Source organism: Catenuloplanes niger, from assembly GCF_031458255.1.
GTDB classification, from domain to species: Bacteria; Actinomycetota; Actinomycetes; order Mycobacteriales; family Micromonosporaceae; genus Catenuloplanes; species Catenuloplanes niger.
In genome coordinates this window covers 1,209,181-1,324,523 of record NZ_JAVDYC010000001.1, presented here as the reverse complement: position 1 = coordinate 1,324,523, position 115,343 = coordinate 1,209,181, and the positions used below count along the sequence as shown (strand labels likewise).

Here is a 115,343-nt window from a genome sequence, read left to right as displayed (position 1 = left end):
CGACGTGACCTCGCCGGCCAGGTGCCGGGCGAGGTCGAGCACGTGCGCGGCCTGCTCGACGATCGGCCCGCCGGACTTCTCCCGCAGCGGCCACCAGCCGACCGGCGGCACCTTGTCCAGCCAGGCGCCGGTGACCAGCCGCACCGGCCGGTCCGCCAGCAGCGCGCGCGCCTGCTCGACGACGGCGAGGTAGCGCCAGTGGTGACCGACCGCGGTGAGCAGTCCGCGCTCCGCGATAGCGTCCGAAATATCCTGAGCCGCGGCGATATCGAGCGAAATGGGTTTCTCCACGAACAGTGGTAATCCGGCCTCGATCACGGCGCGCTCCGCCGGGCCGTGCGCGAACGGCGGCACGCAGACGTAGACCGCGTCCAGGGGTTCGTTCAGCAGTGCCGCCACGTCCGGTACGACGCGTGCGCCGTGTGGCTCGGCGAGCGCGGCGGCCGCCTCCGGCACCACGTCCGTCACGGCCGTGACCTGCACGTCCGGCAAACTCGACAGCACCCGCGCGTGGCGCTGGGCCACGCCTCCCGCACCGACCAGTCCCACTCTCGTCACCGGCATCTCCTCGCTTCTCGGCGGTGATCGTCAACGTCTGCACTTCTCGGTGGGCGCCCTCCGCAAACTCTTGTCGGATGACAAACGTTCATGTCACAGATGCGCTTGGAATTCCCGCCGGGCGGGAAGTGAGGGACGACAACGAGAAGATCAACTACCCGGGGGTACGCATGACGCACGATGTCTCTCCCGTCCTCGAGGCCTGGGCCTCGTCGCGCACCTTCTCCTACACCGAGTGGTCGGACGCTGAGCTGCTGAGGTCCAAGGGGGAGGACCGCGTCAGCGTGGTCATCCCCGCACGCAACGAGCAGGCGACCATCGGTGCGATCGTCACCACGATCCGTGAGCGCCTGATCGACGAGATACCGCTGGTCGACGAGATCGTCGTCGTCGACTCCCGCTCCACCGACGACACCGCGCTGATCGCGCGGGCCGCCGGTGCGCGCGTGGTCAGCCAGGACGACGTGACCCGCGGCCTGCCGCGGATGGAGGGCAAGGGCGACGCGCTCTGGGCCGGCCTGGCGGCCAGCACCGGTGACGTGGTCGCGTTCGTCGACGGCGACCTGGAGGACTTCTCCGCGCACTTCGTGACCGGCCTGCTCGGCCCGCTGCTGACCGACGCGTCGGTCGAGTTCGTCAAGGGCTTCTACCACCGGCCGCTGCACCGGGCCACCGGCGTCGAACCGGACGGCGGCGGCCGGGTCACCGAGCTGGCCGCCCGCCCGCTGATCAACCTGTTCTGGCCGGAGCTGGCCGGTGTCGTCCAGCCGCTGGCCGGGGAGTACGCGGGCCGTCGCAGCGTGCTGGAGCGCATCCCGTTCGTCTCCGGCTACGGCGTGGAGATCGCGATGCTGATCGACCTGCTCCAGGAGGCCGGGCTGGACGCGCTGGCCCAGGTCGACCTCGGGGTCCGGCACCACCGGCACCAGAGCACCGAGGCGCTCGGCCGGATGTCCGCGCAGATCATGGTGACCGCGTGGACCCGGCTGCACCGGGCCGGCCTGGTCACCGACGAGCTGCCGCCGTCGACGCTGATGACCCAGTTCCGTCGCGGCCACGCCGGTGGGCTGCCGCGCCTGGACCGGGAGATCGTCACGCACGAGATCGGCGTGACCGAGCGGCCGCCGCTGGCGTCGCTGCGGGTGCCCGGCCTGGTCCCGGCGGTGGCCTCATGAGGGTCCTGATGAACGCGGGGCCGTGGCTGCCGGTCCCGCCGAACGGGTACGGCGGCATCGAGAACATCGTGGCCACGCTGGTCCCGGAGCTGCGCGCGCTGGGCATCGAGGTGGTGCTGGCCACGGTCGGGGAGAGCACGTTGCCGGCCGACGAGCACGTGCACGCGTTCGGCACCGGGCAGTTCGCGATGCTGCAACGCCCGTACAACCAGGCCTGCGGCGTGGTCCCGGCGCACCAGGCCGCGGTGCTGCGGCGGGTCGCGGCCGGCGGCATCGACCTGATCCACGACCACGTGGAGGCGGCCGGGCTGACCATGCTCGCGGCGCTCGGCTCCGGCGGCCCGCCCGGTCTGCACACGCTGCACTGGGACCTGCGCAAACACCCGGACCTCTACGGCACGTTCGACGGCGGCGACCGGGTCCGGGTCAACGGCGTCTCCGCCGACCAGCTCACCCACGCGCCGGAGGCGTTGCGCGCCCACGCGATCGGGCACGTGCACCTGGCCACGCCGCTCGCGATCGACGCGGACCGGCGCGAGAAGGCCGAGAAGCACGGGTACGCCGTGGTGCTCGGCCGGATCAACCCGGGCAAGGGCCAGGACCTCGCGGCCCGGCTCGCCCACCGGCACGGCTTCGACCTGGTGCTGGCCGGCCCGGTCGGCCCGTACCACTCGCCGGAGGCGCTGGCCGCCGCCGACCCGCAGAACCCGGACGTGCGCTTCTGGCACGAGCAGGTCGCCCCGCACGTCGACGGCGTCCGGGTCCGCTGGGTCGGCACCGTTGCCGGCCAGGAACGCGACGACCTGGTGGCCGGCGCCCGCGCCGCGCTGTTCCCACTGCGCTGGAACGAGCCGGGTGGCACCGCCGTGGTCGAGTCGCTCGCGCTCGGCACGCCGGTGGTCGGCATCGCGCGCGGCTGCCTGCCCGAGCTGATCGAGCACGGCCGCACCGGCCTGCTCACCACGGACGAGGACGAGCTGGGCGAGCTGATGCACGCGGTCGGCGGCCTGGTCGAGGCGGAGTGCCGCGCCGAGGCGGCCCGCCGTTTCACCCCGGCCGTGATGGCGGCCGGCTACGCCGCGCTGTACGAGCGGATGCTCACCCGGTGAGCCGGTGGGGATCCCCCGCCCCGGGGGATCCCCACGCCGGACCGCTCGCCGGACGGCCACCGCGCGGGCGACCCACTGGGCCACCGTGCGGGTGATCCGCCGGGGCCACCGTGCGGGTGATCCGCCGGGGTCGCCGCAGGCACCGCACCGGTCCGGGTGGATCATGGTTGGGTGACGCACGCGCTGATGGACGACCACGTCTTCTACTCGTGGTCGGCGCAGGCCGAGATCGACCCGATGGTGATCACCGGCGCGCACGGCTCGCGAATCCGCGACGACGCCGGCAACGAGTACCTCGACTTCTCCTCGCAGCTGGTCTTCACGAACCTGGGCCACGGTCATCCGCGCGTCGTGCGGGCGATCCAGGAACAGGCCGAGCTGCTGTGCACGCTCGCGCCGCAGCACGCCACGGGCGTCCGTTCCGAGGCGGCCCGGCTGATCGCCGGCCTGGCCCCGGACGGGCTGGAGAAGGTGTTCTTCACCAACGGCGGCGCGGACGCGAACGAGCACGCGATCCGGATGGCACGCCTGCACACCGGCCGGCCGAAGGTGCTCTCGGCGTACCGCTCGTACCACGGCGGCACGCAGACCGCGGTCAACGTGACCGGTGACCCGCGCCGGTGGCCGAGTGACACGGGCACGGCCGGGGTCGTGCGGTTCTTCGGGCCGTTCCGCTACCGCTCCGAGTTCCACGCGGAGACCGAGGAGCAGGAGTGCGCGCGGGCGCTGGCCCACCTGCGGCGCACGATCGAGGCGGAGGGCCCGGCCACGATCGCCGCGATCATCCTGGAGACCATTCCGGGTACGGCCGGGATCATGCCGCCGCCGCCCGGTTACCTGCCCGGCGTGCGGGAGCTGTGCGACCGGTTCGGCATCGTGCTGATCCTGGACGAGGTGATGGCCGGGTTCGGCCGGGCCGGCGCCTGGTTCGCGCTGGACCGCTACGACGTGCGGCCCGACCTGATCACGTTCGCCAAGGGCGTCAACTCCGGGTACGTCCCGCTCGGCGGCGTGGTGATCAGCGACGCGATCGCGGACACGTTCGCCCACACGCCCTATCCGGGTGGCCTGACCTACTCCGGGCACCCGCTCGCCACCGCGGCGGCGGTCGCCGCCATCAATGCCATGACCGACGAGGGTACGGTCGCCAACGCCGACCGGCTCGGCCGGGACCTGCTCGGCCCCGGCCTGCGCGAGCTGGCCGAGAAGCACCCGGTGATCGGGGACGTGCGCGGCGTCGGCGTCTTCTGGGCGGTGGAGCTGGTCGCCGACCGCGACACCCGGGAGCCGCTGCCGGTCGCGGACACCCTGGCGGTGGTGGCCGCGTGCCGGCGGGCCGGCCTGCTGCCGTTCACCACCGCGAACCGGCTGCACCTGGTACCCCCGTGCAACGTCCCGGACGCGGACGTCACCACCGCGCTGGGCATGCTGGACGGCGCGCTCAGCTCCGGTTCCTGAACCGTTCCAGCAGCGCGGCCAGCACCGACATCTCCGCGGCCAGCGCGGCCTCGCCCTTCGGCGTGATCGCGGCCCAGGTGCGGGGGCGGCGTCCCGCGTACCCCTTGGTGATCTCGACCAGGCCCTGCTGGGCCAGCACGTCCAGGTGCCGGCCAAGGTTGCCGTCGGTGAGGTTGAGGACCTTGCGCAGGTAGGGGAAGTCGGCCTGACCGGCCTCGTCGAGCACGGTCAGCAGCGCCAGCCGGGTCTTCTGGTGCACCGCGTCGTCGAGGTCCAGCGCCGGGTGCGCCGGCTCCGGGGCGGTCACTCCGCGGCCGCCCGGGAACGGGCCCAGGCGGCGACGGCGACCAGCGCGAGGCCGGCCGCGGCGTCGACGGCGATCCAGGCGGTGGTGAGCGCGCCCACGGCCAGCAGGATCTGCGCGCCCGCGGCGAGGGCGAGCGCGGTCGAGGTGCGGTGCAGGGCCTGGTTGTGCTGGCGGCGGGCGATCGCGTACAGGATCGCGGCGGGCCAGGCCAGTGGCGCGAACACGCCGACCAGGAAGGCGGGGATGAACAGCAGCGCCAGCAGCGGCAGGCTGACCAGGTAGCCGAGGGTGATCGGCCGGTACGACCGGCGGCCCTCACCGACGCCGTCCCGCGTCGCGATCCGGTGCGCCTGCCACCACAGCGCGCCCAGGCCGAGCGCGCCGGCGAGCGGCCAGAAGAGCAGGCTGACGAGGTGCCGGGAGCCGGCCGTGGCGGCGGAGACGAGCCCGATCACCGGCGCGTGCGCCAGGATCAGCACGCCGAAGGTGAGCAGCGGGGCGGTGACGGTGCGGCGGTCGGTGCGGACCCGCTCGCGCAGCCGGTGCACGTCGGCGAGTATCGCGGCCGGGTCGGCGGTGTCGCTCATGACCACATCTCCTTCGTCAGACGCAGAGAACTCTGCGGTACAGAGTTAGAGTACTCTGCATCGCAGAGTGAAGCAACGAAAAAAGAGGCGCCCCTCGGAAGGGGCGCCTCGATCGAGCCGGGGTCAGTCGTCGTCCTCGGTCGAGGGCGACCTCGACGTCGACGGTGACGGCGCCAGCTGCGGGCTCGACGCGGAACCGGACTTGAACGCGATCGTCTCGCTCGGGTTCGGGAAGTCCCTCACCGGCTGACCCTCCAGGCCGTCGTGCAGCAGCGTGGCGACCGAGCGGATCACCTCTTTCTGGATGTCCGCGCCGACCAGGTCGGCCGGGTTGTCCGGGTTCGCCGCGATACCGGCGATCGCCAGCTGCGGCGTGACGCCGATGAACGACTCCGTGGAGTAGTTGTCCGAGCTGCCGGACTTGCCGGAGACCGGGCGGCCGACCATGCCACTCACCTGCGTGGACGTGCCGTTCGGGCAGCTTCCGTAGGCCGGCGCCTGACCGACCACGCAGCGACCGGCGTCGAGCGCGGCGCGAGCCACGTCCTTGTCCAGCGCCTGCGTGCAGTCCGGCTGGGCGACCTTGGCCGCGGCGTCGCTGACCGCGCCGGTGGAGTCGGTGATCGACACGACCGGGGTCGGCTTGCAGAACTTGCCGTCCGCGGCGAGCGTGGCGTACGCGTTCGCCATGTCCAGCGGCGTGGTCGCGGAGACGCCGAGCGTGAACGAGCCCCAGCCGCTCGGCTCGGCCGCGAGGGTGGCGTCCTGCTGGTTGCGGAACTGGATGCCGAGCCGCTTGGCCATCTCCACGGCCTTGGTGACGCCGACCTCCTGCTGCAGCTTGATGAAGTACGTGTTCGACGACTTGCCGAACCCGGTCCACATGTTCTGGTAGCCGTCCTGGTACGTCTTGTCCGCGTTGCTCGGGCACCAGAACCCGCCGCACGCGGTCGCGCTGCCGTCCGGGTAGATCGACTTGAACGGGCTCTTGGTGGAGTAGCCGGTGTCCAGCGGGAAGCCGTTCTCCAGCGCCGCCAGCATCACGAAGACCTTGAACGTCGAGCCGAACTGGTAACCGGCCGAGTCCTCACTGCCCGCGATGAACTGGTTGACCGTGTTCGGGTAGTTGCCGCCGCTCGCGTTCGGCTCGATGCTGAACCGCCGGTTGATGGCCAGCGCCTTGACCTTGCCGGTGCCCGGCTCGACCGCGGCCAGCGGCGCCGCGCGCGGGTTGTCCACCGGGTAGATGCGCACCGCCTCCGCGGCCGCCTTGTCCTGCAGCGCCGGGTCCATCGACGTGACGATCCGCAGGCCGCCCTTCTTCAGCAGCTCCTCACGGTCCTCCGGCGTCGGGCCGAACTCCTCCTGCTGCTTCCACCAGGACAGGAAGTAGTCGCAGAAGAAACCCCAGCTGTTGTGCGTGTTCGGCACCGCGGTGCAGTTGCTGGTGGCGGTGGTCGGCTTCAGGTTCAGCGGCTCCGCGATCGCCGCGTCCGCCTCCGCCTGGGTGATCGCGCCGGTGCCCACCATCGCGTTGAGCACGTAGTCGCGGCGGCCGACCGCCTGGTCCTCCGGGTTGTTCACCGGGTCGTACGCGTCCGGCGACTTCACCAGACCGGCGATCATCGCGGCCTGGCCCAGCGTGAGCTTGTCCGGCGTGGTGGAGAAGTACGCGCGGGCGGCCGCCGAGATGCCGTACGCCTTGTTCCCGAAGTAGGCGATGTTGAGGTAGCGGCGGAGGATCTCCGGCTTGTCCAGCTTGTCCTCGATGGTCACCGCGAACCGGATCTCCTGCAGCTTCCGGCCGGTGCTCAGCTCGGTCGCGGCCTCGCGCTCCTCGTCCGTGGCGGTCTGGTCGTTCTTCAGCACGTTGCGGACGTACTGCATGGTCAGCGTGGACGCGCCGGACACCTCACCGCCCTGGGTGTTCGACACGAAGGCGCGCATCAGGCCCTTCACGTCCACGCCGCCGTGCTGGTAGAACCGGGTGTCCTCGGCCGCGACGATCGCGTCCTGCATCACCTTCGCGATGTCCTCGATGCCGACGTCGGTGCGGTTCTCCTCCCAGAACTGGGTGATCTGGGTCTTGCCGTCACTGGCGTAGATGTAGGACGCCTGCGGGGTCGGCGGCGTCTGCAGGTCGCTGGGCAGGTCCTCGAACGAGTCACCGGCCAGCTTCGCCGCCATACCGACGCCGGCGCTCACCGGCAGCGTCGCGCCCGCGATGACGCCGCCGACGATCACGCCGAGCAGTACCAGTGTGAGCACCTTGCGGCCGATGGTCGCTTTCGAGCGGTCGGTCGGTTCGGCCTTTTCGGTCCCCGGGACCAGCGGTGTCGCCGATTCCTGCATTACGCGAAGAACCCCTCGTCGATGATGATGGGCACGCACCGTGCTATTCAAAATGCGCGCGGTTACCTTTTCTCGGTTGTCGTGCGGCGAATAGGAGATCACGAACGCCTCATTGATACCTCGCCGGGATGGGCGTTGCGCCGGAGCGCGCGGCGCCTCCGATCAGGCAGAGTCCGCGACCGGGGGCACGGTTGCCGCATCCCCGGAACGGAAATGGATAGGTAGATCACACCGGCCCGTTCCGTGGCGCTCATGCGGCATTCAGAAAACGCCCGCCGCGGCCGTACCGTGAAGGTCTCGATGCCTCAGTTAGACACGTCCGCCCACACACTGAGCGCCGCGCACCTCGGCGGCAGTCGCGCTGTGGGCCTCGTCGCCGGTCCGTACCTGCTCGGCGGCGGCACGTTCCGCGTCCTGCGTTCGGCGTCCTGCGTTCGGCGTCCTGCGTCCTGCGCCCGGCGTTCTGCGCCGGCGTTCCGCGCCCCGGGTCTGGCACCCGGCCCGGGTCTGGCGGCTGGTGGCTGGCGGGGCACCGGGGCATCGGTGTGTCGGGCAATGGCGGTGTGCTGGCGGGAATGTGGCCAGCTTGCGGCGGGCGCTGGTGGCCGACGGTCGATTCCCGCTGGCAGGCCGACTCCTGTAGCGGTGGTATGCCTGGAGCGCCTCGTGTCCGAAATTTCGGATAAGAGACGCTAGGTGCCTCGTTCGCCGCGTAGAGGATCCCGGTCACCCGCGGGCTGGCGCCCTGAGTGATCAATCAGGTGAGCGAAAGATAGGTCATCGGGCGAAGTGGATCGTCTTTTTGCTCACCTGATTGATCACTCAGGGCGGTCGGGGCGGAGCTCCGCGAAGACGGAGCCAACCGTCAGGGCGAGATGACGCGATATTCGGGCGCAAGGCCCCGGCTGGCAGCCGTCCTGAGCGCGGCGGCTGCCCCGGGCGCGGCCGACCTGAAGACCGAGCTGGGCCGGCTGCGCTCCGCGGAACCGGACCGGGTGCGGGACGAACTACGCCGCCGCTACGCCGCCGCGGTGCCGGCGGGACCGAGGCCGACCCTGCCGGCGCGACGGCCGCCCTCGCCGACGCCTACGCGGCGTTGTGGCGGGTGACCGGCAGATCCTCGGCCGCGTCCGTCCTTCTGCCGGCGCTTCGGCGATCACTTCGGTGCTGCCCGCGATGCGCGACGTGCACGACACGGAACTGCTGGTCCGCCGCCGGGCCGCCGCGGTGGCCGGGCTCGACGGTCCGCTCGGCACGCTGCACCGCCAGATCCGCTGTTCCCCCCTCCCGGCCCGGTCCGGATTCCCGGCTCGATCTGCTGTGACCGGTCCGGACCCCCGGCTTGGCCTGTTGCGGCCCGGCCTGGACTCCCGGCTCGACCCGCTCCGGCCGGCGCGGATCCGGATCGACGCACGCGACCGCGGCCTCGTGCTGGTCCCGCTCGTCTTCGGCGGCGACCGGCTGATGGCCGCCTGGGACGAGCGGGCCGTCTACGTCGCCTGCCCCGCGCGCGGCGCGCGGTCCGCCTGACCGGGCCGCCGAGCCGCGGACCGGCGCGCTGGCGCTGCTGCTCGGCACCGACCGCGCCACGGTGCTCGTCCGGCCGGTCTCCACCCGCACGCCGGCCGCCGCCTCGGTCTGGCACCGAGCACGATCTCCGCCCACCTGAACCTGCTCATCCGGGCCGGGGTGGTGGACCGGCAGGCGAACCCTTCGCCCGCCTGCCTGGCGTCCGTGGGGGTGAGGCGCACCTGCACCGACGTGGAGATCGCCGCCGACGGTGCCGGCCCGCCCCGGGAGAACCTCTGCGCCACGCCGGTCCCGGCCCCGGTCAGCGGCCGTAGCGTTCGGTGACCGCGGCCGGCGTCTCGACGAGCCGGCCCTCCGCCAGGTTGCGGGCCAGCCGCAGGTACTCCGCGTGGGTCCAGGCCAGCGGCGTGGCGGAGAACGTGGGCGTCCCGGGTGCGAAGCCGGGGCGCCCGGCCGGGGGAGTGCGGTCCCAGACCTGCTCGGGCAGCATGCCGCCGGGGCCGGTCGCGCGGGCCATCGCGGCCAGCCGGGTGCGGGCCGCACGCAGGTTCCCGGCCGCGATCTCGTACTCGCCGCGTTCGCCGCTGAGCAGCGGCCACGCGCGGCCGCGGGAGACGCGCGAGCCCGGCGGCTCGTCGTACTCCCACTGGCTGCCGTCGAGCTGCTCGCCGAAGCCGTCGAACGAGGCGCGGTGCCAGAAGAACCCGCGCGGGGTGGCGACGCCGAGCTGCGCGTCGACGACGGCGAGGCTGTTGACGACGTCCGCGTCGGACGGTGGCAGGATGCCGAGCCGCACCAGCTCGATGAAGCTCGGGTCGACCACGGTCCGCTGGTCCACGCCGACCGGTCCGCCGTCGCCGATGTCGTACGCCGTACCCGCGTCCGGGTTTCCGTCCTTGGTCAGCCGGAGGAAGTAGGGCCGGTCGGAGTAGGGGCCGGTCGTGGTCACGGTCCACGACTTGACCCGCGCCCGCCACGAGTCCGCAGTCGTCAGGTAGCGCTCGGCCGAGGCGGTGTCGCCGTGCCCGCGCGCGATCGAGGCCGCGCACACCAGCCCGGCGATCGCGGTCGCGATGGTGTTCGGCGAGTAGCCGGACTGGTTCTCCCAGCGTTCCTGCGGCGTGAACGGCGCACCCGGGTAGCCGGCCAGGAAGTCGGCCGCGCGCCTGACCGACGGCCAGGTGTCCGCGCGGCCGAGTTGGTAGGCGAGCACGATCGGCAGCGCCACCTCGTCCAGTTGCAGCCCGCCCCACACGGGGGTGCCGTCGACCTGCGAGTTCTGCGGGAACGAGCCGTCCGGCCGCTGCTGCACGCCGAAGAGGAAGTCGAGTGCGCGGTGCGCGCCGGCGCGGTCACCGGCCGCGATCAGGCCGGTGGCGATCTGATACAGATCACGCGACCAGACCAGGTGGTACGGGCCGGAGGGGTCGTCCGTGCCGAACGCCCACGGCGAGGCCGGTGCCGCCACGTACGCCCCGGGATGGGTCTTGTCCTCCAGCGCCGCCAGGATCATCGCGGACGTCGCCCAGAGCTGCGGCGCGGCGCCCCGCGGCGGGCCGGTCAACCCCTTCAGATAACCCGTCCAGCCGGCCGTGTACGCGCGCGCGACCGGCCCGAACCCGGTGCGGAGCGACCGTCGCGCGGTGTCCAGCGCCGCCGCCTCGGTGTCGCCGAAGCCGAGCGCGAGCGTGCTGTGCCGGCCGCGCAACGCCGCGGTCTGCACCAGGTAGCCGGCCGTCGCGGACGGGTGGCGCCGGTCCATCCGCCCGTCGCGCAGGTCGGTGAGCCCGTCGCTGACCCCGGCGAACCCGCTGGACGTGGCCGTGAACGCACCGGCCAGCGCGCTGGACACGTCCCCGTCCGTGGCGGTCAGCGCGCCGTCGACGGTCCGGCCGGCGTCGCCGCCGCGGGAGTTGCCGAGCGCCGGGTCGTAGATCGCGAACAGCTCGTACCCGCGGGGTGCCGCGAGGTCCAGGTCGACCAGCACCGACGACCGCACCGGGTCGGTGGTGTAGTCCGCGGTCAGCCGCCACCCGCGCCCGTCGAAGATCTGCCGGAACCGCAGCCCGTCGAGCTGCTCGGTGCGTACCGTGGCGGCCTCGGCCAGGCCGCCGCGCGCGGTCACGGCGAAGGTGAGCGACCGGGCGCTCGGCCCGCCGATCGTCGGGTAGAAGATCTCGCCCAGCCCGCCCTCCCGCTGCACGGTCGCCCAGACCAGGCTCTGCGGGGTGCGCGAGGTCAACAGCCCCGACTTGTCCGCCGGAAGATATTGCTGGTCGACACCGGGCGCACCCGGCGCCGGCGCCGGGTGCACCGGCACCAGTCCGATCGTGGTCACCATCAGCACGGGCAGCACCGACATCATATCGACGGTCTACCCTGCCCCGCCCTTGATCGCATCCGCTGCGCGGGCCCGGTCGCCGCCGCACGGGTGTTCCACGGCGGGTGCCGGCGGGCTACGGTCGATCGATGGTGATGCGGAACGTGGTGGTGGTCGGCGCCGGCGCGGCCGGGCTCGCGGTGGCGGCGCGGCTGACGGCGCGGGGCGTGGACTGCGTGGTGCTGGAGCGCGGGCCGGGCGTGGCCACCAGCTGGCGCGGGCGCTACGACCGGCTGCGGCTGCACACCACGCGCCGGCTCTCCGGCCTGCCCGGTTTCCCGATCCCGCGCGAGTACGGCCGGTGGGTGCGCCGCGACGACCTGGTGTCCTATCTGGAGGCGTACGCGCGGCGGTTCGACGTGGACGTGCGCACCGGGCAGGAGGTCAAGCGGATCGAGCGGTCCGCGGACGGCTCGTGGAGCGTGCGGCTGACCGACGGATCGGGGCACGCCGCGGGCACCGTGGTCGTCGCCACCGGATACCTGCACACGCCGGTGGTGCCGGACTGGCCCGGCCGGGACGCGTGGCGCGGCACGCTCGTCCACTCCGCGGAGTACCGCGACGCGGAGCCGTTCCGCGGCATGGACGTGCTGGTCGCCGGCGTCGGCAACAGCGGCGCGGAGATCGCCGGTGACCTCGCGGCGGGCGGTGCGTCCTCGGTCAGCCTGGCGATCCGCACGCCGCCGCACATCGTGCCCCGCGCGACCGCGGGCTGGCCGGCCCAGCTGAGCGGCATCCTGTTCGGCCGGCTGCCGGCCCGGATCCTCGACCCGCTGGCCGCCGCGTCCGCGCGCGCGGCGATCCCGGACCTTCGCCGGTACGGGCTGGAGCGCCCCACCGACGGGCTGGGCACCCGGCTGCGCGCCAGCCGGTACGTGCCGGTGCAGGACGTCGGCATCGTCCGGGACGTCATGACCGGCCGGGTGCGGCCGGTCGCGGCCGTGCGCGGCTTCACCGAGACCGGCGTGCACCTCGCGGACGGCCGCACCCTCCGGCCGGACGCGGTCGTCGCGGCCACCGGCTACGGCACCGGGCTGCGTGACCTGTTCGACGACGCCGCCCTGTTCGACGAGACCGGCGTCCCGCACGTCCACGCGGGCCGGCCGGCCCGTCCCGGCCTGTTCTTCATCGGCTACGACGTCACGCTCGGCGGCCTGCTCCGCAAGGTCGCGATCGAGTCCCGCCAGGTCGCCCGGCGCATCGCCGCCGGCTGAGACCGCGCGCGGTCTCAGCAGCGGATCACCGTCTTCCCGACCGTCCGCCCGCTCTCCACCAGTTCGTGGGCCGTCCGCATGGTGTCCACGCGCAGGCCGTCGAGCACCGTCGTGGTGATCGGGCGCAGCCGGCCCGCCACCGCGTCCGCGGCCAGGCCGGCGAGGATTCCACCCTGGACGGCGACGTCGACGCCGGCCGTGATCCGGCTGAAGACGGTCTCGGTGTGCACCGACACGGATCTGCCGATCAGCGGCCCGAGATCGACGGAACCGTGCAGGTCGACGGCGGCGAGGTGGCCGAACGGCCGGAGGACCTCGGCGATCCAGCCGACGTTGCCGGCGGTCCCCGACGTGGACAGCACCAGGTCGATCCGGTCGATGCCGGCGTCCCGCAGCTGAGCGGGCACGTCGCCGGTGTGGTCGACGACCAGGTCCGCTCCCGTCGCCGTGCACCACTCGCGGGACGCGGGACGGGACGCCGTGCTCACCACCAGGGCCGTGGTCCGGCTCTTCAGCAGCTGTGCCGCCATCGTCCCGACGCCGCCGGCACCGCCGACGATCAGCACCCGGTCGATCCCGGGCGCCAGGCCGTCCCGATCGCGGAACAGCGCCTCCCAGGCCGTGAGGCCGCCGATGGGCAGGGACGCGGCGTCGGTGAAGGACAGCCCGTCCGGGATCCGCGCCACCACCCGGTGGTCGACCGCGAGCCGTTCGGCCCAGGCGCCGTCCCGGGACATGTCCCCGGTGCCCAGCACCCGGTCGCCGACCGCGAAACCGGTGGCCCGCGCTCCCACGGACTCCACCACGCCGGCGAACTCGAAGCCGAGGATGATCCGTCCACCCGGTGCGGCACCGCGCGTGCGCCGGATCGCCGCCTCGCCCGGGTTGATGCCCACGGCGCGGACCGAGACGAGCAGGTCCGTGTCGCGCGGCCGGGGTTCCGCGGTGTCGATCAGCTCGATGGCGAACGCGTCGAGCGGGTGTGCCGTCCGGTAGGCGAGGGCTTTCATCGTCGTCTCCGTTCAGTCCTGCTTGAGCGCGTGCAGCGCGGAGAGCGGGCCGCCGCCGACCTGCATCAGCCGGCCGCCGTCCCGCAGTGACCCGGCGTCCACCGGCGCGAAGCCGATCTCCTCGGCGACCGCGCGGAGGGCCTCCTTCGCGTCCGCGTCGTCGCCCGCGTAGAACAGCAGCTGGCGGCCCGCCGCGTGCCGCGGGTCGGGCACGATGTACTGCGCGAACAGCGTGTTGAACGCCTTGACCACGCGTGCGCCCGGGGCGTGCCGGGCGACGAACTCGCTGCCCGTATCCGTGCCGAGGTCGACGTAGTCCGCCGGGGTCGGGCCGAGCTGGTTGGTGGTGTCGACCAGGATCCGGCCGTCCCAGGCGGGCACGCCGGCCAGCGCGGCGGGGATGTCCGCCCACCTGACCGCGAGGAACACCATGTCGGCCGCGGCCGCCTCGGCGACCGTGCCCGCGGCGGCCGACGGCCCGAGCCGGGCCACCGTGTCGCGGAGTGCGGCCGGGCCACGGCGCGCGCTCAGCACGACGCGGTGGCCGGCCGCGACGAGATGCGCGGCGATGCCCTGCCCGATCGTGCCCGCGCCGATGAATCCGAAGTCCATGCGATGCCTTCCTCCAATTTTTGATGTCATGCGACATCAAAAATTATGATGGTGGCTGACATTATTGAGTGTCAAGCGCGGGCGCCGGCTTTGATGTCGGGTATCATCGTCAGCGGTCGAGGAGGTGCCCGAGATGCCACGCATCACCCAGGAGCAGAAGCGGCTCAACCGCGAGAGGATCGTCCGCGCGGCGGGCGAGGGCTTCCGGCTGCGCGGCGTCGACGGCATCGGCATCGAGGACCTGATGAAGGCCGCCGGCATGACGCACGGCGGGTTCTACAACCACTTCTCCTCGAAGGAGGACCTCGCCCTCGAGGTCTACCGCCGGGGTTTCACCGACTCGCTCGACGCGCTCGCCGCGATCCGCGAGGCCCACCCCCGCTCCGCCCGGGCGGCCCTGCGCGACATGGTCGACGGCTACCTGACCGCCGACCACCGCGACCACCCGGAGACCGGCTGCGCCTCGGCCGCGCTCGCGGTCGACGCCGGCCGCCACGGCGCCACCGCCCAGGCGGAGTACCGGCGCGGCCTCGAGGGATATCTCGGCGCCATCACCGAGATGGTGCTCGACCGCGCGCGCCAGTCCGGCACCGAGCTGACCGCGGCGGAGGCCCGGGAGCGGGCGGTGGCGATGTTCTCCCAGATGGTCGGCGCGCTGGTGCTCTCCCGCGCGGTCGCCGAGGCCGACCCCGGACTGTCCGACGAGGTCCTGACCACCAACCGCCGGCGGCTCCGGCAGCGGTGACGCGGCCCGCCGGGCCGGGCACTCCCTAGACTGTGCGGTCGTGCTGCACATTCGGGTGATCTCGCCGGAGTCGATGACCGAGAAGGTCGAACAGATGTTGATGACCGATCAGGCGGTCACCCATCTGACCGTCGTCACGGGGGCGGCCCGGTCACCGCGCGGCGACCTGATCGAGTTCGACGTGGTGCGGGAGGGCGCGAGCGGCGTGCTGGACGCGCTGCGCGGGCTCGGCATCGACGAACGCGGCGCGATCTCGGTGGAGAACGTCGACATGGCGATGTCGGGCGCGGCGTCGCGCGCGGCCGACCGTACCCCCGGTCTGGGCGTCGACGCGGTGGTCTGGCACGAGATCGAGCACAAGACCGGCGAGGAGACCGCGCTGTCGGTGTCGTTCCTCGCGTTCATGTCGGTGGCCTGCGTGATCGCCGGCATCGGCGTACTGCTGGACCAGCCGATCCTGATCGTCGGCTCGATGGTCGTCGGCCCGGAGTTCGGGCCGCTGGCCGCGCTGTGCGTCGGGCTGGTCCAGCGACGCCGCGAGCTGCTGCACCGGTCCGTGCTCGCGCTCGCGGTCGGTTTCCCGGTCGGGATGGCGGTGACCGTGCTGGCGACCTGGTTGCTGACCGCGTTCGGGCTGGTGGACGCGGCGATGCTGGTGGCGGAGCGGCCGCTGACCGACTTCATCTGGCGGCCGGACGCGCTCTCCTGGGTGGTCGGCTTCCTCGCCGGCGTCGCCGGGATCCTGTCGCTGACCTCGTCCAAGGCGGGCACGCTGGTCGGCGTGCTGATCTCGGTCACCACCGTCCCGGCCGCGGCCAACGCGGCGGTCGCGATCGCCTACGGCGTCGGGAACGAGGCGTGGGGGTCCGCACTCCAGCTGGTGATCAACCTGGTGGCGATCGTGGTCGCCGGCGTGCTGACGCTGCTGGTGCAGCAGACCGCCTGGAAGGTCGCCGCCCGCCGCCGGGGCCGCCGGTGACCTGCGACGCTGCGTGGCGCGCGCCGGCACGGTAGGTTCGAGGCAGGTGTGCCGGGAAGACTGGTCGGCGAGTCCCAGCCGCACCCTGCCCTGAGGAGCCCCGTGTCCGGTGTGCCGCCCCGCCCTGCCCGCCACCTGTTCGGCCGCGGGAGCTGGCCCGAGGCCCGCCGGATCGCCGACATCCTCCGCGCGGAGACGGTCGGCGGCGTACTCCTGCTGGTCGCGGCCGTCGCGGCACTGATCTGGGCGAACTCCCCGTGGTCGGCGGCCTACCAGGACCTCGGCGAGTTCCGGGTCGGCCCGCACGCGCTGCACCTGGACCTGACGCTGGCGCAGTGGGCCGCGGACGGACTGCTGGCCATCTTCTTCTTCGTCGCGGGACTGGAGCTCAAGCGCGAGTTCGTCGCCGGCGACCTGCGCGACCCGCGGCGGGCGGTGATGCCGATCGCCGCCGCGGTCGGCGGGATGGCCGCACCGGCGCTGATCTACACCGCGGTCAACGCGACCTCGGCGCAGGGCGCGCTGTCCGGCTGGGCGGTGCCGACCGCGACGGACATCGCGTTCGCGCTCGCCGTGCTCGGCGTGATCTCCACCCACCTGCCGTCCGCGCTGCGCACGTTCCTGCTCACGCTCGCGGTCGTCGACGACCTGCTGGCGATCGTGGTCATCGCGGTGTTCTACACCAGCTCGCTGGCCGTACTGCCGCTGCTGGCCGCGCTCGTGCCGCTCGCGCTGTTCGCGTTCCTGGTGCAGAAGCGGGTCCGCTCCTGGTGGCTGCTGCTGCCGCTGGCCGCGCTGACCTGGGGCCTGGTGCACGCCTCCGGCATCCACGCCACCGTCGCCGGCGTGCTGCTCGGCTTCATGGTCCCGGTCGTACGCCGATCCGACGGCCCCGGGCCGGGCCTGGCCGAACACTTCGAGCACCGGTGGCGGCCGCTGTCCGCCGGCGTGGCCGTGCCGGTCTTCGCGTTCTTCGCCGCCGGGGTCTCGGTCGCCGGCGCCGGCGGGCTCGGCGCGACGCTGCGCGACCCGGTCACCATCGGCATCATCCTCGGCCTGGTCGCCGGCAAGTGCGTCGGCGTGCTCGGCACGACATGGCTGGTGCAGCGGTTCACCCGCGCGTCACTCGGCGACGAGATCAGCTGGTGGGACGTGCTCGGCCTGTCGCTGCTGGCCGGCATCGGCTTCACCGTGTCGCTGCTGATCGGCGAGCTCGCGTTCGGCGTCGGCAGCGAGAAGGACGAACACGCCCGGATCGGCATCCTCGCCGGCTCCCTCGTCTCCGCGCTGCTGGCCACCGTGGTCCTGCGCCTGCGCAACCGCCACTACAAGCGCCTCGCGATCGAGGAGGCCCGCGACGCGGACGCGGACGGCATCCCGGACGTCTACCAGAAGTGACGCCACCCCGGCACCGGCCGGCCCAAGTGCCGAAAACCGATGACCGGCAACCGTTTCCCGCTTCCGGCGTGGGCGCCTTCCCAGTGCTCCCGCGGGCACCGGTCGGCCGCGGGCGGCCTCCCTGCCGGTCCCGTCGTGCGTCACCCACCACCACGGCGCGCGACTCGCCCACGGGACGGCCGACCGGGCCACGGCGCCGTGCCCACGCCGGTGCGGGGCATGCCGCGGCGGAGGCCGGCCGTCGGCGGGGAAGGGTCAGCCGTGCAGGCGCACCCGGCCCTCGGACCGCCCCGGCCGCCGATGCCGTTGCGTCAGCCGTCCGCGGCCGCGAAACCGCCGGCGGCCCGCGTCCATCGCCACCGGCACGGTCCGGGTGGTCGTCGCCGGTGCCGCCGTGGGCGAACGCGAACAGGTCGCCGCCCGGCCCGCGCCGTCAGGTGGTCACAGCTCGTCGGTCGTGATCAGACCGTCCTGGATCGCGCGGGCGACCAGCGCGGCCTTGGTCGGCGCCTCCCGGCCGACGTTGGCGTACTTCACCCGTACCCGTTCCAGGCCGGAGTTGACCCGGTGGACCGTGATGTCGAGGCGGCGCGCGACCATCTCCTTGGACTCGGAGTGGAACCATTCGATCAGGATCTGGTGCTCACGCGGGGACAGCCGTGGCCGGTGCGGCCGGTCGTCGGTGCCGAACGCGCCGGACAGCGTCGGTGGCGTGTACGGCGTGCTGTGCGCGGCCGCGACGATCGCCGCGACCAAATGCTCCTCGCCCTCGGCCTTGGTCAGGTAGGTGAACGCGCCGATGTCCAGCGCGGTCAGCGCGGTCTCCCGGTCCGCGCGCATGCTGAAGACCACCACCTGACGTCCCGCGTCGACCAGGCGTTTCAGGTCGCCGTACGCCGGCCCGGTCGGATCGAGCTGCAGGTCGAGGACGACGACGTCGGCGCGGTCACCCGGCGGCAGCCAGGCGGCCGCGACCGTGGGACCGGCCGCGACGACGTCGATGGGCGTCCCGGCCGGCGCGCACCAGGACCGCACGCCGGCCACGACGACGGGATGATCGTCCACGACGACCACAGTGATCATGGCTCTCCCCGCCAGGACGCGTGGATCCACAGCCGGTCGCCGTCGGCCAGCACGGACCGCCGGACCCCGTCGCCGTCCGGCACCGGCGGTGGTGGCGCGCAGGTGGCGACGACGCTGACGGTGACGGTGTCACCGGCGCCGGTGACGGTGAGCCGGGCCCGGCCGGTCGCGGTGGCGAGCGCGGCGATGGCCGGTGCGACCAGCCGGCGGCGCACCCGGGGCGGCAGGTCCGGGCGGGTGCCGTGCGCCGCGAACGACACCGTGACGCCGTCCCGCTCGGCCTGCTCGACGGCGGCGCGCAGCTCGTGGGCGAGCGCGTCCGCGGGCCCGTCGTCGCCCGCGAACAGCCGCCGCATCCGCGCCGCCTCGGCCGCGCACGCCCGCCGCACGTCCGGGTCGCCGGGATCCAGCCCACCGGCGGCAAGACCTTCCAGCAGCGGTACGGCCGTGGCCGCCAGCGCCGCGATCCGGCCGGTGCGGTCGGCGTGCAGGTGCCGGGCGACCGCCTCGGACGTGCGCAGCCGCTCGTCCGCGCGCACCGCCCGCGCGACCGAGACGGCCATGCCGCGCAGCACGGCCGCGATCATCGCGATCGCGAGCTGGTAGGACAGCACGGCCCAGGTGGCGCTGATCGCACCGGCGACGCTCAGCGCGGCCGTCCCGGCCAGCGCGGCCTGACCGAACGTCATCAGGTACTGCGCGGCCAGCGCCGCGACCAGGACCGCGACGCGCCCGCCCATCAGCAGCAGCACGAGCGGCCAGCCGGCGTCGCCCTCCGACCAGTGCGCGGAGCCGAGCCGGAACTCCGGGCGCACGGCCGAGGTGGCCAGCGCGGCCAGCGCGAACACCAGCGCGGCCAGCGCCCACCGCCATCGGCCGAGCGGCCGGTCCCGCCAGGTCGCCACGGCCACCACCAGCGTGACCGCGACCAGCCCGGCCCAGGCGGTCAGCTGTGGCCGGAGCGCGGTGTACGCGGCGCCGGCGGTGAGCAGCCGGGGCAGGTCGAGCAGCGTGAGGACGGCCAGCGTGATGCTGATCGCGGCCCAGCGCAGGCCGCGCTGGAACGACGTGGTGATCACCTCTTGGTCGCCGCCGTCGTCCTCGGCCGGTCGTGGGCAGGTCAGCGTGACGGTGGTGCCGTGACCGGGGCGGCTGTCGATCCGGGCGCGGCCGCCGGTGCGTCTCATCCGCTCGATCAGTGACCGGGTCACGCCGTACCGGTCCGCGGCGATCCGCGCCGGGTCGAAGCCGCGGCCGGCGTCCGCGACCTCGGCCGTGACCAGCGCGCCGTCGTCGCGTACCCGGATCTCGGCGGTGTCCGTGCCCGCGTGCCGGGCCACGTTGGCCAGCGCCTCCCGCACGCCACGGCTGAGCGAGAGCGCGTCCGCGGCCGGCAGCGTCAGCGTGTCCGGTGCCGCCCAGGTGACGCGCACCGGCGTGTGCCGGGCCACCTCGCGCAGCAGCGGGATCAGATCGGTCCCGCCGTGCGCGGCGCCGCCGGACCGGTGCAGTTCGGCCAGGTCCCGCCGGGCCTGCGCGGACAGCCACGGCTCGGGCCGGGCGACCACGCCGTCGCCGACCATCAGCAGCGTGGCGGCCGCGGTGTCGTGCAACGCCGCGAGGTACTCCCGCTCACCGGACCGGCGCGCGGCCGCGATCTCCGCGGCCCGGCGCAGGCCGGCGCTGCGGGCGATGACCCGGTCCGCGGTGCGGGCGCTGCGCCGCACGAACCGGTGGAGACCGAAGGAGAGCGCGGCCTCGGCCGCGGTCCACGGCCCGAGCGTGGGGTCGACGAGCCAGCCGCCCGGATCGGCGAGCGTCGCGCCGGTGTAGTAGACCGCGATGATCACCGCGGTCGCCGCCGCCAGCGCCCGGCCGCCGATCTGCCACGGGTAGGTGACCACGGCCATGTTCAGCGCGATCAGCACCCAGGTGGCGCCGCCGCGCGGGTCCGGGGTGACGGTCCAGGACATGCTCAGACAGATGCCGCAGACCGCCGCGACGTCCGCGACCGGCGCCCATTGACGCGCACGCGCGCCGCCGCGCACCATGACCAAGGCGTAGAGCAGGCTCCACCCGTTGAACGCGGTCACCACGACGGCTGTCACCGCCCGGTCGGGCATCGCGGCGAGCGCCAGACCGACCGAACCGGACAGTCCGACCACGACGACGCGTAGGCCGAGCGCGTATCTCAACCCTTGGTCGAGAAGCCTCTGCTCCACCGCGCCCGGCACGCGCACATCGTATCCCCGTCGATCCCGATGGTGGTCGAACGACCATCACCGCATACTCCCCATGGTCAATACGCTGCACCTGAGCCGAAAGGGGCGTCATGTCGTACCCGCAGTACGGGCCGGAGGGCCACCAGTACCCGGCGCCGGCCGGTCCCACCTACGCCGCGCCGCCGCCGGCGGGTAACCAGCTGCCGGTCACCACGCTGGTGCTCGGTGTGGTGTGCCTGCTGCTGCTCGTGCTCGCCGGGACCGGGCTCGGCCTCTACGTCAACGAGCGTCGCCGGCACAACGCGACCGAGGCGCTGCTGCGCGACCGCGACGCCGCGATCACCGAGACGGAGCGCCGCGCCACCGACCTGGACGCCCGGCTGAAAAACACCGAGGACCAGCTGTCCGAGGTCACCGGTGAACGCGACGCGCTGCTGCCGTGCATGCGGCGCGCCCAGGAGATCTTCGACGCGCTGCGCCGCGACGACGACGACGATCTCGGTACCGCGCTGGAAATGGCCATCACCGCGTGCGCCGAGGCCGAGGACGCGGTCGACTCGTGACCGGCGCGGCCGCCGAACCGGGAGGTCCGACGATGAGCACCGATCCGCTGCCCGGCGTGCCGGGCGGTGACCGTACCGCCGCGGACGGCGAGCCGGGCGGCGAGGTCGCGCTCGTCCGGCTCGGCGAGCGGGAACGCCGCGTCACCCTGCACCTCTCCGGTGACCTGCGCCGCCGCCGCACCGCCGGTGCCGCCGACCGCCTCGCCGCCACCCTGCGCGCGGCGGCGCCCCGGCCGGCCGGCGGCGACACCGGCTGAGGTCCCGCCGTGCCGCGCCCGGGCCGGCACCGTCTCAGGCGGCGTCCGGCACCAGGACGACCTTGCCGGCGACCGTGCGCGACTCGGCGAGCGCCAGCGCGGCCGGGGCCTCGGAGAGCGGGAAGCGCGCCGCGATCTGCGGTGCGAGCACGCCGTCGGCGAGCAGGCGCAGTACCGCGGTGAGGTCCTCGCGCATCCGCGCCCGGTACGCCGAGATGTTCCGGTGCCCGGCCCACAGGTTGTAGAAGTGCGCGCTGCGGCCGTTCGGGGCGTAGTTCCACAGAGCCAGCCGGCCGAACAGCTTCAGCACCGGCAACTGCGAGTTGCCCGCCTCGTCCTTGGTGGCGGCGGTGCCGTAGGAGACCAGCGTCCCGCCGCGCCGCAGCAGCTGCCAGGACCGCTCCAGGCCGGGCCCGCCGACGTGGTCGAAGACCGCGTCCACCCCGTCCGGCGCGGCCTCGCGGATGAGGTCGTACATCGCCGGGTCGCGGTAGTCGACCGGGGTGACGCCGAGCGCGCGGAGCATGTCGTGGTGGCGCGGCGACGCGGTGCCGATCACGGTGATGCCGGCGTGCCGGGCCAGCTGCACCAGCGTGCTGCCGACGCCGCCGTTGGCGCCGAGGACCACGACCGTGCCGCCGCGCCGGACCCGGGCCGTGCGGTGCAGCATCTGCCAGGCGGTGACGCCGTTGACCACCACGGTCTCGGCCGAGGCCGGGTCCACCCCGTCCGGGATGCCGACCAGGTCGCCGGCGTGCAGCTCCAGGTGGCTGGCCCACGCGCCGATCTTGGTGATCGCGGCGTATCGCCGGCCGACCATCGCGGGGTCCACGCCGGCGCCGACCGCGATCACGGTGCCGACCACGTCGTATCCGGGGACGAACGGGAACGCGGGCTGGTCGTAGTACTTGCCGCGGCGCATCTGCTGCTCGGCGAACGAGACGCCGGTCGCGTCCATCCGAAGCAGCGCGTGCCCGGCGGCCGGCTCCGGCATCGGCCGGGTGCGGACCCGCAGCCCGTCCGGCTCGACCGGGCCGGGCAGGACGATCTCGGTGACGGTGTGCGTGGCGTTCATGAGTGCCTCCATGCCGATAGACTTACACACGTAAGCTAACGAGCGCAAGGTAACGCTTGTAAGTTAGGCTGTGCGGCATGACCGACACCGAGGCCCCCGCCCGCTCCCGTAACCGCCGCGGCCAGGGCGGACTGCTGCGCGAAGAGATCGTCAAGGCGGCCGTGGAACTGCTCGACGAGGCCGGCGACGAACGCGCGCTCACGCTCCGTGCGATCGCCCGGCGCGCCGGCATCGCGGCGCCCTCCATCTATCCGCACTTTCCGGACCAGCCGGCCATCATGCTGGCCGTGGTCCGCAGCGCATTCGCCGAGCTCGACGCGGTCCTGCGCGCGGCCGTCGAGTCCGCCGCCGGCGACCCGCGCCGCCGGCTGCGGGCCATCTGCGCCGCCTACCTCGACTTCGCGCGCACCCACCCGCAGCGCTACCGCACCATGTTCGGCGGCCTCTGGGTCCCCACGCTCGGCGAGTCCTCGGTGACCGAGGAGGACCTGGCCACGCTCGGCGCGGACAGCCTCGGCCTCATCTCCGGCGCGCTCGCCGACTGCGCCGCCGCCGGCGTCTCCACCGGCACCGACCCGGCCGCCGACGCGATCGCGCTCTGGCTCGGCCTGCACGGCCTCGCCCACCAGCGCGCGGTCACCGCCGCGTTCCCCTGGCCCGCCGACATCGAGGACCGCCTCGTCGGCGCGCTCGCCCACCTGCGCGAGGACTGACACCCCCGCTGCGCGGGAGCACGCCCGAGATCCTTTTCCCGCTTCCGGCCCGGTCGCTCCGGGCGTGCTCCCGCGGGCACCGGTCGGCCGCGGGCGGCCTCCCTGCCGGTCACGTCGTGGGTCACGGCACCGTCCCCGCAACGGCCGTCCACCATGGTTCGATGCCCCCGGCGGCCCGTCCGGGCCGGCGGTGACGGGAGGCGTGGATGACCGAGGACCCGACCATGGAGCGCATCGGTGCGGCCGTGGCGATGCACCACGGACAGGGACGGCGGGTCGAGGCCCGCGAGATGTTCGCGCGGATCTGGGCCGACATCGGCGGTGAGCAGGGCGATCCGTTGCACGTCAGCGTGCTGGCGCACTCGATGGCCGACGTGCAGGACGACGTACGGCAGGAACTGCTCTGGGACGAGCGGGCGCTGGCTGCGGTCGGTGAGCTGACCGACGACCGGCTGGCGCGCGCGGGAGTGCCACTGACCGTCGCCGGGCTGTACCCGTCGCTGCACCTCAACCTCGCCGACTGCCACCGCCGGCTCGGCGACCTCGACACCGCCCGCGAGCACCTCGACCGGGCCCGGTCCCGGATCACCGCGCTCGGCGACGACGACTACGGCAGCCTGATCCGCGACGGCCTGGCGCGCCTGACCGCACAACTCGACCCCGCACGGAGCGAAGCCGCGGCGGGGAACGAGGCCGCGGCGGGGAACGAGGCCGCGGCGGGAACGAGGCCGCGGCGCGGAATCAGGATTAGGCCGCGACGCCGTCCACCCGCGCGTCGACGGCCGTCGGCCGACCCGTGCGATGATCCGGCCGGAACCGCCCGTGCCCGCCGTCTCGGCGCCCCACCCAGGAGCTGACCCGCCATCGCCGCCTCGCACACCCTCTGGCCCGCCGTCCACGCCGAGCGGGCCGCGCTCGCCGATCAGTTGGCCGGCCTGACCGACGACGAGTGGGCCCGGCCGTCGCTGTGCGGCGAGTGGACCGTGGAGGAGGTCGTCGCGCACCTGACCGCGGGCGCCAGCGTCGGCACCGTACGCTGGCTGGTCAGCATGCTCGGCGCCCGGTTCGACGCGGACGTGCACAACCGCCGCCGGCTCGCCGCGCACCGCGGCGCCACGCCCGCGGAGACGCTGGCCCGCTACCGCGCGATCGTCACCGGCACGACCGCGCCCACCGGCGACGTTCCGGCCTGGCTCGGCGAGGTGATCGTGCACGGGCAGGACATCCTGCGCCCGCTCGGCCGCGCCTACGCGCCGCCGATCGAGTCGGTCACCGCGGTCGCGGAGTTCTTCGCGGCCCGCGACTTCGCCGTCAACAGCCGCACGCTCGTCCGTGACCTGCGGCTGCGTGCCGACGACGGCCCGTTCACCGCCGGTGACGGCCCGCTGGTCACCGGCGGCACGCTCGCGCTGACCATGGCGATGGCCGGCCGCGTCACGTTCTGCGACGAGCTGAGCGGTCCCGGCGTACCCGTTCTGCGCTCTCGCTGCACGTCATAGCCCCGGCCGGCAACCCGGTCGCGTCCATCGGCATGGCCCGCGTGACCGTGGGTACGGAGAGGGCATCGAGTTCAGGAGGATGCCATGACCACGGTTCCGGATCCGAACGGAATGCCCGACATCGAGCGCCCCATCGACCTCACCGACACGCCGGAGCGTGACCGTCCCGCCGCACCCGAGGAGGACCCGGACGGCGGCGCCGTGCCCGGCGAGCCCAGCGGCCGGCCGGCCCCGGACGTCACGCCGATGAGCTGACCGCGTTTCCCGTGAGCGGACCCTCGACCCGGTCGAGGGTCTGCTCACCCCATGGCCGGCCGAATTCCACCGGCACGACAGCATGAGATGACCGTCCGGATACCCGAGGCGCCTCCGGCCGCGGTGCCGTACCGGATGGTTTGCCCGGCGAGTGGCCGGGCGTGGCCCCGGTCAGCGGCCGGGTGGGAACTCGCGGTCCCCGGAGACCTGGGTGAAGGCGCCGTTGTCGAACGCGTAGGAGCGCCACTGCCAGTTGATCAGGTCGGGGTCGCCGCCGCAGCAGACGTAGCGGTCGCCGACGCGGACGGCGACCGCGTTGCCGTCGGCCCGGACGCCGTCCATGTTGACGACGCTGCCGTCGGGCTCGTCCATCAGCTTCGCCATGACCACGGTGCCGACCGTGTCGATGCGGTCGGAGCCGGTCCGGTCGAACGCGACCACCTGGTACTCGCCGGCCTGGCCGATGTAGCAGACGAGCATCGCCACGGTCTCCTCGGTGCCGTCGGCGTCGATGTCGACGTAGGCGACGTCCTCGATGTCCACGGTCATCGCCTGCTTGTTGGGTGCCCGGCCGTCGGTGAACCGGTATTCGCCGCCCGGGCAGAACTCGGCCGCCGTGTTCGTCCAGGCCGGCAGCGTCAGCGGCGACTCCTTCAGCGTCGCCTCGTCGACCCGGCCGGCCGCCGCCCCGCCGGACGCGCCCGGTGACGGCGCCGAGGTGCCGGTGGCCGCGGGCGTGGACCCGCCCGCGCCGGCCGTGCCGCCGTTCGCGCACGCGGTCAGCGGCACGGCCACCAGCAGCGCCGTCAGCACGCCGGTGACGGCGCGGTGCCGCGGCGTGGCCCGGGTGGCGGCCGTGCCGTTGGCGTCGGTCATGTCTGCGTACCGCCGAACAGTCATGGGCCGAATTCTCGTCGCGGGGCCCGCGGGTGGCCCGGTTCGCCACCGACACCGGCATGATTTCGGGGGTAACCCGCCCGGGAACGCGACCCGGTCCACCGCGATCGACGATCAGGCGGTCAGCCGGCGCAGCATCTCCGCCGAGTCGTGCAGGTCGGTCATCTGGACGAAGCGGCCGTCGCGGACCCGGTAGATCGCGTACTCGACGATCCGGGTCACGCCGGGGAGGCCGCCCGCGCGGGCACCGGAACGCGCCCACGCCGACGGCGGGTCATCGATGGTTGATTCTCTTGTAGAGCGGGGCCAGCCGCCGGTACGCGTAGGTGTACGTGTCGAAGATCTGGTCGTAGGCGGCGCGGTCCGGCCCGGGCGTGAAGACCTCGTCGTTGCGGGCCAGCGCCGGGATGTCGGCGAACGAGAGCTGCCCGGTGCCGACCGCGCCGATCCAGCCGGCACCGCGCGCGTTGACGGCGACCGGTGCGCTGTCCCGGCGGACCTCGATGTTGAGGACGTCGGCGAAGATCTGGCACCAGGAACGGGAGCGGGCGGCGCCGCCGGTGATCACGATCGTGGACAGCGGCGCGCCGAGGAACCTGCCGACCGGGCCGGCCATCCACCGGGTGTTCAGCGCGACGCCCTCGAAGACCGCGCGGAGCAGGTCGGAGCGGCAGGTGTGCAGCGAGATGTTGAGGAAGCCGGCGCGCAGGTGCGGGTTGTCGACCGGGACGCGCTCGCCGTAGAGCCAGGGCATGTAGAGCACGCCGTCGGCGCCGGGCGGGACGGTCGGGATGATCGTGTCGAACGCGTCGAAGATCCGGTTCTCGTCGCGGCTGACGTGGCCGGCGGTGACCAGCGGGTCGTCGTACTCGACGATCTTGTCCCGCAGCCAGGTGAGGTTCGCCCCGGCGGTGGCCTGCAGCGCGGTCATCAGGTAACGGCCGGGCACGGCGCACGGGACCGCGGCGATGCCGGTGAGCGCGTCGGTCTTCTTCGCCGGCACGTGCGCGGCGATCCACGACGAGGTGCCGAGGTAGAGGTGGGCGTCGCCGTCGCGGACGGTGCCGGCGCCGATCGCGGCCGCGGTGTTGTCGATCGCGCCCGCGACGACCCGCACGGACGTGGGTAGGCCGAGGTGGTCGGCGGCCTGGGGGGAGAGGCCGCCGACCACCTCGGTGCAGGCGACGATCGGCGGGAACTTGTCCCGGTCGATGCCGCTGGCGGTGACGAGCGCGGGGGAGTAGCGGATGTCGGCGGGGTCGCGGTTGTCCGTGACCCAGGAGGTGAGGATCGAGTCGACGGTCGCGACGGTCCGGCCGGTGAGCTTGAGGTTGATCCAGTCGAGCACGTTCAGGAACGTGGCGGTCCTGGCGTAGACCTCCGGCATGGTGTCCCGGACGAACAGCATGTGCGCGGCCGGGTCCTTGCCGGTCGGGGACGGCATGCCGCCGGTCAGCCGCAGCCAGCGGGCGATCTTCAACACCGACATGCCGTCGTACGCGGGGAAGCCGCCGAACTGCCGGCGCAGGTGCTCGGCGCCGCGCATGTCGAGCCAGCTGATGCACCGGGTCAGCGGTTCGCCGGCCGCGTCGACCGCGATCGTGCCCTCGCCCTGGGTGGAGGAGCAGATGGTGGTGACCGCGCGCAGGTGCTCGGGGAACGCCCGGCCGAGGTCGGCGACGACCTCGGCGAGCGCGTCCCACCAGGCGTGCGGGTCCTGTTCGGCGCCGCCGCCGGGCAGCACGTGCAGCGGCACCGCCCGGTCGGCCCAGCCGGTGACGGTGCCGTCCGCGGCGACCAGCGCGGCCTTCATGCCGGAGGTGCCGAGATCGATGGCGAGAACCTGCGGCGGTACGGCCATCTACACTCCCTCGACCTGCGCGAAGACCTGGTCGAAGCGGGCGAGTGCGTCGTCGATGACGTCGTCGGTGTCGGCGAGCGAGGTGTACATCCGCGAGCCGGCCAGAGTGATGATGCCGTGCGCGGCGTAGGCGGCGCCCATCTGCTCCATCAGGCGTTTGCGGGCCTTGTTCTCCTTGAGCAGCTTGACCGGGTTGCGCATGTCGAGCAACATCACGCCGCTGCACTCCAGGTGGACGATCGAGCCCTGGTTGTAGGCGACGTACGGCAGCCCGTACGTGTCGATGAGCTTGCGCAGCCCGTGGGTGAGCCGGTCCCCGGCGCGGCCGGCGACGACCGGCGCGTCGGTGCGGGCCATCTCCTCGATGGCGAAGTAGCCGGCCGCGCAGGACAGCGGGTTGGCCGACAGCGTGCCGCCGACCTGGATGTGCGCGCCGCTCTTGCCGTCCAGCCCGGAGCCGAAGACGGCCATCACGTCCGCGCGGCCGCCGACGCCGCCGGCCATCGGGTAGCCGCCGGAGACGGCCTTGCCGAACACGGTCAGGTCGGGGGTGACGCCGAAGTAGCCGGCGGCGCCGCCGAGGCCGGTCCGGAAGCCGGTCACCACCTCGTCGAAGATGAGCAGCGCGCCGAACTCGTCGCAGAGCTTGCGCACGGCCGCGTTGTAGTCCTTCGGCACCGGGCGGGTGCCGGACTCGGGCCCGAACGGTTCGACCACGACCGCGGCCGTGCCGCCGCGCATCCGGTTCTCGATCAGCTTGCGCTTCAGCACGCCCAGGTCGTGCGGGAAGGACTCGCGGGTACGGCCGGTGGCGCCGAACGGGATGCCCTTGGCGTTCATCCGGTAGGTGCCGGGCACACGCAGGCCGAGGACCATGGTGTCGGACCAGCCGTGGTAAGCGCCGCCGACCTTGATCACCATCTTCTTGCCGGTGTGCGCGCGGGCGGCGCGGACCGCGGCCATCACGGCCTCGGTGCCGGAGCCGAGCGACCGGTACATCTCGATGTGCGGCATGTACCGGTGGATGATCTCGGCGAGTTTCAGCTCGTACTCGTGGAACAGGCCGGTGACCGGCCCGGACTCCTTGATCACCTCGGCGACGCGCTCGTTGACGGGCGCGTAGTTGCTGCCCAGGATGGTCGGGCCGCCGGCCTGGAGGAAGTCGATGTAGACGTTGCCGTCCCGGTCGGTCAGGTGCGCGCCGTGCGCGGCCTCGATCGCCAGCGGGAACGGGTAGTTGAACGCCAGGTTGTGCTGCACGCCGCCGGGGATGCGCTTCTTGGCCCGCTCGGTGATCTCCTTGCTGGCGGTGCACCTGGTCTCGAAGTAGTTGAGCACGTCGAGCATGGCGTCGTGCCGCAGCCCGCGGACCGGCTGGGCGACCAGCGCCTTGAGCCGGCGCATGGTGTCGTCGACGTCGAGGTACTCGCTGATCATGTAGCCGGGCGCGTCGCCGGCCGCCGCGATGGACGGTGCCGCCGGGTCCTCCCGCGTGGAGGGGGCCACCGCGTCGTCGGCGATCCGGATCGGTTCGACCGCCTCGGTGATCTGCGCGGCGATCCGCTTCTCGTCCTTGCGGAGCTTGCCGAACGCGATCTCCCGGATCGGTGCCGGAATCGTGTAGACCTTGCCGGCCTCGCTGGTCAGCGCCATCAGGTAGGCGATCGACACCTTCTCCAGCAGCGCCATGTTGAACACCGCGCGGCTCGGGTCGGTGCCGAGCGCGACCACGCCGTGGTTGGCGATGATGAACGCGTTGTCGCCGCCGGCCACCTTCTTCTGCACGTTCTTGGCCAGGAAGCCGGTGCCGGACGGCGCGTAGTCGATGATCGCGACCTTCTTGCCCAGGAAGCGCACCTGCTCGTCGGTCAGCGCCGGGATCTCCTTGCGCAGGAAGGCCAGCGCGGACGCGTACGGCTGATGGGTGTGCACGATCGCGTTGACGTCCGGCCGCTCGCGGTAGACGTTGGCGTGCATGCCGCACTCGATCGACGGGACCAGCCCGCCCGCGCCGTCCGGGTCCGGCACGTGCTTGCCGGCGAAGTCGACGATGCAGACGTCCTCGACGCGCATCCGGTCGTAGTCGTAGTTGCTGGGCGTGACCGCGTAGAGCTCGTGGCCGGGCACCCGCACCGAGACGTTGCCCTCGGTGGCCTTCAGATAGCCCCGGTCGAGCATGGTCCGGCACATGTCGACCACGTGCTGGCGAGACATCCGGTGTTTCACAGTGGCGGTCCTTGCCTGTCGACGGGCGTGTCCAACCCCATGGTCGCGCCGGTACGCAGGGATGTGCACCGTCTCGATGACAGCAACATATCCGCCGTGCTTTATCACCGGGTGACAAAATGCCGGGGTGGACGCCACTCCCTGGCATCGCCTGCCCGCCGACCTGGCCGCCGCGATGCGCCCCCGGCTGCCGTCGGCGGCCCGCACGATCGCGGACGCGGTCGCGGCCACCACCCCGGCGTTCGCGGCCGGCGCGCACGTCGACCGGGACGTGCGCGCGCCGGTGCAGGTCGCGCTGGAACGGTTCGCGGACCTGGCCGGCACGGACGAGCCCGCGCTGCCGCCGCGGATCCGGGAGGTGTTCGTCGCGCTCGGCGCCGGCGAGGCACGCGAGAACCGCGGCCCGGAGCTGCTGCTCGGCGCGCTGCGCACCGCGTCCCGGCTGATGCTGCGCCTGGCGTCGGAGGCGCTGGCCGGGCTGCGGCCGGTCAGCGTCGACGAGCTGATCGACCTCAGCGACGCGGTCAGTGCCTACGTCGACGAGCTGGCCGCGGCCTGCACCGACGGCCTGGCCCGTCAGCTGCGCGAACAGGCGGGTGAGGGGGAGCGCCGCCGCCGGCAGGTCGCCGACCTGCTGCTGCGGGGCGGCGGACAGGCCGCCACGGTACGGGAGGCGGCCGCCGCGATCGGCTGGCCCGAGCCGGACACGCTGGTGCCGGTGCTGTTCCCGCTGGAGCACGCCCGCGACGTGCGGTTCCGGTTCGGTGGTGACGGCCTGGTCGCCGAGCGCGCGGCCGACGCCGTGCTGCTGATCCGGACCGGCCCGCGCGCCGACCGGGCCGTCCTGACCGAGGCGCTGACCGGCCGGGACGCGGTGGTCGGCCCGGCCGCCGCCTGGGCCGCGCTGCCGGAGGCGGTCGTGCTGACCGAGCGGGCCGCCGCGCTGACCGGCACCGGCCCGTCCCCGGTCTTCGCCGACGACCACCTGACCGCGCTGGTGCTGCGCGGCGCGCCGGGCGCGCTGTCCACGCTGCGCGCCCGCCGGCTGGCACCGCTGGACGGGCTCTCGCCGGCCCGCCGCGCCCAGCTGCTGCGCACGCTGGAGAGCTGGCTGCGGCACTGGGGTTCGCGCACGGCCGTGGCCGCGGAACTGTTCGTGCACCCGCAGACGGTCAGCTACCGGCTCGGCCGGCTCCGCGACGCGTTCGGCGACGACCTGGACGACCCGGTGATCCGCTTCGAGCTGCAGCTGGTGCTGGCCTCGGCCTGGACCTGATCCCGCGCGGCGTGGGGTCGCTCGCACGGGAGTGCACGGCGGGCTGAGGCCCCGCCCCGCCGCTGCTAGGGCGAGACGTCGTGCAGCGTGTCGGAGGGCTGGCAGCCGTAGCGGGCGCGGTAGCTGGCCGCGAATCGCCCCATGTGCACGAAACCCCACCGGCTGGCGATCTCGGTGACCTTGGTGGCGGCCGGGTCGGAGACGCGCAGTTCAAGGTGGGCGCGGGTGAGCCGGACGTCGCGCAGGTAGGCGGTCGGGGTGGCGCCGCAGTGCCGCCGGAAGCCGATCTGCAGCGTACGGGTGCTCACGCGCGCCCGGCGGGCCAGTTCGCTGAGCGTCCAGGGCAGCTCCGGGGCGTCGTGGATCGCGTCCAGCGCCCGCTGGATCGACGCGGAGGTGGCCGGCCGGCTGAACGGGTCGTGCAGCAGCTCGGCGAACTGGTGGTCGACGGACAGCAGCAGCGCGCGCACCGCGGCCTCGGCGATCTGCGGGCCGAGCAGCGGGTGGGCGGCGAGCCCGTCCGGGCCGCGGGACTGGGCGGCCAGCAGCCGGACCAGTCCGGTCCAGGTGCGGCCGGGACCGTCGACGACGTTCATGACCGGGGCGAGCAGGATCGACTCCTCGACCGGGCGGCCGATCATGCGGCCGAGTGTGCGCTCCATGGTCTCCCGGTCGACCTTGACCGCGAGCAGCCGGGTGCCGGCCGGCCACCGGTCGACCAGCGTGTAGCCCTCCGGCCGGTAGACGGCGGCCTCCTTCGGGGTGGCGATCCGCGGTCCGGCGTGCGGCTGCTGCCAGCTGAGGTTCCCGTCCAGCGGCAGGTTCACGTGGTAGGAGCCGAGTTCGGGGGTCCGGGTGCGCACGTCCACGGCGAAGCGCATCAGGCCGATCGTCATGGTGTTGTTCACGAGCAGGTCGAACACGGCGCCGACCGGCGCCGCCTGGCCGAGCACGTCGAGTCGTGAGCCGTAGTAGCCGTCGACGACCGCGCCACGTGCCTGGTCGAGGTCGTCGGTGCGCAGTGACAGGTGCACGTCGCTCCCTGTGACCGAACTTGATGGACGGTGTGAGGGTAACTCTCTCCGCCATCTCGCACCGGGCACCCGAAGGAGTGAGTATGAATCGTCCGTCATCGGTCGGACGACATCGGCCGGTCCGCGACGTCCGACCTCATGATCAGTCGTTGCGGCGGACCGGCCGAGTCGCCCGTCACCGTGCCGGCGTCACGGCAGCTGCGACGGCCGGTGGGTGGTCGAGCCGTCCGCGGTGTGCACCGTGACGGCGATCGCGTCCACCTCGCCGCCCTCGCTGCCCGGCCACCAGGCCGCCCACCAGCCGGAGCGCACGCTGGCGTGGACGACGCGGCCGTCGTCGGTGCGCACGTCGATGCCCGTGACGTCCGGTCCGGCGAGACCGACCACGTTGGACCACATGTTGTCCCGGGAGCCGAAGGAGCTCATCGTCTCCAGGTTCACCGGCCAGCCGGCCGGCGGGGCCTGCGGAAGGCTGTCGGTCAACGACATCGTCGCGAATCCGTCGTCGCCCACGCTCAGGCACTCGACGACCGTGTCACCCTTACGCATGATCAGCAGGGTGGCGACGCCGCGCTGCTCGGCGAGGAGCACGTCGTCCGGTGCGGCGGTGGTGACGCCGCCGACGTCGAGCGCGGCGCACGCTGCCGCCTGGGCCATCACCTGCTCACCGGTGCGGGTGGCGGGCGCGGCCGTCCAGGCGGCGACGGCCCGCTCCGCGGTGCCGGGCAGCAGCGCCGGGACCACGACCGCGCCGGCCACGCCCGCGGCCACGGCCACGGTGCCGGCGATCATCCACCGGCGGGGCGCCGGCCGGTGCTTCGGCGTGCCGGCGATGGTGCGCTCGAGCGAGGCCTCCGCGCGGGCCCACTCCACCGGGCCGGGCTCGCGGCCCCGGGCCGGGTCGAGGACGGCGAGGCGGTCCAGGTCCTTCATGCTTGCGTCCATGACGTCTCCCTGACGGTGTGGGGGCGGGTGGGGCGGGCGGGTTCGAGGGCGTCGGACAGGCGCCGGCGGGCCCGGGACAGCCGCATCGTGAACGTGCCGCGCCGGCAGCCGAGAACGGTGGCGGCCTGCTCCGCGGTCAGGCCGTCGAACGCGACCAGCGCGAGCACCTCCCGGTCGGCCGGGCTCAGCGCGCGCCAGGCCCGTTCCAGGTCGACGCGGGCCGCGGTGCCGGTGCTGTCGTCCGGCACGTGGGCCGGCTCGGCGGCCGCCAGCCGGACGTCGAGCGCCCGGCGGCGCAGCCAGCCGCGGGTGCGGTTCGCCATGGTTTTGCGGGCCACCGCGAACAGCCACGGCCGGGTGTCGTCCGGCAGGTCGTCGAAGCGCCGCCAGGCGGTCAGGAAGACCGTGGACACGACGTCCTCGGCCTCGTCGGGCGGCACCCGCCGCTCGACGAAGCGCAGCAGGTCGGCGAACGTCTCCCGGTGCAGCGCCCGGAACCGTTCCTCGTCGGCCGCGTTCCTCATGTTCGTGTTCCTCGTTGCTCCATGCCCTGCACCTGTCCGGCCCCGCCGGGACCGTCACACACGAGAATCGCGCGCCCCGGGGCCGGCCGGGACGCGCGATCCTGGATCGGGTCTACAGACCCCAGCCGTACCGGATGCGGTCCCGGCCGGAGGCGTTGCGCACGGTCAGGTCGAGGCTGGTACCGCTGCCGGACAGCGCGAACATCGAGTAGTAGTCGAAGCCGGAGGTGCCGGTGGGCTTGCCGCCGAGCGCGGGCCAGTAGACGCCGCCCATCTGGTTGGCCCGCATCACCTGGGTGACCGCGCGGATGTGCCGGACGAAGTTGTCGGTGCTGTTCGCGTCCGCGTAGTTGAGCCCGGTGGACATCGGCGCGCCGTACTCGGTGACGACCGCGCGGGAGGCGCAGGTGCCGAGCCGGGTCTGCACGTGGGTACGGAACGCGTCGTACGTCATCGGGCTGTAGAAGAACGCGTAGTGGTGGAAGGACAGCAGCGTGCCGTTGAACCGGCTGTCGTTGCAGACGTCCCGCAGGTCCTGGCTGTACCCGGTGCCACCGATCAGCGTGCGGGCCGGGACCGCGGAGTAGTGGTAGCTCATCCAGTTCGCCGCGACCGTGCGCCACTCGGCCGAGGTGTAGCCGTGCGGCTCGTTCATCGGTTCGAAGTAGACGTTGGTGTTCGCGCCGTAGGTGTACGTCACGTTGGACCACATGGTGTTCCACGCGGCCAGGTTCGTGATCCGGCCGCCGGACGCGGCGCCGTCCTCCCAGTAGGCGAGGATGACCTTGAAGCCGCGGGCGGTGGCGGCGTCGATCGCACCACGGTAGGCGTTCCACCAGGTGGTGCCGACGGTGTGCGTGTTGATCGGCAGCCGGACCGTGTTGACGCCGATCGTGGCCATGTCGTCGTAGAGCGCGTTGGCCTTGGCGCGGACGGTCGCGTTGCTGTCGGACTGGCTGAGCCCGTGCAGGACCAGCGGCCCGGTGCTGAAGTTGTCGCCGAGCACCGCCCAGTTCATGCCCCGGAACTGGTTGGTGGCCGCGGCCGCGGGTGCGGCGCCGGTGACCGCGGCGACCGGGATCATCGTCACCGCGGCGAGCGCGCCGGCGAGGAGGCGTTTCAGCGTGTGCGGCACTGTCGTGTCCTTCCTGATGAGCCCGTAACACCGATGCAACACAGTGTTCATCCGGGCGGCCGGGCGCGCGATCGCCCGTGCTGACTCGATCAGAAAAGGACATGGACGAACATGCTTACCCGTCGTCGCGTCGGCGGAACAGGTGCACGGCGTGGTCGATCTCCGGCGGCAGGACCAGGCGGGACAGGCGCGGGTCCGTGGTCATCGTGAAGCCGGTCTGCCGCTCGTAGGCGTCCCAGTCGCCGGTGCTCTCCCGGTGCCGCGACCCGATCACCACGTACAGCTCCACGCTCGGCGTGCTGAACACGAATCGCTCGAACGCGTTTCCGGCGGGCGGCCAGGAACAGATCACGACCTTCGGCGAATGCCGTTTCAGCGCGGTTCTCGCGTCCTCCTCGAGCACGTCGTCGGGAAAGTCGATGCTGTTGCTCCAGCTGTGGTCGTCGGTCGCCACGACATCGACGCCCTCGGCCCGCAGGAAACGCGACAGCGTGCCGTCCCCGGCGGCGATCTCCAGGCAGGGGCGGCCGTCGATCAGTCGCGCCAGCTGCCGCACGAGCGGTTTCGAATAGAAACACCAGATGCCGCGCTTCTGCACCAGCGGCATCAGTCGCCGCCGCTGCGTCAGCAACGGCCAGATCAGCCGGAACCTGCCCAGCGGTACGGGCCTGCGCTCCAGCGCGCGCCGGAACAGCAGCCGCTGCGCGATGAAGCCGTTGACCAGCCCGAACCGTACCCGTCCCTCGGTGACGCCGGTGGACGCGCTGAGGATCTGCTGTTTGAGCAGGTGCACGGCCATCTGCCGGCGCACCTCGGCGAGCAGCCGCTCCCGCTGCGAGCGCGCCCGGCCCGGCCGTGCCGCCTCGGGCCGGGAGACCTGGGTGATGTACGCCTTCAGTTCCCCGGCGTCGTCCCGGGCGATCATCGCGTCGAGGTCGCGTCGCACCCGCTGCCATTCCGCCGGATAGGCGTCGACGAGCGAATCCAGATCCGGGTCGGTCCGCAGCCACGCGACGGCTTCCGCGGTTTTGCGGCTCATGGGCCGATGATAGGGCGGCTCCCCGGTGCGTCATCCGGAAATGGGCGAGTGCGGTCATTGCGCGGTGACGCCCCGATGGTTGTTGCCCGGGCTTGGCAGCTGCCGCGTTGTCGCGTGCGTACACGGGCACCTAATATCGGCGTGGTCTTTCCACCGCGAATTCCGGAGGCGGCCATGGGCGGGCACCACGACCATTCGCACGACCATTCGCACGCGCACGAGCATTCGCCGGCGCGTGACCACACGCACGCGCACGGCCGTGCGGGTCTCGCCGGGTGGCTGCGGCACCGGCTGACACCGCACTCGCACGACACCGCGGACAAGGTCGACGCCGCGCTGGAGGCGTCCCGCGAGGGCATGCGCGCCCTGTGGATCTCCCTGGCCGCGCTCGGCGCCACCGCGCTCGCCCAGGCCGCCGTGGTGCTGCTCTCCGGCTCGGTCGCGCTGCTCGGCGACACGCTGCACAACGTCGCGGACGCGCTCACCGCCGTACCGCTCGGCATCGCGTTCCTGATCGGCCGCCGCGCCGCCACCCGGGCGTACACCTACGGCTTCGGCCGCGCCGAGGACCTGGCCGGGATCGTGATCGTGCTGGTCATCGCCGGCTCCGCGGTGCTGGCCGGCTGGACCGCGCTCGACCGGCTGCTGCACCCGGCCGGGATCACCCATCTGCCGTTCGTCGCCGCCGCCGGCGTCATCGGGTTCGTCGGCAACGAGCTCGTCGCCCGGTACCGGATCGCGGTCGGCCGCCGGATCGGGTCCGCCGCGCTGGTCGCCGACGGCCTGCACGCCCGCACCGACGGCTTCACCTCACTGGCCGTGGTCGCCGCCGCCGGCGGCGCCGCGCTCGGCTGGCACCGGGCCGACCCGGTCGTCGGCCTGATCATCGCGGTCGCGATCGCGTTCGTCCTCAAGGACGCCGCCCGCGAGGTCTACCGCCGCCTGATGGACCGCGTCGACCCGGCCCTGGTCGACACGGCCGAACACACGCTGCGCCACGTCCCCGGCGTCCGCGACGTCACCGGCCTGCGCCTGCGCTGGATCGGCCACCGCATGCACGCCGAGGCCGACATCGTCCTCGACGCCGACCTCACCCTCCAGGCCGCCCACGAGATCGCCGCCGACGCCGAACACCGCCTCACCCACGCCGTCCCCCGCCTCGACCGCGTCACCGTCCACACCGACCCGGCCACCCACCCCGGCGCCGCCCACCACAGCGCGCTGTCCCACCACCGCCACGCGGCAACGATCTGACCTGGCCGCCCGGGCGGGCGGCCAGGGACCGGGGAGCTACGGCGTGACCTCCAGCCGGGTGCTGAGCGTCGCGGTGGAACTGCCGCCGGCCCAGACGTCGAGCGTGGTGGCGTCCTGCACGACCGTGCGGGTGGCGGCGTTCCAGTAGGACAGTTCGGCCGGGCCGAGCGGGAACGTGACCGTGCGGGTCTCGCCGGGCGCGAGCGTCAGGCGCCGGAAACCCTTCAGCTCGCGTACGGGCCGGGAGGCGCTGCCGTACCGCTGGTGGATGTAGAGCTGGACGACCTCGTCGGCCTCGCGCGCGGACGTGTTCGTGACGTCCACGGACACCTCGGTCGTCGCGCCGACCGCGACCGTGCCGGCCGCCGTCCGCAGGTTCGCGTAGTCGAACGAGGCGTAGGACAGGCCGTGGCCGAACGGGTACAGCGGGGTGCTCTCCTCCTCCCAGTACCGCTTGTCCTGGTCCTGAGGGGCGAACGTACGGTGGTGGGCGTAGATCATCGGCACCTGCCCGGCGTGCCGTGGCCAGGTGAACGGCAGCCGCCCGGCCGGGGAGACGTCGCCGGCGAGGACCGCGGCCACCGCGTGCCCGCCGGACGTGCCGGGGTACCAGGCCTGCACGATCGCGGGCACGTGCGCGTCCGCCCAGCGCAGGTCCAGCGGCCGGCCGGACATCACCACGAGCACCACCGGCGTGCCGGTCGCGGTGATCCGCCGCAGCTGCTCCAGTTGCCGGCCGGGCAGGTCCAGCGTGGCCGACGACGCGTTCTCGCCGATCTGGTTCTGCCGCTGGCCGACCACCACGACCGCGACGTCCGCGCCGGCGGCCAGCGCGACCGCACGGTCGATCTCGGCGTCGTCCTGGTCACCGGACGGGATCGCCGGCGGCGGCTCCATCTGGTCGAAGATGGACGGGAAGACCCGCCCCGGCAGGTGCACACCCGGCGCGTGCGTCACGCCGTCGCCGAACCTGGCCCGCAGCCCGTCCAGGACGGTGACGGTCTCGCCGGTGTCGTGCCCGAAGACCCACGGGCCGAGCGAGTCCCGCGTGGCGGTGGCCAGTTCGCCGACGACCGCGATCCGGGCCGGCGCGGCCAGCGGCAGCAGCCCGCCGTCGTTCTTGAGCAGCACGATGCTCCGCTCGGCCGCGACCCGGGCGGTGTCCCGGTGCGCGGCCAGGTCGTGCGTGCGGCCCTCGTCGGCGTACGGGTTCTCGAACAGGCCCAGCCGGAACTTCACCGTCAGCACCCGCCGGACCGCGGTGTCGATCTGCTCCTCGGTGACCAGACCGGCGGCGACGGCCTCGGGCAGCCGCGCGAACGCCGGGTCGTACATGCACATCTCCATGTCCAGCCCCGCGTCGAGCGCGCGGGCGCCCGCGTCGGTGAGGTCGCGGGCGAAGTGCTGCACCTCCAGCGACCTCACCGCGTTCGCGTCCGAGACGACGAACCCGGCAAAACCGAAACTCTCCCGCAGTACGTCGGTGAGCAGCCACCGGTTGCCGGACGCCGGGACGCCGTTGAGGTCCATGTAGGCGCTCATCACGTTCAGCGCGCCCGCGTCCACCGCGGCCCGGAACGGCGGCAGGTACACGTTCCACAGCTCGGAGTCGGAGATGTCCGCGTCGTCGTAGTCCCGGCCGCCGCGGGCCGCACCGTACCCGGCGAAGTGCTTCGGCCCGGCGACCAGCCGGTCCGGGCCGAGATCGCCCTGGAACCCGCGCACCTGCGCGGCGGCGACGGCCGCACCGAGGTACGGGTCCTCGCCGGCACCCTCGACGATGCGCCCCCAGCGCGGATCGCGGGCGATGTCAATCATCGGGGCGAACGTCCAGTGGATGCCGAGCGCCCGCGCCTCCCGGGCCGCCACCGCCTGCCCCGCCTCGATCGTCTCCGGGCACCAGCTCGCGGCCAGCGCGATCGGCACCGGCAGGATCGTGCGCATCCCGTGGACGACGTCGAACCCGAACAGCAGCGGCACGCCGAGCCGGCTCCGCATCGCCATCCGCTGCATCCGGTTGACCGTGCCGGCGTCCCGGACGAACAGCAGCGACCCGGCCCGCCCGTCCCGGACCGCCTCCTCCACCCGCACCGGTGCCTGCTGCTCCGGCGGCAGCGACGCGACGTCGACCCCGTCCGGCACCTGCGGTGAGCCGAAGTAGAAGAACTGGGTCAGCTGCCCGGCCTTCTCCTCCAACGTCAGACGGGACAGCAGATCCGCGACGCGGTCCGCCACGGGCAGATCCGGGTCGAGGTAGGGCAGCGTCGTCATCGTTGTTCGTCTCCCAGGTCGAAGGATCATGCGGACCGGCCGACGTTCACCTTCGCTGACTCGCCGCCGAGATGCCAGCAGCCACCGCCGCGGCCTACCCGTGGAACTCGGCCCGGTGGCGGGCGAGGACGTCGTCGCCGAAGTCGTTGGTGGGGTCGCGCCACACGGTGTGGACGTGGTTGGCGTCGCGCTGGGTGTTGTCGTACTCGGCGAGCAGTCCCGGGCCCTGCAGCCGGTAGTAGTGCGGCGCGCCGGGCCGGGTGTCGCCCGCCCACGCGAAGTGGACGCCGTCCAGCAGCGAGCCGGCGTACTTCGCCGCCTCCCGGTCGGCCACCTCGGCCGGGACCCGGCCGACGAAGACGTCCAGCAGCGACCGGAGCGTCCGCTGCTGCGCCGACGTGAACGACGCGGCCGGGACACCCTTCGGGGCCGTGGTCAGCGCGACGGCGTCGTCGTGCGCGGCGCGGAAACCGGCCCGGTCGACGGCACGCGCGTGCGCGTCCGCGGTCTGGCGGCGCAGCCGCGGGTCGGTGAGGTCGTTGAAGACGTCGGGGAGCGGGATGACCCGGGCGTCGTCCGTGACGGTGGAGCGGTTGCCGCCGACGATGTCGACCGGCGCGACCGGGCTGATCACCGCGCTCGCCAGCTGGCCGGTGTCCAGCGACGACACCAGCTCGCGGGCCAGGTCCTCGGCGGCGCCGAGCGGACGCAGCAGGTGGCCGCCGAGCAGCGGGGCGGACGCGGGGTCGGCGCCGAGGAAGCAGGGCGTGCTGGACCGCACCTCGCCGTCGAGGACCAGGTGGTGCACGGACACGTGGTGGCCGCCGAACCGCCACGACCACGGGCCGGTGAGGCCGGGCGTGCCGAAGACGCGCAGCCAGTACAGCTGGGGATCGCGTCCGCGTGGACGGCCGGCGGAGGTGCTCCAGTCCTCGGTGCGGTCGAGCACGTTCTCCAGGCCGATGATCGTCGACGCGGTCACGAACCCCGGTTCGGACAGCCCGGTGGCGACCAGCCGCATCGCGGCCTGCTGCTGCACCGCCGACATCCGCGACAGCGGCAGTCCGCCGTGATCGGTCGGCGTGTAGAACCACCGGCGCCGCTCGGGGGAGGGCCACGGCAGCTGCGCCGGCTCCCGCTGCGCGTCGTCGAGCGCGGCCAGCCAGGCCGTCGCCGCGTCCACCATCCGTACGGCCGTGTCGTCCACGACGGCGATCGTAGGCCCTGAACCGTGCGCGTGCGCGTCGTCCGCCGGCGGCCCGGTCAGTCCGGGCAGAGACAGAAGGGACGGCCGGCCGGGTCGAGGAGGACACGGTAGGAGGTGCCGGGCTGCTCCGCGGGTCCGGTCGCACCGATCACGATCGCGGCGGCCTCGGTGGCCTCGGTGGCCTCGGCGGTCTCGGCGGCGTCCAGGTCGTCGACGAGACGGCTTCCCGTGCCGCCCGGGGGAGAAGTGCGCTCCACGGTGAACCGGCGGGCCGCGCGCACCGTTCACATCGCGTGAATCGATCCAGATCGAGAACGGTCCTCGCCGTCGTGCTGGCCGCCGCGGGCGTCGCCGGCGCGGGAGCCGTCATCCTCCCCACCTTCGCCGGCACCGTGGCGCCCGGGCTGACCGGCGGCGTCGTCACCGCACAGCACCCGGGCGGGTCCGCGGCCGAGCAGATCGGCAAGCTCACCGACGGCGACGAGACCACCAAGTACCTCACCCACTCCCGTACCGGATGGGTGCAGTACGAGGTGCCGACCGCCACCACGGTCGACCGGTACGCGCTGACGTCCGCCAACGACGCCCCGGACCGGGACCCACGGGACTGGACGCTGGCCGGTTCCGCCGACGGCACGACCTGGACCACGCTCGACACCCGCGGCGGCGAGACGTTCACCGGCCGCGCGGCCACCCGCGGCTACCTGGTGTCCGGCACGCCCGCCGCGTACCGCTTCTACCGGCTGACCGTCACCGCGAACAACGGCTCACCCGCGCTGCAACTGGCCGAGTGGCGGCTGTGGCCGGCCGGCGACGGGATCCCCGCCGCGCCGAGCGGCATGACCGCCACCGCGGTCGGCACCGGCGAGATCGACCTGGCGTGGACCGACAACTCCGACGCCACCACCGGCTACCCGGAGGCCGGATTCGCGGTGGAGAGCTCCGGCGACGGCACCACCTGGACCACGATCGGGACCGTGCCGGCCGGCACCACGCTCTACACCGACCGGACGCCGCTGACCGGCGGCACCCGAAGCTACCGGGTCCGGGCACTCGGCGCCGCCGCCGGCGTGACGTCGCCGCCGAGCGAACCGGCCACGGTCACCGCGGTGCGGACCGGCGTGGACATCACGGACATGGACGGCACCGTCACCGACCAGCACGCGACGACCGGCGGCGAGGACGCGAACCGCGCGGCCGACAACGCGCCCGGCACCAAGTACCTCACCGGCCACCCGACGACGTGGCTGCGGCACACCGCCAAGGTACGGTCGACGGTGACCGAGTACACGCTCACCTCCGCGAACGACGCCCCGGACCGCGACCCGCGGGACTGGGTGCTGGAGGGCTCCACCGACGGCACCGCGTGGACCGAGCTCGACACCCGGACCGGGCAGACATTCGGCGCCCGGTTCCAGCGCCGCACGTACCCGATCGCGAACCCGGCCGGCTACCTCGCGTACCGGCTGCGGATCACCGCCAACAACGGCTCGACCGCGGTCCAGCTCGGCGAGTGGCAGCTGATCGGGTCGAGCACCACCCCGGCACCGGCGCCGGCCGTGCCGTCCGGGCTGACCGCGGTCGCCCGCACCGGTGACCAGATCGTCGTCTCCTGGACCGACGCGGACCGTTGGGAGACCGGCTTCCGCCTGGAACGCTCCGCCGACGGCCGGACCTGGGACTGGACGCGTACGGTCCCGGCCGGCACCACCACCGCCCACGACCTCGGCCGCACCGGCGGCACCACCTACCACTACCGGGTACGCGCGGTGAACGCCACGACCGCGTCCGCGCCGAGCGGCACGGCCACCGCGACGACCGGCTCCACCGAGCTGCCCGCGACCTGGCAGGAACACTGGCTGGAGCACCGGCAGCAGCTGACCCGGGTCGCCTACGACGCGGACGTCGCCGTCTACGTCGACCCGGACGTGCCGGTGTCCCAGGCCGGCTGGCTGCAGGAGTACACCGGCACGCTGTGGCGCTACACCCGGCGGACGTACGGCGACTTCAGCAACCCGCGCCTGGCCGCGATCTTCCACCAGGGCCGCTACGGTGGCGGCCACCCGGCGACGGTCTTCGACGCCGACCACGAACACCGCAACGTCATCGACATCGGCCTGTCCGGCTGGGACGCCGCCGACCCGCAGGCGCGCGACATCACCTCGCACGAGATCGCGCACATCGTGGAGGGCTCCGCCAACGGCGTGCACGGCTCACCGTCCTTCGGGCTGTGGGGCGACAGCAAGTGGGCGGAGATCTTCCAGTACGACGTGTACGCCGGCACCGGGCTGACCGCCGACGCCGCCCGCTGGCACGCCGCGAAGCTCGAGGCCCGTGACTCGTTCCCGCGGGCGAACACCGCCTGGTACCGGGACTGGTTCTACCCGCTGTGGCGCGACCACGGCGGCGGCGCCGTGCTCGACGGCTACTTCGACCTGCTCGCCGCGAACTTCCCGCAGATCAACGGCCGGTACGCGCGCGACCTCAACTGGGGCGAGTTCGTCCACTTCTGGAGCGGCGCCGCCGGCGTCAACCTGAAGCCCCAGGCCACCGCGGCCTTCGGCTGGCCGGACGAGTGGGAGCAGCAGTTCCTCCAGGCCCAGCGCGAGTTCCCCGACGTCCGCTACTGACCGTCCCACCCTGCCGCACGACGTCACCGGGCCGGCGCGATCCGTCACGGGCGCGCCGGCCCTCGCGCGCCACCCGGTTCCTCGTACAGGCTCAGTGATCTGAGACCGACGGTGACGGCCGGGCCGCTGTCCGGCTGTGGCCCGGGTGGCCTGTTCGGGCATGGGCGGCGTACGTCAGGCGCAGCGATCCGGCCCGTCCGGAGGTCTCGGTCGTCCGGCGGGACGCACACGCGAGCGGACGGGGTCCACTTCTCCGGAACGGCTCCTCCGCCTGCCGGGAAGGCGTGGCCGGCGGACCACGGGACGCGACACAACGGAGCGCGGGACTCCGCTTCCCGGTGGGGCGTGCCGGCTCCGCGGCCGGGATGCGCCGCCTGCGCGGCAGAACTCCCCCGAGGACGCACCGCGGGCCCCGGCCCGGTGCGACCGTGGGTGCGCCGCCGGTTCCGCACCGGCGTCCTCGCAGAAGGAGAACGCTATGAGGCATCCGCTGCGCTCCGCTCTCACACTCGTGTCGTCGTTGCTGTTACTCGTCGCCGGCCTGAGCATGCCGACGGGCCCGGCCGCCGCGGGCACGGGCCCGGCCAAGGGAACGATCCGGCTGACCGTCACCGCGCCCGAGGGCGTACCGGCGACGACGTGGTTCGTCGGCAGGACCCGACACGTCGCGGCGAAACCCCCGGCGGGAAGCTCGACGGTGGTCACGATGCAGGTACCTGTCGGCGCCTACGTGGTGCCGCCGGTCAGCTCGACCATCGGCGGTGTGCGCTACGTGGGGTAGCCGTCGCCCCTGGCACTGGTGGTGCGGCCCAACACCACATCGAACGCGACCGTGAAGCTCGCCGCCGACGGAGGTGCGCGACGACTGCACGCCACCGCGGTGTCGCAGACCGGGCTGACCCTGGCGTGGGACGCGCCGCCCGGTGCGACATTCGTGTTACGGCGCACACCTGGCTCGAACCCGGTCAGCCTGCGTGACCACGGTACGGGCGTGCCGGTGAAGGGCACCACGGCCACGGTCACGGGCCTGAAGGCGGGCCAGCGTCACACCTACTCGCTCTTCACCCTCGTCAAAGGCCGTTGGACGGGTCCGCTGGTGCTCACCGCCGGCACGGCCGCGCCCGCCGGGTCAGGGCAGGCGACATACGTGACCGCCCCGGGCACACTGCTGGCGGCCCCGGCCGACCTGGTCTCGGCGGCGCCGACCGGTAGCGGGGTGCGGGCCGTGCTGCAGCCGCAGACCGTCACGCCGCCGATCGGTGCCGGCCTGGTGCTGCCGATGTCCGCCACGCTGCCCGGCGGCTTTCTCGGCGTCGTCACCGCGGTGTCCACGGACGGGCGAACCCTCGATCTGCGTGCCGGCGGGCTGAGCGACGCCTTCGACTACTACGAGCTCACCGTCGCCGATATCGCGGCCGTGCCGGGTACCGCTGCGCCGGCGCCCGCCACCGCCGCACCGGAAGCCAAGGTGCTCGCGGCCGGCTGCACCGGTCTCGGCGCGGAGCAGACGGTCGCCTTCCAGCCCGATCTCGCCCTGGGCGGCCGGTTCGCCACCAAGGTCGACAAATACCGGTTCCTCGGCGCCGACGTGCCCACCGGGGCGTCACTGGACATGGAGATGACGGTCCGGCTGACCGGCGCGGCGACCATCGACGTCGAGAGCGCGGTGGACTGCGGGATCGACCTGAAGTCGTACAGCCGGCAGCTGACCGTCTCACCCGTCCCGATCGCGGTGCTTCTCACCCCGAACGCCCAGGTCAGTGTGAATGGCGCGGTGACCGTGTCCAACCTCGGCTATCAGGCCACCAGCGGTGTGCGCGTCAAGGGATCCATGACGATCAAGAACGGCCCGTCGTTCACCGGCAGCCCGATCACCGAGATCACCCCGCTCACCCCGACCGTGACCAGTAACGGATCGGTGGGACTCGCGGTCGGCGGTGAGCTGGCCGTCGGCCCGGGCGTGGGAACCTCCGGAGCGGGAGTCATCGCCGGCATCAGCGGCGAGCTGACACCGCTCGACGCCGAGTTCGGTCCGCGGTTTCCGATGCAGGACCCGCGTTTCAATGCCTGTCTGAGAGCGTCCGCCGCCTTCGTGACCGGGTTGAGCCTGACCGCGAAGGCCTGGCTGAGCAACGGGTGGTCGTTCAGCGAGAAGATCAGCCTCGACGCGCTGCAGGGCGAGTTCGACTACCCCGGATCCCCGTGGCATCTGCCCGCCGGCTGCCAGGACCTGCCCGGCACCGAGCCGCAGGACTCGCTGCTCGGCGGCGGCGTGACGAAGGTGGAGGACGCCGTGAGCGGTGGCGCGGACCAGTGGGGGCACGTAGACGGCTTCGCACCCGGCAAGAAGGCCTGGGTGCTCAGCACCGGCCGGATCGCCGACGCGACGGGTACTCCCGGCGTCTTCGCCAGCACCGGTCTCGGCGGACCCGGCGACGACGAACTCACCGCGCTCGCCGGGTACCCGACACACGACGCCGCCGCCTACACCGTCACGCTCACCCCGGCCGGCTCCACGCTGCACGTCCGATACGTGTTTGCCAGCGAGGAGTATGAGGAGTATCCGGAGTTCGTCGGAAGCTCGTTCAACGACGTCATGGTGGTGCGGGTCGACGGCAAGAACTGCGCGACCGTGCCCGGCACCACCACCCCGGTATCGGTCAACACCATCAACGCGCAGACGAACAGCGCCTACTACGTCGACAACGCCGGCGGCGCCAACGGTTACTCGACCAGCATGGACGGTCTCACCGTGCCGCTGACCTGCGCCGTCCCGGTGACGCCGGGCAAGGCGGTGACCGTGCAGATCGCCGTCGCCGACACCTCCGACCACGCCTACGACAGTGCGGTCGCGCTGCTCGACGGCGGGATCTGGACCGATTGACCGTACCGCACGCACGCTGCCGGTCAGCGGGCCCGGGACGAGCCCCTGGCCGGCAGCGGAACCTCCGCGCACGGTTACCGCAGCCCGCGCAGCCAGTCGGCGACGCTCGCGAAGTCGGCCTCGGTGAGGCCGGTCGACGGATCGACGCGGTGCGGCAGGGCCGGGGCCGGATGGTGGCCGGCGAGCCAGCGCCGGTCCGCGTCGGTGAGCTCGTCGTCGAGCCAGACGAACGGGCGGTCGCCGGCCCACCGGGACAGGAACACGGTCTTCCAGTGCAGGCCGCCGCCGGACGCCGGATCGTCGTCGTCCGGGAACGGCACGACGGGCAGCGTGGGCAGGCCGAGGCGCGGCGCGACCAGGTCGTTCGCCGATTCCATCCAGGTGGTCGCCCAGACCAGCCGGCCACCGAGGTCCCGTAGCCGCCGGCCGTCGGCCGGGTCGAGCCGGTGGATCAGCGGGTGCCCGGACGGGTCCGGCGGGGGAGCGCCCGCCGGGGTGCCGGGCCGGGCCCGGAACGGGATCAGCGGCCCGTCGACGTCGAGGAAGATCAGCGGTCGGTCGTCCACGGCCGGCACGCTACCGCCCGCAGCCGATCGGGATGAACCCACCCGTTTGCCGCGTCCCGCACGGGGTAGCCGACCGGCGCCGGAAGGCGCACGCCGGCCGGCGCGTGTGGGAGGAAACGTCATGCGAGCAATGGTCTATCGCGGTCCCTACCGGGTGCGGGTGGAGGAGAAGGCCCGCCCGGCGATCGAGCATCCCAACGACGCGATCGTACGGGTGACCCGGGCCGCGATCTGCGGCTCCGACCTGCACCTCTACCACGGGATGATGCCGGACACCCGGGTCGGTACGACGTTCGGGCACGAGTTCGTCGGCGTGGTCGACGAGGTGGGTTCGTCGGTGCAGCGGCTGAAGCCCGGCGACCGGGTGATGGTCCCGTTCAACATCTACTGCGGCACCTGCTTCTTCTGTGCCCGCGGGCTCTACTCCAACTGCCACAACGTCAACCCGAACGCGACCGCGGTCGGCGGCATCTACGGCTACTCGCACACGACCGGCGGCTACGACGGCGGTCAGGCCGAGTACGTCCGGGTCCCGTTCGCCGACGTCGGGCCGAGCCTGATCCCGGAGTGGCTGGACTCCGAGGACGCGGTGCTGCTCACGGACGCGCTCGCGACCGGCTACTTCGGCGCGCAGCTCGGTGAGATCGCCGAGGGTGACGTGGTGGTGGTCTTCGGCGCCGGCCCGGTCGGCCTGTTCGCGGCGAAGTCGGCCTGGCTGATGGGCGCCGGCCGGGTCATCGTCATCGACCACCTCGACTACCGGCTGGAGAAGGCGCGGACGTTCGCGCACGCGGAGACGCTCAACTTCACCGAGTACGACGACATCGTCGTACAGATGAAGAAGATCACCGACCACCTGGGCGCGGACGTGGCGATCGACGCGGTCGGCGCCGAGGCCGACGGCAACCTGCTCCAGCACGTGACGGGCACCAAGCTCAAGCTGCAGGGCGGCTCACCCGTCGCGCTGAACTGGGCCATCGACTCGGTCCGCAAGGGCGGCACCGTCTCGGTGATGGGCGCCTACGGCCCGGTGTTCAGCGCGATCAAGTTCGGCGACGCGGTCAACAAGGGGCTGACCCTGCGGATGAACCAGTGCCCGGTGAAACGGCAGTGGCCACGCCTCTTCGAGCACGTCCGCAACGGCTATCTCAAGCCCAGCGACCTGGTCACGCACCGGATTCCGCTGGAGCACATCGCCGAGGGCTACCACATCTTCTCGGCGAAGCTCGACGGCTGCATCAAACCGCTCATCGTCCCGACCGCGGCGTAGGAAGAAGACGACACCATGGCGTACACCCCGGACAAGCCCGAACTGCCCGAGTCCGTCGACGAGCTGCGCGCCCGCATCCCCGGGTGGGGCGCTGACCTGGACCCGAAGGACCGGCCGTCGGTGCCGCAGGAGGTCTTCGACCCCGAGTTCGGCGGCGCGCACTGGGAGTTCCCGGAGCGGCAGCCGGAGCTGCGGCCGCGGGAGCGGTCGATCGAACACGCGATGCTCACGCCGGTCTTCGGCACGTCCGCCCCGCCGCGCGGCCTGTCCGGCGTGATCCGCCGATATTCCTACGCGACGTACAGCGAGGGACGCGCCGCGCACTGGCTGCTGCTGCTCGCGGCCGACCGGGTGGACGTGCTGGAGAGCGCGCTGCGCTCGTTCCTGACCACGCGCCCGGACAACCCGATCACCCAGACGGGGGTACGCGGTGAGCTGACCCACCACGGTCTGCGCTCGCGGCTCGGTCACAACCGCGCGGACGTGGCACACCACCCGCTCGACCCGGTGATCGTCCTCGCCCCCTGGGTGATCGGCGCCGGCATCGCCTACGTCGTCGCCCGCCGGCTCACCCGCCGCTCATGATCCGGCTCCGGGCGGTGCGACGGTGCCCGCCCGGGACGACTGTGCGGCGACCGTCCCGGCGTGCCGGCCCCGCCGGGACCTGGCGTGCGGCCGGGACGTGGCGTGCCGCCGGGACCCGACGTGCGGCCGGGACGTGACGTGCGGCCGGGACGTGACGTGCGGCCGGGACGTGGCGTGCCGCCGGGACCCGACGGCGGCCGGGACGTGACGGGCGGCCGGGACGTGACCGGCGGTGGACGCGCGTGGTCGTGGTGGCCGGGACCGGCTGCGCCGCGGCGGCCGGAGCGGAGCGCCGGCGGAGTCGCAGGCCACCGCGCGCTTTGCCCGCGGGAGCATGCGGAACCGGTGCCGCCGGAAGCGGGAAAACTGCCTTCGAGGTCTTTCGGTGCTGACCTTGGCGGCGGAGAGCGTCCCCGCCGCCAAGGTGCGGGTCAGGACCAGCCGAGGTCGGCAAGGGCGCGGCGGGCCTCGCGGGCGTCGTTCCAGTCGATGTTGCCGGTGGCGAGCGCCTGGTACTCCTCGTGGCCCTTGCCGGCCAGCAGCACGGTGTCGCCGGGCCGGGCGTCGGCGAGCAGCTCGCGGAGCGCGTCGGCGCGGTCGATGACGACGCGGACGTCGGACGTGCCCGCCTCGGCCTCCCGGGTGCCGGCCACGATCTCGGCGCTGATCGCGGCCGGGTCCTCGTGGGCGGGGTTGTCGGACGTCACCATGACCACGTCCGCCAGCGTCGCGGTGATCCGGCCCATCGGGCGGCGGTTGCCGGAGTCACGGCCGCCGGCGTGCCCGAACAGCACCATCAGCCGGCCCTTCGTCTGGGCGCGCAGCGTCTGCAGGACGGTCTCCAGCGCGTGCGGGGTGTGCGCGAAGTCGACGAACACCTCGAACGGCTGACCGGCCGCGACGGTCTGCATCCGGCCCTCGACGGTCGCGTACTCGGCCGCGGCGACGACCGCGTCGAGCTCGCCACCCAGGCCGACCGTGGTCGCGGTCGCGGCCAGCCAGTTCATCACGTTCATCTTCCCCGGCATCGCCGAGATCATCTCGCGGCGGCCCCAGGGCGTGAACATGGTGAACCGGGAGCGGTCACCGTCCACCCGCAGGTTCTCGGCCCACAGATCAAGACCCTTCGTCTCGAGGCCGTACGTGTAGAGCGTGTCCGGACCCCCGCTGGCGATCAACTTCCACCACGGGTCGTCCGCGTTGACCACGCCGAAGGAATCCGGCCCCCGCATCGCCGCCATCGCGAACAGGTGCGCCTTCGCCTTGGCGTAGTTCTCCATCGTGCCGTGGAAGTCCAGGTGCTCCGGCGTCAGGTTGGTGAACACCGCGGCCGAGAACGGCACGCCACGCACCCGGTCCAGCTGCAGCGCGTGCGAGCTGACCTCGGTGACCGCGGCCTGGCAGCCGTCGGAGACCATCTGGGCCAGCATCCGCTGCAGCTCGCCCGCCTCCGGGGTGGTGAAGCCGTAGTAGACCGGCGGGTTGCCGCCACCGGTGGTCATGCCCACGGTGGTGAGCCGGCCGGTGCGCATCCCTGCCTGCTCCAGCGCCGCGTGGATCAGGTGCGACGTGGTCGTCTTGCCGTCCGTGCCGGTGACGCCGACCATCTTCATGTGGTCGCCCGGGTGCCGGTAGACCGCGACCGCGAGATCGGCCAGCGCCGCGCGCGCGGACGGCACCCGCACCACCGCGGCGTCACCGTCGAGCTCGACCGGGCCTTCGGTGACCACGGCCGCCGCGCCGCGCTCCAGCGCCTGCGCGACGAAACCGCGGGCGTCGTGGTTCGCACCCGGTATCGCCACGAACAGGTCACCCGGGGACACCCGGCGCGAGTCGTGGGTTATGCCCGACACCTCACGGTTGGCGTCACCCTGCACGAGCGTGGCGGCGGGGACCTCCGCGAGAACCTCATTCAGGTGCACCGTCGTTGTCCTCACTGTTGCTGCCCCGCCGGTCACTGCTGGGCCGGGGCCAGGCCGAGGCAGGGCATCTCCCAGGTGCCGAGATACTGCCGGTAGCGGCCGCCGAACGACTGCTTGAACTCGGTGAACCCGGCCCACGGGTGGTCCGGCTCGTCCTTGGGTGCCGCGCCGACGAAGTCGAAGACCTGCTGTCCCCGCTCCTGCGCCTCCAGCACCATTGTCGCCAGCATGACGGTTCCGGAATGGAGTTTCCGCGCTTCCAGCAGGCTGCCGGAGTGCGCGTAGTAGCGGGTGGTCGGGCTCTCGTACACGATCGCCGCCGCGATCGGCTGCTCGCCGTGCTTCGTGATGTAGAGCGTGCCCGCACCGCGCTCCAGCAGCGTCTTCGTCTGCCGCCGGTAGTAGTCGTCGTCGTGCGGGATCATGCCCGTGTGATTCGACACGTCGTGGATCATCTGAAGGAGAATCTCGACGTCATCCGGATTCGTGCTCGAAACGACGGAGATGTCCTTCTTGTAGGCGTTACGCCATCGGTTGCGCACGTTCGGCGCGAACTCCAGGACCAGCTGGTCCTTCGTCTTGCCCGGCAGGTCCTGCACCCAGGTCAGACCGGGCTGCATGTTCCGCTTCGACGGGAAGTGACCGAGCTTGACGAGGTCGTCCCGGGTGACGGGAGCCCACGGCTCGACCCGGATGAACCCGGCACCCTCCCGCTTGCCCAGCTCCTGCAGCGCCTCGACCGCCCGCTCCAGCGCGGTCAGATCATCCGCGACCGGCCCGTACGGGCAGTACAGACGGCAGGCGTCGCCGGCCCGTTCCACGATCGCCAAGCACTGCCAGCCCGCACCACTGCCGAAATAGACCTCACGCCCGTTCGCGCGCTGGAACGCGGCCCAGTGACTGCTCTGCAGGAAGTGCCCGTCGCGCGGCTGCGCGAACAGCTGCCGGTCCCACGCCTCCTCGTCAGTAACGCTCTGCCACGTTTCCGATGTTGTCTGTGACATAAACCCTGCCGTCCGGTCCCTGTGTCGAAGACGAGCCGCCCACGCGTTTCGGCGGTGTCGACGCCCAAGCATTCCCTACCGTGCTATCAGAGCACCGCCATACCCTCCCCGCCACCGACCGATCGGTGATTACCTGGAGTGATGAGGCCGATGGGGGAGACCCCCGTGAAGACAGGCCCCGGGGCCGTGTAAAGTTCTCTCCTGTGCGGCGCTGAAGGGCGCGGAACGGGAAACCGACCCGCAACCAGCAGGACCGTAGTGCAAGTCCGGGTGGCGGAATGGCAGACGCGCTAGCTTGAGGTGCTAGTGCCCGTATAGGGCGTGGGGGTTCAAGTCCCCCCTCGGACACATACTTTGTGCACACGAGTCCTGGTCGAGCTTCGACCAGGACTGCTGCTTTTCCAGGGTGATAGGTCAGTCGCAGCCCGAGCTTGCTGTAGATCTCGGCCTTGTCGGCCGGTGCGGCGTCGTGGATCACCTGCGTGATGTCAGTCAGTGTCGTCACTATGTGGTGAATCTGCTCCCGGGTGAGCCGCTTGCCCTTGCCGTCGCGTTGTCGCAATTTTGATTCGGCGAGTTTCTTCTCAGTCTGGGTCTGGGCGATCCATTCGCTGATGATCGCCGGGTCGCCGCCGGCATCGAGGGTGGCACGGTAGGTGGCGAGTTTGCGGTCACAGTCGGCGATGGTGCGGAGCTCGGCAGGGCTCTCTGGGTGGTCGTCGGGCTGGGCGTCGGCGAGTGTGGTGATCGTGTCCTCGATCCGGTCCGTCCGGAAGACCTTGGCGAGCCATCGGTCGAGGGACGGGATGACCTGGTTCTCGCGCAGGTACACGGTGAGCGGGTGTTCGACGTGGTTGGCCAGGGCGTATTCGTTGGGGAAGCGGCAGCGGTAGTGCGGAAGGCCGTGGTTGAAGTTGCCCTGCATGCGGCGATCGCAGAGGCCGCAGTAGATCAGACCCCTCAGCTGGTACGGGCGTGGAGTGGTCCGGGGCATTCTCGGTTTGCCGCGGCCGCCGGCGGCGAAAACATCCTGGGCGAGTTGGAAGGTCTCCGCCGTGACGATGGCCGGGTGGCTGGGGGCGGAAGAGCGGAGCCACGCGGTCTGGTCGTTCCAGCGCATCTTGGTCTCGTGGCCGAGGGCGACGTCGTCGACGTCGAGCAGGACCTCCTGCTTGCGCTGGCGATTCCACACCTGGTGCCCGGTGTATCGAGGGTTGATCAGGATCGCGCGGACGGCGCCCTTGGACCAGGCGATGCCGCTGCGGTGCCGGTTGCGGGCCCGGTCGTGGGCTGATGGGCACGGGATGTTGTCGTGAGTGAGGCCTTGGGCGATGGCGTAGATGCCGGCGCCGGCGATGTATTCGGCGAAGATGCGGACGACGACCGGTGCGGCGTGTTCGTCCAGGTCGAGTCCGTGCAGACTTTGCCCGATGGCGGCCTTACCTGGGTTGGGGTGCGGTCCGAGGTCGACGATGCGGTAGCCGTAGGGCGGTCGGCCGCCGAGGAAGCGGCCCTCCATGACGGTCTGGGTGGCCATGGCGGCGCGGACCCGGATGCGGATGCGAGTGCGTTCGCCCTTGCTCATCCCGCCGAAGACGGACATGACCAGGTCGTGGGCCTCACTGTCCGGGTCGATTGCGCCGCCTACCTCGGGGACCCAGAGCTGGACTCCGTAGTGGACGAACAGCGGGAACGTCAGGCCATACTGGTTGCCGTAGAACGCACGCTGGGGCTCGCCGATGACGATCGCGTCGAACCCGCGGTGTGGGTCCTTCAACGCGGCCAGCAGTGCTGTCGCTTCGGGGCGTCGTTTCCAAGGAATCGACCTGGATAGACCGATGTCGAAGAACTCGCGCACGATCTGGCCATCGGCCGGCTGGATGAGTGTTTTCGCCCGGGAGAGTTGCCATCCGCGGGAAGCGGCGGGGTCCTGTTGGTCTTCGGTCGAGACGCGGCCGTAGAAACCGAAGTTCATGCCTACCTCGCTACTTTTTAGTCTTGATCGGCGGAGTCGGGCGGTGCGATTCCTTGCTTGCCGGCCGCGTTGAGCAGGACGCGTAGCAGCGTGCGGGCTGCGCCTGGCGTGAGGTCGGGCGCGTCAGCTGGTGTGGTGACGCGCAGGCTCCGGCTGGCGGGTGCGTCGTCTTCCGCTTGGGCGGGTGCTTGAGGCTCGTGTCCTTCCGGACTGCCATTAACCCGTACCTCGTTGCGGATCGGCTGCGGTTCCTCCTGCTGGCCGAGGTGAGAATCATATCGCGACGCGCCACTGTCCGGTGCCCCCGAAGGTGTAGACGCGGCTGGCGCGGCGGCAGGCCTGGCGACTGAAGCGGCATGCGCAGGCGGGCTCGATCGGGCGGCATTCTCGGGGATCGGATCGTCGTGTTCGCTCGCGCTGTGGCCATGTAGGTCATCCATGGCGTCGCCGAAGATGCGGGCGTTCGGATGGGCAGGCCGTCGAGAGCCGCGTGCGCCGGCCCGATCGGCGCATCGCCTCGACTGGATGTAGAGCAGGCGTAGACATGACCGCTCCCTCGCTGGATGTGACCGGCGGGGAATCACAGACGACATCCTGTTGAATCCGCCTTGCGCTCAAGGCTGATGTCGCTGCGGTAGCGGCTACGTTGCGGAACGTGCCTCCGGCGGGTCGGCGGTGGCGAGGCCGCCGGACAGGAGCCGTCGCTGTCGGCTATCCAGGGCGAGCGAGTTCAGCGCGACTCGGATACCTATCCGATAAGCCGCTGCCAGTGGCTGTTGATGAGGGGTGAGGCGCTGCGGATGGTGTGAACCGCGGCCGTCGTCAGGGCCCACCACAGGAGGACGGCAGCGAAGGCCCAGTGGTAGTGGTCGGCGGTGCGCCAGGTGTAGATGACGGCGAAGCTGAGGCCGAGCGAGGTGGCGGCGATGAGCCGGGTGATGCGGTGCCGGGTGATGGCGAGGCCGATGCCCGCGCCGAGGACGAACATGCCGAGGCGTACGAAGGTGCTCGCGGGCAGGCCCAGCCGGATGAAGGCGGGCATGAAGCCGCTGGCGGCGACTTCGGTGATGAGGATGCCCGTGGCGGCCACGAGCGCCGGCAGGACTGGTGTTCGGTAGCCGCGTACCCAGGAGGGGATGTCACCGGGTCGAATGCGGGTGATGAGCAGCCCGGCTGTGCTGGCGAGGATGACGATGGGTAGCGCGAAGAGGATGGGCCACTGTGCGAACGACATGCGGGGGATGTTCATGTAGGCGCTGGCGTAGACGCCGAAGCCGGCGGCGAGGGCGAGGCCTGTCCCTGCGGCCGTGAGCAGGGCCTGGCGGGCGATCCGGGTGCTTGTGGCCTGTTCGCCGGGTGTGCGGGCGGCTGTGTGGAGCAGGTGGGTGATTCCCATGGCGGTGCTCCAGCAGGCGAGTGCGATGAGCATGCCGCTGACGCCGAGCTGCGGGCGTCGCAGAAAATATGCGGAAGCCCTACCCTGGAACGTGTCCACCCAGCTGGCGCCGAGAGCCTCTGCGAACAGCGCGATCGCGGCGATGGCGAGCAGTCCGGGCGTGACCAGCGCACGCCACCCGGAACGGATCCGCGGCGGCGGCGCTTCCGGGACTGCGGCGGCTGGCGCGGGGTTGCCGGTGGAGGCCGCGATGCGCAGGGCACCTTCCGCGGCGGCGTCCTGGCGGGGGAGCAAGGTCGGTATGAGTCCGGTTGTTTCTCGTACCGTGTCGGTGATTCCTGGCAGGGTGGCGTGGCCTCCGGTCAGCAGCACGGCCGTCAGGTCGTCGCGGTGGGTGTCCGCTGCCGCGAGTACCTGTGCCATCGCTGCTGGCAGGCGCTGTCGCAGGCCGGCGCTGGCGGCGGTGAGCATGTCGCGGTCGAGGGTCGCCGGCGGGTGCGGAGCAGGTAGGGCGATCGCCGTCCGCATGGTCTGCTGGCCGAGGGCTTCTTTGCCAGTCCGGACCGCTTCGAGCAGCTGGTGCCGGTCTACCGCGCGTTCCGGCGTTCCCAGCTGCTGCCACAGCTGCTGACCCGTGCTCAACGTCGAGGTGATGAGGTGTTCGGCCAGGGCCGCGTCGAGTGTGGCGGCGTCCGAGTCTGGGACGAGGTGGTGTGCGAGCAGCTGCACACCGTCGTCCAAGGCACCGACGAGCGCGATGGCTATTCCGCCCGCGCCCGCGTTGACGACCAGCACGCTCGCCCCGGCGGGCAGGAACGAGCCGGACCACGCCGTCCAGTGCGCGGCGACCGCGACGGCGTCGGCTATCAGGCGCGGTGCGGGCAGACCGGTCTTCTCCGCGGCACGTCGTAGCTGGTGCCGGCGGCGTGGACCCCACCAGCACGGCACGACCAGCGTCAGCCTGCTGATAGGCGCTCCGGCGAGCATCGCGGCGTGGGTGGCGATGCCGCCGAGGACGGCCGAGACCGCCTCGATCGGGTCCAGGGTCGCGTCCGCCAGCGTGATCGAGTCGGCGGCGATGTGCCGTAGCGGCTCGGCGAGCCAGGTCTCCGGACGGCTTCGGGCAGCTTGGAGTGCGGGAGTCCCGGTAAGCAGGCGGCCGGTGGCGGGGTCGAGCCAGACGCCGCTGGGGAGGACGGATACGCCGCCGACGACGATCGGGTACCAGCCTCCGTCCGGCGTAGACAGCATCGCGGTGGTGGTGGCAGTGCCGTAGTCGATGCACAGGTGCGCGTCCGCGGCCAGCATGCCGGGTAGTCTGCCGCACGGGTCCGGACAGGACGGTACCCGTTAGCACGAGGCCACCTGTCATGTGCACATGATGAAAATCCGCGCAGAGCTGGCCTGTTTGCAAAATGCTCGCGACCTTCGGCGCCGCGTTGATGGTGCCGTGTGCCGAGATGCTCGTGAGAACCGGTACCACTTGTGGAGCTGTACCGCCGGTGGTGTCGACGGTAGCTCCGGAGTGCGTTCACCCCTACGCGTAAGCGATCATGAAGCGATGTGGTTGCGGATGCGCGGATGTCGATGTGAGTGCGTTTCCGGCGCGGCCCGACACCTTGGTTCCGCTTTGTCGTTTAAAAATACTATGTCCGGTATGGGCGGGCGGGTGCTGGGCAGTCGAACTGGCGTTACACCTTCGAACTGATGGCGTGGGACGTATAAGCTTCCGACCACTGGTCGGCGCTCCCGAGCCGATCATCGCCAACAGCGAGTGACACGTCTGCCGAAGGAATCTGCCTCATGCGCCTAACGAAGCAAGTAATCCAGCAACTACTCAACCAGAACGAAGGATTCAAGCGGACGAAATCTTTTACGAGCAAAAATAGCTCATACGATAATTACTATGAGATCGTAAATGGCGATTTGCATGTTCGGTCGGTCGGCAAAACCTCGTGGGCCGACAGCCGTTATGACACTGGTACCGTCGCGGACGAGGATCGAACACGAAGGTTTCTGAGGGATAATCTCCATTTGCTGAACACGGACGGCCTAGGCGACTAGTAATTTGCCGCACCAAAGAGATTCGCTGATGTTGGCGGTCGTGGACACCGCGGAGAGAGTAATGGCGCCCAGTAGCTTCGAGTATGTGAAACCGTGGTTGGTCGAGAATCCAGAGCCGCCCGTTTGCCCGCACTGCAAGCAAGAGATCCAGCCCGGCGACAACGTCCACTGGTGGCAGGACGTGCTGTGGCACACCAAACCGTGCCCTAGCTGAACAAGGGGCGGGTGTGCGGTCGCACCGTCTCCGCCTGGCGCATGACCGCACCCTGTAGCTGTCGTCCGAGCAGCCCCGCGCGCCTGATTCGGCGATGGCGTGCCGGTCCTAGAGTGGTGGAACGGCTTCGGCGCTAATGCTTCGCCTGAAGCGGAAAATCGACACGATCGTATAGGGGCAATGATGGCTGGCTACGGACGCAGTGACGAGGAGTGGGGTCGGTTGACCTCGGTCGGCTTGGAATTCCTCGTCGAACGGGCACGCCTTGAGAAGACTACGACATACACGGAACTCAATGTTACCCTACGTCGGAGGGCTGGCTTGCAGGGATTCGACTTCGATCAGGACAGTGAACGTGCCGCGATGGGGCACTTGCTCGGTTTGATCGTGGAAGGCAATCGTCCAACGACAAACCTGCTGATATCGGCCCTAGTTCAGTATTTGAATATCAACGATGCCGGTCCCGGATTCTATACGTTAGCAGTCGAGCTGGGGATGCTGTCGCGTCGGTCGTCAGCGATGGCGAAGCAGGATTTCTGGATTGGGCAGATAAACGCGCTGTATGCCTTTTACGCGGTCAGGCGCTCGGGGGTCTAGCGTTCCATAATCCGCTCAGGTTAAATGTGCTCATCTAGTCGCCGATGATGCCCGTTTCGTTGTCTGTCAAAGTTGCTGCGAGCGTAGCCATGCAGGCATAGTGCCCCCGCCGTTGACCCGTGCGAGCTCGTCGAGGATCTCGACGAGCCGCTGTTCGGTAATGCCGTCTTCACTCCCGACATGCATCCCGGCGGCTGGCTGCTTCGGCAGGAAGCCGCAACGTCGACGCGCGGCCCGTAGAACAGGCAGACCTCGGCATCGAGTGACTCGCCCGACATGCGGAGCAGCCATGTGGGATCCATGCCAGCCGAATCGAGTGGGCCTTCGAGCGCGATAGGCAGCAATGACGCGTTCATCTGATTCCAGGACCGAAGGGCGTTTCCGAGTTCCTGGTCTCGGCCTTCGTAAAGTTGGTCGGCTCGCTGATCCGGTGGTCGCATGTGCCGAAAGTAGCGTTGGTTGTCGCCGTCCACCCAGAGATCCCTCAAGATCAACTTGCTCTTCTGTCGGGATCCGGGCGGCGCGGGTGCCACCAGGCCGAGGGCTGCTGCATGATGCGTTCATGGCTGAGCAGGCATGGACGGCGGCCGAGCTGCGCGTCGAACTAGCGAGGTACCACCAAGAGCTGATCGCGGCCGAAAATCACCGCCCGAGCACGATCGCTACCTATGTCCAGCATCCAGAGCGGTTCATCGCGTACCTGGAGGGCGAGTACGACCCACGACAACCTCAAGGCCGAAACGCTCGATAGCTGGTGCAGGAGGTTCGCTCTTCTAGCCTGACCGGGCGCTTGCCGATGGTTCGCCACCATGCTCGACGGCTGGCCGAATACACGGCGACGAGCTGGTAACCAGAACTTTCATGCTCTGCGCGCCACGATAACGATCTCGGGCGACTCGGGTGTCAGAGGTGTTCGGCGCCAGTCGCCGTACTGGTTGAGGGCGGTGAATCCTGTTGCTTCCAGGGAGCGGACGAGCGAGGTCGGGTCGCGGAAGGCGAGGACGTCGCGATCGACTTTTTCGTCATGGGTGTCGAGGTTGCGGGTGAAGGTGTCGTAGGCCACCAGCGGAAGCGATACCCATGCGGTCTCGTGCCAGAACTCGACCCGGCCTTCCTTGGTGTCGAGTGTGCGCAGCGTGGCCTGCCGGTTCCATTGCTCCCATGCGCGGGCCGTAGGGTTTCGGGACTCGAAGGCCAGCGTGCCGTTCGGGATGAGAGCGCGGTGCAGGTCGTGCAGTGCGGCGGCCCAGGCGTCGTCATGGCGGAAGACCTGCGCGACGTGGCCGGACATCACGGCGAAATCCGCTGAGGCCGTGTCGGCGCGGTCACTGAACCCGAGTCGCCAGTCGACCTGCTCGCCCTTCGACTTCTGCATCGCCACCCGCAGCATCTCCGGGTCAGGATCGACGCCCACTGCCGAACAGCCTTGGGAGGCGAGAAGCCGGGTCAGTGTTCCGGTGCCGCAACCGAGGTCCAGGATGCGGGTTGCCCGGATTTCGGCTGCGAGTTCGGCGTAGAAGCGGTAATCGCCATCGTCGGGGTTCAGATCGCCGTAAGCATCGGCGAAGTCGAAGGCCATCAGTGCAGTCATGCAGGTGTCGATGTTTCCCGCAACCGCATTATGACGCGAGAGCTGGCCAGACGTACCGATCTGCTGCGGACAAAGCGCGTCCTGCCTCGCAGTGCCATCACTCCGTATCGGGCCAGTGTCTGAGCCCTTGTCGCAGGTAGCTCGGCATCGCGGGTTGATCGATCTATATCAGTGCCCCGGCCGGGCCGCGTCTGTCGATGAGTCCGCACGCCTGAACCGACTGACCTCGGTGTTGTTGGGTGCGGCTACGTATCCGCTAACTCCGTCGGTGGAGGTTGCCGCCATCCCGCCTGTGCGTGTGTGCCGGGTGGTGGAGCGTGGAGGTGGCTGATGTTCGTGGATTGGGTGGTGACCGCGCTGGCGGTGGCGCCGGTGCCGACGCCGTTGGTACCGGATCCGACGCCGGTTCCGATTCCGGGGTTGGCGCCGGTGGCAGAGACGTTTCTGGCGTGGGGTAAGTGGGTGCTGGTCGTCGCGGGTGTGCTGGGCATGTTCATCTGCGGCGGGATGATGATTCTGGGCCAGCGGAATCGTTCCGCGACCGCGGTGGATGGTGCTGCGGGGATTCCGTGGGTGCTGGGTGGGCTGACGTTGGCGGCGGTCGGGGCGACCGTTGTCGGCGTGGTGGTCAGGTAGCCGGCGATGCGGGACGAGATCGGGACGCGAGCGCGCCAGCGCACGGCCGTGGTGACGGCTTCGGGCACGGCCATCGTGGCGACGGCCTTGGCAGCGGTAGCCGGATTGATCGGGCTCCACGAGCAGCGGGACGCCGCCGGGCCTGGGCCTGTGGCGTCCGGGATGGTGGTGTCGATTCCCGGCACCACGGGACCGGCCGCGATCCCCTCGGCGACCGGGATGCCGTCGCCGGGCGAGGGTGATCTGGCCTGGATGTCGGTGGCGGGCGGGCGCCTGCCGGTGTCCCGGTCGGCGGGTCCGCGGGACACCTCGGCGGGCCTGGCGCGCGGCTTCGCCTTCTCCGAGCTGGGTGCGGTTGTGGCGGCGGCGCACGTGACCCTGCGATTGTCGCCGCAGGTAGGACCACTGGTATTTGAGCCCACGGTGCGAGATCAGGTGGTCGGCGATGACGCCGGCGCCTTGGCACGAAATCTGGCCGAGGAGTACGACCAGGCGCGCGCTCGTCTCGGGGTCGCTTATGGGACGCCGGCGGGTCAGCTCTACGCGGTGGCGCGCGGATACCGGGTGAGCATATCGGGCCTCGACGCCGAGGTGCGGCTGTTGATCGAGGGCCCGGGTACGTGGCAGCCCACGCTGATCGAGCTACGGGTTCAGACCCGCTGGGACGACGGTGACTGGCGGGTCGTGGCTCCACCAGACGGTCTATGGGGCAATAACGCCCGGGTCGCCGGGGACACGTCCGAGTTTCTGTGGCTCCCGGCGGAGCGGTGATCAGCATGTGCGCACCGTGGGACACCGCGTGCCTGATGCTGACCGCAGGGGGCGGACTGTTCGGCCCGGTGGCGCAGTTAATCGTCACCGCCGAGCAGTTCTTGATCGATCTGTCGGCGAGCTGGTGGGTGCTGGTCCCGTCCCTGAAGCTGTTCCCGGCGGGCGCATCCGGTTCGGGTGATGCCCCGATCGAGGCCGTCGCGAACCTGCGCGGGCTGCTGCTGCCGCTGACCGCGGCGGTGGCGGTCGGCGGGGTGCTGTGGAACAGCCTCCTGCTGGTCCTGACACGCAAGCCGGCCCCGCTGGTCAATGTCCTGCGCGGGTTGTGGAACACCGCGTTGTGGTCGGTAGCCGGGCTGTTCGGGACGAATCTGCTGCTGCACGGCGCGGACCTGTTCGCCTCCTACGTGATCATGTCGGCGTTGGAGAGCGTCGGTGATCAGAGTTTCGCACGCCGGATGTCGATCCTGGTCGTACCACAGGGCACTGGTGGTCTTCCGACGTTGCTGGTCATCGTGATCGCCGGGATCGCGACGGTGTGCGCGCTGGTCCAGGCGGTGCTGATGCCGTTCCGGGACGTGTCGGTGCTGCTGCTCGCGCCCGCGATGCCACTCGCCGCGGCGGGGAGCTTCACCGGCGCGACGAGCGGCTGGCTGCGCAAGGTCCTGGCCTGGCAGCTCGCGTTGATCTTCTACAAGCCGGCGGCCGCCCTGGTATACGCATCGGCGATCTGGTTGCAGGGCGACGACACCGCCGACGACCCGCGGGTGCTGCTGATGGGCGTCGCGTTGATGATCGTGGCGCTGGTGGCGTTGCCGGCGCTGCTGCGGCTGTTCACCTGGACGGTCGGGAGCTTGCAGTCCGGCGGTGGTGGTTTCGCCAGCGCGTTCTCGGCGGGCGCGGCGGGTCTGCACGCGGCGGCGTCGCTGCGGGACCTCGCCGGTGCCCGTAGCGACCGGTCCCGCTACGACTCCCCGCCGCCGGCCGACACCGGGAACGGCCCGCGCCCGGACGGCGGGCCGGGAGGTCCGCGTCCGCCGTCGTTCACCGGCGGCCCGGGACCGGGAACCGGCGGGCCACGATCGGGAACGCCAGCCGGGACAGGATCGGGAACCAGCGCCGGGACGGGAACAGCCGCCGGGACGACCGCAGGAACAGCCGCGGCCGCCGGGCCCGCAGCACCGGTGGTGATCGGGACGACCGTGGCAGCCGCAGCAGCCGCCAAGGCCGCGCAGGGCGCGTCCCGCGCCGCCGCTGATGCCGCCGACACCTCGACCGAAGGTGGATGAGCATGGCCGGCGAGGAAGAGCGTCGTGTGTACGGCGGTTGGCGGCGCGCGCGCGGTATGGGCTTGCTCGGCCTCGGCCCCGGCCAGACGCTGGTCGTGGTGGCCACGGTTACCGTGCTCGCGGCGGCCGGCGCGGTCAGCAGCACTCTGCTGCTGGCGGCGCTGGTTCCGGCCGGACTGCTGCTGGCCGTGACGGTGCCACGCTGGGACGATGTCCCGCTCGGCGCCGGCCTGGTGCGCCGTGCCCGGTGGTCGTGGGGCGTGACGCGCGGATACAGCACCTACCGCTCCGGTGTGTGGGCCGCTCACCCGCACGCCTGGGAGTTGCCCGGCGTGCTCGCCACCACCGACCTCCTCGCCGCACCCAGCGCGCGGGGAAGCACGTTCGGGGTGGTGCGGGATCGCCGGTCGGGGAGGTTGACGGCGACGCTACGGGTTGCCGCGTCTTCGACGTGGCTGGCCGAGCCGGAGCAGGCGGAGGCGTGGGTGGCGAACTGGGGGAGCTGGCTGTCCAGCCTCGGCTACCAGCCGGCAGTCCGGTGGATCGCCGTGACCGTGCGGACCGGCCCGGGATCCGGCCGTCGCCTGGCCGCCTACGTCACCGGCCGGACCGCACCCGGCGCCCCACCGTCGGCCCGCCGGCTGCTGCAGCACCTCGTCGATGACGCGGCCGGCAACGACGCCGAGGTAGAGACACACGTGTCCGTCACCATCGACCCGGCCCGTGTCCGCCCGCGCCCGCAGACGACCGCGGACGCGCTCGCTGACACCGACCGGCTGCTGGCCGGCCTGGAGGACTCCCTCGCCGCCTGCGGCCTGACCGTCCTGGGCCGCGCCGACGCGCCCCGGCTCGCCGCCACCGTCCGCGCCGCCTACGACCCGTCCACCACCCTCGACACCATCCTGACCGACACACCACAAGATCAAGAAATTGATTGGGGTACGGCCGGGCCGGTCGCCGCTGAGGAGGAGTACGGCTGCTACCGCCACGACGGCGGATGGTCGGTGTCCTGGGCGTGGCATGAAGCGCCCCGGACCGAGGTCCACGCGGAGGTCCTCGCCCGGCTGCTGGCTCCCGGCCCGTACCCGCTGCGGGTGTCGTTGCTCTATCGGCCGGTCCCGGCCGGGGACGCGGCCCGCTTGGTGGAGCAGGAGGTCAACGCGGCCGTGTTCCGGGACGCGATGCGGCAGGTGTCCCGCCGGGACGAGAACGCCCGGGAACGCGCCGACCGCTCCCGCGCGCTACGCACCGCCCGGGAAGAAGCAGCCGGCGCCGGTGTCGGGATGATGTCGCTGTTCGTCACCGTCACCGTCACCGACCGGGACCACCTCCCGGCGGCGGTCGCGGACGTCGAGACGCGCGCGGAGTCGGCCCGGATCCGGTTGCGGCGGATGTGGGCGAGTCAGGCGGCCGGGTTCACGGTCACGCTGCCGTGCGGGATCTGCCCGACCCAGCTCGCCCAGGTGTGGCCGCGATGACCGCCCCCAGCTGGGGCTGGCGCTCACCCGGCGCCGGACGCGCATCGCACGTGGACGCGGTCGTCGAGTTCCAGGGCACGACGGTGCAGCTGGCCGGCCTGTATCCGTTCATGGCCGGGTCGGGCGCGCCGCAGTTGGGGGTGCCGATCGGTCGGCACCTGCTGTGGGGCGAGACCGTGTGCCTCGACCCGCTCGCATGGTTGCGGACCGGGCTGGTGACGAACCCGGGGATGTTCCTGCTCGGCCAGCCCGGCGCCGGGAAAAGCGCACTCGCCAAACGGATGATCACCGGGATGGCCGGGTTCGGTGCCCGGGTGCTGATCCTCGGCGACACCAAACCCGACTACACGCGGCTCGTGCAATACCTCGGCGGGCAGGTCATCCGGGTCGGCCGGGGCCTGGACCGGATCAACCCCCTCGACGCCGGCCCGCTCGGCGCCGCGCTGGACAGGTTGCCGCAGCGGGAAGCGGACCGGCTACGGCTGGAGGTCCGCGGCCGACGCCTGGCGCTGCTGCTCGCGCTCGCCACGCTCGTGCGCGGCGCCCGCATCGTCAACGCCGAGGAGGTGCTGCTCGGCCGGGCCGTCGACCTGCTCGACACCCGCCTCACCCGGCAACCAACCGTCCCCGACGTTCTCGCAGTGCTGCGCGACGGCCCGGACGAGGTGCGACTCGGTACCGATCATGACCGGCAGGCCGCAGACCTGGTGGCGACTTTGACGCTGCTGTGTGACGGGTCGCTGCGCGGCGTCCTGGACGGGCCGACCAGCACCCCGATCGACCTCGATGCACCCGCCGTCAGCGTCGACATCTCCCAAACTGCGGCTGCCGGCGACCAGCTCGTCGCGATCGCCATGCTGTGCACGTGGGCGTACGCGTTCGGTGTCGTGGACGCGGCGGCTGCGCTCGCCGCCCACGGTCTCGGTCCGCGCCGGCAGTTCTTCGGCGTGATGGACGAACTGTGGCGGGCCTTGCGCGGCGCACCCGGCCTGGTCGACCACGCGGACGCTCTGACCCGGCTGTCGCGGCCGCTCGGCATGGGCACCCTGATGATCACCCACAGTCTTGACGACCTCGACGCCCTGCCCACCGATGAGGACCGCGCCAAAGCCCGCGGTTTCTTCGAGCGCGCCTCGATCAAGATCTTGGCCGCGCTTCCGGGCCGCGAGCTCGACCGGATCAGCGCGGTGGTGCGGCTTTCGGCGGCGGAACGGCAGCTGGTCTCCTCGTGGGCCGCGCCCGAGGCACTGTTTCCCGGCCGGGTGCATCCCGGACGCGGTAGGTATCTGGTCAAGACCGGTGAAGGGCCGGGTCTGCCGGTTGGGATGCGGCTCGTCGGCGACGAGCCGGACCTCTACGACACCGACACGGCGGTACAACCGTGAGCAGTTTCGGCCCGCGCCCGGTCACTCCCCGGTCCACCGCCGGCACCGTGCCGCTGACCCCGTTCGTCATCCTCGGCGCATTCTGGGCCGCGATCGTGCTCGCCTGGCTGGCATGGGCGGCAGGCCGGCTGACGGCCTCCTTCAGCGGCCGTCCGGCGGGACCGGCGTTCGGACAGGAATTCGTCGTCGCGGTGGCGCGCGGACGGTGGGAAGCGGCGTTTCCGGGCCTCAGCGGGCTCGTGGTCGCGACAGTCTTCGTCATGCTGGTGGCGGTTGTGGTGATGCCGGTGCTGGGCGGGTGGATGTGGTGGCAGGCCCGGCGAGGGAACGCCGACGACCCGCTGCCGTCACTCGCCCGAACCGGCGAGGTAGCCGGGCTGGCACCTGCCGGCGCGGAGGCGCGCGCGAGAACTCTGCGCCCGGGGCTGGCCGGGCAGCCGCTGCGGCCGGCGGATGTCGGTCTCCCGCTCGGTGTCCTCCAGCTCCCGGGCGGTCGGCGCGGGCCGTTGCTGCGCGCGTCGTGGGAGGACGGGATCCTGGCCGTGATGGGGCCGCGGGCGATGAAGACCACCGCGATCGCCGTCCCGCAGATCCTCGGCGCGCCCGGCCCGGTCCTGGCCACCTCCAACCGCGCGGACATCTGGGCCACCACCCACCACCGCCGCGCCCAGGCCGGCACGGTGTGGCTGTTCGACCCGCAAGCGATCACCCGTACCGGCCAGAACTGGTGGTGGGATCCGCTCGCCGCGGTCAGCACGGTCGAGGACGCGGCCCGGATGGCGTCGCACTTCATCCAGCCGATGCGCCGCGACCGCGGCGAAGACTTCTGGCTCCTCGCCGCCGAAGACCTCCTCGCCAGCCTCCTCCTCGCCGCCGCCACCTCCCGATCCGGGATGAACGACGTGCAGACCTGGCTCGCGGACGCCACCGACGACGAACCCGTCGGGCTGCTCTTCGACCATGGCTACCCGCAAACCGCCCGTGCGCTGCGCGGCAGGCAGAACGGCGCGGCAGAAACTCGGGACGGCATTTACGAGACCGCCCGCACCGCCGCCCGATGCCTCCAAGACCCCCGCGTCATGAACTGGGTCACCACACCCGACGAGCCACTACCGCAGTTCGACCCGGACGCGTTCCCGGTCTCCACCGACACGATCTATCTGCTGTCCAAGGACGGGGCCGGGTCGTCCGGGCCGCTCGTCGCGGCGCTGACCGACCAGATCATGCGCTACGCCGTCCGTCGCGCCGAAGGTCTTGGTGGGCGGCTTGATCCGCCGATGCTGTGCATGCTCGACGAAGCCGCGAACATCTGCCCGCTCGCCGACCTGCCACAGCTGTACTCCCACTTCGGCGGACGCGGTATCAACCTCGTCACCATCCTGCAGACCTACCAGCAAGGCACCACCGTCTGGGGCGACCGCGGCATGGCCACCCTGTGGGGAGCGGCCACCATCAAGCTCGTCGGTGCTGGCGCCGACGACCCCCGTTTCGCCGCCGATATCTCCACCCTCATCGGCGAACACGACGTCGCTACCCTCTCCCTCACCCGCGACGCCACCGGCCACACCTCCCGGCAGATATCGGTGCGCCGGCAGCGGATCTTTGGTCCAGAGGACATCCGCGCGATCCGGCGCGGGCAGGCGATCCTCTTCGCGACCGGTATCCGGGCCGCGCTCCTCGACCTTCAGCCCTGGTTTCGAGGCCCGGACGCCGCCGCACTCCGTATCGACACTGCGGCGGCCATCTCTGCCATCTCAGATGCCGCCGACCGCGAACGTTTGCAAGCAACGATCACCGAAGCCGACCGGCACGCCACTGCGCGCTGGACCACCGAGGAGCGACGATGAGCCAGCCGACACCTGAGCGGCTCGTTGCCGTGCACGAGGATGCGGCGGCTTTCTACCGCGACCAGCTCTCGGCCGCGCTGTCGGCCCTGCGGTACCTCAACAGCCGCGGCATCATCGCCGCGACCGCCCACCAACCACCCTGGACGCTCGGCTACGCACCCCGCAGCTGGACCGCAGTCCACGACCATCTCCGCGACCTCGGCTACACCGACGCCGAGCTCCTCACTGCCGGCCTCGTCACCACCTCGCGGGCCGGCGGCCTCATCGACGTCTTCCGCGAACGCGTCATGTTCCCCGTCCGCCGGGCCACGGATGGTGCCGTTATCGCGTTCACCGGCCGTGACGTCTCCGACTGGCCCGGCGCACCCAAATACCGCAACACTGCCACCACCCCCATCTACCGCAAACGCGACCACCTCCACGGCCTCGCCGAAATCGCCGCTCGCGCCGTCCCGCCGAAGGCGGTGCTGCTGGTCGAAGGCCCTGCCGACGTCGTCGCCACCGCGCGGCTCTCCCTCGACGGCGGCCAGTGCGCGGCGGTCGCACCCTGCGGCACCGCCCTGACCTCCCAGCAGATCACCGCACTGACCACCGCAGTCCCGGCCGGCACACCGCTTGTCGTCGTGCTCGACGCCGACGCAGCCGGACGTGCCGCCGCTGACCGCGCCTACCCGCTCCTACGCGACTGGCCCGGACCGCTGGAGACCGTCCTGCTTCCCGCCGGCACCGATCCCGCCGGACTCGTCGTCCGCGGGCGCGAGGCAGCCGAACACTATCTGCAGACCCGGCGCCTTCCGCTGGCCGAGCATCTTGTTGCGCAACGCGTAGCGCAGCACCGCATCGATGAGGTACCCGGGAGCGTCGCCGCGCTTCGCGATGTCGCACCGCTGCTGGCCGACATCGCCGCCCACGACACCGAGCGTGCCACCCGCCTGTGCACCGACCTTGCCGAACAGCTCCACCTCGACCCGCTGACCGTTCTCGAGGCGCTCTACCCCCGACCAGATGAGCCACCACCTCGGCCCCCGCCGCTGCCGCACAGCCGCGAGTCGATCCCGATCCGCGCTCCACGATTCCCGGACCCGACTGCCACCGGGCAGGAATACGCCGTTCACTGCCCACCGGACGGCGCCGCAGCCGCTGCCGCTCACCACGACCCGCACACCGGCCGGGTGGCCTGGGCGTTCGCCGAAGGACTCACCGACTCCCCAGGCGACCGTGTCGCCGCGCGCATCGCCGCCGAAGTCGCCGCCCGCACCGCCCCGACCGTCGGCGCGCATGCTGCCATCACACTCGCCCGCACCGCCATCAACACCCGATTCAGCGGCCCAGGTACTGGCAACGGCGACGCCTCCATCGCGGTCATCGTCAGCCCCACACCAGGCCGCCCCGGCCGACTCACGATGGCATGGGCAGGCGACATCACCGCATTCGGCGCCGACACGACCTGGTCCACCCCGCTGACTGCGAACGGCCCTGTTGCCGGCTCATCGGTCCGCGGCGGGCCGATCACCATCAACTACATCGACCGGCCGATCACCCGACTCCTCCTGGTCGGAAAGGCGCGCGCGTCATGGTCGCCGGAGACCCTCCGCGACGTCGTCGAGGGGCGACGCCCTCAGCAGATGATCGAACGGCTCCTGGACCTGATGCCGGCCAACGCGCTCGCCATCCGCTTCAGAGCCACCGCGGCCCGGACCGCCGCACAGAGCTCCACGGTCCCGGCCCACCAGACCGAGACCCTTCCAGCGGCAGGGTCGGCCGATCGACGAGCCCTGAGCCGCGCACCCAGCGCGCCGCCTGTCCAGCGATACAAACGCAGGTAATCGCCCTTCCTTGGTGTTGTTTGGAGCTTCAGCGCCAGATGCCTCCGAACTCCGGGCTCGCGTTATGCGGCAGGCCGCAGCCAGGCGCAGCAGGCGCGAACCCGGCGTAGTTCCGAACGCCCGAACAACAGGCCGAAGGCGGTCGGCCTGATCTTGATGCCGGACGGTGACCGATCAAAGCCTCAGCTCATTGAATGTCCATCACGATCGGCCGGTGCGCACACACCGTGCAGGTGAGCAGATACATCACGCCGGTGCGCCCGACGATCACGCCCGACGGCTCCTGCGCGAGCGAAGCATCTGGATATGCCCCATGCGGCCGATCGGCGCCCGTCTCCTCCAACGGGACCCATCGCCGCCACGACAGAGCGTCGTGCTCCCAACTGGCGATGCTGAGCAGGTGTGTCATCGGGGTGCCGCACACGCACTCGGGGTAGAACGGCCCGTTGTGCCACTGCGCCCAGCCACCGGCCTTCGTCCCCGGCGCGGCGCCGAGATGAGACGAGTAATGCCAGCCCTGCGGCTCCGCCCACGCGTCCACCCGCTCGACGAGGTCATCGTCGAGCTCGAGTTCCCCGGGGAATTCCCGGACCCGCTCCGGGTTCAGGACGCAGGGCCGGGGCAGGAAGTCGTCGTACACCCAGCCGTCCGGCTCGGGCGCCGGTAGGCCAGGTGAGCGTTCGCGCACGGAGGCCGCGGACCGCCAGCGGAACAGCGGCTCCGGCCGGTACAGCTCATGTAGCGTCGGGCACCAGAGCAGCTGGAACACGTCCGTGCCGGCCGGGAACGGCAACTCCGGCACATCGCGCGCGAACACCTGGAGCACGGACACCATCGGAACCGGCTTGTCGTGCTCGTCGGTGGCCGAGCAGACCGGCCAAGGCTCCTCGACAGGCCAGAGCAGCGGACCACCCATCGAGCTCTCATCCGCCCCGGGCTCGCCCCGCCGCGGATGCAGTCGCACCGTCGTGCGCGCCAGCCCCACCAGCTCGGGGAACTCCGCCTCGATGGCGAGCAGAAGCGGAGGCGTCGTCAACGTCATGGCGGCACGGTAGCGTCCACCTACGACACCTCTGCTCAGCGGAGCGAGCGCCGAGAACGAGCGCTTGAGGGTGCGTGGTGAGTAGCGGTGGGGCCGGAAGAGCCGCGACTGCCCGGCGCCTCGGATCAGATGGTGTAGGGCCGCCTGCCGGACGGCTTCACGCCGGTCGAGGCCATTCTGCTCCGTGTTCCCGCCGGACGAGCGGTACACCGACGACGCGGTCGCGGAGCTGGCGGCCGCACTGCGTCTGCCGGACCTGCCGCGGTCGGACGGGCCGTGCACGGCGGACGCGGTGGTCGTGCCGTGGTTCACGCCGCACGACGCGACCGGCGCGTGGGTACGGCCTGGGCGCCAGCCGACGGCTGCGGCAGACCGCGGATGGAGGTACGTAAGGCGATGGGCGCACTGCCGCTGTGACGGCAGCAAATGATCAAATGATTCGGAAAGTGAGCAGGCCATCGTGGTGATCGGCGCAGGCGTCGCCGGCCTGGTGGCGGCCGTGCGATTGCGGGAAGCGGGCCGGCCGGTGTTGGTGCCGGGGGTGCGGGACCGGGTCGGCGGGAAGCTGCTGACCGAGACTGTGGACGGCGTGCGGCTGGAGATCGACGGCCAGTGGGTGCCCCGCTGGAAGCCCTGCGCGCACTCAAACGCCGGCTCTCCGACGTCGTCTACCGGCAGATGATCGCCGATGCCAAACACGCGGATGCGACCGTCGAACGGCGCGTCAGTACGAGCGCGCCACTACCGGTGAGGGCGCCGACTCCGCCCGCGAGCGCTCCGGCCCCGTCCCCCCACGACGCATCTGCCATGTAGGCAAAGTAGCTAATTCTGCAGGCGGGGCGGGTTAGGCGTTCCACCAGTTTTCGGGTGCGGGTTCGGTGGGGTGGTTTCCGGGTGGGTCGTGTTTGCCGGGGCGGTGGCTGTCGGGCTGGCGGCAGGTGCGGAATGGTCCGTCGGTGCTGAGCAGGATCGGTAGGTGGTGGTCGAGGTCGAGCCACCAGGCCGGTTTCGCGGCGGGTTCCCAGCGGGCGGCTTCCCAGGTGTTCCAGAGCAGGGTGAGGCGGGCGATCGCTTCGGCGTGGTCCCACCAGCGTGGACACCAGCGGACGCGGGTGTTGTCGACTGTGCGGTGCAGGAACATGGGCGCGAAGTAGCCCGCGACCCAGCTCTCGACATCGGCGTACAACGGCGTACCCGGATCCGCCTCCGGCACCCCGGGCCCGACAGGCAGCGCATCCGGGTCACTCATCGCGTGCGCCTTGCGCTCTGGCCGAGGTGGCTGGCGAGTCCCTGCCCGTTCGCCGGACGGAGCGACGCCACATGGCCGGGGAGGACACCGGTGTGGTGCAGGCCGCTCGGGTACCACTCCTGTGCCACCTGCGGCGGAACCCGCTGCCCGACATCCGGGCTCGCCGCCTGGGCAGCTACGTCCGGCTGCGGCGGCGCGGCGGCACGGTGTGCGTTCAGCATCCAGCGCAGATGCTCCGCTGCAGCACGTCCGGCCACACCAAGCCGTTGAAGGTCGCGGTAGACATCTTCGGACAAGCCGTCGGCCAGACGCGCCCGCTCGGCGACGATCGCAGCGTCGAGGTCCTCCGGGCTGACCGTGGTGCAGGTGCCGGGGGTAATGGCGGCCGAGCGGCGACCTTCGTGTGCGCGCATTACCGGCGTGTGGGCCATCGCCTCGACAGCCTCCCGCATCGCCTGCGGCCGCGGCATCCCGTTCGCGACGGCGTCGTCGTACCCGCGCATCGGTCTGGGGTAGAACTGTCGTAGCCGGTCCTCGACCAGCGAGGCGACGCCGCGTGCCTCCGTGAACTGTGGCTCGCGGAGCCTGGCTGCCCGCCACACCACGGCGAGGTCATACAGGTCGGCGTCGGCCAGCCACCTGTCGTCGAGGCCCTGGGCGATGAGCCGCCGGTCGTGCCGCGCGGCGCGGCGCGCCTCGACTTCCGGCGAGGTCGGGCTCGGCCGCCCCGTGCCTTCGGCGGCCGGCGGTCCGCCTTGCCGTTCGCGGCGGCGTTCGTTCTGGGCCTCGCGCCACTGCCTGCGGCGGATCTCCACGGCGGCGAGGCGCGCGGCGGCCTCGCCGAGGGTGGCGAGGACGGCGAGGCTTTGGCCGAGGCGTTGACCGGTGTCGGCGAGAAAGTCCGGGTGCTGGTCTGGGCCGATGCTGTCCACCGGTGCCTCCCCGTGCTGGTCCGCGTCAGGTGCTGCGCCCCGGCGCGTCTGTTGCCGTCGGGTCGTGGCGACGGTCGCGTCCGGGGGTTAGCGGCCGGGTTGTTCCTCCAGGTCCGCGAGTTTGTGCGGCGGCGCGCAGCAGTCGTGCCGCCTGCCGGGCGTCGCGGGCGTGGTGGAGCTGACGGCTGGCGTCGCGAAGGTCGGCGATGGCGTCGGCGAGGTGGGCAAGCGCAAGCAGTAGCTGGAGGACGGCTGCGGTGTTGCGGTCATCGCCGAGCTGTCCGGTCAGATGCAGCAACCGGGCCAAACCCCGAAGATGACCGCTGGTACGGGCCGGAGGGCTTCGTTGCGGCCGCGCGGCGCGGTCGAGGGCGTCCGCGGCGCGGGACAGGAGTCGGCGGCGCGCGCGGCCGGGGACCTGCCGTGCGGCGACGAACAGCAGATCACACGCTCCGGTATCCGCGAGCCCGGTAGACGCGACCTTGTGGATGGCCTGGTCGATGAGTGCACGTGGATCGGCGGGCGAAGGGGTGGGTGGGGTGTCGTCCCAGCGGGCGCGCAGGCGGGGGAGGGTGAGGTCGGTCGCGAGCCGGCCGCCGCCGTACCAAATCGGATTGGGTCGGTTGATCGCGATGCTGTAGCCGGTGACCTCGCCGGGCCGCACGCTGCTCAGCCGCGGGCGGACGAGCAGGCCCGCCTCGCGCAGCAGCGCGAAAAATTCGTCTGTGCCGGCTGCGGCCGCCGCACCGAAGCGGGCCTCGCCGCGCAGCACGTCCCGATCGGTCTCGGTCCGGCCGAGCCTGCGCGCCTTGTGCAACTCCGCAGCCCGCGGCCGCCGGTGGGCGGACGCTGCGGGGCCGACCTGGTAGAGGCCGTAGCGCTCTTCGAGATCGCGGCAGGCGGCCTGGGCGCGCCAGCGGTCATTGCGTGCCCAGTCGGTCCGGCGGTCCTGCCGGACCAGGGTGGCCACGATGTGGATGTGGTCCGTGCCGTGCCGCATCGCGATCCACCGCACCGCGCCCGCATCGGCGTGCGGGGCGAGACCGATCTGCGACATCGCCTCGGCGTCGATCCGGCCCCACTGCGCGTCGCTGAGCTGCCGATCGGACGGGTGGGTGCGCAGGGAGCAGTGCCAGACCGGCTTCGCCGGCGGGTTCCGGCCGCTGCGTACCGGCTGCTCCAGGACATCGACAAGCCCGCGGAAGTCCCGCCGGCCGCCGAGGCCGGCGGCGGGTTCGAGGGCGGAGAGCGGGCCGGCGCCGTCCCAGGCTGCAACCAGTCGCGGGTTGACGTGCTCTTCTCGCCGGCCAGGCCCGTACAGGTAGCGCAGCAGACCACCGACTCGCTTGCCACGGACGATGTTCGGGATCACCGCAGCCGGCGGTCGACCAGCGCGATCACCGCGTCGATGCGCTCCATCCGCCGCTCACACAACACCGCAGCGGTGACCAGCCACTCCGGCGCCTGACCGGTCGCGTTGAATGCGGCCACTGCCTGGTTCAAGTTTGTGCCGATCCTGCCTACTGCGGTCCGGGCCGCGTACAGCTCGGCTTGGAAGTCAGCCAGCACCTCCCGCAGCGGATCCAGCGACGCGGCCTCCACCTGACGGGCATGCGCGAGGGCTGCCTCGGCGCAGAAGCCGGTGGCCGTCATTGCGACCTGTGCAGCGGCCTGCTGAATTTTCGCCAGTTCGTCGGCGCTGAAGCGAGGCGTCAGCCGATGCTCGCGGCCCGGCCGCTGATGCTGGCGATCGCGGCCGCGGTCGTCATCAGCGGGAGGCGGCATGGCGTTCGGCATGCGCGCAGCCTCGATGCCGGCCGTTGCGGAAGGCGTTAGCGCACCCAACCAGCCTCGCCCGCCGCAGGCTGACGAATCACTCGAGTCTCGACCGCGCTCGGTCGAGATCCGGCAGCCGGACGCATAGCTTGCTCCCGCACCCGGGCCGTCCGGTTAGCCGCTGTTCGATCTTGATGTTGGTCCTCGGCCTGACATGCTGTCGGGTGTGCAGTCCGCCTGGTTGAACAAAGACGATCATTTCGCTCCGGGTAGGGAACTCTTCCGCTCCGAGCGGGACTTCTCCGTCTGGGCGTACACGGTGAGCCACGGCCAGCTTCTCCTGCGGTCCGGATGGCCCTCCGACGCCGGCGCCCATCCGACGCGGATCGACCTTCTCTTCAAGCCCGTTCAGGCGGTGAAATCGCGGATGAACCACTCCGGGTTGGTGGTGCGCTGCGCCACCGACGAGGAACACGAGCGCATCATCCGCGACAGCGGCCTCAAGCCGGTCGCGGTGCGGGTCTTCGTCATCGAGTCCGGGGACGCGCTGGACTATGTCGTGTCCGGTGCCGTCGGCTGGCAGGAAGACGACCAGGCCGCCAACGCACCGAGCGCTCTGGCGTTCTTCGCGCCGGCCACCGACCCGACCCGGATCCTCCCCACCGACGTGGACGTGCCCTGGAGCAGCACTCAGGCGGCGCAACTGCCCGAGTGAACAGAGATCGCGGACGCAGCCGGTGGTTCACGGAGTCGCCTTTGCCCGATGGCGACCGGACCTGGGTGCTGTCGAAGATGTGAGGCACCAACGCCGAACCGGCGCCTGGTGACGGCTACGCCCACCGGGCCCTGACCGGACGACTGGCCATCCCGTCGCAGGCCGGCCGGAGCCGACCTGCTAACCCGGCTGCGTGAGCGTGACCGCACCACAGGGTTCGGTGCCTCACAGAGTCGGAGATCGGTCGATGGCTGCACGCACGCGGATCACTGGCCCAGCGGACGGGAGTGCTCCACCGCCCGATACCCGGACCCTGCGGCAGGTGGCGCGGGCTGAGCAGCAGCGGATCACCGCCGACGCGGACATGGACCGGCGGGCCCGGGAGTCCCGGCTGGCGCTCGAACTCCGCCAGGAACGGCGGGCCGCCGCACGACGCGAGCGCCTGGAGCGCGTGGCCGAGCGCCGGACACGGGCCGAACAGCGGCGGACACGCCGCCGTGCAGTGTGGCGGCGGATGCCGCGGCTGGCGGAACGAGCCCTGTTCGTGCTGCCGATCTTGTTCCCGATGGCGGTGGCGTGGGTCGGGCAGATCCAGTTCGCGATGCAGGTAATGGGCTGGCCGCTCGCCGGCGCCGTGGTGTTCGCGGCCGGGTTCGAGCTCTCGACCGCCTACGTCGCCCGGCTGGACTGGCGGTCACGCGCTGCCGGCGACAGCGGGATGCTGTTCCGGGCGGCGACATGGGCATTCGCAGCGGGCGCGGCGGTGATGAACTACTGGCATGCGGCCGGGCCAGGGCTTGCCCCGACAGGGGAGGCCGTGTCGTACGGGCTGATGTCGGTGACCGGCGTGACGCTGTGGGAGTTGTGGTCGATCTACCGGCATCGTACGGCGATGCGGGCGGAAGGGCGGCTGCCGGCGACCAGGCCGCGGTTCGGTGCGGCCCGGTGGATGTGGTTCGGCGGGATGACCTACCTGTCGTGGCTGATCGCGTTACGCGACGGACACACCACGACCGAAGCCGCATGGCGTGCAGCGTTTACGGCCGTGGAGCGCTTCGGGTCGGTGCGCGCGGCCCGGAGGGCGGTCGGCTCTGATGCACCGATAGGTGACATCTGAGATGGCTTGCCATGACGGCGGGCTGGAAGGATGTTGCTGTGCCCAAGCCCTACCCCCGTGAGTTCCGCGATGACGTCGTGCGGGTCGCCCGTGACAGGGACCCCGGCGTGACGGTCGAGCAGATCGCGAAGGACTTCGGGGTCCACCCGATGACGTTGTTCAAGTGGCTGCGCCAGGCCGGCATCGAGGAAGGCGCCCAGCCCGGTGCGAGCCGCAGCGACTCGGTCGAGCTGCGTGAGGCCCGTAAGCGGATCAAGCTTCTCGAACAGGAGAACGAGGTCCTGCGCCGAGCCGCAGCATATTTGTCGCAGGCGAACCTGCCGGGAAAAGGCTCTACCCGCTCGTGAACGAGCTCGCCGACGACGGGATCCCCATCGCGGTCACGTGCCGGGTGCTGAACATCGCTCGACAGCCCTACTACCGGTGGCGTGCCCGCCCGGTCACCGACGCCGAACTGGCCGAGGCCTACCGGGCGGACGCGTTGTTCGACGCTCACCGTGACGACCCGGAGTTCGGCTACCGGTTCCTGGCCGACGAAGCCCGTGCCGCAGGCCAGGCGATGACCGAGCGTACTGCCTGGAAGATCTGTTCCGGCATGGGCTGGTTCAGCACGTGCAGCCGCAAGCGGCGGCGAGGAAAGGGCGGGAGGCCGGGCCCGCCGGTCCACGACGACCTGGTCAAACGCGATTTCACCGCGAGCGGCCCGAACCGGTTGTGGCTGGCCGACATCACCGAACACCGCACCGGTGAGGGCAAGCTCTACCTGTGCGCGATCAAGGACGTATGGTCCAACCGGATCGTCGGCTACTCCATCGACTCACGGATGAAGTCGAGGCTGGCGGTCAACGCCTTGCGCAATGCGGTCACCCGGCGCGGTGACGTGGCCGGTTGCGTGCTGCACACCGACCGTGGGTCGCAGTTTCGTAGCCGGAAGCTTGTCGGTGAACTGCACCGTCACGACATGATCGGATCGATGGGCAGAGTCGGTGCCGCCGGCGACAACGCCGCGATGGAGTCGTTCTTCGGCCTGCTGCAGAACAACGTCCTCGACCGCCGGACCTGGCCCACCCGGCAGGCGTTGAGGACCGCGATCGTGACCTGGATCGAACGGACCTACCACCGCCGCCGACGCCAACGAAGCCTGTCCCGGTTGACCCCTATCGAGTACGAGACCATCATGACCCCACCGGCCAGTCAGGCCGCGTGACTTGACCTGTCACCTATTGGTGCAGCAGACCCGTCCGCAAGGGCGTCGACATCATCAGCACACCGGCCGAGCCCCGGATTGCGCCCGAGTCACCCACGCCGCAGCCAGCCGGAGAGGGTCCGCCTCCCGAGGTCGCGGCTTCGGCCTCCCGGCGGCTGGCAGAGCAGCTTGCGCTCGGCTGGAGTCCGTCCCCACCAGCCGAGCAGACCCCTCCCGTCGTCGAGCGGACGGTGGAGCCGACGAGCCCGGTTGCGCTGGCCACGCAGATGGAGGCTTTCGCTCGGAAGCGGCTCGCCGCGGGCGAGAAGGTCACCGGTGCGGCGTTGGACCGCCACTTCGGCACCAACGACTACGGCAGGAAGGTATTGCGGCGCATCACAGCGGAGGCGCCTGCAGCTTCGGGGCGGGCGGCTTCACGGCGGCGTCGTTGAGGAACGGCCCGTACCAGGAGGAGGGAGCTTGCGACAGGTACGGGCCGTCCAGCGTTCCCGCACGACGGCGTGCGCAAGGTGACCCGATCGTGCCGCTCAACCCCGACGATCGCGAAACCTGCTGCACTTTACCGGCCGAGCGGCCCGCGCCGATCAACCTAATCGATTAAGAGTGCGGCCGTCACTGTCGTCGCCCGAACGGATTACGCAACCACAGGTGCGACACAGCCGCGGGCAGGACGCCGGCCAGCAGCATCAGCGGACTTCGACTCGATAGTTGACCTTGCCTTCGAGTTCGGTGAAGCCGAGTGATCGGTAGAAGGTGCGAGCTTCGCTGTCATGTTCGGTCTGCCACTCGATCCTGCTGCAGTCGGGGCGTTCCTCGGCGATCTTCTGAAGGTGGGTCATGAGTGCGGTTCCGGCGCCGAGTCGTCGTGCACTGGCCCGGACGAAGAGTTCCTTGAGGAACAGGGAGTGGGTGGAGCCGGCAGCCGGCCACAGGAACGAGTACGCGGCGAACCCAACGACGACGCCACCGCCTTCGACGAGTAGGCCGTACGCCAGCGGCGGCGTGCTGAAGAGTGCGTTCTCGACTTGCTGGAGGCGTTCGTCGAATGGCTGAATTACCGTTGCACCGTAGTGTCGTTCGACTTCTTCGATGAGCGTGGCGACGGTGGCAAGGTCGTGGGGTTCGGCGTCACGGACGACAAGTGCAGACATGTTTTCTCCGTTCAGGAGGGCAGGGCGAGGTGGACGCGCCCATCAACAGGGACTCAACCGCGGCCTGAGCTGCTCTACCCGCGAGTCAACTGAACCCGGGGTAGTCCCGTTCGACCGATCAATGATTCGATCATTCCGGGGTCAGAAGTCCCGCAGGCGTGGTCTGGAGCCGAAGATGGCTTCCGTGGCCGCGTTGGCGAGTCTGGCTTGTCTGTCGGCGGGGATTCCTATGCGATTCCAGTGGAAGATGACGTGCTCTTTGACTATGGCGCGGATCCCGCGGCTGAGTTTCCCGGTCTCCTCGAGTTGGCGGAGGGCCGTACCGGCGTCCTCGAATGTGGAATGCCAGTCACTTTGGTCGGCTGGAGTGCCGAGCAGCAGGTGGCGAACGTCGTCGGTGAACGTGTCCCAGCGGCGGTCGTGGGAGCCTGGCGGGCGGAAGGCGGCGACGCGGTGTTGGGCGGCGCGCGCCCATACGTCGCCTTGTTCGTTGAGGTCGAGTCCTGCGGCGCGCATGAGGGCGGCGCACAGGACGAGCGAGCGTTCCTGGCGGTCGGTGGGGTTGCTGTGGAGGTAGCTGAGGATGTGGCGGCTGTCGTGGTGGAACAGTGTGTGCGCGACGTTCATTGCGGCGCTGCCGCCGAAGGCGTGGGTCTCCGGTTCGTAGATGCCGGCGTGGCCGGGGAACTCGTCGGTGAGTAGGCGGCGGACCTGGTTGGCATGGTGTGCCTGGGTGGGTAGGTAGCGCACGCGCCAGGGTCCTTTGCGCATGAACCACCATGCACGGATGAGGTCGGCGTTCTCCGCTTCGGGAAGTACTCGTCGCAGGTGGGCGGCCGCATGTTGTTCGCGTTCCGGCCCGGTGTTGCCGGGATAGACGATGGTGGTCTGCCGCCAGTCGGTCTCGTCCACCGGTATGCCTTTCGTCAGTTGATCAGGAGGCAGGCGTCCCACGAGGTAAGGGTGCTGGCCGCGTCGGCGAGGCTGGTCCCTGCGGTGCCGTCGAGGAATCCCGCTGCGCTGTTCTTCGTGGCGAGGGTTCGCTTGTGCAGGCTGACCAGCGGGGCGAGGCTGATCGGGGTGAGTGCGTCGGCGGCGATCCGGCGGCCGGTGGTCAGGGCTCCGGCGGTGCCGTGGCACAGCCCGCGGTCGGTCAACTGCCGGAGGTGTCGAGGGTCGTTGATGGCGTGGCTGAATGCGGTCTCGGCGAGGTGCTGGCGGGTGCGGTCGTCGGTGGCGCGGGCGGCGAGCTGCTGGGCGCGGGTGATGCCGGGAGTTCCGTAGCACCAGGAGGGCCGCGGTGGCCGTCGTGGGGCGGGGATTCCGTGGTTCAGGTCGGTCAGGGTGACGGTCTGTGGCCACCAGGCCGTCTGCTGCCACATGTCCAGCCAGCGCAGGATGCGGGTGATCGCGTCGGTGTGTCCGTCGACGGTGATGCCGTCGATCTGTGTGAGGGCGAGTAGGGCGAGCGGGCCGGTGATGCCGTGGGCGATGCCGTGGTTGGCGTGGCCTCCGGCGGGTGGTGGCTGGTGGCAGTCGGGGCTGTTCGTGCACCACCAGCCGGGGAGCCCGTCAAAGGGCTCGGTGAGGCGTACGAGGTAGTCGAGCACGTCGCGGAGCAGGTCGTGATGGCCGAGGCGGCGCAGGACTACGCCGAGGCCGGTCAGTCCGCGGATGAGGTCGTACTCGGCGAAGTGTGGTCGCCGGCCGGCGTCGATGCGGCGGTGGGCGTCGTGCAGCCGGTGCCGGGTGACGGTGGAGGTGCCGTCGGCGACAATGTCGCGGGCGTGGGTGAGGCTCGGATGGTCGGAGGCCGCTAGTACGAACGCGAGCGCGGGTGCGCCGTAGAAGAGGCTGGCGCCTGCGGCGATGCTGACGCCGCCGTCGACGGCGAGGTGGAGTGCCTCGTGTGCCGCGCGGAGATTGCCGTTCTCCAGGTGCAGTAGCGCGACGCCGGCGGCGCCGTCGCTGAGGGATTGTCCGGCGGTCATGACGTCATCTGATGGGTGCGGGCGGTCGCGCGGGCGAGTCGTAGGCAGTGTCGTTCGGAGGCGATGTCGACGCCGATCATGCGAGCGTGGTGCAGGTGCAGCAGGTCGGCCAGCACCTGATCGGCGTCGATTCCGTCGGCTTCTGCCGCACACCGGTAGGCGGCCAGTGCGGTGGCGAGGCCGGCGTCGTAGAGGCGGGTGCGGGCACGGGCGAGCTGTTGTGGCGTAAGTCGTGGGCCGGTGCGGTGGGGGACGTGGGTGGCGATCCAATGGAGTCCGTCGCCGGTGAAGGCGTCGGCGATCGCGATCATGCCGGCCGCGGTGGTGGCCTGCCGGTCGCCGTGCAGGCGGTGGAGGATGGTGCGGGAGTCCGCGGCGAATACCGCTTCGGCGGCGGCCTGGGCCGGTCCGGTGCCGTGGCGGGTCTCCGGGCGGTAGGTGTGCAGGCTGTAGTTATGCAGCACGGCGTCGTGTTCCAGGTCCTGCGTCCATGCGGCGAGCCAGGTGAGAATGCGGATAGGGCTGGTGCTGCCGGTAGGTATGCGGAGCCGGAGGTGCGGTTCGGGGTCGGGGTAGCGCAGGAACCACCAGCCGTCTGGGAACTGCTCTGCCCGTCCGGCGAGGTCGGTGAGGATGTGGTCGGGGTTGCCGTACAGTCGGGCCTCCAGCCAGGACGATCGTCCCGGCCGATGCACGGTGCTGCTGGCACGCCGGACCGCTCGGGTGGGCGGTGCGGGACGGCTGGCGTGGGTGAGGGTGAGGAGTAGCTCGGCGGGCCGGCCGTCGATCCAGCCGGCGGGCCCGGGAGCTTCGGTGACGGTGGTGTGGTCTCTGCGGGCGATGAGGGCCCGCAGGATCGCCAGGTGATTGCTGTCCTGGAGGTCTAGGCGCAGTTGGACGTCACCGTCACCGACCAGGACCTCGTCCGGGAGGTGCAGGCGTTCCCGCTGCCGTTGCCATGCGTCGTGCCAGCGTGACCAGGTCTCGCCGGCGGCGGGGAGGTCCGTCCGGGCGATGGCCCAGCGCGCGGGGTGCAGGATGCTGCGGCCTCGTCGTACCCGGGGAAGGAATGGCAGGCTTTCAGCGTGTCCCCAGTCGAAACGGGTGCACGGTGCCGTCCAGGCGGCCCAGATCTCGGTCAGGAACCGGATCAGCGGCTGTTGCAGGCTGGGCAGGAGCACGCTGTTGAGCAGCAGCGGTTCGACCGGCTGGCCGGTGGTCAGCGACACCAGCCACAACCGGTCGCCGTCCCCGGTGACCGCCAGGTCCGCGACCGTCCACACCGGATCGGGGTGGAAGTCGCCGACCGGTAGCACGGGCAGCAGTTCGGGAGCTCGCGCTACCGAGATCATCCGGGCGTCCAGCGGCGGACCGGACAGCTGCGCGATCTGCGCGCCGGCCAGCACGGGCGGCAGCGTGCGATACACCTGCGCGAATGCGGCGAGTTCGTCGGTGTGGAGCAGGTGGAGGAACCGGCCGGCGGCGGCCCCGGCGTGCCGGGAGCCACCGGCCACGGTCAGGGTGAACGTGCCGCGGTCCAGGTCGCGCAGCGTCGGGGCGGCGAGAGTGAAGCGCAGTTCGGTGTGCGGGACCGGCGGGCGATCGTCGTCGCCGCGTAGGCCGTTGATGAGGGCGTCGTCGAGGATGACCTCGGCGCCGCCGGTCATCGCGGACTGCTGCGCGAGCTGCGCCAGTGCTCGATCGCGGGCGGTGAAGACCGCGGGCACCCGGCGGGACGCACCGCGGAACCCGGCCGGGAAACCCAAAACGTTCAACACCTCCCGCATGGGTACGGCCGCGCCTGGGCCCCAGCGGTGGATGAACGCGGCGTGGTAGTCGGCCCAGCCGGGAAAGTGCGGTGCCACGGCGGTCAACGCCGAGGCTGCCCGACCTGCCTCGTGCAAGACCGCCGGCGGCAACGTCACGTCCGCGTCGAGCCGCAGGTCGACGGCGGCCTGCGTGCCTGCGTCAGGCAGTGAGACGTGACGTGCCAGGTGGCCGGCGGGGTCGGTGACGGTCGTGGCGGGCCGAATCCCGGACAGCAGGACTCCCGTCTGCACCAACGAGGCCAGCAGCCGTTCGGCCGCGTCCACGTCGTGCATGACAGATCCGGCGAGCCGTGCGGATAGACCGGCGAACGGGACCGGGGTGCTTGCCGCCTCGATTGCCGCCTGGATCCCGCTGGTGAGTCTGACTTCGACATCGAATCGGCGGGCACCGTCGGATTGCGCGCAGGGCAGCACCCATCGGTGTCCGCGCCGGTATCCCAGCGTGTTCGTGACGACCGCGGTGGTGCGCAGCGCCGCAAGATCGTGTTCGGCGCGGGTGGCGTGGATGTCGATGAGCCGGTCGTCGGGGCGTGCCACCGCGCGGTGTGCCTCGCCCCAGCGGACTGCGGCATGCGGGCCGAACGTGATCGGAGCGACGCCGGCGAAAGTGCCGAACGGGGTGGGGCGGGTGGTCCACCGCAGCAGGTATCGCACCGCTGATTCGACCAGGCGCCGTAGCTCGCGCGGTGGGAGCGAGTCGGTTAGCCCCCGGTCGATCTGCCCGGCCAGTTGCGGTGCAGCAGAGGTGACGGCTTCCGCGAACTTTGGAATCGCCCACACCGTGCGGAGCCATTCCTGCCACTGCGCGGGTGTGCCGGCCGCCAGGTTGGGCAGCGGAGGAAGGTCGAGGCCGGCCGGGTAGGCGGCGGCCCTGATCAGCGCGGCGCCGGGCGTGGCGAACATGACGGCCTCCGCGGATGCGTGGGCCCGGCGCAGTTGGCGCCGGGCCCGGGTGGTTACTTGCCGGAGCAGGCGCTGGAGCCGGTGTTACCCGACCCGCAGCCGTCGTCGGTGCCGGTGGCGTAGCCGGTCGCGACCGGTCCGGCGTCGACCAGGGTCAGATCCAGCCGCTCGTACTCGTCGTGAACCTCGGTGGTGGATGGGGTCAGTTCGCTGGTGTCCATGTGCGGTTTCCCTTTCTCACGCGGGTGCGGGAGTGAAGGTGAGGACGAGGCGGCGGTCCCGCTTGTCCAGCACCGTCCCGGCCGGCAGGTCGCCGTCGGGAGTCGAGGCGGGCAATACATGCAACACCGGGGCGGGTTCGCCGGCGTCCGCCCACGCCCGCATGTGCGCGACCATCCGCCCGGCCGCGGCCGCGGCGGCGGGACCGTGCGCGCAGGCGCCGAGGTCGAACAGGTCGCCGGTCCAGGCCAGCGCCGACCGGTAGCAGATCGTGCCGTCGCCTACGACGGCCGGCGTGCCAAACCGCCAGGCCGGAGAAACGGTCCCGGCGTCGACAGCTTCCTGCTGCGCGGTGAGGATGACGAACTGGCCCGCCTCGGCGGTCAGGCACGCGGCGAGCCACAGGTCCAGGTCGGCCAGCACGGTCCGCGGGGGCAGACTCACCCCGGTCCATGCCTGCTGCCGCGGCGCGGTCAGCAGCGCGCCGATCGCGTCGGCGTCGACCTGCTCGCCTTCGTCCAGCCGCAGGTGGACACCGTCGGCGATGTCGACGTACCGGAGCTCGTGCGCTCCGGAGCCCTGCATGGCGACGAATCCGCAGATCTGCTGGCTGTGGCTGACCAGCCGGTCGCCGTGCAGGCGCAGCGCCCAGGAGCGGGTCATGCCGAACGTGCGTAGCGGCACGACCAGCACTCCTGTGTCGGTCAGCTGGGAGGTCCAGGCTGGCGGGATGTCCCAGGCGCCGACGGTCACGATGATCAGGTCGTAGCGGCGGCCGGCGTCGATTGGCTGGTTCGCGTCCGTGCACACCACGCGGATGTCGTCGTAGCCCGCCGCGGTCAGGCATGCACTCGCCCGGTCGGTCACGTCCGGGTCGATGTCCACGGTGGTGACCGACCCGGCCGGGCCAACCAGCTCGCGCAGGAGCGCCGCGTTGTAGCCGCCCGATCCGATCTCCAGCACGTGCCGACCCTCGATACCGTCGAGTGCGTCGGCGGCCTGGCCGAGCATCGCCGCGATCAGAGACGGCGCCGACACCGAGCTGATGGCCTCGTCACCGCGGCGTTTGGTGACGACGGCGGAGTACGGGCCGTACGCCTCCTCCAGCGGAACTCCCGGCGTGAACTGATGACGACGCACCACCCGTAGCGCCGCCTCCACCTCGGGCCGCATGACCAGGCCTTTCCCGGCGTGGTCCTCGATCAGCTGCTCCACCATCCGTCGATGGAGGTCTTCGCTGCTGATCGTGTCGGTGCCGTCGACCAAATCCATGGCAGTCCTTTTCGTGTCAGGCGGCGATTTAACTGGGATCCCAGGGTTACTCGTTCGCGCTGCGTGCAGTAGCCGGCCAGCGGCGTGCGCGACCCTGCGGAACGTCGGAGTCGCGGCACCTCCCTGCCTGAGGTGGTGCCTCGTGCCCGGCGGACCGCGCACTCTCGCTCCGTCGATCAAGTGGCATAGTCCACTCAAGTGCATTGTGGCATAGGCCACTATGTGACGGCAAGAGTGGCAGAGGCGGCTCGTTGCGTTGAGTAACTACGACAGGGCGTAGGTGGACTCGAAAGCCCAGCGATGCGGCAGGTGCACGGCCTCGGTGAATTCGAGGGGCCGGTCCTCGCTGTCGTACACCACGTGCCGCACCACCAGGATCGCGGACGGGTCGTCGAGCTGCAGCTGCCCGCGCTCCTCACTGGTGGCGAGCCGCGCGCTCATCTCGTCGCGTGCGTGCTGTGCGTGCCGGCCGGTGCACTGCTCCACATAGGCGAGGGTGCCTTGCCGGATGCGCTCGCGGACCAGCAGGTCGGGGGCGAGATCACCGATCGACGACGCGTACCAGGCGGTGGAGACCTCTACCGGTGTGTCGTCGGCGTAGATCACGCGCTGCCGACGGACGACCCCAGCGTCAGTGGCGAGCCCGAGAGCGTCAGCGACGTGCGCGGGAGCGATGTCGCGGCCAGCCGCGAGGATGACCGCGCGCTCGTTCGCGGGATAGATCTTTCCGGTCTCCCGGGCACGGATGTACCGCTCACGCGCCAGCCGGTTCGGTCGCATGCGATCACGCACGTAGGTGCCCGATCCCTGACGGCTCTCCACGAACCCCTGCTGCCGGAGCGCCTCCAGCGCACGGGTGGCGGTCGGCCGGGCCACGGTCCAGTCACTGGCGATCTGCCGCTCCGACGGCACCTCGTCGCCGGGCTGCAGGTCGCCGCGAAGGATCTGATCGCGCACGTAGTTGGCGATCTGCAGGTACTTCGGGACGACTCGCTGGATCTCTGGCAACTCGCTACCTTCTGTGACTGGCCAATGCCATTGGCCACCGTGATCGGATTATCGCATCACTAGGCTGGAGCAGTGGGAACGCTACTGGTCGCCGCAGGCGGAGGGGGCGACGCCATCGCGGCGGCCGCCATGGCCGGATTCGCCCCCGACGGCGCGGTGGGCATCGCGACCCTGGCGTGGGACCGGCTGATCATCGACCCGCTCCCCGGCCCTCGCGGCGCTGCCGACTTCACGGGCCTGCACCGTCACACCGGCTGGTGGCAGGTCATGCCCGGCAGCCGCCCGATCGCACCCGCAGGGTCCACGCTGCCGCGACTCGCCGCCGAACTGCCACTGCCGCTGATCCTCCTGGATCCGTACGACGGTGCGCGTGGGCTGCGAGCGCAGATCATCTCCGCTGCCGCGACGCTCGGCGCCGGCCACGTTCGCGTGATCGATGTCGGGGGTGATCTGCTCGGACGGCCCGGCGACGCCGGGCTTCGCAGCCCACTCGCGGACGCGCTGACAGGGTCCGCCTGCGTAGACCTCCCCGGCGCGGCGGCGTGGATCGCCGGGCCCGGAGTCGACGGCGAGCTCTCCGCCGCGCTCGTGCTCCAGCGTACCGGCGACGCCACAATACGGCGACTCGATCCGGAGGCCTGGAAACCCATTCTGCCCATCCTCCGATGGCATCCCACCGAGGCCTCTGCGCTGCTGGCCTCCGCGACGCTCGGCCTGCGCGGCACGGTAGAAATCCGAGACGCCGGACTCCCAGTCCATCTCGACGACACCAGTCCGGTCGTGCACGAGATGAGCATGCACGCCGTCAGCGGCATCAACCCGCTGCTGGCAGCGCTGACGGACACCGCCTCCTTCACAGAGGCAGAGCAGATCGCCATCCAGATCCTCGGCGGTACGGAACTCGACATCGAGCGTCGCAAGGCGGCAAGACCACGGCCCCGTTCGCAGCCGTCCGCCGCAGTGTTCGACGAGTTGTCCATGTGGGAGGAAACCGCCCGCGGCCGAGGCGTCGACTACGTCACCTACCGGCGGCTAGCCGAGGCACTCGGGCACCTCGATCTCGCAGAGTTCAGGACGCGGCTTGTCACCCAGCACCCTCACCAGGACACCGGACTGCTCTGGGCACTCGCATCCACATGAGCCGACTCCGGCCGCCGTCGCGGCAGATCCGGAGACCCGATTGCGGTCGGAGGGCGACCTGCGGCATGAGCGGATGCGTGATCGCGGTGCGCGAGGGCCGATCGCGTTTCTGCTGACGCGGCGGGCGCGCCCCAAACCGAGCCAACACCTCGAACGCGGGATCGCCGTTCACCGCGGATCGCTTCGTCGCTGCGTCTACGGCCACGGCGCTGGGTAGACGCTGATCATCCACGGCCTCGATCCTTCTCTGCGGTGCCACGTTTGTCCTGCTCCAGAATGGCGGGCGGACAGCCGGCGCAGCGGGGCCGCTAACACGCGGACGGAAATGTCTGCGCGGTCATCCACAGGCGGGCGTTGTATCCACATCGCTTCCGCTGGCACGCGCGGAGGTGGCGTATGACTACGGGTACGGCAGAGGCGAATGGTGCGGCGCAGCGCCGCGGCAGGGTGTGGACGATCGACGCGGTACGGGGTCTCGGCATGACCACGGACGTGGAGACGGCCGGGGCGATTCTCGGGATCGGCCGGTCGAAGGCCTACCAGCTGGCGAAGGCGGATGAGTTTCCGGTGCGGTTGCTGCGGATCGGGCGCCGGTATGTGGTGCCGATTCCGTCGATTCTCGAGCTGCTCGGCGTGGAGTGACCGGCCGGATGCGCTCGCCAGAGGTGGGGGAGAGGGTCATGTCGAACACGGAAGAGATCGGCTACGACGAGTTCCCGGAGGCGATCCGGGTCGTACACGCGGCGTTGTTGGATCCGGGGCGGGTTGAAGAAGCGGTGCCGGTGGCGTTGCAGCTGCTGGCGCACGGCTGGATGAGTGCGCCGGCCAGGACCGAGATCGCGCGTGGGTGGGACCGGCTGGGTCTGGAAGCGGACCTGATGGTGTCGATGCTGTTCCCGGACCAGATGCGGTACAAGCTGATGGTCACCGCGGCACCGGATGACGTGACGGTGCTCAAGGCGGGGCAGCAGCTGGCGTTGGCGGCCGCGGACGGCTTGGACGTGCTGAGTGTCGTTGCCGGCCTGCCTGATGAGCGGCGGTGGGCGCTGGCGACTGCGGCGGCGGATCTGCGCAGTTCGGCGTGCCGGCTGGGATGAGCTACGGCGGATGGCTGGATCGTGCGCTGGTGTCGCTGGAGGCTGCGGGTGCGGCGTTCGAGACGGCTGATGTCGTGGAGCATCCGAGCGCGGTGGCGGCGCTGGCCGCCCGGCGGATGGTGCATGCGGAGGTGGAGCGGCTACGGCAGCTGGTGGTGGGTAGCGACGAGGAGGCGGTCCGCGCATTCCGGCAGTCCCCGGCGGAGTTGCAGGCGCTGTTCGTGGCCGGGCGGCGCGGCAGGCCGGCGGATGCGAACCGGTTACTGCGGACGGTGTCGTCGATAGCGGCGCAGGGCGAGTCCCGACGGTGGCCACCGCCGCGTACCCGTGATCCGTTTGCTCAGGATCTGATGGCTGCGGCGTCGGCGTTGAGGACGGCCGGGGATGTGCTGTCCAGCCATATCGAGCCGGCCGGAATGCCGCGCAGCCAGGTCGGCGCGGCGATACGCCGGGGCGCCGGTGTCGCCGGCGCGCTCGGCGATCTGTGCAGGGTTTCCGCCGTAGCCTGCCGCGCCGACCGGCAGCTGCATCGGTGGCTTACGGACCGATCTGACGACGGTGGTGTGCTGCGTGAGGTCCACGGTGCCGAGCTGGTATCGATTGCCATGTTGGCCGACGCGGCGGTCCCGGCGCAGTTGGACCATATGGCGAAGGTGGCACCGCCGTCGGCGTTACGGCACCTGCAGATAGCCGCGCCGAGCGACGTGTCTGCGCACTCGGTGATGAAGATCCGCGACGTTCTCGCGGTGGTGCAGGCTGTCGCCGCGGACATGTTCCAGCATCCGGAGTCGGTGACGATGGTGCACATCGCGGATGCGTGCAAGCTCGGCGCGCGACTCGCCGAGGTCGCCGCCGACGTCGGACGGACAACACGCGCACCCGAGACCGTCGCCCAGGCGCGGGAAACTGCCGAGGCGTGGCACGAGGCGGTGCGCATGGCCGCCGCGCTGGGTGCCCAGCCGGCGACCGGCTATCCGATGCGCGCCCGGATCGCCGCAGCGGCCCGGTTGCTCGGCGAGTTGTCCGGCCAGACCATCCGGGGTACGCAGGCCGAGCTGGTACATACGGCGGCGGCGTGCCTGCCGGATCTCACCGCGGGCATGCTGTCTGCGATCAAGTACGGGATTGGCCATGGGCTGCTGCTGGGGTACCGGCTGGACCTGGCCAGAAACGGCCCCGGGCTCGTGCATCGCACGGTGCCGCGGTGGGAGGTCATGACCGAGCTCGACGGGCCCGTCGCACTACTGTGTCACCGTCTCTACGCGCTCGCCTCCGACGGACGCCGCCATATCGGCGAGGGCAAGGCGGCGGGCAGCGTTACCGCGATCGCGGGCCAGCTCGACAAGGTTCGCTCCAGCAGGGTGGCCCATCCGGCGCGGCTACGAGGACAGGGACCGCCGGTGCCGACCGCGTCGCCCGACCGTCTTCAGGGCCGCAGCCGCTGAGCACGTCATTGGGCGGGTGAGCGGGAGACGATCCGGTAGTTGGTTCATCCGTCTGTTCGTCGAAGCCGAACCGGATCATTCCGGGGCAGGCCCGGTGCGCCTGTGCGCCCGCCGGGCCGCTGCGACGCCGGTCTGCTCCGCCTGCCGGGCCCGGTTGATCGCCGCCGCTCTGATCAGGGTGGTCGGGCGAGGCCGGACCGGTGAACCGTCATCCGCGAGGACCACGCCCACGACCTCGATCCATACCCCGTCGTCCAGGTGGTGTTCCCCGCCCACGGTCCCGATCTGTAACCGCAACGGGTCGAGTGTGCCGAATTTGTAGTCCTGACAGGCGAGCTGGAGGATTTCCCCGCGGACCAGCGGGCGCTCGGGTGCGCTCATCCCCACCTCACCGCCCGCTCGTGCGCGACACCGGGGGCGGTCAGTCGCTGCGGGGCTGTCTCGTTGACCACCGAGTCGAGCCGTGCCCGCCCGGTGCCGGCCAGTGCCCGCCGGCGCCGCTGCACCCCGGCACGGCGCCTCACCTGCTCCGCGGTTACCCTCGGGTGGCGGGCATGGAGGGCCATGGCGTACGCGTCGGTCTGCAGCATCGCGGGCAGGACGGTGGGATCGTAGTAGCGGAGGTGGCGCGCCGCCTGCTCCATGCTCAGGTGAAGGCCCTCACCCGGCTGCAGCACCGACCGGTCTGCGAACCACCACGGCGGCGACTTTTCACCATCGGCCACAAGGCCTGTGTCGGCAGCCCGCAGTACCGCCGGCGTTTCGTACACCTCCAGCAGAGCCTCGGCGGTGTCGGGCCCGGGCAGCAGGGTGCCGGCCTCGATCGCGTACATCGTGGACGGCGCGGCCCTGACCCACTGTGCCGCCACACCCACCGTGACCGCGGCGTCCCAGTGTGCCTGTTTCAGCAGTCTGGACAGCTTCCGCAGCACCAGGTCCCGCGGATACGACATCGCCTACCTCCTCCTACTCGACCCGGCCGACCCCGGGCAGGTCACCGATCCACAGACGAACCGTCGCGTCACCGGCCGGACCTTCTCATCGCTGCTGGTACGAGTGGTCCGAAGACCACCCGTACCGGCGTCACCGTGGCGGGCCGACCAGGCCGGTGATGAGCGGTTCCACCCCGGGTGCGGTCTGCCGGCACCGGCGCAGCCGTAACGCCAGGCTCGCCGCGGTGATGATCGGAGTGTCATCCAGGACCGTCGCGTCCAGCCGATCCCGCGCCCACTCGGTGAGGTCGTTCCAGCTGTACACCCGCTCGGATTCGTTGGAGTGCCTTGTCTTCCGGTACGGCCTCGGCGCATCAGGCTCACGCCGTGTGCCGGTAAGCCAGCTGCGGAGCGCCTCCGCCGGGCGGTCGAGCCGGGCCGCCGCCTCGAGGATCGTGACCTCGTCACGCGCCTCCACATTCGTCGGCCACAGCCCGAGACGTTCCAGGTCACGCACGGACGCGACGATCGCGTCGGCCAGGCCGGCTGCCGGCCGGTCGAATCGGACTCTGCCGAGGTCTTCCTCGTGCGCGAGTTCGACCGTCGTGAAGTCGCCGAGCGCCAGGATCCGCTGTACCTGGTCCTCACCCGGCAACGGGCTGATCCAGATGGAGAACTGGAACACCGCGGTCACCGCGCACCCCGCTTCCGTCTCGGGTGGTGCATGTAGTGGCCGTTCAGGAACAACCGCAACTCGCAGGCATGCCGTGCCCCGTCCGGCGGGTCCGCGCGCACTGTCATGCTGCGAGCTCCCGTGGAGCACCTGACCCAGCCCCACAACGGCCCGTGCGGCGCCACGTCCACGACCAGCCCGGCGTCTCGGCATTCGGCCAGGACGTCTTCTATCTCAGCGGCCGGGTGGGTGGCGGCTGTCTCGGGAACAGGGCGGGCATCTGCGCTGTTCATGGCCCGTATGCGCGGCGGGTGCGCGCGTGTGGCCCGGTTCTCCAAGGGCGGGTGTGGAGTCTTCGTCAGACCTGTCATTGCGAGACCTCGATCGTGGGAGGGGGACGTAGGCGGGGGTGGTGTGCCGCCGCGCGGCTGGCGGGCCGGTCGGGCGGCGGCACACCGGGTGGGCAGGCCGCCTAGACGCCTCCACGTTGCGGGCCAGGAAGCGGCGCGGCGTGCCCGTCCCGCTCGCGGCTGTGGCGAGCGGGAGCACAAGGGGTGTTCAGCCGTAGACGGCGACGGCGTGTTCGGCGACCGCGTCCTCGACGCAACCGGCGATGAACGGGATCGCACGGGCCGGCGCCCCGGGCCGGGCGCGGACGGCGATCGCACGGGTGTTGAGGTTGAGCAGGCTACGGATCTGCGCGTCCCGCAGGTCGAGATGCAGCGGCGGATATAGATGCACTGCGTTGACCAGCGCGGCGAGCGCGTCAGTACCGGCCAGGCGGGTGAGGGGTTTTCGTTCCGCGGCGGCGAGCACTACGGCGCGGACGCCGGCACGCGGGACACCGGCCGCCCGGGGGTCGCTGATCCGGTAGGCCGGGCCGCGGAAGCGACGCCGACGTTCCCGGATGGTGCCGTCGGCGATAAGGATGGCCCGGGTGCGGGCGTACATGGTCGGGCTGATCTCGTAGAGCACATCTCGGACTGGCCGCGGGCTGGTACGGGTGAACAGGTGCTGCAGGGTCCGATCGCCGATGATGTCACCGGGCAGGCCGGTGGCGCTGGTGAGCCAGATCGTGCCGTCGTAGACCTGGATCCAGCCGTCAAGGAGTAGATCGATGAGGGTCGCGCCGGCGAGGCCGAAGTCGAGCAGATCGGGCCGGATGTGCGGGGCGAGGTCGTGGTCGTTGTCGTGGGCGAGCAGGAACAGTCGATCCCGTACCGTCGCGGTGCTCATCGTGTGGCCTTGAGGGTGTCGGCGAGGTCACGCAGCCGCTGGTGTGCGTCGACCTGGTCGAGGCCGGCCAGCGGGGAGACCAGGCCGGTCAGGGCGACGCCGCTGATCCGCACGGCAGCCTCTGCCGGGCGGGTGCAGTTGAACGGGGAGGTGGCGGTGTCGGTCTTGATCCGCGGCCACGGTGCCGGCACGCCAGGAACGACGCCGATGACGAGTTCGGCGGTCAGCGCGGTCTCGACGGCGGCGTCCATCAGCCGCACCAGATGGCAAACGGAGGCGGTACGACCTGAATGCTGGGCGAGAAGTACGTCAGTGCAGTCATGCCGCGATCCCCTTCATAATGATCTCTGCAGAGCGCCTTGTGGCACTTCTACCTGCGCAAGTGCTTTCCTGTGCTGCTAAACACCCAACTCGGCTTCCCGCCGTTTTGTGAAGGTGGCGAGTAGGTCGCTATATCGACCGCGAATCGACCGTCAAGTGGGGTGTGTAGTCCTTCGGAAGTGCGACCGAATGCATCCGGAGCGGGTCTATGTTGATCAGACGACAGTGCACTAGCGTGCACAGTGCACGTCGTCAGGATTCGGCGACCTCCGAGTAGAAGAGGCTTCGGCATGGGGATACGGGGTCTGCTGCACCAATAGGTGACAGGTCAAGTCACGCGGCCTGACTGGCCGGTGGGGTCATGATGGTCTCGTACTCGATGGGGGTCAACCGGGACAGGCTTCGTTGGCGTCGGCGGCGGTGGTAGGTGCGTTCGATCCAGGTCACGATCGCGGTCCTCAACGCCTGCCGGGTGGGCCAGGTCCGGCGGTCGAGGACGTTGTTCTGCAGCAGGCCGAAGAACGATTCCATGGCGGCGTTGTCGCCGGCGGCACCGACTCTGCCCATCGATCCGATCATGTCGTGACGGTGCAGTTCACCGACAAGCTTCCGGCTACGAAACTGCGACCCACGGTCGGTGTGCAGCACGCAACCGGCCACGTCACCGCGCCGGGTGACCGCATTGCGCAAGGCGTTGACCGCCAGCCTCGACTTCATCCGTGAGTCGATGGAGTAGCCGACGATCCGGTTGGACCATACGTCCTTGATCGCGCACAGGTAGAGCTTGCCCTCACCGGTGCGGTGTTCGGTGATGTCGGCCAGCCACAACCGGTTCGGGCCGCTCGCGGTGAAATCGCGTTTGACCAGGTCGTCGTGGACCGGCGGGCCCGGCCTCCCGCCCTTTCCTCGCCGCCGCTTGCGGCTGCACGTGCTGAACCAGCCCATGCCGGAACAGATCTTCCAGGCAGTACGCTCGGTCATCGCCTGGCCTGCGGCACGGGCTTCGTCGGCCAGGAACCGGTAGCCGAACTCCGGGTCGTCACGGTGAGCGTCGAACAACGCGTCCGCCCGGTAGGCCTCGGCCAGTTCGGCGTCGGTGACCGGGCGGGCACGCCACCGGTAGTAGGGCTGTCGAGCGATGTTCAGCACCCGGCACGTGACCGCGATGGGGATCCCGTCGTCGGCGAGCTCGTTCACGAGCGGGTAGAGCCTTTTCCCGGCAGGTTCGCCTGCGACAAATATGCTGCGGCTCGGCGCAGGACCTCGTTCTCCTGTTCGAGAAGCTTGATCCGCTTACGGGCCTCACGCAGCTCGACCGAGTCGCTGCGGCTCGCACCGGGCTGGGCGCCTTCCTCGATGCCGGCCTGGCGCAGCCACTTGAACAACGTCATCGGGTGGACCCCGAAGTCCTTCGCGATCTGCTCGACCGTCACGCCGGGGTCCCTGTCACGGGCGACCCGCACGACGTCATCGCGGAACTCACGGGGGTAGGGCTTGGGCACAGCAACATCCTTCCAGCCCGCCGTCATGGCAAGCCATCTCAGATGTCACCTATCGGTGCATCAGAGCCACGTGATGGCCACGCAGCCAATCCGTGTCTGCGGATCTTGATTTCGGGTGGAGGCTTTCGATCTCTCGCCGCTTTCGCTGATTCGATCAACAGATACGGGCGGGAACAGCACGGTCTTCTGTTGACCTACGGAGCTCCGAGCGTGCGCCGGTGGATCGACGGTGGCGGTTGTGATCACCCTGAGGTCGTCGCCGGCCTGCTCAGCACCGCGTGGGGCGTTCCGATCCCACCGGCTGTCATCTGGCCGGAAGCCCGATCCGGCGGTCCACAGGTCCCGGCATATCTACAAGCATGGGTTCCTGCGCGTACTCTGGAAGAACTTGGGATCTTCTTGAGGAGCGACATGCTGACCAGGCGTGCGCTGCTGGCGGCAGCCATCGAAGCCACTACCGGTTCAACCCTGACGGATCCACTTCTGCGCTGGCTCGACCTCGGGCAGAACGGCCTGGCGGCGGTCGACCCCGCGTCGCGGTCCGGGCGTATCAACCTCGGCGCGGTGAACGCCGTGGAGCGGGCGATCCAGCACTGCGTGGCCAGTGACACCGCGGTCGGCGGAGGCCTTAGCCGCGAGGCGGCACTTGGGCAGTTGAAGTGGGCCGTCGACCTGTTGGACGAGTCCAGCTACGACGGCGAGACCGGCAACCGGATGCTGGCCGCCATCGCCAAACTATCCGGCGAGATCGGCTACATGAGCCACGACGCCGGCATGAATGGCCCCGCGCAGCGATACTTCGTCTACGGGCTGCAGGCCGCGCGCGAGTCGACCGACGAACGCGCCCCGCTGGTCGTGGTGGCGATCCTCGGTGACATGGTGCGCCAGCTCCGGACGCTCGGCGACCTTGCCGGTGCCGAACGACTCATTGAGGTGGCGTTGGCTCAGCTCCCCAACGACCAGGCATTCCACAGCGTGCGTGCCATGCTGTGGAGCGTGAAAGGCCGAGTGCTGGCCGGCATGGGAGCCTCCCGGTCGACGGAAGCGTGTGCCGCGATCGACTTGGCCTTTGAACTCTCCGCGGACGCGACATCCGTACAGCCACCGGAATGGCTCGGGTCGGTCTTCTACTACCTCGGCGAGCCGGAACTTCGCAGCCACGCCTCCGACGCCTACTTGGACCTGGCACCACACCGTCCAGAGCTGGCGGCCAAGGCGGAGGCGCAGGCAGTCGACGCGCTACACGGCTGGGACATCGCCTTCGTGCGCGAACGCGGCTACAGCTTGATCGACCTCACTCGCGCGCGATTCGCCCAAGGCGAACTCGAACAAGCCTGCAACGACGGCCGCTCGGCAATAGAGATGACCGCGCAGGTGCCCAGCTCGATGCGCCTCCGGGCATATCTTTCCACCTTGGAGTCCGAATCGGCCCCGTACCGAGGAGAGAAGGCTGTCGACGAGTTTCGCGACGAGCTGCGGCTGGCACTCGTATGAGGTCCGCCCCTCGCGGAGGTGACCGGTGGCGTCCAGTCCACTCGTGAGGCGCAGACGGCTGGGCAGGGAGCTGCATCGACTGCGGCAGGACGCCGGACTGACCTCCGAGCAGCTCGCACGCCGGATCCGAGGCGGTAGCCGTTTCAAGATCAGCAGGTTGGAGAACGCGGTCGGACGGCCGGACCCGGCTGAAGTCGTCGCGATCCTCGAAGCACTCGGCATGGCCGAGGGCAAAACGATGGACACCATGCTGACCATGGCCGGCGACGCGGCGACACGCGGCTGGTGGGAGTCCTACGACGCGCTCGGCGAGCGCCAGAAGGTCTATGCGGATCTGGAGTACGGCGCGCAGACCGTACGGGAGTATCAGCCGGTCGTCGTTCCGGGTCTGCTCCAGACCCGCGCCTACACGCGGGCCCGTTCGACGTCATGGCGCTTGCCCGGCGAGCCGCCGGACGCCTCGGAGGTGCAGGACGCGCTGGACGCCAAGGCGATGCGGCAGCGCGTCCTCGCGCGCGACGAAGGGCCGCGGTACGAGGTCGTGCTCGACGAGGTCGCGATCCGCCGGCTCGCCGCGCCGCCGAACGTCATGCGGGATCAACTCCTGCACCTCGTCGAGGCCGGGCGGACGGAGAAGGTGACGATACGGGTGCTGCCGCTCAACGCCCGGATCACCGACTACTGGCTTCCGCGCTCGCCGTTCTCCCAGTATGTCTACGGCGATGGCGATCCACTTGTGACCGCGGTCGATACCGAAACCGAGGATCTTGTGTACGACTCGCCGGACGACGTCGCGCCGTACACCGAGCTCTACAGCCGCTTGGCCGTCGCGGCGCTGGCACCCGAAGCGAGCGTGCGCTATCTGTCCAGGGCCGCGGCCGAGCTCGAAGCCGTCGAATGAAGAAGGGAATGTGCGATGAGCGAATCGATGCCGGGAAGCCGAACCGGGTGGCGAAAGAGCAACCGGAGCGGCCCCGCCGACAACTGCGTCGAAGTCCGAGACGAGGATTCGACGACCGCCGTACGTGACTCCAAGGACCCGGACGGCGACATGCTCAGGTTCTCCCGCAACGCCTGGTTTACCTTCGTCGCCGATCTCCGTAATCGATAGTACCGATTTCACCTCTCCAGCCCTAACCGAGCGAGTAGCGATGCCTGTTCGGGCGAGACGGTCAGGGCATGCTGGCGCTGCCGCGGGTAGATCTCGGCGGCGTCCCACTGCGCCGACCGGACGCTGGAGGCCGTGCCTATTTTGACTCCGCGGCTTCGGAGTTCGGCGAGCAGTTGCCGGGCATCGAACAGGTGGACCGAGGCGATGAGCCAAGGACGGATCGCACCGCGCGAGTGGGTCGCCGGTGCAGGCGGTCCGGCCAGGACCAGGTAGTAGTCGAGCAGGTCAGACTCGGTGACGTCGAGAAGTCCTTCCCGCTTGGCGTACCACTTGATGTTCACCGTCCGGCCGGCGAGCGGCCCGCCGACGAACCGGCCGTCGTAGGCCGCAGCGGTGGCTGAGCGCTCCAGGGTGATATCGAAGATACGCGCAGCAATCCAGTCGCCGAGGTGGCCGGAGACCATCGGACGGCCGATCATCCCGGCGATCCGCGCATCGATCGCGTTGCGCTCGCGCACCAGCTCAGCGATCAGTTCCAGCTGCTCATCCCGCATATCGGCGCTCCCGCGCTCGCGCCCGTCTGCCAGGCATCCCGGTCGTTACCCAAAACTACAACGCGTGCAGGATGTGGTCGTCCTAACCTGATCGGCATGACGGCGTTCGATTGGAACACGTTCCCGGTGCCGGCCGACGCGGGCCTTGAGACGGTGCCGGACATGATCCGGCGCGCGTTCGGTGTCCTGTAGGACCTCCGTGCCACCACCAACCACGGCTGCACCTTCACGCTGGCCGAAGGACCGCTCATCAGCAGCGACATCACCGCCACGGTCAGGTCACTGCTGCCGGCCGGGTGTCGTGCGGACGTGCTCCAGCCGGTGAACGTCTGGACCCGCAGCGCACAGTCCCGCCAGCCCACCGCATCCGCGCCCGTCGACGAGCCGGTACCAGCTGCAACTGAGGAATGGGCCAACGGCGCCGACGCCCACGGGCACCTCCTGCCCGCCCCGGCCATCGCCGCTCCCAGCGCAGAGCCCGCCGGCAACACGCTGCCGAAGCCCGCACCCACGGCGGGGATCGATACCCGCTGGCGCCGGGCACTGGACGACGATGCCGCCCTGGATGCGGATCTCGCGGATTGGCGCAATCCGGCGTCCACCCGGCTGCGCATCGCGATCCTCGGCCCGGTCGATGTCCAGGCCGCCGGCCCGCCACCCGACGAACGACTCCGGTTCCACCGCGAGATCGTCGTCTACCTCGCCTCCCGCGGACGCCACGGCGCCACCGGAGAACAACTCGACGCCGCCCTCTGGCCCGACACCATCGTCAGCCCACGCAGCCGCCGCGTCGCCATCAGCCGCACCCGCCGCTGGCTGGCCGAAACCCCCGACGGCGAACCCTGGCTCCCACCGAACAACAGCATCGACCGCACCTACCATCTCCACGACGGGTACCTCCTCGACTGGCACCTCTTCCGCCGCCTGCGCACCCGCGCCGAACTTGCCGGCCCCGACGGCGCTGCAGATCTGCGGCGTGCGCTCGAGCTCGTCCGCGGCCGGCCGCTCGCCGGAGCCGATCTCACCTACTCCACCCGCTACCGCACCCCATACGCCTGGCTACCGGACAGCGCAATCCAGCCGCACCACCTCGTCTCCGCGATCGTCGATACCGTCCACCAATACGTCGCCCTCTGCCTCGACACCGGCGACCTCGCCAGCGCCCGCTGGGCCGTCGACATCGCCTGGCAAGCGGACCAGGAACGCGCCGAAGACCACCCATGGCTCGACGCCATCCGTATCGCCTACCGCGCAGGGCACCGCTCCGAGGTTCGTACCCTGCTTGACGACCTCGTCCAGGCCCGCGATGCGGAGGTCCCAGAAGATCTGACAGCCGCCACGTACCGGGAGATCATCACCTTGATGCCAGAGATCGTGCGCGTGGGCTGAGCTGAGCCAGCCGCGAGGCGGCCTTTAGCTCCACCAGCCATCTCGCCGACCAGTCGACCAAGTCCTGTTAAGCGGCCGATCATCCGTTCCCACGCCCGGCTCAGGTACCGGAGGCGGTTAGCATCAGATTGGTAGCTCTGCGTACACCCTTCTGGGTGAGCCTGGCATCTTGTTGTTCTATATTTCAGCAGTTCAAGAGTGAATCTGGGGTGAGCGGGACAAAACCTGCTCGTCACTGCGGGTGATTCTGATCTACAGTGCTCAGTCGTGGGATACTCCCGATGGGTGCTGGCCGATCTGCAAGTGCATACGCCGGCCGATTTTCACCAGAAGTACGGCGACGTGGGCGGTCCGACGCCGAACCAGACCTTCGCAGACCGGCTGGTCAAGGCGCACGCGGATGCTGGCGTGACGGTCATCGCGGTGACCGATCACAACACCCTGGCCTGGTATCCGGAACTTGCCGCAGCGGGGCGCCGGCACGGCGTGGTGGTGTTTCCGGGGATCGAGTTCAACGTCAACAAGTGCCACCTGATGGCAATCTGGGAGTGCAACGAGGACGGCTATCGGCGCGGTCTCCAGTTTCTGGACGTGCTGTTCCCGCCGGACGGGCCGCCCGCGCTGAGCGCGCGGCGGGAGCCGAGCCCTACCTCTACGGGCTCGCCGCTCGAGCTGGTCAAGCTTGCTGCAACGAAGTACGGCGCCTTGGTGCTCGCTCCGCACTCCACCGCGAAGGGCATCGGGCTCTTCGCGCGCAGCGTGTGCAACATCAGCAGCCAGGTTGCGCAGAGCGGATTCGTCGTCGGCTTCGATGTCTGGGGAGACGAGGGTGCAGAGGTCCTGCGCAACCCCCGTTACGAATTCGGCGACGACGTTCCGGCCTGGTTCGTCTCGGGTGACGTCCGTGACTTCGAGACGGTCGGCAAACGCGCCGTCTATCTGAAGCTCGGCACGCCCCCGACGCTGGAAGGCCTGCGCCAGGCGTTCCTCATGCCCGAACAGCGCATTCGCTTTCCCGAGCACCTTCGCACGAAGTTCGGCCGGGTCCCAGGCCTGCGATTCATCGACGACACGGAGCCCACCTGGCCACGCATGACGCGTCTGACTGTCGAAGGTGGCTTTCACGATCGCCTCGCTGTCGAACTCGGGCCAGGCCTCAACGCCATCATCGGAGGCAAGGGGACCGGAAAGTCCACCGCGATCGAGATCATGCGCCACGTGTGCGCAGGGGCTGCGCCGAAGACGTCAGACAACCATAAGAACCGGATCGCCAACTTTTCGGCCAACGCGACCGCGCGCCTCGACATCGTCACTGGAGACCGACTGATCTACGAGATCGTGCGGTCCGGCGATGACACGCCACCTCAACTTCTCCGCAACGGCGCCGACACCGGCATCGACGTGAACCGCCGGTTCGGTATCAGCGTTTACGGCCAGCGCGAGCTCGCTCTGCTCCCCGACGATCAGGACGGGCTCCGCGAGTTTCTCGCAATCTCCGCCGATCCGGAGCTGAAAGGCGCGCAGACGCGGGAGAGTGCTTCTCTTCGGGAGCTTGAGAAGCTCGGCGCCGAGCTCGGCGCGCTCGAATCCGCGCTGGCGAAGTCCGTGGACAACGAGGAGAAGCTAAAGGACGTACGCGACCAGCTCGAGACCGCCAGCCAGCGGGGAGCGGCGCAACAGGTCGAGGCCTCCCGCGAACTCACCGCAGTACAGGAGGAAGTCTCAGCCACGGTCACCTGGCTGTCTGAAATCGAGCCGCTCGCCGGCCGAGTTGAGACCGCAGCCGAGGCACCGGATATTCGCGCGCATGACAGCGTTCCTCCGGCCCTGACCGCTGCGACCGCTCAGGTGCGATCCGCGATACTCGCCGCGGCCACCATGATTTCCGACGCCGCACGCATCGCCCAGAACGCTGTGGGACCCGCTGTCGCGGAGCACAACGCCCTGGTCCAGGAACGTCGGCATCAGATCAACGCGGCACTGGCCGATGCTGGACTCAGGGATCCCGATGAGTTGGCGCGCCTGCAACGCACGGCAGCTCAACTCGAACGTGCCGTAGCCAAGGTCCCCGATCAGCGACAGCGCCTGGAGGAACTGCGTACCACGTATATCGCTCAGCTCGAGTCGCTCCGTGATATCCGCGGAACGATCTCGCAGCTCTTGCAGGCAGCGGCGACCACAGTGTCGTCCACCGTCGGTGGACGTGTGCGGGTGACAGTGCGGCCGCTGGCAGACCGCGACGACCTGCTCGAGTTGTTGGTAACCCTTGTTGTGGGGAAGTACATCAACCGAGATCAGCTGGTCAAGTTGGCGGACGCTGGGCCCGCGCAGGTAGCCAGCGCGATCCGCGGCGACGAGGACCAGCTGGTCAAGCTGGGCGTGAGCAAGTCCACCGCTGGGAAGCTCCGCGAGCTCTCCCCAGTTGGGGTACGCGATATCGAGAAGTGCGCCACCCCAGACTTCATCGTCGTCGAGATCAACCTTGGCGAACCCGAACAGCCCCGCTGGCTCGACGTGCGCAAGGTGAGCCCTGGGCAGAAGGCCACCGCCATGCTGTCCCTCGCGCTGGTCACCGGAAACAACCCTCTGATTATCGACCAGCCCGAGGACGACCTCGACAACCGATACATCTATGACCAGGTCGTGCGTCAGCTCGCCGAAGTCGCCAACCGGCGCCAGATCATCGTGGCGACCCACAACCCCAACATCCCGATCCTCGGTGATGCAGAGATGATCATGGCACTGGACGCCAACATCGACCAGAGCACCGTCGTCGCCTGCGGCGCCATCGACGAGCCGAGGGTAGCGGACGCAGCTCGTCAGATCCTCGAAGGCGGTGACAAGGCATTCCAGGACCGCGCACGGCGGTACCGCGCGGCTCGGTGAGACGATGCCTCCCCGATGTGCGGGAGGCATGGTCTGCTGGCCCGATCAGCGGGGCGAGGATGGCGCGAACCACCGCCAGTCACCTCCGCTGCACCACCGCCAGCTCGTCGCGGGCGCGCGTCGCAGCCACGTAGACCAGGGAACGGGCTCGAAGCTCCGCGTCGCGGCGTTCGCTGTCGTCGAGGCGTTTCAACCGTTCCTTCTCCGCGGCGGACTGGAAGCCGACATCGGCCAGGACGACCTTGGCGAACTCCATGCCCTTCGCGCGGTGCATGGTCATCACCAGCACCCGGCCGTCAGTCGGCCGGTCGCGGTCGACCGCCCTGGCCGGGACACCTCGCTCGGTGAGCGCGTTGACGACCCGCTCCCGCTGCAGCTTGTCGTGGACGAGTACCGCGACTGTCTCAGGACGGGTGCCCATGGAGAGCCATGCCTTGATTCGGGTGGCGATGATGTCGAGCTCGGCGATCAGCGAGCCGGCATCGTCCACAGCCGGCTCGGGTCCTGAACGGGCGGACCGGTAGCCGGTCGATTCGGCTTCTTCCTCCAAATCGAGGAAGTCGCCGCCGTCGAGGATCGCCATCGCGTAGCGGAGGTTCTGCGCGGTGGTGCGGTAGTTGAGCGTGAGTCGTTGCGAACGGCCGACGATGCGGATGCCGTACCGGCCCAGGACGATCCGGTTGCCGTAGATGCGCTGGTGGGAGTCCTCGGCGATGAACAGATCATCCGCGCCCTCGTCGGCCAGCGCGCGAACCATCTGCCAGTGCGACGGCGAGAGGTCCTGCCCCTCGTCGATCAAGACGTGGTCGGCTGCGCCGCCGGCCGCGGCGAGATGTGCGGCGGCGACCGCGGCAGCCTCGGAGAAGTCGAGCGTCCCGTCAATGCGGCTCTGCGCCCTATATGCCGCGATCAACGCCCATACCGCATCTCGTCGCGCCCGATCGAGCGCCACGCCACGCCCTGGACGTCGTACCCGCCGATATTGATCCTCGTTCTTGACCTGGTTCGGGAGAACGACCAGCGCGTATTCCGCGCTGAGGAAGGTTTCGTTGGCGATCTCCGCAGGAAGCGTCGTGCCGGAGGACTCGACGACCTCCCGCCAGCGCCCGCTCGGCGTGCGCCCGGTGGGCGCGGAGCGGGCGTCTCCGAGGACGGTCTGTACTGCGTCTGCGATGGCGCTGCCCGCGGAGCGGATCACGGAGGCCGCCAGCGCATCGACCCCGGCGATGTGTACGCCAGGGTCGTTGAGTTTGGCGGCCTGCGGCACGGTGGGATCGAGCTGGGCAAGCCCGTCTTTCAGCGACTCGGCAAGATTGGTGGTGAAGGTGGTCAGTACGATCCGGGCTGCCGGATTCCGGCGGGCCAGGGAGCGGGCGCGATGGATCAGGACGACGGTCTTTCCGGTGCCGGCACCGCCGGAGAGCCGGAACGGGCCGGAGTAGGAGCGGGACACGTATCGACGCTGTTCCGGGTGGAGGAACACGCGCCAAGATCCGAAGTCGTCCTCCTCGATGACACGGCGCAGCTCTTCCTGCCCGTCGATGAACGCGAACTGCGACTGTGCGCCCGGCTTCTTCAGCGACACGAGCAGGTCGGCGTCTTCGTCGCCGGTCTGTTCCGGCGCCTCTAGCTGAAGCCGGTCGGCGATCGTGTCGATGGGATCCCGACCCGTCAGGTCGACCAGCAGCAGGCCGAGCCAGCCCTCGTGGCGTTGCGCCAGCTCCAGGACCGCGTCCTCGTCCGGAGCGGCGAGCGCCTGCTCCGCCACCTCCTCGGGGATGCCGAGCCGCTCCACCAGGTCGCCGAGTGTCCGTCCGAGCCTCGGCAGAAGCGGCTCCACAACCTGAGGCTTCGGCGGTACGGCAGGAGAGCTGGGCTGCTCGGTCTCTTCGATCTGCGGCAGGCCGTTGATCGGATTGACCTTCAGGCGTACGCGGTGCGCGACGGAGATGGCGTCGTCGTGCGGCCACACCCCGTGGACCACGTAGTGGCTGCCGCCCTCGCCGTCGAGGCGAAACATCACGGCGCGCCAGAACTGATCGACCCTGCCCGTCCGTACCCGCGGATCGGCCGCATGAGCGATCGGCTCGACGTGCAGGCCCGGCATCGTGTCGTCCTCCGACAGCTTCTGCAGGAACGTCATCGCCTTCGCCTTGACCGAACCGTCGATCTTGAGCGGCCACTTGGTCATGATGATGGTCGGCATCAGTGCTCCAGAAGTTCGGTCGGGGCCAGCGCCGCGATGATGGTTGCCAGCTCAGCCTCCACCACGACCCAGCCCGCGGCAGTCAGATCGGCCCGGTCTTCGTCCGGCATGTCGTAGACGGCGACGACGACCTGCCGATCCGGCCAGGAGAGGTCCATCGGGATGCCCTGCGGACCCTCGGCCCCGACGACTGGCGCCTGGATGCCGCCGTGCTCTGCGAGCAGACGGATCAGCTGGCGCTCGATGCCCGGTGCTGCCGACTCGTAGGGAGCCAGCCAGCTTTCGTCGGTCCCCGCCGGCAAGGCGTCCGCTTCTGCCTCGGTCTTCGGGGAAGGAGTCTTGGTCTGCTGCACCGTCAGGCTCGTTGTGGTGATGACGGTCGGCCAGTCGCGGAGGCTGAGCGCGTTGGCGAGTTGTAGCCACAGCCGCCAGGCGCCAGCGTGAGCCGTGTCGAGCATCTCGTCTCGGTCGTCGAGGACGAGCGCGACGCCGATTTCTGAGGCAGCGGACTCGACGACCACGGCGAGGGAGCCGAACTGCTTGATCACCACAGATCGGGTGCCAGCCGGGATTTCCTCTCCGAGGAGCGCCGCCCGTCCGGCGGTCGCCAGACTGACGCCGTCGGCGACCTTATGGGGTTTCTGGCCGGTGAGCATGAACATCGGTACCGCTCTGGCGACGATGCCGATGTCCGCCGGCTTCGGCTCTGCCACCCAGTTGAGCAGCCAGGTGAGCGGCCCGGCGCGAAGGCCGTCGTACGCCGCCGGGGTCGTGAGGAACTGCTGCTGCTTGAGTAGCTTCGCCACCGCAGCCGGTACGAACCAGCTCGGGGCGGCGACCGTGCCGCGCTCCGCATCTGTTATGTCCTGTGCGCTGATCGCCAGGACGATCCGTCCGGTATCGCGCAGGATGCCACGCTTCTCTGCATCATCCGCCAACCGGTTACGCGAGGCGACCGCGTGGAAAGAGCGGCCGTCCGTGAAGACGGCGACCGCAGGAACAGAAGTGTCGTTCGACTCGAGAACGAAGTCTGGCCTCGAGTTCTCGAGATTGACCTGCGGCGTAAGCGTCCACTGGCGAGATGCACCAGGCAGGGTGAACCGCAGCGCATTCCCCCATGCCTTCGGGACTTCGGTGATGGCAGCACCAGCGGCCTTCAACCCCTCCAGGAAGACCTTTCGGAACCGCTGTTCGAGGTGAGACTCGGGATCATCCTGGGGTGGGGTCTCGGTGATCCTCCAGGCAGGCCCGTCGGTCGACTCCGCGTCATCCGCGAGGCCCAGCAAAGCGCTGAGGTGACGCACGGCTGCCGCTCGTGAGGTACGCCGTACAGCAGCCGGTGCGGCGAACGGCAACAGACAGCGATGGCAGGCTAGCCGCTCCTCAAACTGGCACTCACATCTGCGTACTCGCTCCCATGCAAGATCGAGCAGTTCGCGGAGCTGCTCCGGAGCGGCCAGATCGGCCAGGTATCCAGTGCCGCCGGGCACCACGTCATGCAGGAGAAGCGCGTCGTGGTTGTCCGTGCCGTCGCTGAGCGTCGGGTCGATGACGTGCTCGACCCGGATGTGATCGGGATGCCCGCCGACCTGCTCGCGCAGGCCGAGCAGAAGCGCAGCGGCGATGCTGGGCACGGCGAAGTCGTCGCCGAGGGTCACCGCATGCGGGAGACGAATCAGCAGGCCCTGGGTGCGCAACGTGCGCGACAATGCGATCGTCGCCGTGCTCTCCGTGATCGCCGTCCGATAGAGACACCACGCACGATGCTCGTGAGGCTTGTTCCGGCCTGTGTCGGTGTCGAGCTTGCCGCACCCGGAACAGACCCGGAACAGCGAGCCGGTACGTTCGTCGGCCGAGATGATCCGGGTGGCGCCGTGCCCGGGCACGCCCACATTGATCCAGCGCAGATCCATCGTGCGCAGGTAGGTGCAGCCGATCCCGGTGTCCTCGGCGAACCATCGTCGCTGCATGTTGCCCAGATCGATGTCGGCCGCCGTGATGACCTGGAACGGAATGTGTTCCCGCTGGTCGCGGCGGTCGGAGATCATCGCCTCGTCCCGTCGGACCTCGGCCGAGACGTGCGAGAGCTCGACCACGTCCAGCCGCTGTCCGGTGTCCGCGATCCCGGTGCTGCCGCACCGTGGGCACGCCGTGACCTGCCGCTCTTGGCCGGAGGCCGCGGTGTCGACGGCGAAGCCGCAGGCAGGGCAGAACGTCCAGGGGCGGATGGACTCGCCGTCGATGCCCAGGTCGATCGCGTCGATCGCGATCTCCCAGCCACGGGCGTAGAACGTGGCGCCGGGCGCGAACTCCCGGATCGCTTGGGCTGACCCACGCTGGAACTGTGCGTGATCGTTTCGGAAGTCGTTGGAGTCCGGGTCGGTCCAGCTGATGCCCACGTCCAGCGTGACGGTGTCGTCGAGCAGCGTGTAGTTGGGCAGCAGGCCGTATTCTTCGAGCACGCCGATCCAGTACTCGCCGCGGAGGTGGGCCAGCTGCCCCTGGGTCAGCGAGCGGGTCGCCCGGGCGGATCGGAGCGCGCGCCGGTCGTCGTCGGTGGCTGCCGGTGACTGCTCCTTGGCCTCCAACTCGGGGATCACCTTCGCGAGTTCCTTCTCGCGCAGCTTGAGCGTCTCCACCGTCACCTGCCAGCGACGGCTCGCCGTGTGCACGTGAGCGGCGAACATGCTCGTGCCCGCGCCGGCGATCGGCCGTACCCAGCCCTTCAGATCATCGATGACCTGTTGCGGGAGTGGGGCGAGCGAGTCGGTGAAACGCTCGACCGCTTGCTGTCCACCCGCCTCGGCGGCGGCAATCAGATCGCCGAGGAACGAGTCCCGATCGCTTGACCCCATCGCCCCGCCGGCGCTTCTAGGCCGCTTGCGGAGCGGATCGCGGGCCATGGCGTCGACCAAGCAGGCGGTGTACTGGCGGCGAAGGATCTCCTCGGCTTGGAAATAAATGGCTGGTGGCCGTACCTCGCCGTTGATCACCGACAGTGGCTCGCCCAGCTTGGGGAGCTGGTCGCCGCGGCCGGTCAGGTAGGCCAGATTCAGCGCATTGCCGGTCAGACGGCCGGCACGGCCGACACGCTGCAGGTAGGAGGCGACGGTCCGTGGAAGTGAGGAGAGCAGCACGGTGGACAGGTCGCCGATGTCGATACCCATCTCCAGCGTGGGCGTGGCGACCAGGACGTTCGGCGCCTGAGGCACCGTCGCGGCGCTCTTGAAACCCTCCTCGTACCGCACGCGGGTCTCGTCGTCGAGCAGGCTGGTGTGCTCACGGGCCACGATCCGCCGCATGTCCGGAGACGCGTACAGGCGGCGATAGAAGTTGTCCGGCAGCGGTTCCCTGGTGAGTCGGCCACGGCAGCGGACGAGCATGCACGGCGCGCCGTCGAGCTGCTCGACGGCGGCGACGCTGCCAGGCGTGAGCGAGCGGCAGGTGTCGCAGGCCAACATGTGATGACCGGCGGCCAGGTCGTCCGTCGAGGTGGGTATGACGACGACGCCGGATGCCGGGATTCCGTAGACCGTGGCCCCGGACTGACTGGTAGTCGCCGTGAGGACGCCGTCCCGCACCAGCCGGTCGAACAGCAACCGGGCCAGCCTGCCGCCGTCAGCCGGGCTGACCGGAAGTACGCGAGACGTCCACTGGGCGTACCAGGACTGCGACGATGTGACCGCGTCGAGGTTGTCGCCGCCCGAGTCGGCCGCACCCCCGACCCTCGGATAGGCGGGGGCGGGCCGGTCGCGAGGGAACGCCGGCATGCCGTCCGCGCGGGGGCGTCCGCCCCAGATCGAGTAGCGCCGCCCGTCCTCCTGCCGGTACGTGACGAACCACGGGTGGTCGATGGCGCCCTGCACCCGCATCCGGTCCAGCACGCCGCGGACCCACTGCACGAGCGCGTCGTCGCTGGGCTCGCCGGAGTCCGCGTCGAGCGCGTTCTGCAGAGTGAAACCGTGCAGCGCAGCACGGGCGGCTGCAGCCATCCGCGCGGGCGCTCCCGCCGCGACCTCGACGGCGGCGGCGCCGGTCAGCTCGAGCGTGCGACCGACCCGGGAGTTGAGCCCGAACTCCAGCGCTACGTCGAGCGCCAGCCGACGCCGGACACGGCGCATCACCGGAGCCGGCACGCCACGCAGCGCGGACGTCGTCCAGAACGGGGCGAACGAGTCACGATCCGCGCAGTCCGGGGCGAGCAGCCGATATCGCTGGAACGCATCCCGGCCGGTCTGCTGAATCGCCTCCTCCACCAGCATGTCCAGGCTGATCGAGCCAGCGGCGACCGCGGCGTGCAGCGCCGCACGCAGCGTCAAGGTGTGCGAGCGGGCCTCGACGAAGCCCGCGCGGTGCGCCGCGTCCTGCACGGAGTCCGTGAAGACCAGAGCCTTCTTCTCCTGTACGTCCACCGCGGCGGAGCCAAACAGTGTGGACAGTGAGACCGACACCAGGGTCGCGATCGCGCTGCCCAGGAAGCGGATGCCGTCGGCCTGCCCGCAGGACGGACAGTTGTCATCCCGGGCATCCTTGTCAGCATCCTTGCCGGCGCTAGTCAGCACCGGCAGGATCCAGCCATCACGCAGCTCCGGATCGTCGTCGGCCGGCACCTCGTACCGCAGCTCACGGCCGCGCACCGAGAACCAGGCCAGCCCTTCGGAGAGCCCGCCGCCCGCATAGGCGGCGCCCGCCTCAGCCGGCGCGTAGAGCAGGGCCCGGAAACGACCCTCCCGCGTCGCGTGATTGCGCCGGATCGACTCGTCGTCGACCGCGAGACTGGTGCCGACCGGGGCGAGGGCGACGCCCCAGCCGGATCGACCGCAATGACGGCAGTGCACGGCCGGGAAGGACGGGCGTACATCCTCGGTGTCGCCGCCCGCGACCGGCGGGCCGTCGTCGCCCCACCGGAAGCTCGCCGTGGTGTCCGCCGCCCGGTCGATCCGGGTCAGCTCCCTCACCCACAGATGCACCTCGACGGAGAGCGCGTCCCGGCCGACGAGCGCGCGAACGTGCCCGAGCGTCGCGACCACGGCCGAGATGACGGTCGTCCAGTCCTCGTCCACGTTGCCAGCGGCCAAGCTCGACGTGCGGCGGCCGGCCTGCCCACCGATCCGGCGAACCAGGTCGTCCAGGCTGACCGCGTCGACACACTCGAAGGCGAGCTCCTGCACGAGCTGGTTCGCCTTCGTCAGCGCCAGCAGCAGCTCGGGGCCTGCGGTGGCAAGACGGTCCTCCGGACCGTTCCAGAGCCTTCCGAGGACGGTACGGGCCAGCGCCTCGCCGTCCGGGTCGGTGCCGAATGCTTCGACCGCGTCCCGGATCTCGGCGATCGGGAAGTCGTGCGGCGCGGTGAACCCGGCGGCGTCGACGGTGGCCGCGGCGTCGCCGACCCACTCATCCAACGTCTGACGGGACTCGACCACCACGGCCTCCGGCGGAAAATTCTCACCGAAGACGGTCTCCGCGAAGCTCAGCATTGCGCCGGGATCGCCCTTGTCACCGAGCGTCGCTGATGTCGCGACCGGTGTGATCAGGCCGAGTGGGCGGGCACGATCCTCGCTCGACAGGCCGGGATCATCGTCGTGCCAGTGGCTCTTCAACGCCAGGCCGAGACGGCGTAGCAGCATGGCAACGTCGGTGCCCTGCGCGCCGTCGTAGGTATGGAACTCGTCCAGCACCAGGTAGCGCAGGCTGGTCGCGGACTGCTGCCAGAGGCCCTGGTCGTCGTGCCGCAGGAGCAGCTGATCGAGCATCTTGTAGTTGGTGAGCAGGATGTCCGGCGCACTGTCGCGGATGATCCCGCGGTCGGTGATCAGGCCGTCCGCGGAGACCATGGTCCGCGGCTTGCCCTTCTGGCCGGTGTAGAGGGCAGCGGTAATCGAGGACAGCTCGGAGTGCGAGGTGAGCAGACCGGCGAGACGCTTCGCCTGGTCGTTGGCGAGCGCGTTCATCGGGTAGAGTATCAGCGCCTTGGTGCCGGTCACGCCCTCCAGCCGGGCGCGGCGCACGTGGTCCAGGATCGGGTGGAGGAACGCCTCGGTCTTGCCGGAACCGGTGCCGGTGGTGACCAGCGTGGGCTTCGGCCGGTGGCCGGCTCTTGAGGAGAGACGGGCAAAGGCACCTGCCTGATGACCGTACGGATTGTGGCCCTCGTACCAGTCCAGGTGCTCCCGCCAGCCCTCGTCCGCAGGGCGGAACGGCAGCCGTAGGCGCACGTAGGGGCCCTTGAACATGCCGTTCACCGGCTCTGACAGGAAACGGTCCAGCCCGTCACGCGCGTCCGAGTCGGTCAGCGCGAAGGTCGTGGTCAGATAGTCAACCAGGCTGTGCCGGACGTTCGCAGCTTGGACTGTGGGCAGCAGCTCGCTCACGAACGCTCCCGAAGCCGCTGCTCGAAGTGGTTGTACGCCTCGGTCATGTCCGCCTCCCGATCAAGGGTGACGAACGGCAGCTCGTAGGTGTAAGTGGTGCCTGCCTGGTTGGTGGCGGTGCGCTCGTCCTCGCTAATGCGGTCTTTTTTCTTACGCCATGCGGATAGAACAGCATTAGGGACAAGGCGCCCATTGTAATCATAAAAATAGGTGGAACGGTCATATCCGCGAAGAACTGGAAATTGTGCGCGATAGATCGTACACAACTCCTCTGCTGAAATCCCCAGTGTTAAGGCGACCAGTGCATCGATCTCTACCAGCGCTTGCCTGCGATCAAGGGCGATCCTTAGTGGCGTTTGCGAGGTCCAATACGGGCTCACTTTGCCTAGTTCTACTCTGCGGATATGCTGGGATCTGGTGGCCCACGTGTCTTTCTCAAAAAGTTCTTTGTAGCAATCTCGCCAAAGGTTGGCGTAGGCCAGGGTGATGCAATTTAGGCGAAGTGCTCGAAGGGCAATTTCTGCAGATAAGGGATGGCTGATGTTGATCGGGAGTCGATCGATGGTTCCGGCAAGAATTGCTGACTTTGGGGAAACTCTGACAAGAAGGTCCGAAAGAATCGATGACAGGAACCCGGTTGCAATGGCCAGGCTTGAGGCATCTCGGTCGAGGGGCGCCGCTGAATAAATCGTCAGAATATGGGCAGAGCCGGGAGGAATGATTGCAGGGATTAGTGTGCGCTCGTTCTGACTATCTGCCATGGCTCGCCAGGCCAGGCGGTAGTGGTCTCTGGCTGGGTCTGAGTGCGACCCGTTACCCCAGTCCGTGTACGCGCGGTCGTAATCCCGGAGCTCCCCGATCGGTTGGTATGCGGTCGCGGGAATATCTTGGTCCGTTAGTCTTTCGAAATCCGTTGCGGACCAGTCTTGGTTGTTTCGCATGGTTGGATTGGGAAATTTGTATAGCGGGGTTGAAACATATAGATGTGGCCCCTGGAGAATTGCAGAATTCCAGTTCTTAGGAATTGCCCAGTTCGATTGGAATCGCCCTTTAATTCGATCATTCTTCTCGTGCCAACCGGCAGAGAATTGCAGCTTTAAGCTTTCAATTCGCGTCGCCTTAGAGAGCTTCTCGAGTGCGGTCGCGGTGGATGCGTTTACGGTATACGCCATCCGAGTTTGCGTCACTGGAACGTCGTTTGCCTCTAGTGCGGCATGCCAAATGCGAAGCGTGGGTTCTGTAATGCGCGAAATTCGGGCACGATGTGGGCGCACATCCCAGCGGCCCTGATCGTCTTTTAGCCCGGGCTCGGATCCGGACCCATCATGTGTCAGTGATCGAACTGCGGTGTCCGGATGATAGAGCGAGGTGGCTTGGGTGAACTCCGGATTTTCCCTTCTGGCGCCGTGAATGGTCACTCCGAAGTGATTGTGATGATGAATTTCGAAGAGCTTTAGTTCGTTGATAAAGTGCCAGTGCCGACGAAGTCGGTGGTACAATTCGGAGCGTAGCGGCCCTGCTTTTTCGTCGGTAAAGTGAGTGTTTAGACTGATCATCCCGATTGTGCCTCGCCTGGAGCTGTGTCGCCACATCGATTCCATGAAGCAGCGGTATAGATCAGGTTGAAGGCCAAGAAGGTATGGATACTGTCGGGCAGATCCTACAAAAGCCGCCATGGCCGAGACCTCAACGGTTCCATCGATCACTAGATCGGGGATTCCGGCTAGTGCCAGCGTTTCAACTCTTTTGGTATCAACTTGGCTCTGACTCGGCTTCTGGGCGAGCTGCCACCAAGGGTCGCCTTCGGCAAGCAGCGCATCCACGTCAGACCGTGGCCGGACCCAAGGCGGGTTTCCAACCTGGAGGTCGAAGCCGCCGCGGGCGAAGACGGTGGCGAAGTCGAGGTTCCAGTGGAAGAAGCCCTGGCGTTCGGCGATGCGTTCGCAGACGACGAGCCAGGGGTGATCGCGAAGTACTTCGCCGATGGAGTTTGCGCTGGCGAGGCCAAGTTCGAGGGGCTCGGCTTCGTTTAGCGCGTGCCAGTCCATGTCCGCGCTGAAGGATGTCTCGGCCGACTTGCCGCGCTTGCGAACGTCGGGGTTCCGGCCGAGAAGCCCTTGAAGACCGGCAATCCACTGCTCGGTCGTCGGAGGCGTAATCACCACGCCGTTCACTGTCGCGGCGGCCTCGGTGAGTGGCCAGAACCAAAGGGCCGTCCAGGCGTCCATCACTCGGCGCAGTCGCTGGTAGGCACCGCCCTCGTCGGCCAGCGCGCGTTCGATCTCTTCGCGCTGGATGGTGGCGCCGTCGTCGAGAGGGCCGGCCTCCCAGACCGGAATGTCGCGGCGGATTGACTTCTCGGCGATGTCCAAGCGACGCCAGGCGATCTGCCACAGTGTCTCGACGCGATGCGCCAGTTCGGCGTACCCGTCGAGCTGGGCTTTGGTGGGTTTCGTTTTGGTCTTGCCACGCCAGGTTTTGAGCGCCTTCGCGGCTTCCGGGGCGAGCTTCGCGGCCTCCGTGGCGTCGGCGGCGGAGCCCCAGCCGTCGGCGGGGAGGAGGAAGTGGTGGATGCCATCGGTGCCGACCCGGCGCTCCGCCATGTCCTCACGCAGCGGTGTCAGCGGCACCTCCGTTGGTACCGCGCCGAGCCACGACTTGTCGGCCACCTGCTTGCGCGTGTAGACGGCGCGACGGGCACCGACCAGCGAGTTTCCGCGCCGCAGGTGCAGGCCGAACCAAGGAGCGGAAAGGCCCTGCACCATCGTGTCGAGCCAGAGGGAGACTTCGGCGAGTTCGACGGCGGTGGCGTTGAGGTCGACGCCGTAGACGTTGTGCAGCGCCAGGTAGGCCTTGACCTCCTGGAGGCGGCGCGGGTAATCGTCCGGGTCGATTCGCTTGCCCTCGTCGATCAGCTCGGCCTGGCGGCGCTTGAGATATTCTTCGGCGAGTTGCCGGACCGCCTCGATTGCGAAGGCGCCGGAGCCCAGTGCCGGCTCGCAGATCTTCATCTCGAGGATCTCTGAGGCGCGGGTCTCCTCGGTGAGGAGCTCTTCCAGCGCCTGCCCGACCGTGAATCTGGTAAGCACTTCGGGGGTGTAGTACGAGGCGGATTGCTGGCGTTCGCGGCCGGCGAGACGGAATACGAACGATCCCTGCTCGTGCAGCACCGGCTGCATCTCGCCGGTCGCCACGTTGAGCTGCTTGACGAAGTCGGTGGCCGCGATGCCGTCGGCCCGGGAGACCGGCACGACCCAGGAGCCCTTGCTGCCGTCGCCGCCCTTCGCCACCTCGTAGAGGTCGGTTTCGGCGAAGAAGCCGGTGTACGACATGAGTCCCTCGTACACCGCGCCGAGCTGGTTGATGCCCAGCTCCGCGTACGAGATGAAGCCTCTGTCCTTGCCTCGCTTCTCCTTGCTCAGCAGTAGGTGGGTGAGAACCTGCTGGAGTGCCGCGTTGCCGAGGCCGGCCTCGTCGATGTGCGCGGTCGCCTCGGGGCGGAACAGGTCGGCGCGCAGCGGGTTGAACGTCAGGCCCTGCGTGGTCAGCGCCTCCTCGTCGGGCTCCTCCAGCACGTGACCCTGGTCCACCAGCCGGAAGAGCACGCCGAGGGATTCGTAGAGGTGGGTGCCAGCGCGGGCGCGCGGGGTGGCCAGCTCGACCTGGACGAGTTCGCGGAGGCGGTCGAGGCTGTAGCCCTGGTCGTACTCGGGGGCGCCGATCGGCAGTACGCCAAGTTCGGGCGACGCCTCGGCGTAGAGCAGGAAGAGGATGCGGTAGAGGAACCGTAGCGACTGCTTGGCCAGCGGCTGGGCCTCGGTGGCTGGCAGCGGGTCGAGGCCCTTGGCGCGGCGTCGCTGGACGACCTCGTTCGCGATGATTTCGATGGAGAGCCGGACGCCGTCGCGGAGGTCCTTCGAGACGCCGACCGTGTGCTTGATCGACTCTTCGAGGACGCCGTTCCACCACAGGCTGCCGTCCCCGTCGGGTGCGATCGATTCGGCGCTCAGGCAGGTCAGGGCGCGGTCGATCTCGCCGCCGCGCTTGGTGTCGTTGCGCTCGCAGATGAGCTGCAGGTTGACGGCGAGGTAGCGGCCCTCTGCCCAGCGTTCCTGCTCGGCCAGCACCGCCCAGCGGCCGGCCAGGATCAGGATCAGGCTGGGTGCGTCGTCCTCGCGGAACAGCGCGGACACCAGACGCGCGGCCGAGGTCAGCTCGTCGCCGTCCTCGTCCAGGCGTACCGGTGCGGCCAGTGTGGGCCCATCTTTGGCGAGCACGTCCTCGACCGTGCCGGCTGGTTGAGCGCGCACGACGGCGAGTGGCGCGCGGTCGGTGATGCCCGGCGCAGAGACGCGAAGGATCGGCCCGTTCTCTTGAACATTCAGGCCGTGGTCGCGCAGCTCGAGGAGGCCGATGATCCGCTCGTAGATCGACGCGAGCGCGTCGTCGGTGGTGTGCCGGTCGGTTACCCCGAGGTCGGCTTCGACGTCGGCTAGCTCGGTGAGCTTGGCCAGGTCCGCTTCCAGTTCCAGCCGCGCCTCGGTAAACCGGCTGCGCGGCGTGCGGCGCCCAGCGGCTGCTTCGGCGTCCCACTCCTTGCGGCGCTCCAGGACCTTCGCCTGGAACGACTCCTTGGTGGTCTCGGTGGTGAAGTAGTGCTCGGAGATCCAGGCCTCGCCGACCAGGATCGCGTCGGACACGCTCATACCTGTTCTCCCGTTGACGGAACGACGACCAGCAGCGGGCGTACCAGCTGCCGGTCCGGATTCATCTCGGCGACGAGATGCTGTTCCTGTTTGATGCTGACCCGCCGCTGTTTGAGGTCGCTGCGCTGGATGAGCGCATCGGCATCGTTCTGCCACTGGGCGAGCCGGCGGGACCACTCCTCGACCCGGTGCGCGACATCCTTCTCCGCGGCGGCGAACAGGTCGCGCATCTGTACGCGGGCGTTGGCCACCGCCGGCTGGATGAACCGACGAAGCTCACCGGCGCCGGCCACCGGTCCCGGGTTGGACCGGACGCTGTCCCAGCCAAGCGCGGCCAGTGCATCGGCTGCCGATGAATGCGGCGTCACCAGTGCGAACGACGGATCGTCCGGCATCGGGAACTCGGCGGTCATCCAGGCCGCGGAGACGACCTGCCCCCGCTTGTTCGTCAGCGTTCCCAGCAACATGACGGTCGGCGCGTCCACGCCGCCCCGCACCGCGAAGACTTCGTTGCGTCCCAGCCCGGACAGCGCCCGGTCGGAGGCCCAGTCGAGCACCGGGTGCAGCGGGCTCAGATAGTGCGCGTCCGGCCAGCTCGATCCGTTGTCGTCCCGCAGTGCCTCGGTCATCCTGTCCATGCCGCGGGCGACGGTGGTGGCCAGCACCAGCTTATCGGTGACGCGGCGGTCGGCGAGGTAGGTCTGCGGCAGCACGTCAAGGCGTTGGATCAGGTCCGGCGGCGGGGTCAGCTCCGCGGTGCCGAAGGCAGGGTCACGCCGCCAGGAGACGCCGCTGTTGCTGAGCGGCGCCGCCGGGTCGATGAACGCGGTGTGCAGGGCCTCGTCGAGGTATGAGATGTCGTCGGGGTAGAGCCCGGAACCCGGCGTGGTGGTGACGTCCCGTGATTCCTCCTCGTCCGTGTCGTCGTCGAGGAACCCGAGGAACATGGCGTCCAAATCGCCGCCGGCCAGCACGTCGTCCGGGGTGCGGACCACGTCGTCGAGTTTTCTCCGGCCGGAGAGGACAGCGCGAATCGCCTCCTCCTCGCCCTTGACGTCGTACTCGCCCATGAGCGAGGCGACGTCACCGAGCGCGCGATGCGCCTCGTTCTCCTTGTCGACCAGCTTCGCAAGGATGCGGATGTCGCCGCCGAACCGGCCGCCGGACGGCTCCAACAGCAGCGTGGTGA

General features: G+C 70.5%; 92 protein-coding genes, 1 tRNA gene and 1 pseudogene (2 of these 94 only partly in view). 44 read left to right on the top strand and 50 right to left on the bottom strand.

Annotated elements, in window-relative coordinates:
- Positions 1-564: the 5' portion of a Gfo/Idh/MocA family protein gene (locus tag J2S44_RS05755; protein ID WP_310409611.1), read on the bottom strand. The gene continues 387 nt to the left of window position 1, outside the view; only the first 564 of its 951 coding nucleotides appear in the window; the start codon lies at positions 562-564; the stop codon falls past the left edge of the window.
- A 248-nt stretch (positions 565-812) separates the two neighbouring features.
- Here J2S44_RS05755 and J2S44_RS05750 point away from each other — a divergent pair, with 248 nt between their 5' ends.
- The 3 genes from J2S44_RS05750 (at position 813) to J2S44_RS05740 (ending at position 4,300) form a co-directional block, all read left to right on the top strand.
- Positions 813-1,733 carry a glucosyl-3-phosphoglycerate synthase gene (locus J2S44_RS05750; RefSeq protein ID WP_310429491.1) on the top strand — a complete coding sequence of 307 codons (921 nt, stop codon included), beginning with the start codon at positions 813-815 and terminating at the stop codon, positions 1,731-1,733.
- Positions 1,730-2,842 (top strand): glycosyltransferase, encoded by a 1,113-nt coding sequence (locus tag J2S44_RS05745; RefSeq protein WP_310409610.1) that lies wholly within the window; start codon positions 1,730-1,732, stop codon positions 2,840-2,842. Before J2S44_RS05750 ends, J2S44_RS05745 begins: the two co-directional genes overlap by 4 nt.
- 186 nt (positions 2,843-3,028) lie before the next feature.
- On the top strand, positions 3,029-4,300 hold the full coding sequence (locus tag J2S44_RS05740) for an aspartate aminotransferase family protein (RefSeq protein WP_310429489.1): 1,272 nt from the start codon (positions 3,029-3,031) through the stop codon (positions 4,298-4,300).
- On the opposite strand, the gene J2S44_RS05735 is transcribed toward J2S44_RS05740, so the two are convergent.
- The 3 genes from J2S44_RS05735 to J2S44_RS05725 form a co-directional block, all read right to left on the bottom strand.
- Positions 4,284-4,607, bottom strand: a complete 324-nt coding sequence (locus tag J2S44_RS05735; protein WP_310409609.1) for a transcriptional regulator — start codon at positions 4,605-4,607, stop codon at positions 4,284-4,286. The genes J2S44_RS05740 and J2S44_RS05735 overlap by 17 nt on opposite strands.
- A complete protein-coding gene (locus J2S44_RS05730) occupies positions 4,604-5,194 on the bottom strand; it encodes a hypothetical protein (protein WP_310409608.1) in 591 nt (196 codons plus the stop codon). The genes J2S44_RS05735 and J2S44_RS05730 overlap by 4 nt, the downstream gene beginning before the upstream one ends.
- A 123-nt stretch (positions 5,195-5,317) precedes the next feature.
- Positions 5,318-7,462, bottom strand: a complete 2,145-nt coding sequence (locus tag J2S44_RS05725) for a transglycosylase domain-containing protein (protein ID WP_310409606.1) — start codon at positions 7,460-7,462, stop codon at positions 5,318-5,320.
- A gap of 1,260 nt (positions 7,463-8,722) precedes the next feature.
- Between J2S44_RS05725 and J2S44_RS05720 the strand changes: the two genes are divergently transcribed.
- Positions 8,723-9,076 (top strand): hypothetical protein, encoded by a 354-nt coding sequence (locus tag J2S44_RS05720; protein WP_310409605.1) that lies wholly within the window; start codon positions 8,723-8,725, stop codon positions 9,074-9,076.
- Between the two features lie 301 nt (positions 9,077-9,377).
- On the opposite strand, the gene J2S44_RS05715 is transcribed toward J2S44_RS05720, so the two are convergent.
- Positions 9,378-11,438 (bottom strand): glycoside hydrolase family 15 protein, encoded by a 2,061-nt coding sequence (locus J2S44_RS05715; RefSeq protein WP_310409603.1) that lies wholly within the window; start codon positions 11,436-11,438, stop codon positions 9,378-9,380.
- Positions 11,439-11,545: 107 nt separating this feature from the next.
- On the opposite strand from J2S44_RS05715, the gene J2S44_RS05710 reads away from it, so the two are divergent.
- Positions 11,546-12,670, top strand: coding sequence for a flavin-containing monooxygenase (locus J2S44_RS05710; RefSeq protein ID WP_310409601.1), 1,125 nt, complete (start codon positions 11,546-11,548; stop codon positions 12,668-12,670).
- A 14-nt stretch (positions 12,671-12,684) separates the two neighbouring features.
- Here the strand turns inward: J2S44_RS05710 and J2S44_RS05705 are convergent, their stop codons facing one another.
- Positions 12,685-13,680 (bottom strand): alcohol dehydrogenase catalytic domain-containing protein, encoded by a 996-nt coding sequence (locus J2S44_RS05705; RefSeq protein WP_310409600.1) that lies wholly within the window; start codon positions 13,678-13,680, stop codon positions 12,685-12,687.
- Between the two features lie 12 nt (positions 13,681-13,692).
- Positions 13,693-14,292, bottom strand: a complete 600-nt coding sequence (locus tag J2S44_RS05700; RefSeq protein ID WP_310409598.1) for an NADPH-dependent F420 reductase — start codon at positions 14,290-14,292, stop codon at positions 13,693-13,695.
- 133 nt (positions 14,293-14,425) lie between these two features.
- Between J2S44_RS05700 and J2S44_RS05695 the strand changes: the two genes are divergently transcribed.
- The 3 genes from J2S44_RS05695 (at position 14,426) to nhaA (ending at position 17,414) form a co-directional block, all read left to right on the top strand.
- Complete coding sequence (locus J2S44_RS05695) at positions 14,426-15,037, top strand: TetR/AcrR family transcriptional regulator (protein WP_310409596.1); 612 nt, start codon at positions 14,426-14,428, stop codon at positions 15,035-15,037.
- A 40-nt stretch (positions 15,038-15,077) separates the two neighbouring features.
- Positions 15,078-16,016 (top strand): DUF389 domain-containing protein, encoded by a 939-nt coding sequence (locus J2S44_RS05690; RefSeq protein WP_310409595.1) that lies wholly within the window; start codon positions 15,078-15,080, stop codon positions 16,014-16,016.
- A 102-nt stretch (positions 16,017-16,118) separates the two neighbouring features.
- Positions 16,119-17,414, top strand: a complete 1,296-nt coding sequence (gene nhaA / locus J2S44_RS05685) for a Na+/H+ antiporter NhaA (protein ID WP_310409593.1) — start codon at positions 16,119-16,121, stop codon at positions 17,412-17,414.
- 441 nt (positions 17,415-17,855) lie between these two features.
- On the opposite strand, the gene J2S44_RS05680 is transcribed toward nhaA, so the two are convergent.
- Positions 17,856-18,497, bottom strand: a complete 642-nt coding sequence (locus J2S44_RS05680; RefSeq protein WP_310409591.1) for a response regulator — start codon at positions 18,495-18,497, stop codon at positions 17,856-17,858.
- Entirely contained in the window at positions 18,494-20,731 is a 2,238-nt protein-coding gene (locus J2S44_RS05675) for a sensor histidine kinase (RefSeq protein WP_310409590.1), read from the bottom strand. The genes J2S44_RS05680 and J2S44_RS05675 overlap by 4 nt, the downstream gene beginning before the upstream one ends.
- Before the next feature lie 98 nt (positions 20,732-20,829).
- On the opposite strand from J2S44_RS05675, the gene J2S44_RS05670 reads away from it, so the two are divergent.
- The gene (locus J2S44_RS05670; protein ID WP_310409589.1) at positions 20,830-21,282 is read left to right on the top strand and encodes a hypothetical protein; all 453 of its coding nucleotides are present in this window, start codon (positions 20,830-20,832) and stop codon (positions 21,280-21,282) included.
- Between the two features lie 32 nt (positions 21,283-21,314).
- Entirely contained in the window at positions 21,315-21,539 is a 225-nt protein-coding gene (locus tag J2S44_RS05665; protein WP_310409587.1) for a hypothetical protein, read from the top strand.
- Between the two features lie 34 nt (positions 21,540-21,573).
- On the opposite strand, the gene J2S44_RS05660 is transcribed toward J2S44_RS05665, so the two are convergent.
- Entirely contained in the window at positions 21,574-22,626 is a 1,053-nt protein-coding gene (locus tag J2S44_RS05660; protein WP_310409586.1) for a medium chain dehydrogenase/reductase family protein, read from the bottom strand.
- 65 nt (positions 22,627-22,691) lie between these two features.
- Here J2S44_RS05660 and J2S44_RS05655 point away from each other — a divergent pair, with 65 nt between their 5' ends.
- The 4 genes from J2S44_RS05655 (at position 22,692) to J2S44_RS05640 (ending at position 25,081) form a co-directional block, all read left to right on the top strand.
- Entirely contained in the window at positions 22,692-23,327 is a 636-nt protein-coding gene (locus tag J2S44_RS05655) for a TetR-like C-terminal domain-containing protein (protein ID WP_310409585.1), read from the top strand.
- 206 nt (positions 23,328-23,533) lie between these two features.
- Complete coding sequence (locus tag J2S44_RS05650; RefSeq protein WP_310409583.1) at positions 23,534-24,184, top strand: tetratricopeptide repeat protein; 651 nt, start codon at positions 23,534-23,536, stop codon at positions 24,182-24,184.
- 6 nt (positions 24,185-24,190) lie between these two features.
- Positions 24,191-24,826, top strand: coding sequence for a maleylpyruvate isomerase family mycothiol-dependent enzyme (locus J2S44_RS05645; RefSeq protein ID WP_310429487.1), 636 nt, complete (start codon positions 24,191-24,193; stop codon positions 24,824-24,826).
- Positions 24,827-24,910: 84 nt separating this feature from the next.
- Positions 24,911-25,081: a hypothetical protein gene (locus J2S44_RS05640; RefSeq protein WP_310409582.1), complete on the top strand. Its 171-nt coding sequence runs from the start codon at positions 24,911-24,913 to the stop codon at positions 25,079-25,081.
- Between the two features lie 171 nt (positions 25,082-25,252).
- Here the strand turns inward: J2S44_RS05640 and J2S44_RS05635 are convergent, their stop codons facing one another.
- The 3 genes from J2S44_RS05635 to J2S44_RS05625 form a co-directional block, all read right to left on the bottom strand.
- Positions 25,253-25,981 carry a hypothetical protein gene (locus J2S44_RS05635; RefSeq protein WP_310409581.1) on the bottom strand — a complete coding sequence of 243 codons (729 nt, stop codon included), beginning with the start codon at positions 25,979-25,981 and terminating at the stop codon, positions 25,253-25,255.
- Positions 25,982-26,252: 271 nt separating this feature from the next.
- Positions 26,253-27,839: a xylulokinase gene (locus J2S44_RS05630; protein ID WP_310409579.1), complete on the bottom strand. Its 1,587-nt coding sequence runs from the start codon at positions 27,837-27,839 to the stop codon at positions 26,253-26,255.
- The gene (locus J2S44_RS05625) at positions 27,840-30,053 is read right to left on the bottom strand and encodes an aminotransferase class III-fold pyridoxal phosphate-dependent enzyme (RefSeq protein ID WP_310409577.1); all 2,214 of its coding nucleotides are present in this window, start codon (positions 30,051-30,053) and stop codon (positions 27,840-27,842) included. It abuts the gene before it with no gap.
- Between the two features lie 139 nt (positions 30,054-30,192).
- Here J2S44_RS05625 and J2S44_RS05620 point away from each other — a divergent pair, with 139 nt between their 5' ends.
- The gene (locus J2S44_RS05620; protein WP_310409576.1) at positions 30,193-31,341 is read left to right on the top strand and encodes a PucR family transcriptional regulator; all 1,149 of its coding nucleotides are present in this window, start codon (positions 30,193-30,195) and stop codon (positions 31,339-31,341) included.
- 65 nt (positions 31,342-31,406) lie between these two features.
- Here J2S44_RS05620 and J2S44_RS05615 read toward each other — a convergent pair whose 3' ends face one another.
- From J2S44_RS05615 to J2S44_RS05595, 5 genes are all read right to left on the bottom strand, one after another.
- The gene (locus tag J2S44_RS05615) at positions 31,407-32,375 is read right to left on the bottom strand and encodes an AraC family transcriptional regulator (protein ID WP_310409574.1); all 969 of its coding nucleotides are present in this window, start codon (positions 32,373-32,375) and stop codon (positions 31,407-31,409) included.
- 189 nt (positions 32,376-32,564) lie between these two features.
- Positions 32,565-33,320, bottom strand: coding sequence for a hypothetical protein (locus J2S44_RS05610; RefSeq protein ID WP_310409573.1), 756 nt, complete (start codon positions 33,318-33,320; stop codon positions 32,565-32,567).
- The gene (locus J2S44_RS05605; RefSeq protein ID WP_310409572.1) at positions 33,305-33,844 is read right to left on the bottom strand and encodes an RNA polymerase sigma factor; all 540 of its coding nucleotides are present in this window, start codon (positions 33,842-33,844) and stop codon (positions 33,305-33,307) included. Before J2S44_RS05605 ends, J2S44_RS05610 begins: the two co-directional genes overlap by 16 nt.
- A gap of 112 nt (positions 33,845-33,956) precedes the next feature.
- Positions 33,957-34,979 carry a glycoside hydrolase family 5 protein gene (locus tag J2S44_RS05600; RefSeq protein ID WP_310409569.1) on the bottom strand — a complete coding sequence of 341 codons (1,023 nt, stop codon included), beginning with the start codon at positions 34,977-34,979 and terminating at the stop codon, positions 33,957-33,959.
- Positions 34,980-35,094: 115 nt separating this feature from the next.
- Positions 35,095-36,018, bottom strand: a complete 924-nt coding sequence (locus J2S44_RS05595) for a class I SAM-dependent methyltransferase (protein ID WP_310409567.1) — start codon at positions 36,016-36,018, stop codon at positions 35,095-35,097.
- A 141-nt stretch (positions 36,019-36,159) separates the two neighbouring features.
- Here J2S44_RS05595 and J2S44_RS05590 point away from each other — a divergent pair, with 141 nt between their 5' ends.
- On the top strand, positions 36,160-37,272 hold the full coding sequence (locus tag J2S44_RS05590; protein ID WP_310409565.1) for a cation diffusion facilitator family transporter: 1,113 nt from the start codon (positions 36,160-36,162) through the stop codon (positions 37,270-37,272).
- A gap of 36 nt (positions 37,273-37,308) precedes the next feature.
- On the opposite strand, the gene J2S44_RS05585 is transcribed toward J2S44_RS05590, so the two are convergent.
- The 3 genes from J2S44_RS05585 to J2S44_RS05575 form a co-directional block, all read right to left on the bottom strand.
- A complete protein-coding gene (locus J2S44_RS05585) occupies positions 37,309-39,543 on the bottom strand; it encodes a glycoside hydrolase family 3 N-terminal domain-containing protein (protein ID WP_310409563.1) in 2,235 nt (744 codons plus the stop codon).
- Positions 39,544-39,637: 94 nt separating this feature from the next.
- A complete protein-coding gene (locus J2S44_RS05580) occupies positions 39,638-40,750 on the bottom strand; it encodes a DUF3500 domain-containing protein (RefSeq protein ID WP_310409561.1) in 1,113 nt (370 codons plus the stop codon).
- A gap of 56 nt (positions 40,751-40,806) precedes the next feature.
- Positions 40,807-41,031 (bottom strand): VOC family protein, encoded by a 225-nt coding sequence (locus tag J2S44_RS05575; protein ID WP_310409559.1) that lies wholly within the window; start codon positions 41,029-41,031, stop codon positions 40,807-40,809.
- 12 nt (positions 41,032-41,043) lie between these two features.
- Between J2S44_RS05575 and J2S44_RS05570 the strand changes: the two genes are divergently transcribed.
- From J2S44_RS05570 to J2S44_RS05560, 3 genes are all read left to right on the top strand, one after another.
- Positions 41,044-43,380, top strand: a complete 2,337-nt coding sequence (locus J2S44_RS05570; protein WP_310409557.1) for a discoidin domain-containing protein — start codon at positions 41,044-41,046, stop codon at positions 43,378-43,380.
- A gap of 478 nt (positions 43,381-43,858) precedes the next feature.
- Entirely contained in the window at positions 43,859-44,161 is a 303-nt protein-coding gene (locus J2S44_RS05565) for a hypothetical protein (RefSeq protein WP_310409556.1), read from the top strand.
- Positions 44,162-44,212: 51 nt separating this feature from the next.
- Positions 44,213-46,264: a choice-of-anchor L domain-containing protein gene (locus tag J2S44_RS05560; RefSeq protein WP_310409555.1), complete on the top strand. Its 2,052-nt coding sequence runs from the start codon at positions 44,213-44,215 to the stop codon at positions 46,262-46,264.
- Between the two features lie 74 nt (positions 46,265-46,338).
- Here J2S44_RS05560 and J2S44_RS05555 read toward each other — a convergent pair whose 3' ends face one another.
- Complete coding sequence (locus J2S44_RS05555; protein WP_374727804.1) at positions 46,339-46,839, bottom strand: HAD domain-containing protein; 501 nt, start codon at positions 46,837-46,839, stop codon at positions 46,339-46,341.
- Positions 46,840-46,951: 112 nt separating this feature from the next.
- Here J2S44_RS05555 and J2S44_RS05550 point away from each other — a divergent pair, with 112 nt between their 5' ends.
- Both J2S44_RS05550 and J2S44_RS05545 read left to right on the top strand, forming a co-directional pair.
- Entirely contained in the window at positions 46,952-48,100 is a 1,149-nt protein-coding gene (locus tag J2S44_RS05550) for a zinc-dependent alcohol dehydrogenase (protein WP_310409552.1), read from the top strand.
- A gap of 15 nt (positions 48,101-48,115) precedes the next feature.
- Entirely contained in the window at positions 48,116-48,685 is a 570-nt protein-coding gene (locus J2S44_RS05545) for a hypothetical protein (protein WP_310409550.1), read from the top strand.
- A 431-nt stretch (positions 48,686-49,116) separates the two neighbouring features.
- Here the strand turns inward: J2S44_RS05545 and J2S44_RS05540 are convergent, their stop codons facing one another.
- Together J2S44_RS05540 and J2S44_RS05535 are read right to left on the bottom strand one after the other, a co-directional pair.
- Positions 49,117-50,607, bottom strand: coding sequence for a UDP-N-acetylmuramoyl-L-alanyl-D-glutamate--2,6-diaminopimelate ligase (locus J2S44_RS05540; protein ID WP_310409548.1), 1,491 nt, complete (start codon positions 50,605-50,607; stop codon positions 49,117-49,119).
- A 32-nt stretch (positions 50,608-50,639) separates the two neighbouring features.
- Positions 50,640-51,611 carry a lipid II:glycine glycyltransferase FemX gene (locus J2S44_RS05535; protein WP_310409547.1) on the bottom strand — a complete coding sequence of 324 codons (972 nt, stop codon included), beginning with the start codon at positions 51,609-51,611 and terminating at the stop codon, positions 50,640-50,642.
- Between the two features lie 264 nt (positions 51,612-51,875).
- Here J2S44_RS05535 and J2S44_RS05530 point away from each other — a divergent pair.
- Positions 51,876-51,959, top strand: a tRNA-Leu gene (locus J2S44_RS05530).
- 736 nt (positions 51,960-52,695) lie between these two features.
- On the opposite strand, the pseudogene J2S44_RS05525 reads toward J2S44_RS05530, so the two are convergent.
- Positions 52,696-53,586: pseudogene (locus J2S44_RS05525) on the bottom strand (recombinase family protein); the annotation flags it as partial.
- Between the two features lie 748 nt (positions 53,587-54,334).
- Positions 54,335-56,290 carry an Hsp70 family protein gene (locus tag J2S44_RS05520; protein WP_310409546.1) on the bottom strand — a complete coding sequence of 652 codons (1,956 nt, stop codon included), beginning with the start codon at positions 56,288-56,290 and terminating at the stop codon, positions 54,335-54,337.
- Positions 56,291-57,440: 1,150 nt separating this feature from the next.
- Between J2S44_RS05520 and J2S44_RS05515 the strand changes: the two genes are divergently transcribed.
- Together J2S44_RS05515 and J2S44_RS05510 are read left to right on the top strand one after the other, a co-directional pair.
- Positions 57,441-57,857: a hypothetical protein gene (locus tag J2S44_RS05515; protein WP_310409544.1), complete on the top strand. Its 417-nt coding sequence runs from the start codon at positions 57,441-57,443 to the stop codon at positions 57,855-57,857.
- Between the two features lie 562 nt (positions 57,858-58,419).
- Positions 58,420-58,608 (top strand): hypothetical protein, encoded by a 189-nt coding sequence (locus J2S44_RS05510; RefSeq protein ID WP_310409542.1) that lies wholly within the window; start codon positions 58,420-58,422, stop codon positions 58,606-58,608.
- Between the two features lie 108 nt (positions 58,609-58,716).
- Here J2S44_RS05510 and J2S44_RS05505 read toward each other — a convergent pair whose 3' ends face one another.
- The gene (locus tag J2S44_RS05505; protein WP_310409541.1) at positions 58,717-59,448 is read right to left on the bottom strand and encodes a class I SAM-dependent methyltransferase; all 732 of its coding nucleotides are present in this window, start codon (positions 59,446-59,448) and stop codon (positions 58,717-58,719) included.
- 330 nt (positions 59,449-59,778) lie between these two features.
- On the opposite strand from J2S44_RS05505, the gene J2S44_RS05500 reads away from it, so the two are divergent.
- The 7 genes from J2S44_RS05500 (at position 59,779) to J2S44_RS05470 (ending at position 68,680) form a co-directional block, all read left to right on the top strand.
- Complete coding sequence (locus J2S44_RS05500) at positions 59,779-60,084, top strand: hypothetical protein (RefSeq protein WP_310409540.1); 306 nt, start codon at positions 59,779-59,781, stop codon at positions 60,082-60,084.
- Positions 60,085-60,090: 6 nt separating this feature from the next.
- The gene (locus J2S44_RS05495) at positions 60,091-60,855 is read left to right on the top strand and encodes a DUF8175 domain-containg protein (RefSeq protein ID WP_310409538.1); all 765 of its coding nucleotides are present in this window, start codon (positions 60,091-60,093) and stop codon (positions 60,853-60,855) included.
- Between the two features lie 5 nt (positions 60,856-60,860).
- Entirely contained in the window at positions 60,861-62,144 is a 1,284-nt protein-coding gene (locus J2S44_RS05490; protein ID WP_310409536.1) for a hypothetical protein, read from the top strand.
- Between the two features lie 2 nt (positions 62,145-62,146).
- A complete protein-coding gene (locus tag J2S44_RS05485; protein ID WP_310409535.1) occupies positions 62,147-63,622 on the top strand; it encodes an SCO6880 family protein in 1,476 nt (491 codons plus the stop codon).
- Between the two features lie 83 nt (positions 63,623-63,705).
- On the top strand, positions 63,706-65,007 hold the full coding sequence (locus tag J2S44_RS05480; RefSeq protein WP_310409534.1) for a putative type IV secretion/conjugal transfer ATPase: 1,302 nt from the start codon (positions 63,706-63,708) through the stop codon (positions 65,005-65,007).
- The gene (locus tag J2S44_RS05475; RefSeq protein WP_310409533.1) at positions 65,004-66,854 is read left to right on the top strand and encodes a type IV secretory system conjugative DNA transfer family protein; all 1,851 of its coding nucleotides are present in this window, start codon (positions 65,004-65,006) and stop codon (positions 66,852-66,854) included. The genes J2S44_RS05480 and J2S44_RS05475 overlap by 4 nt, the downstream gene beginning before the upstream one ends.
- Positions 66,851-68,680, top strand: a complete 1,830-nt coding sequence (locus J2S44_RS05470) for a toprim domain-containing protein (RefSeq protein WP_310409531.1) — start codon at positions 66,851-66,853, stop codon at positions 68,678-68,680. The genes J2S44_RS05475 and J2S44_RS05470 overlap by 4 nt, the downstream gene beginning before the upstream one ends.
- 187 nt (positions 68,681-68,867) lie before the next feature.
- Here the strand turns inward: J2S44_RS05470 and J2S44_RS05465 are convergent, their stop codons facing one another.
- The gene (locus tag J2S44_RS05465) at positions 68,868-69,722 is read right to left on the bottom strand and encodes a hypothetical protein (RefSeq protein ID WP_310409529.1); all 855 of its coding nucleotides are present in this window, start codon (positions 69,720-69,722) and stop codon (positions 68,868-68,870) included.
- A 460-nt stretch (positions 69,723-70,182) separates the two neighbouring features.
- Here J2S44_RS05465 and J2S44_RS05460 point away from each other — a divergent pair, with 460 nt between their 5' ends.
- Positions 70,183-70,404, top strand: coding sequence for an NAD(P)-binding protein (locus J2S44_RS05460; protein WP_310409527.1), 222 nt, complete (start codon positions 70,183-70,185; stop codon positions 70,402-70,404).
- A gap of 162 nt (positions 70,405-70,566) precedes the next feature.
- Here the strand turns inward: J2S44_RS05460 and J2S44_RS05455 are convergent, their stop codons facing one another.
- Genes J2S44_RS05455 through J2S44_RS05440 form a run of 4 tightly spaced genes read right to left on the bottom strand, consistent with a single transcriptional unit; the run spans position 70,567 to position 73,700 of the window.
- A complete protein-coding gene (locus tag J2S44_RS05455) occupies positions 70,567-70,971 on the bottom strand; it encodes a DUF4913 domain-containing protein (RefSeq protein WP_310409526.1) in 405 nt (134 codons plus the stop codon).
- Positions 70,968-71,903: a hypothetical protein gene (locus J2S44_RS05450; RefSeq protein ID WP_310409525.1), complete on the bottom strand. Its 936-nt coding sequence runs from the start codon at positions 71,901-71,903 to the stop codon at positions 70,968-70,970. The genes J2S44_RS05455 and J2S44_RS05450 overlap by 4 nt, the downstream gene beginning before the upstream one ends.
- Before the next feature lie 25 nt (positions 71,904-71,928).
- Positions 71,929-73,275 (bottom strand): relaxase/mobilization nuclease domain-containing protein, encoded by a 1,347-nt coding sequence (locus J2S44_RS05445; protein WP_310409523.1) that lies wholly within the window; start codon positions 73,273-73,275, stop codon positions 71,929-71,931.
- Entirely contained in the window at positions 73,272-73,700 is a 429-nt protein-coding gene (locus J2S44_RS05440) for a hypothetical protein (protein ID WP_310409521.1), read from the bottom strand. Before J2S44_RS05440 ends, J2S44_RS05445 begins: the two co-directional genes overlap by 4 nt.
- Before the next feature lie 205 nt (positions 73,701-73,905).
- On the opposite strand from J2S44_RS05440, the gene J2S44_RS05435 reads away from it, so the two are divergent.
- The 3 genes from J2S44_RS05435 to J2S44_RS05425 all read left to right on the top strand — a co-directional run bounded on the left by J2S44_RS05435 (position 73,906) and on the right by J2S44_RS05425 (position 76,718).
- Positions 73,906-74,394, top strand: coding sequence for a hypothetical protein (locus J2S44_RS05435; RefSeq protein ID WP_310409519.1), 489 nt, complete (start codon positions 73,906-73,908; stop codon positions 74,392-74,394).
- A gap of 322 nt (positions 74,395-74,716) precedes the next feature.
- Positions 74,717-75,511 carry a hypothetical protein gene (locus tag J2S44_RS05430; protein WP_310409518.1) on the top strand — a complete coding sequence of 265 codons (795 nt, stop codon included), beginning with the start codon at positions 74,717-74,719 and terminating at the stop codon, positions 75,509-75,511.
- Positions 75,512-75,549: 38 nt separating this feature from the next.
- Positions 75,550-76,718 (top strand): IS3 family transposase gene (locus J2S44_RS05425; RefSeq protein WP_310409493.1). Its coding sequence is split into 2 segments (ribosomal slippage): positions 75,550-75,834 and positions 75,837-76,718, totalling 1,167 coding nucleotides; the frame shifts between segments, so codons are not numbered across the junction.
- Between the two features lie 686 nt (positions 76,719-77,404).
- On the opposite strand, the gene J2S44_RS05420 is transcribed toward J2S44_RS05425, so the two are convergent.
- From J2S44_RS05420 to J2S44_RS05390, 7 genes are all read right to left on the bottom strand, one after another.
- Complete coding sequence (locus tag J2S44_RS05420; RefSeq protein WP_310409517.1) at positions 77,405-77,869, bottom strand: GNAT family N-acetyltransferase; 465 nt, start codon at positions 77,867-77,869, stop codon at positions 77,405-77,407.
- Positions 77,870-78,010: 141 nt separating this feature from the next.
- Complete coding sequence (locus J2S44_RS05415; protein ID WP_310409515.1) at positions 78,011-78,781, bottom strand: thiopeptide-type bacteriocin biosynthesis protein; 771 nt, start codon at positions 78,779-78,781, stop codon at positions 78,011-78,013.
- Between the two features lie 14 nt (positions 78,782-78,795).
- Positions 78,796-79,860, bottom strand: coding sequence for a lanthionine synthetase C family protein (locus tag J2S44_RS05410; protein ID WP_310409514.1), 1,065 nt, complete (start codon positions 79,858-79,860; stop codon positions 78,796-78,798).
- Positions 79,857-82,592, bottom strand: coding sequence for a lantibiotic dehydratase (locus tag J2S44_RS05405; protein ID WP_310409512.1), 2,736 nt, complete (start codon positions 82,590-82,592; stop codon positions 79,857-79,859). The genes J2S44_RS05410 and J2S44_RS05405 overlap by 4 nt, the downstream gene beginning before the upstream one ends.
- 53 nt (positions 82,593-82,645) lie before the next feature.
- The gene (locus tag J2S44_RS05400; protein ID WP_310409511.1) at positions 82,646-82,813 is read right to left on the bottom strand and encodes an FxLD family lanthipeptide; all 168 of its coding nucleotides are present in this window, start codon (positions 82,811-82,813) and stop codon (positions 82,646-82,648) included.
- Between the two features lie 16 nt (positions 82,814-82,829).
- A complete protein-coding gene (fxlM, locus tag J2S44_RS05395) occupies positions 82,830-84,029 on the bottom strand; it encodes a methyltransferase, FxLD system (RefSeq protein WP_310429485.1) in 1,200 nt (399 codons plus the stop codon).
- 318 nt (positions 84,030-84,347) lie between these two features.
- Positions 84,348-85,091 (bottom strand): GntR family transcriptional regulator, encoded by a 744-nt coding sequence (locus J2S44_RS05390; protein ID WP_310409509.1) that lies wholly within the window; start codon positions 85,089-85,091, stop codon positions 84,348-84,350.
- Between the two features lie 72 nt (positions 85,092-85,163).
- On the opposite strand from J2S44_RS05390, the gene J2S44_RS05385 reads away from it, so the two are divergent.
- From J2S44_RS05385 to J2S44_RS05370, 4 genes are all read left to right on the top strand, one after another.
- A complete protein-coding gene (locus J2S44_RS05385; protein WP_310409507.1) occupies positions 85,164-86,231 on the top strand; it encodes a DUF1152 domain-containing protein in 1,068 nt (355 codons plus the stop codon).
- Positions 86,232-86,711: 480 nt separating this feature from the next.
- On the top strand, positions 86,712-86,873 hold the full coding sequence (locus J2S44_RS05380) for a helix-turn-helix domain-containing protein (RefSeq protein ID WP_310409506.1): 162 nt from the start codon (positions 86,712-86,714) through the stop codon (positions 86,871-86,873).
- Between the two features lie 38 nt (positions 86,874-86,911).
- Entirely contained in the window at positions 86,912-87,328 is a 417-nt protein-coding gene (locus J2S44_RS05375) for a hypothetical protein (protein ID WP_310409504.1), read from the top strand.
- Positions 87,325-88,773, top strand: coding sequence for a hypothetical protein (locus J2S44_RS05370; RefSeq protein WP_310409501.1), 1,449 nt, complete (start codon positions 87,325-87,327; stop codon positions 88,771-88,773). The genes J2S44_RS05375 and J2S44_RS05370 overlap by 4 nt, the downstream gene beginning before the upstream one ends.
- A 75-nt stretch (positions 88,774-88,848) precedes the next feature.
- Here the strand turns inward: J2S44_RS05370 and J2S44_RS05365 are convergent, their stop codons facing one another.
- The 6 genes from J2S44_RS05365 to J2S44_RS05340 all read right to left on the bottom strand — a co-directional run bounded on the left by J2S44_RS05365 (position 88,849) and on the right by J2S44_RS05340 (position 93,437).
- Positions 88,849-89,154, bottom strand: coding sequence for a hypothetical protein (locus tag J2S44_RS05365; protein WP_310409500.1), 306 nt, complete (start codon positions 89,152-89,154; stop codon positions 88,849-88,851).
- Positions 89,151-89,726 (bottom strand): Scr1 family TA system antitoxin-like transcriptional regulator, encoded by a 576-nt coding sequence (locus J2S44_RS05360; protein WP_310409498.1) that lies wholly within the window; start codon positions 89,724-89,726, stop codon positions 89,151-89,153. Before J2S44_RS05360 ends, J2S44_RS05365 begins: the two co-directional genes overlap by 4 nt.
- 130 nt (positions 89,727-89,856) lie before the next feature.
- Positions 89,857-90,399 carry a hypothetical protein gene (locus tag J2S44_RS05355; RefSeq protein ID WP_310409496.1) on the bottom strand — a complete coding sequence of 181 codons (543 nt, stop codon included), beginning with the start codon at positions 90,397-90,399 and terminating at the stop codon, positions 89,857-89,859.
- Between the two features lie 537 nt (positions 90,400-90,936).
- Complete coding sequence (locus tag J2S44_RS05350; RefSeq protein ID WP_310409495.1) at positions 90,937-91,614, bottom strand: GOLPH3/VPS74 family protein; 678 nt, start codon at positions 91,612-91,614, stop codon at positions 90,937-90,939.
- Positions 91,611-91,865 (bottom strand): acetamidase/formamidase family protein, encoded by a 255-nt coding sequence (locus J2S44_RS05345; protein WP_310409494.1) that lies wholly within the window; start codon positions 91,863-91,865, stop codon positions 91,611-91,613. Before J2S44_RS05345 ends, J2S44_RS05350 begins: the two co-directional genes overlap by 4 nt.
- A gap of 403 nt (positions 91,866-92,268) precedes the next feature.
- Positions 92,269-93,437, bottom strand: a protein-coding gene (locus J2S44_RS05340) for an IS3 family transposase (protein WP_310409493.1) whose coding sequence is annotated in 2 segments (ribosomal slippage) — positions 92,269-93,150 and positions 93,153-93,437 — 1,167 coding nt in all. Because the reading frame shifts where the segments join, the coding sequence is not laid out codon by codon here.
- A gap of 42 nt (positions 93,438-93,479) precedes the next feature.
- On the opposite strand from J2S44_RS05340, the gene J2S44_RS05335 reads away from it, so the two are divergent.
- Genes J2S44_RS05335 through J2S44_RS05325 form a run of 3 tightly spaced genes read left to right on the top strand, consistent with a single transcriptional unit; the run spans position 93,480 to position 96,042 of the window.
- Complete coding sequence (locus tag J2S44_RS05335; RefSeq protein ID WP_488193105.1) at positions 93,480-94,931, top strand: NsdA family TPR-like regulatory protein; 1,452 nt, start codon at positions 93,480-93,482, stop codon at positions 94,929-94,931.
- 25 nt (positions 94,932-94,956) lie between these two features.
- Entirely contained in the window at positions 94,957-95,832 is an 876-nt protein-coding gene (locus tag J2S44_RS05330) for a helix-turn-helix domain-containing protein (protein ID WP_310409489.1), read from the top strand.
- Positions 95,833-95,847: 15 nt separating this feature from the next.
- On the top strand, positions 95,848-96,042 hold the full coding sequence (locus J2S44_RS05325) for a DUF397 domain-containing protein (RefSeq protein WP_310409488.1): 195 nt from the start codon (positions 95,848-95,850) through the stop codon (positions 96,040-96,042).
- Between the two features lie 8 nt (positions 96,043-96,050).
- Here J2S44_RS05325 and J2S44_RS05320 read toward each other — a convergent pair whose 3' ends face one another.
- Positions 96,051-96,596 (bottom strand): hypothetical protein, encoded by a 546-nt coding sequence (locus J2S44_RS05320; RefSeq protein WP_310409485.1) that lies wholly within the window; start codon positions 96,594-96,596, stop codon positions 96,051-96,053.
- Positions 96,597-96,917: 321 nt separating this feature from the next.
- On the opposite strand from J2S44_RS05320, the gene J2S44_RS05315 reads away from it, so the two are divergent.
- Both J2S44_RS05315 and J2S44_RS05310 read left to right on the top strand, forming a co-directional pair.
- A complete protein-coding gene (locus tag J2S44_RS05315; RefSeq protein ID WP_310409484.1) occupies positions 96,918-97,985 on the top strand; it encodes an AfsR/SARP family transcriptional regulator in 1,068 nt (355 codons plus the stop codon).
- Positions 97,986-98,252: 267 nt separating this feature from the next.
- The gene (locus tag J2S44_RS05310) at positions 98,253-100,871 is read left to right on the top strand and encodes a TrlF family AAA-like ATPase (protein WP_374727803.1); all 2,619 of its coding nucleotides are present in this window, start codon (positions 98,253-98,255) and stop codon (positions 100,869-100,871) included.
- 79 nt (positions 100,872-100,950) lie between these two features.
- Here J2S44_RS05310 and J2S44_RS05305 read toward each other — a convergent pair whose 3' ends face one another.
- The 4 genes in view from J2S44_RS05305 to J2S44_RS05290 are tightly spaced (each overlapping or abutting the next) and all read right to left on the bottom strand, a layout consistent with a single transcriptional unit that may run on beyond the window.
- Entirely contained in the window at positions 100,951-103,077 is a 2,127-nt protein-coding gene (locus J2S44_RS05305) for a UvrD-helicase domain-containing protein (protein ID WP_310409482.1), read from the bottom strand.
- On the bottom strand, positions 103,077-109,448 hold the full coding sequence (locus tag J2S44_RS05300) for a DEAD/DEAH box helicase (RefSeq protein WP_310409481.1): 6,372 nt from the start codon (positions 109,446-109,448) through the stop codon (positions 103,077-103,079). Before J2S44_RS05300 ends, J2S44_RS05305 begins: the two co-directional genes overlap by 1 nt.
- The gene (locus J2S44_RS05295) at positions 109,445-114,154 is read right to left on the bottom strand and encodes a class I SAM-dependent DNA methyltransferase (protein ID WP_310409479.1); all 4,710 of its coding nucleotides are present in this window, start codon (positions 114,152-114,154) and stop codon (positions 109,445-109,447) included. Before J2S44_RS05295 ends, J2S44_RS05300 begins: the two co-directional genes overlap by 4 nt.
- Positions 114,151-115,343, bottom strand: partial view of an SNF2-related protein gene (locus J2S44_RS05290; RefSeq protein ID WP_310409478.1) — the 3' portion only. 1,672 nt of this gene lie beyond the right edge of the window; the window shows 1,193 of its 2,865 coding nt (coding positions 1,673-2,865); its start codon lies off the right edge, out of view; its stop codon occupies positions 114,151-114,153. The genes J2S44_RS05295 and J2S44_RS05290 overlap by 4 nt, the downstream gene beginning before the upstream one ends.

What these genes read in the sequence shown, in the direction of transcription:
- J2S44_RS05410 (WP_310409514.1), bottom strand. Translation starts at nt 79,860, where the DNA reads ATGACCGCCGGACAATCCCTCAGCGACGGCGCCGCCGGCGTCGCGCTA.
- J2S44_RS05360 (WP_310409498.1), bottom strand. Translation starts at nt 89,726, where the DNA reads ATGTCGTATCCGCGGGACCTGGTGCTGCGGAAGCTGTCCAGACTGCTG.
- J2S44_RS05440 (WP_310409521.1), bottom strand. Translation starts at nt 73,700, where the DNA reads ATGCCGAACGCCATGCCGCCTCCCGCTGATGACGACCGCGGCCGCGAT.
- J2S44_RS05715 (WP_310409603.1), bottom strand. Translation starts at nt 11,438, where the DNA reads ATGTCGGTGCTGCCCGTGCTGATGGTGACCACGATCGGACTGGTGCCG.
- J2S44_RS05605 (WP_310409572.1), bottom strand. Translation starts at nt 33,844, where the DNA reads ATGAGGAACGCGGCCGACGAGGAACGGTTCCGGGCGCTGCACCGGGAG.
- J2S44_RS05470 (WP_310409531.1), top strand. Translation starts at nt 66,851, where the DNA reads ATGAGCCAGCCGACACCTGAGCGGCTCGTTGCCGTGCACGAGGATGCG.
- J2S44_RS05680 (WP_310409591.1), bottom strand. Translation starts at nt 18,497, where the DNA reads ATGATCACTGTGGTCGTCGTGGACGATCATCCCGTCGTCGTGGCCGGC.
- J2S44_RS05630 (WP_310409579.1), bottom strand. Translation starts at nt 27,839, where the DNA reads ATGGCCGTACCGCCGCAGGTTCTCGCCATCGATCTCGGCACCTCCGGC.
- J2S44_RS05595 (WP_310409567.1), bottom strand. Translation starts at nt 36,018, where the DNA reads ATGAGCCGCAAAACCGCGGAAGCCGTCGCGTGGCTGCGGACCGACCCG.
- J2S44_RS05655 (WP_310409585.1), top strand. Translation starts at nt 22,692, where the DNA reads ATGACCGACACCGAGGCCCCCGCCCGCTCCCGTAACCGCCGCGGCCAG.
- J2S44_RS05625 (WP_310409577.1), bottom strand. Translation starts at nt 30,053, where the DNA reads ATGTCTCGCCAGCACGTGGTCGACATGTGCCGGACCATGCTCGACCGG.
- J2S44_RS05585 (WP_310409563.1), bottom strand. Translation starts at nt 39,543, where the DNA reads ATGACGACGCTGCCCTACCTCGACCCGGATCTGCCCGTGGCGGACCGC.
- J2S44_RS05305 (WP_310409482.1), bottom strand. Translation starts at nt 103,077, where the DNA reads ATGCCGACCATCATCATGACCAAGTGGCCGCTCAAGATCGACGGTTCG.
- J2S44_RS05490 (WP_310409536.1), top strand. Translation starts at nt 60,861, where the DNA reads ATGTGCGCACCGTGGGACACCGCGTGCCTGATGCTGACCGCAGGGGGC.
- fxlM (WP_310429485.1), bottom strand. Translation starts at nt 84,029, where the DNA reads ATGGTGGAGCAGCTGATCGAGGACCACGCCGGGAAAGGCCTGGTCATG.
- J2S44_RS05320 (WP_310409485.1), bottom strand. Translation starts at nt 96,596, where the DNA reads ATGCGGGATGAGCAGCTGGAACTGATCGCTGAGCTGGTGCGCGAGCGC.
- J2S44_RS05660 (WP_310409586.1), bottom strand. Translation starts at nt 22,626, where the DNA reads ATGGAGGCACTCATGAACGCCACGCACACCGTCACCGAGATCGTCCTG.
- J2S44_RS05370 (WP_310409501.1), top strand. Translation starts at nt 87,325, where the DNA reads ATGAGCTACGGCGGATGGCTGGATCGTGCGCTGGTGTCGCTGGAGGCT.
- J2S44_RS05485 (WP_310409535.1), top strand. Translation starts at nt 62,147, where the DNA reads ATGGCCGGCGAGGAAGAGCGTCGTGTGTACGGCGGTTGGCGGCGCGCG.
- J2S44_RS05700 (WP_310409598.1), bottom strand. Translation starts at nt 14,292, where the DNA reads ATGGACTTCGGATTCATCGGCGCGGGCACGATCGGGCAGGGCATCGCC.
- J2S44_RS05420 (WP_310409517.1), bottom strand. Translation starts at nt 77,869, where the DNA reads ATGTCTGCACTTGTCGTCCGTGACGCCGAACCCCACGACCTTGCCACC.
- J2S44_RS05740 (WP_310429489.1), top strand. Translation starts at nt 3,029, where the DNA reads ATGGACGACCACGTCTTCTACTCGTGGTCGGCGCAGGCCGAGATCGAC.
- J2S44_RS05400 (WP_310409511.1), bottom strand. Translation starts at nt 82,813, where the DNA reads ATGGACACCAGCGAACTGACCCCATCCACCACCGAGGTTCACGACGAG.
- J2S44_RS05720 (WP_310409605.1), top strand. Translation starts at nt 8,723, where the DNA reads ATGCGCGACGTGCACGACACGGAACTGCTGGTCCGCCGCCGGGCCGCC.
- J2S44_RS05380 (WP_310409506.1), top strand. Translation starts at nt 86,712, where the DNA reads ATGACCACGGACGTGGAGACGGCCGGGGCGATTCTCGGGATCGGCCGG.
- J2S44_RS05375 (WP_310409504.1), top strand. Translation starts at nt 86,912, where the DNA reads ATGTCGAACACGGAAGAGATCGGCTACGACGAGTTCCCGGAGGCGATC.
- J2S44_RS05515 (WP_310409544.1), top strand. Translation starts at nt 57,441, where the DNA reads ATGATGGCTGGCTACGGACGCAGTGACGAGGAGTGGGGTCGGTTGACC.
- J2S44_RS05670 (WP_310409589.1), top strand. Translation starts at nt 20,830, where the DNA reads ATGTCGTACCCGCAGTACGGGCCGGAGGGCCACCAGTACCCGGCGCCG.
- J2S44_RS05565 (WP_310409556.1), top strand. Translation starts at nt 43,859, where the DNA reads ATGAGGCATCCGCTGCGCTCCGCTCTCACACTCGTGTCGTCGTTGCTG.
- J2S44_RS05455 (WP_310409526.1), bottom strand. Translation starts at nt 70,971, where the DNA reads ATGAGTGACCCGGATGCGCTGCCTGTCGGGCCCGGGGTGCCGGAGGCG.
- J2S44_RS05505 (WP_310409541.1), bottom strand. Translation starts at nt 59,448, where the DNA reads ATGACTGCACTGATGGCCTTCGACTTCGCCGATGCTTACGGCGATCTG.
- J2S44_RS05730 (WP_310409608.1), bottom strand. Translation starts at nt 5,194, where the DNA reads ATGAGCGACACCGCCGACCCGGCCGCGATACTCGCCGACGTGCACCGG.
- J2S44_RS05495 (WP_310409538.1), top strand. Translation starts at nt 60,091, where the DNA reads ATGCGGGACGAGATCGGGACGCGAGCGCGCCAGCGCACGGCCGTGGTG.
- J2S44_RS05640 (WP_310409582.1), top strand. Translation starts at nt 24,911, where the DNA reads ATGACCACGGTTCCGGATCCGAACGGAATGCCCGACATCGAGCGCCCC.
- J2S44_RS05350 (WP_310409495.1), bottom strand. Translation starts at nt 91,614, where the DNA reads ATGAGCACCGCGACGGTACGGGATCGACTGTTCCTGCTCGCCCACGAC.
- J2S44_RS05465 (WP_310409529.1), bottom strand. Translation starts at nt 69,722, where the DNA reads ATGACGTTGACGACGCCTCCGCTTCTGCTCGCCATCGAGGCGGAGTTC.
- J2S44_RS05535 (WP_310409547.1), bottom strand. Translation starts at nt 51,611, where the DNA reads ATGTCACAGACAACATCGGAAACGTGGCAGAGCGTTACTGACGAGGAG.
- J2S44_RS05510 (WP_310409542.1), top strand. Translation starts at nt 58,420, where the DNA reads ATGGCTGAGCAGGCATGGACGGCGGCCGAGCTGCGCGTCGAACTAGCG.
- J2S44_RS05325 (WP_310409488.1), top strand. Translation starts at nt 95,848, where the DNA reads ATGAGCGAATCGATGCCGGGAAGCCGAACCGGGTGGCGAAAGAGCAAC.
- J2S44_RS05295 (WP_310409479.1), bottom strand. Translation starts at nt 114,154, where the DNA reads ATGAGCGTGTCCGACGCGATCCTGGTCGGCGAGGCCTGGATCTCCGAG.
- J2S44_RS05665 (WP_310409587.1), top strand. Translation starts at nt 21,315, where the DNA reads ATGAGCACCGATCCGCTGCCCGGCGTGCCGGGCGGTGACCGTACCGCC.
- J2S44_RS05705 (WP_310409600.1), bottom strand. Translation starts at nt 13,680, where the DNA reads ATGAAAGCCCTCGCCTACCGGACGGCACACCCGCTCGACGCGTTCGCC.
- J2S44_RS05500 (WP_310409540.1), top strand. Translation starts at nt 59,779, where the DNA reads ATGTTCGTGGATTGGGTGGTGACCGCGCTGGCGGTGGCGCCGGTGCCG.
- J2S44_RS05635 (WP_310409581.1), bottom strand. Translation starts at nt 25,981, where the DNA reads ATGACTGTTCGGCGGTACGCAGACATGACCGACGCCAACGGCACGGCC.
- J2S44_RS05365 (WP_310409500.1), bottom strand. Translation starts at nt 89,154, where the DNA reads ATGAGCGCACCCGAGCGCCCGCTGGTCCGCGGGGAAATCCTCCAGCTC.
- J2S44_RS05545 (WP_310409550.1), top strand. Translation starts at nt 48,116, where the DNA reads ATGGCGTACACCCCGGACAAGCCCGAACTGCCCGAGTCCGTCGACGAG.
- J2S44_RS05405 (WP_310409512.1), bottom strand. Translation starts at nt 82,592, where the DNA reads ATGTTCGCCACGCCCGGCGCCGCGCTGATCAGGGCCGCCGCCTACCCG.
- J2S44_RS05610 (WP_310409573.1), bottom strand. Translation starts at nt 33,320, where the DNA reads ATGGACGCAAGCATGAAGGACCTGGACCGCCTCGCCGTCCTCGACCCG.
- J2S44_RS05710 (WP_310409601.1), top strand. Translation starts at nt 11,546, where the DNA reads ATGGTGATGCGGAACGTGGTGGTGGTCGGCGCCGGCGCGGCCGGGCTC.
- J2S44_RS05550 (WP_310409552.1), top strand. Translation starts at nt 46,952, where the DNA reads ATGCGAGCAATGGTCTATCGCGGTCCCTACCGGGTGCGGGTGGAGGAG.
- J2S44_RS05335 (WP_488193105.1), top strand. Translation starts at nt 93,480, where the DNA reads ATGTCACCTATCGGTGCATCAGAGCCACGTGATGGCCACGCAGCCAAT.
- J2S44_RS05695 (WP_310409596.1), top strand. Translation starts at nt 14,426, where the DNA reads ATGCCACGCATCACCCAGGAGCAGAAGCGGCTCAACCGCGAGAGGATC.
- J2S44_RS05520 (WP_310409546.1), bottom strand. Translation starts at nt 56,290, where the DNA reads ATGCTGGCCGCGGACGCGCACCTGTGCATCGACTACGGCACTGCCACC.
- J2S44_RS05745 (WP_310409610.1), top strand. Translation starts at nt 1,730, where the DNA reads ATGAGGGTCCTGATGAACGCGGGGCCGTGGCTGCCGGTCCCGCCGAAC.
- J2S44_RS05345 (WP_310409494.1), bottom strand. Translation starts at nt 91,865, where the DNA reads ATGGACGCCGCCGTCGAGACCGCGCTGACCGCCGAACTCGTCATCGGC.
- J2S44_RS05650 (WP_310409583.1), top strand. Translation starts at nt 23,534, where the DNA reads ATGACCGAGGACCCGACCATGGAGCGCATCGGTGCGGCCGTGGCGATG.